Origin of the sequence: Algibacter sp., from assembly GCF_029245835.1 — a bacterium.
GTDB lineage: Bacteria > Bacteroidota > Bacteroidia > Flavobacteriales > Flavobacteriaceae > Algibacter_B.
Genome location: NZ_JAQWOO010000025.1, coordinates 1 through 106,191 on the forward strand (window position 1 = coordinate 1; position 106,191 = coordinate 106,191).

104 protein-coding genes and 2 pseudogenes are annotated in these 106,191 nt (G+C 32.6%); 70 read left to right on the plus strand and 36 right to left on the minus strand.

The window, feature by feature from the left end; all coding sequences use genetic code 11:
* The 7 genes and pseudogenes from P8K68_RS03115 to P8K68_RS03145 all read left to right on the plus strand — a co-directional run.
* Nucleotides 1-118: pseudogene (locus P8K68_RS03115) on the plus strand (IS1595 family transposase); the annotation flags it as partial.
* 81 nt (nucleotides 119-199) lie between these two features.
* Complete coding sequence (locus tag P8K68_RS03120) at nucleotides 200-1,234, plus strand: M20/M25/M40 family metallo-hydrolase (protein WP_300248131.1); 1,035 nt, start codon at nucleotides 200-202, stop codon at nucleotides 1,232-1,234.
* Nucleotides 1,227-1,910, plus strand: a complete 684-nt coding sequence (locus P8K68_RS03125) for an SDR family oxidoreductase (RefSeq protein ID WP_300248133.1) — start codon at nucleotides 1,227-1,229, stop codon at nucleotides 1,908-1,910. The genes P8K68_RS03120 and P8K68_RS03125 overlap by 8 nt, the downstream gene beginning before the upstream one ends.
* A 3-nt stretch (nucleotides 1,911-1,913) precedes the next feature.
* Nucleotides 1,914-2,549, plus strand: coding sequence for an HAD family hydrolase (locus tag P8K68_RS03130; protein WP_300248135.1), 636 nt, complete (start codon nucleotides 1,914-1,916; stop codon nucleotides 2,547-2,549).
* Between the two features lie 139 nt (nucleotides 2,550-2,688).
* Nucleotides 2,689-3,285 (plus strand): SprT-like domain-containing protein, encoded by a 597-nt coding sequence (locus P8K68_RS03135; protein ID WP_300248137.1) that lies wholly within the window; start codon nucleotides 2,689-2,691, stop codon nucleotides 3,283-3,285.
* Between the two features lie 83 nt (nucleotides 3,286-3,368).
* Nucleotides 3,369-4,448: a mannose-1-phosphate guanylyltransferase gene (locus P8K68_RS03140; RefSeq protein WP_300248139.1), complete on the plus strand. Its 1,080-nt coding sequence runs from the start codon at nucleotides 3,369-3,371 to the stop codon at nucleotides 4,446-4,448.
* 2 nt (nucleotides 4,449-4,450) lie between these two features.
* Complete coding sequence (locus P8K68_RS03145; protein ID WP_300248141.1) at nucleotides 4,451-5,932, plus strand: DUF389 domain-containing protein; 1,482 nt, start codon at nucleotides 4,451-4,453, stop codon at nucleotides 5,930-5,932.
* Here P8K68_RS03145 and P8K68_RS03150 read toward each other — a convergent pair whose 3' ends face one another.
* Both P8K68_RS03150 and P8K68_RS03155 read right to left on the minus strand, forming a co-directional pair.
* Entirely contained in the window at nucleotides 5,933-6,700 is a 768-nt protein-coding gene (locus P8K68_RS03150) for an ATP-binding cassette domain-containing protein (RefSeq protein WP_300248143.1), read from the minus strand.
* Nucleotides 6,700-7,437 carry an ABC transporter permease gene (locus tag P8K68_RS03155; RefSeq protein WP_300248145.1) on the minus strand — a complete coding sequence of 246 codons (738 nt, stop codon included), beginning with the start codon at nucleotides 7,435-7,437 and terminating at the stop codon, nucleotides 6,700-6,702. Before P8K68_RS03155 ends, P8K68_RS03150 begins: the two co-directional genes overlap by 1 nt.
* Before the next feature lie 111 nt (nucleotides 7,438-7,548).
* Between P8K68_RS03155 and pafA the strand changes: the two genes are divergently transcribed.
* Both pafA and P8K68_RS03165 read left to right on the plus strand, forming a co-directional pair.
* Nucleotides 7,549-9,174 (plus strand): alkaline phosphatase PafA, encoded by a 1,626-nt coding sequence (gene pafA, locus P8K68_RS03160; RefSeq protein ID WP_300248147.1) that lies wholly within the window; start codon nucleotides 7,549-7,551, stop codon nucleotides 9,172-9,174.
* Entirely contained in the window at nucleotides 9,167-9,976 is an 810-nt protein-coding gene (locus P8K68_RS03165; RefSeq protein ID WP_300248149.1) for a DNA/RNA non-specific endonuclease, read from the plus strand. Before pafA ends, P8K68_RS03165 begins: the two co-directional genes overlap by 8 nt.
* On the opposite strand, the gene P8K68_RS03170 is transcribed toward P8K68_RS03165, so the two are convergent.
* The 4 genes from P8K68_RS03170 to gcvP all read right to left on the minus strand — a co-directional run bounded on the left by P8K68_RS03170 (nucleotide 9,969) and on the right by gcvP (nucleotide 15,438).
* Nucleotides 9,969-10,817, minus strand: a complete 849-nt coding sequence (locus P8K68_RS03170) for a glycosyltransferase family 2 protein (RefSeq protein ID WP_300248151.1) — start codon at nucleotides 10,815-10,817, stop codon at nucleotides 9,969-9,971. The genes P8K68_RS03165 and P8K68_RS03170 overlap by 8 nt on opposite strands.
* A 24-nt stretch (nucleotides 10,818-10,841) precedes the next feature.
* Complete coding sequence (locus tag P8K68_RS03175) at nucleotides 10,842-11,363, minus strand: methyltransferase (protein ID WP_300248152.1); 522 nt, start codon at nucleotides 11,361-11,363, stop codon at nucleotides 10,842-10,844.
* Nucleotides 11,364-11,425: 62 nt separating this feature from the next.
* Nucleotides 11,426-12,484 carry a ketoacyl-ACP synthase III gene (locus tag P8K68_RS03180; protein ID WP_300248154.1) on the minus strand — a complete coding sequence of 353 codons (1,059 nt, stop codon included), beginning with the start codon at nucleotides 12,482-12,484 and terminating at the stop codon, nucleotides 11,426-11,428.
* A gap of 104 nt (nucleotides 12,485-12,588) precedes the next feature.
* Nucleotides 12,589-15,438 carry an aminomethyl-transferring glycine dehydrogenase gene (gcvP, locus tag P8K68_RS03185; RefSeq protein WP_300248156.1) on the minus strand — a complete coding sequence of 950 codons (2,850 nt, stop codon included), beginning with the start codon at nucleotides 15,436-15,438 and terminating at the stop codon, nucleotides 12,589-12,591.
* 169 nt (nucleotides 15,439-15,607) lie between these two features.
* Here gcvP and P8K68_RS03190 point away from each other — a divergent pair, with 169 nt between their 5' ends.
* Nucleotides 15,608-16,375 (plus strand): hypothetical protein, encoded by a 768-nt coding sequence (locus P8K68_RS03190; RefSeq protein WP_300248159.1) that lies wholly within the window; start codon nucleotides 15,608-15,610, stop codon nucleotides 16,373-16,375.
* Here the strand turns inward: P8K68_RS03190 and P8K68_RS03195 are convergent.
* A complete protein-coding gene (locus P8K68_RS03195; RefSeq protein ID WP_300248160.1) occupies nucleotides 16,368-16,622 on the minus strand; it encodes a hypothetical protein in 255 nt (84 codons plus the stop codon). The genes P8K68_RS03190 and P8K68_RS03195 overlap by 8 nt on opposite strands.
* A 1-nt stretch (nucleotide 16,623) precedes the next feature.
* The gene (locus tag P8K68_RS03200) at nucleotides 16,624-17,175 is read right to left on the minus strand and encodes a sigma-70 family RNA polymerase sigma factor (protein ID WP_300248162.1); all 552 of its coding nucleotides are present in this window, start codon (nucleotides 17,173-17,175) and stop codon (nucleotides 16,624-16,626) included.
* Between the two features lie 796 nt (nucleotides 17,176-17,971).
* Between P8K68_RS03200 and P8K68_RS03205 the strand changes: the two genes are divergently transcribed.
* From P8K68_RS03205 to P8K68_RS03225, 5 genes are all read left to right on the plus strand, one after another.
* The gene (locus P8K68_RS03205; RefSeq protein WP_300248164.1) at nucleotides 17,972-19,627 is read left to right on the plus strand and encodes an ATP-binding protein; all 1,656 of its coding nucleotides are present in this window, start codon (nucleotides 17,972-17,974) and stop codon (nucleotides 19,625-19,627) included.
* Nucleotides 19,624-20,256 (plus strand): response regulator transcription factor, encoded by a 633-nt coding sequence (locus P8K68_RS03210; RefSeq protein WP_300248167.1) that lies wholly within the window; start codon nucleotides 19,624-19,626, stop codon nucleotides 20,254-20,256. Before P8K68_RS03205 ends, P8K68_RS03210 begins: the two co-directional genes overlap by 4 nt.
* Nucleotides 20,257-20,370: 114 nt before the next feature.
* Nucleotides 20,371-20,694 (plus strand): hypothetical protein, encoded by a 324-nt coding sequence (locus tag P8K68_RS03215; protein ID WP_300248169.1) that lies wholly within the window; start codon nucleotides 20,371-20,373, stop codon nucleotides 20,692-20,694.
* A 189-nt stretch (nucleotides 20,695-20,883) separates the two neighbouring features.
* Nucleotides 20,884-21,129 carry a hypothetical protein gene (locus P8K68_RS03220; RefSeq protein WP_300248171.1) on the plus strand — a complete coding sequence of 82 codons (246 nt, stop codon included), beginning with the start codon at nucleotides 20,884-20,886 and terminating at the stop codon, nucleotides 21,127-21,129.
* Between the two features lie 22 nt (nucleotides 21,130-21,151).
* Nucleotides 21,152-21,475, plus strand: a complete 324-nt coding sequence (locus P8K68_RS03225) for a hypothetical protein (protein ID WP_300248173.1) — start codon at nucleotides 21,152-21,154, stop codon at nucleotides 21,473-21,475.
* A gap of 106 nt (nucleotides 21,476-21,581) precedes the next feature.
* Here P8K68_RS03225 and P8K68_RS03230 read toward each other — a convergent pair whose 3' ends face one another.
* The 3 genes from P8K68_RS03230 to P8K68_RS03240 all read right to left on the minus strand — a co-directional run bounded on the left by P8K68_RS03230 (nucleotide 21,582) and on the right by P8K68_RS03240 (nucleotide 25,500).
* Nucleotides 21,582-23,621, minus strand: a complete 2,040-nt coding sequence (locus P8K68_RS03230) for a M3 family metallopeptidase (RefSeq protein WP_300248176.1) — start codon at nucleotides 23,619-23,621, stop codon at nucleotides 21,582-21,584.
* A gap of 146 nt (nucleotides 23,622-23,767) precedes the next feature.
* On the minus strand, nucleotides 23,768-24,250 hold the full coding sequence (purE, locus tag P8K68_RS03235) for a 5-(carboxyamino)imidazole ribonucleotide mutase (RefSeq protein WP_300248178.1): 483 nt from the start codon (nucleotides 24,248-24,250) through the stop codon (nucleotides 23,768-23,770).
* Nucleotides 24,251-24,342: 92 nt separating this feature from the next.
* Nucleotides 24,343-25,500, minus strand: a complete 1,158-nt coding sequence (locus P8K68_RS03240; RefSeq protein ID WP_300248180.1) for a 5-(carboxyamino)imidazole ribonucleotide synthase — start codon at nucleotides 25,498-25,500, stop codon at nucleotides 24,343-24,345.
* A gap of 134 nt (nucleotides 25,501-25,634) precedes the next feature.
* Between P8K68_RS03240 and P8K68_RS03245 the strand changes: the two genes are divergently transcribed.
* From P8K68_RS03245 to P8K68_RS03255, 3 genes are all read left to right on the plus strand, one after another.
* Nucleotides 25,635-26,744: an adenylate kinase gene (locus P8K68_RS03245; protein ID WP_300248182.1), complete on the plus strand. Its 1,110-nt coding sequence runs from the start codon at nucleotides 25,635-25,637 to the stop codon at nucleotides 26,742-26,744.
* A gap of 86 nt (nucleotides 26,745-26,830) precedes the next feature.
* Nucleotides 26,831-27,829, plus strand: a complete 999-nt coding sequence (gene obgE / locus P8K68_RS03250; protein WP_300248184.1) for a GTPase ObgE — start codon at nucleotides 26,831-26,833, stop codon at nucleotides 27,827-27,829.
* A 214-nt stretch (nucleotides 27,830-28,043) separates the two neighbouring features.
* On the plus strand, nucleotides 28,044-28,565 hold the full coding sequence (locus P8K68_RS03255; protein WP_300248186.1) for a DUF4136 domain-containing protein: 522 nt from the start codon (nucleotides 28,044-28,046) through the stop codon (nucleotides 28,563-28,565).
* A 1-nt stretch (nucleotide 28,566) separates the two neighbouring features.
* Here the strand turns inward: P8K68_RS03255 and P8K68_RS03260 are convergent, their stop codons facing one another.
* From P8K68_RS03260 to P8K68_RS03270, 3 genes are all read right to left on the minus strand, one after another.
* On the minus strand, nucleotides 28,567-29,991 hold the full coding sequence (locus P8K68_RS03260) for a M64 family metallopeptidase (protein ID WP_300248188.1): 1,425 nt from the start codon (nucleotides 29,989-29,991) through the stop codon (nucleotides 28,567-28,569).
* A 1-nt stretch (nucleotide 29,992) separates the two neighbouring features.
* Entirely contained in the window at nucleotides 29,993-30,484 is a 492-nt protein-coding gene (locus tag P8K68_RS03265; RefSeq protein WP_300248189.1) for a hypothetical protein, read from the minus strand.
* Between the two features lie 89 nt (nucleotides 30,485-30,573).
* Nucleotides 30,574-36,696, minus strand: coding sequence for an MG2 domain-containing protein (locus P8K68_RS03270; RefSeq protein WP_300248191.1), 6,123 nt, complete (start codon nucleotides 36,694-36,696; stop codon nucleotides 30,574-30,576).
* A gap of 208 nt (nucleotides 36,697-36,904) precedes the next feature.
* Here P8K68_RS03270 and P8K68_RS03275 point away from each other — a divergent pair, with 208 nt between their 5' ends.
* Both P8K68_RS03275 and P8K68_RS03280 read left to right on the plus strand, forming a co-directional pair.
* Nucleotides 36,905-37,855, plus strand: a complete 951-nt coding sequence (locus P8K68_RS03275; RefSeq protein ID WP_300248194.1) for a tetratricopeptide repeat protein — start codon at nucleotides 36,905-36,907, stop codon at nucleotides 37,853-37,855.
* Between the two features lie 426 nt (nucleotides 37,856-38,281).
* Nucleotides 38,282-39,637, plus strand: a complete 1,356-nt coding sequence (locus P8K68_RS03280) for a Mur ligase family protein (RefSeq protein ID WP_300248196.1) — start codon at nucleotides 38,282-38,284, stop codon at nucleotides 39,635-39,637.
* 177 nt (nucleotides 39,638-39,814) lie between these two features.
* Here P8K68_RS03280 and P8K68_RS03285 read toward each other — a convergent pair whose 3' ends face one another.
* The 3 genes from P8K68_RS03285 to P8K68_RS03295 form a co-directional block, all read right to left on the minus strand.
* Complete coding sequence (locus P8K68_RS03285) at nucleotides 39,815-40,702, minus strand: dienelactone hydrolase family protein (protein WP_300248198.1); 888 nt, start codon at nucleotides 40,700-40,702, stop codon at nucleotides 39,815-39,817.
* A 129-nt stretch (nucleotides 40,703-40,831) separates the two neighbouring features.
* Complete coding sequence (locus P8K68_RS03290; protein ID WP_366143726.1) at nucleotides 40,832-41,089, minus strand: FMN-binding negative transcriptional regulator; 258 nt, start codon at nucleotides 41,087-41,089, stop codon at nucleotides 40,832-40,834.
* The gene (locus P8K68_RS03295) at nucleotides 41,038-41,289 is read right to left on the minus strand and encodes an FMN-binding negative transcriptional regulator (RefSeq protein WP_300248200.1); all 252 of its coding nucleotides are present in this window, start codon (nucleotides 41,287-41,289) and stop codon (nucleotides 41,038-41,040) included. The genes P8K68_RS03290 and P8K68_RS03295 overlap by 52 nt, the downstream gene beginning before the upstream one ends.
* Before the next feature lie 396 nt (nucleotides 41,290-41,685).
* Here P8K68_RS03295 and P8K68_RS03300 point away from each other — a divergent pair.
* From P8K68_RS03300 to P8K68_RS03330, 7 genes and pseudogenes are all read left to right on the plus strand, one after another.
* Nucleotides 41,686-42,159, plus strand: a pseudogene (locus P8K68_RS03300) (FIST N-terminal domain-containing protein); the annotation flags it as partial.
* 9 nt (nucleotides 42,160-42,168) lie between these two features.
* On the plus strand, nucleotides 42,169-42,657 hold the full coding sequence (locus P8K68_RS03305) for an FIST C-terminal domain-containing protein (protein ID WP_300248285.1): 489 nt from the start codon (nucleotides 42,169-42,171) through the stop codon (nucleotides 42,655-42,657).
* Complete coding sequence (locus P8K68_RS03310) at nucleotides 42,651-44,399, plus strand: ATP-binding protein (protein WP_300248202.1); 1,749 nt, start codon at nucleotides 42,651-42,653, stop codon at nucleotides 44,397-44,399. The genes P8K68_RS03305 and P8K68_RS03310 overlap by 7 nt, the downstream gene beginning before the upstream one ends.
* A gap of 74 nt (nucleotides 44,400-44,473) precedes the next feature.
* The gene (gene radC, locus P8K68_RS03315; RefSeq protein ID WP_300248204.1) at nucleotides 44,474-45,172 is read left to right on the plus strand and encodes a DNA repair protein RadC; all 699 of its coding nucleotides are present in this window, start codon (nucleotides 44,474-44,476) and stop codon (nucleotides 45,170-45,172) included.
* A 64-nt stretch (nucleotides 45,173-45,236) separates the two neighbouring features.
* Nucleotides 45,237-46,538: a polysaccharide deacetylase family protein gene (locus P8K68_RS03320; RefSeq protein ID WP_300248206.1), complete on the plus strand. Its 1,302-nt coding sequence runs from the start codon at nucleotides 45,237-45,239 to the stop codon at nucleotides 46,536-46,538.
* Nucleotides 46,528-47,217, plus strand: coding sequence for a YjjG family noncanonical pyrimidine nucleotidase (locus tag P8K68_RS03325; protein WP_300248208.1), 690 nt, complete (start codon nucleotides 46,528-46,530; stop codon nucleotides 47,215-47,217). Before P8K68_RS03320 ends, P8K68_RS03325 begins: the two co-directional genes overlap by 11 nt.
* Nucleotides 47,218-47,291: 74 nt before the next feature.
* Nucleotides 47,292-48,152, plus strand: coding sequence for a hypothetical protein (locus tag P8K68_RS03330; protein WP_300248210.1), 861 nt, complete (start codon nucleotides 47,292-47,294; stop codon nucleotides 48,150-48,152).
* 90 nt (nucleotides 48,153-48,242) lie between these two features.
* Here the strand turns inward: P8K68_RS03330 and P8K68_RS03335 are convergent, their stop codons facing one another.
* On the minus strand, nucleotides 48,243-49,520 hold the full coding sequence (locus P8K68_RS03335; protein WP_300248286.1) for a replication-associated recombination protein A: 1,278 nt from the start codon (nucleotides 49,518-49,520) through the stop codon (nucleotides 48,243-48,245).
* Nucleotides 49,521-49,760: 240 nt separating this feature from the next.
* Between P8K68_RS03335 and P8K68_RS03340 the strand changes: the two genes are divergently transcribed.
* Nucleotides 49,761-50,495 (plus strand): rhomboid family intramembrane serine protease, encoded by a 735-nt coding sequence (locus P8K68_RS03340; protein ID WP_300248212.1) that lies wholly within the window; start codon nucleotides 49,761-49,763, stop codon nucleotides 50,493-50,495.
* A gap of 55 nt (nucleotides 50,496-50,550) precedes the next feature.
* Here the strand turns inward: P8K68_RS03340 and rlmB are convergent, their stop codons facing one another.
* The 5 genes from rlmB to P8K68_RS03365 form a co-directional block, all read right to left on the minus strand.
* Nucleotides 50,551-51,288 (minus strand): 23S rRNA (guanosine(2251)-2'-O)-methyltransferase RlmB, encoded by a 738-nt coding sequence (gene rlmB, locus P8K68_RS03345; protein ID WP_300248214.1) that lies wholly within the window; start codon nucleotides 51,286-51,288, stop codon nucleotides 50,551-50,553.
* 72 nt (nucleotides 51,289-51,360) lie between these two features.
* A complete protein-coding gene (locus P8K68_RS03350; RefSeq protein ID WP_300248216.1) occupies nucleotides 51,361-52,095 on the minus strand; it encodes a hypothetical protein in 735 nt (244 codons plus the stop codon).
* An 11-nt stretch (nucleotides 52,096-52,106) separates the two neighbouring features.
* Nucleotides 52,107-53,576, minus strand: coding sequence for a RagB/SusD family nutrient uptake outer membrane protein (locus tag P8K68_RS03355; RefSeq protein WP_300248218.1), 1,470 nt, complete (start codon nucleotides 53,574-53,576; stop codon nucleotides 52,107-52,109).
* Between the two features lie 6 nt (nucleotides 53,577-53,582).
* The gene (locus tag P8K68_RS03360) at nucleotides 53,583-56,768 is read right to left on the minus strand and encodes a TonB-dependent receptor (protein WP_300248220.1); all 3,186 of its coding nucleotides are present in this window, start codon (nucleotides 56,766-56,768) and stop codon (nucleotides 53,583-53,585) included.
* Nucleotides 56,769-56,885: 117 nt separating this feature from the next.
* Entirely contained in the window at nucleotides 56,886-58,580 is a 1,695-nt protein-coding gene (locus tag P8K68_RS03365) for a POTRA domain-containing protein (RefSeq protein WP_300248222.1), read from the minus strand.
* 178 nt (nucleotides 58,581-58,758) lie between these two features.
* Here P8K68_RS03365 and rpsL point away from each other — a divergent pair, with 178 nt between their 5' ends.
* The 37 genes from rpsL to ctlX all read left to right on the plus strand — a co-directional run bounded on the left by rpsL (nucleotide 58,759) and on the right by ctlX (nucleotide 82,320).
* Nucleotides 58,759-59,133 carry a 30S ribosomal protein S12 gene (rpsL, locus tag P8K68_RS03370; RefSeq protein ID WP_019386263.1) on the plus strand — a complete coding sequence of 125 codons (375 nt, stop codon included), beginning with the start codon at nucleotides 58,759-58,761 and terminating at the stop codon, nucleotides 59,131-59,133.
* 85 nt (nucleotides 59,134-59,218) lie between these two features.
* Complete coding sequence (gene rpsG, locus P8K68_RS03375) at nucleotides 59,219-59,695, plus strand: 30S ribosomal protein S7 (protein ID WP_300248225.1); 477 nt, start codon at nucleotides 59,219-59,221, stop codon at nucleotides 59,693-59,695.
* 6 nt (nucleotides 59,696-59,701) lie between these two features.
* On the plus strand, nucleotides 59,702-61,828 hold the full coding sequence (gene fusA / locus P8K68_RS03380) for an elongation factor G (RefSeq protein WP_300248227.1): 2,127 nt from the start codon (nucleotides 59,702-59,704) through the stop codon (nucleotides 61,826-61,828).
* A 12-nt stretch (nucleotides 61,829-61,840) separates the two neighbouring features.
* Entirely contained in the window at nucleotides 61,841-62,146 is a 306-nt protein-coding gene (rpsJ, locus tag P8K68_RS03385; RefSeq protein WP_007650482.1) for a 30S ribosomal protein S10, read from the plus strand.
* Nucleotides 62,147-62,362: 216 nt separating this feature from the next.
* On the plus strand, nucleotides 62,363-62,980 hold the full coding sequence (gene rplC / locus P8K68_RS03390; protein WP_300248229.1) for a 50S ribosomal protein L3: 618 nt from the start codon (nucleotides 62,363-62,365) through the stop codon (nucleotides 62,978-62,980).
* Nucleotides 62,980-63,609 carry a 50S ribosomal protein L4 gene (gene rplD, locus P8K68_RS03395; protein WP_300248231.1) on the plus strand — a complete coding sequence of 210 codons (630 nt, stop codon included), beginning with the start codon at nucleotides 62,980-62,982 and terminating at the stop codon, nucleotides 63,607-63,609. The genes rplC and rplD overlap by 1 nt, the downstream gene beginning before the upstream one ends.
* Before the next feature lie 5 nt (nucleotides 63,610-63,614).
* Entirely contained in the window at nucleotides 63,615-63,905 is a 291-nt protein-coding gene (gene rplW, locus P8K68_RS03400) for a 50S ribosomal protein L23 (RefSeq protein WP_066252504.1), read from the plus strand.
* Between the two features lie 10 nt (nucleotides 63,906-63,915).
* Nucleotides 63,916-64,743, plus strand: a complete 828-nt coding sequence (gene rplB, locus P8K68_RS03405) for a 50S ribosomal protein L2 (protein WP_300248234.1) — start codon at nucleotides 63,916-63,918, stop codon at nucleotides 64,741-64,743.
* A gap of 3 nt (nucleotides 64,744-64,746) precedes the next feature.
* Nucleotides 64,747-65,025: a 30S ribosomal protein S19 gene (rpsS, locus tag P8K68_RS03410; protein WP_042499126.1), complete on the plus strand. Its 279-nt coding sequence runs from the start codon at nucleotides 64,747-64,749 to the stop codon at nucleotides 65,023-65,025.
* Between the two features lie 6 nt (nucleotides 65,026-65,031).
* On the plus strand, nucleotides 65,032-65,439 hold the full coding sequence (gene rplV, locus P8K68_RS03415) for a 50S ribosomal protein L22 (protein WP_300248240.1): 408 nt from the start codon (nucleotides 65,032-65,034) through the stop codon (nucleotides 65,437-65,439).
* Nucleotides 65,440-65,445: 6 nt separating this feature from the next.
* Nucleotides 65,446-66,165 carry a 30S ribosomal protein S3 gene (gene rpsC / locus P8K68_RS03420; RefSeq protein WP_092847748.1) on the plus strand — a complete coding sequence of 240 codons (720 nt, stop codon included), beginning with the start codon at nucleotides 65,446-65,448 and terminating at the stop codon, nucleotides 66,163-66,165.
* A gap of 21 nt (nucleotides 66,166-66,186) precedes the next feature.
* Nucleotides 66,187-66,606 carry a 50S ribosomal protein L16 gene (gene rplP, locus P8K68_RS03425; protein WP_300248242.1) on the plus strand — a complete coding sequence of 140 codons (420 nt, stop codon included), beginning with the start codon at nucleotides 66,187-66,189 and terminating at the stop codon, nucleotides 66,604-66,606.
* A 12-nt stretch (nucleotides 66,607-66,618) separates the two neighbouring features.
* Nucleotides 66,619-66,810: a 50S ribosomal protein L29 gene (gene rpmC, locus P8K68_RS03430; RefSeq protein ID WP_300248288.1), complete on the plus strand. Its 192-nt coding sequence runs from the start codon at nucleotides 66,619-66,621 to the stop codon at nucleotides 66,808-66,810.
* A gap of 12 nt (nucleotides 66,811-66,822) precedes the next feature.
* Nucleotides 66,823-67,080 carry a 30S ribosomal protein S17 gene (rpsQ, locus tag P8K68_RS03435; protein ID WP_019386276.1) on the plus strand — a complete coding sequence of 86 codons (258 nt, stop codon included), beginning with the start codon at nucleotides 66,823-66,825 and terminating at the stop codon, nucleotides 67,078-67,080.
* A gap of 2 nt (nucleotides 67,081-67,082) precedes the next feature.
* On the plus strand, nucleotides 67,083-67,451 hold the full coding sequence (gene rplN / locus P8K68_RS03440) for a 50S ribosomal protein L14 (protein ID WP_069831953.1): 369 nt from the start codon (nucleotides 67,083-67,085) through the stop codon (nucleotides 67,449-67,451).
* Nucleotides 67,452-67,465: 14 nt separating this feature from the next.
* On the plus strand, nucleotides 67,466-67,777 hold the full coding sequence (rplX, locus tag P8K68_RS03445; RefSeq protein ID WP_300248243.1) for a 50S ribosomal protein L24: 312 nt from the start codon (nucleotides 67,466-67,468) through the stop codon (nucleotides 67,775-67,777).
* Between the two features lie 2 nt (nucleotides 67,778-67,779).
* Nucleotides 67,780-68,331 (plus strand): 50S ribosomal protein L5, encoded by a 552-nt coding sequence (gene rplE, locus P8K68_RS03450; protein WP_300248244.1) that lies wholly within the window; start codon nucleotides 67,780-67,782, stop codon nucleotides 68,329-68,331.
* A 3-nt stretch (nucleotides 68,332-68,334) separates the two neighbouring features.
* Nucleotides 68,335-68,604, plus strand: coding sequence for a 30S ribosomal protein S14 (rpsN, locus tag P8K68_RS03455; protein WP_040278732.1), 270 nt, complete (start codon nucleotides 68,335-68,337; stop codon nucleotides 68,602-68,604).
* A 68-nt stretch (nucleotides 68,605-68,672) separates the two neighbouring features.
* On the plus strand, nucleotides 68,673-69,071 hold the full coding sequence (gene rpsH, locus P8K68_RS03460) for a 30S ribosomal protein S8 (protein ID WP_300248245.1): 399 nt from the start codon (nucleotides 68,673-68,675) through the stop codon (nucleotides 69,069-69,071).
* 17 nt (nucleotides 69,072-69,088) lie between these two features.
* Complete coding sequence (rplF, locus tag P8K68_RS03465) at nucleotides 69,089-69,631, plus strand: 50S ribosomal protein L6 (RefSeq protein ID WP_300248246.1); 543 nt, start codon at nucleotides 69,089-69,091, stop codon at nucleotides 69,629-69,631.
* 10 nt (nucleotides 69,632-69,641) lie between these two features.
* Complete coding sequence (gene rplR / locus P8K68_RS03470) at nucleotides 69,642-69,998, plus strand: 50S ribosomal protein L18 (protein WP_300248247.1); 357 nt, start codon at nucleotides 69,642-69,644, stop codon at nucleotides 69,996-69,998.
* A gap of 6 nt (nucleotides 69,999-70,004) precedes the next feature.
* Nucleotides 70,005-70,529: a 30S ribosomal protein S5 gene (gene rpsE / locus P8K68_RS03475; RefSeq protein WP_300248248.1), complete on the plus strand. Its 525-nt coding sequence runs from the start codon at nucleotides 70,005-70,007 to the stop codon at nucleotides 70,527-70,529.
* Between the two features lie 11 nt (nucleotides 70,530-70,540).
* Nucleotides 70,541-70,720, plus strand: coding sequence for a 50S ribosomal protein L30 (gene rpmD, locus P8K68_RS03480; RefSeq protein WP_019386285.1), 180 nt, complete (start codon nucleotides 70,541-70,543; stop codon nucleotides 70,718-70,720).
* Nucleotides 70,721-70,735: 15 nt separating this feature from the next.
* A complete protein-coding gene (gene rplO / locus P8K68_RS03485; RefSeq protein ID WP_300248249.1) occupies nucleotides 70,736-71,188 on the plus strand; it encodes a 50S ribosomal protein L15 in 453 nt (150 codons plus the stop codon).
* A 13-nt stretch (nucleotides 71,189-71,201) separates the two neighbouring features.
* Nucleotides 71,202-72,557: a preprotein translocase subunit SecY gene (gene secY, locus P8K68_RS03490; RefSeq protein ID WP_300248250.1), complete on the plus strand. Its 1,356-nt coding sequence runs from the start codon at nucleotides 71,202-71,204 to the stop codon at nucleotides 72,555-72,557.
* A 7-nt stretch (nucleotides 72,558-72,564) separates the two neighbouring features.
* Nucleotides 72,565-72,780, plus strand: coding sequence for a translation initiation factor IF-1 (gene infA / locus P8K68_RS03495; RefSeq protein ID WP_007094967.1), 216 nt, complete (start codon nucleotides 72,565-72,567; stop codon nucleotides 72,778-72,780).
* A 10-nt stretch (nucleotides 72,781-72,790) separates the two neighbouring features.
* Nucleotides 72,791-72,907, plus strand: a complete 117-nt coding sequence (gene ykgO, locus P8K68_RS03500; protein WP_013305171.1) for a type B 50S ribosomal protein L36 — start codon at nucleotides 72,791-72,793, stop codon at nucleotides 72,905-72,907.
* A gap of 3 nt (nucleotides 72,908-72,910) precedes the next feature.
* Complete coding sequence (gene rpsM / locus P8K68_RS03505; protein WP_300248251.1) at nucleotides 72,911-73,285, plus strand: 30S ribosomal protein S13; 375 nt, start codon at nucleotides 72,911-72,913, stop codon at nucleotides 73,283-73,285.
* 98 nt (nucleotides 73,286-73,383) lie between these two features.
* Nucleotides 73,384-73,767: a 30S ribosomal protein S11 gene (rpsK, locus tag P8K68_RS03510; RefSeq protein ID WP_300248252.1), complete on the plus strand. Its 384-nt coding sequence runs from the start codon at nucleotides 73,384-73,386 to the stop codon at nucleotides 73,765-73,767.
* A 194-nt stretch (nucleotides 73,768-73,961) separates the two neighbouring features.
* Nucleotides 73,962-74,567: a 30S ribosomal protein S4 gene (rpsD, locus tag P8K68_RS03515; RefSeq protein ID WP_300248253.1), complete on the plus strand. Its 606-nt coding sequence runs from the start codon at nucleotides 73,962-73,964 to the stop codon at nucleotides 74,565-74,567.
* 95 nt (nucleotides 74,568-74,662) lie between these two features.
* Nucleotides 74,663-75,655 carry a DNA-directed RNA polymerase subunit alpha gene (locus P8K68_RS03520; protein ID WP_300248254.1) on the plus strand — a complete coding sequence of 331 codons (993 nt, stop codon included), beginning with the start codon at nucleotides 74,663-74,665 and terminating at the stop codon, nucleotides 75,653-75,655.
* Nucleotides 75,656-75,714: 59 nt separating this feature from the next.
* On the plus strand, nucleotides 75,715-76,185 hold the full coding sequence (gene rplQ, locus P8K68_RS03525; RefSeq protein WP_300248255.1) for a 50S ribosomal protein L17: 471 nt from the start codon (nucleotides 75,715-75,717) through the stop codon (nucleotides 76,183-76,185).
* A gap of 117 nt (nucleotides 76,186-76,302) precedes the next feature.
* Nucleotides 76,303-77,406 (plus strand): glutamine-hydrolyzing carbamoyl-phosphate synthase small subunit, encoded by a 1,104-nt coding sequence (gene carA / locus P8K68_RS03530; RefSeq protein ID WP_300248256.1) that lies wholly within the window; start codon nucleotides 76,303-76,305, stop codon nucleotides 77,404-77,406.
* Between the two features lie 157 nt (nucleotides 77,407-77,563).
* Nucleotides 77,564-78,856 (plus strand): phosphopyruvate hydratase, encoded by a 1,293-nt coding sequence (eno, locus tag P8K68_RS03535; protein WP_300248258.1) that lies wholly within the window; start codon nucleotides 77,564-77,566, stop codon nucleotides 78,854-78,856.
* 165 nt (nucleotides 78,857-79,021) lie between these two features.
* On the plus strand, nucleotides 79,022-80,308 hold the full coding sequence (locus tag P8K68_RS03540; protein ID WP_300248259.1) for a citrate synthase: 1,287 nt from the start codon (nucleotides 79,022-79,024) through the stop codon (nucleotides 80,306-80,308).
* Nucleotides 80,309-80,462: 154 nt separating this feature from the next.
* Nucleotides 80,463-81,377 carry an arginine deiminase family protein gene (locus tag P8K68_RS03545; RefSeq protein WP_300248260.1) on the plus strand — a complete coding sequence of 305 codons (915 nt, stop codon included), beginning with the start codon at nucleotides 80,463-80,465 and terminating at the stop codon, nucleotides 81,375-81,377.
* Between the two features lie 7 nt (nucleotides 81,378-81,384).
* Nucleotides 81,385-82,320, plus strand: a complete 936-nt coding sequence (ctlX, locus tag P8K68_RS03550) for a citrulline utilization hydrolase CtlX (RefSeq protein WP_300248261.1) — start codon at nucleotides 81,385-81,387, stop codon at nucleotides 82,318-82,320.
* Between the two features lie 128 nt (nucleotides 82,321-82,448).
* Here the strand turns inward: ctlX and P8K68_RS03555 are convergent, their stop codons facing one another.
* Entirely contained in the window at nucleotides 82,449-84,521 is a 2,073-nt protein-coding gene (locus tag P8K68_RS03555) for a tetratricopeptide repeat-containing sensor histidine kinase (RefSeq protein WP_300248262.1), read from the minus strand.
* Nucleotides 84,522-85,246: 725 nt separating this feature from the next.
* On the opposite strand from P8K68_RS03555, the gene argS reads away from it, so the two are divergent.
* Complete coding sequence (gene argS, locus P8K68_RS03560; RefSeq protein ID WP_300248263.1) at nucleotides 85,247-87,031, plus strand: arginine--tRNA ligase; 1,785 nt, start codon at nucleotides 85,247-85,249, stop codon at nucleotides 87,029-87,031.
* Nucleotides 87,032-87,160: 129 nt separating this feature from the next.
* On the opposite strand, the gene P8K68_RS03565 is transcribed toward argS, so the two are convergent.
* From P8K68_RS03565 to P8K68_RS03585, 5 genes are all read right to left on the minus strand, one after another.
* Nucleotides 87,161-88,789, minus strand: a complete 1,629-nt coding sequence (locus P8K68_RS03565) for a DUF1501 domain-containing protein (RefSeq protein WP_300248264.1) — start codon at nucleotides 88,787-88,789, stop codon at nucleotides 87,161-87,163.
* Nucleotides 88,790-88,800: 11 nt separating this feature from the next.
* Nucleotides 88,801-90,441 (minus strand): DUF1800 family protein, encoded by a 1,641-nt coding sequence (locus P8K68_RS03570; protein ID WP_300248265.1) that lies wholly within the window; start codon nucleotides 90,439-90,441, stop codon nucleotides 88,801-88,803.
* Between the two features lie 118 nt (nucleotides 90,442-90,559).
* Nucleotides 90,560-92,911 carry a TonB-dependent receptor plug domain-containing protein gene (locus P8K68_RS03575; protein ID WP_300248266.1) on the minus strand — a complete coding sequence of 784 codons (2,352 nt, stop codon included), beginning with the start codon at nucleotides 92,909-92,911 and terminating at the stop codon, nucleotides 90,560-90,562.
* Nucleotides 92,904-93,800, minus strand: coding sequence for a FecR family protein (locus tag P8K68_RS03580; RefSeq protein ID WP_300248267.1), 897 nt, complete (start codon nucleotides 93,798-93,800; stop codon nucleotides 92,904-92,906). Before P8K68_RS03580 ends, P8K68_RS03575 begins: the two co-directional genes overlap by 8 nt.
* Before the next feature lie 116 nt (nucleotides 93,801-93,916).
* Nucleotides 93,917-94,432 carry a sigma-70 family RNA polymerase sigma factor gene (locus tag P8K68_RS03585; RefSeq protein ID WP_300248269.1) on the minus strand — a complete coding sequence of 172 codons (516 nt, stop codon included), beginning with the start codon at nucleotides 94,430-94,432 and terminating at the stop codon, nucleotides 93,917-93,919.
* Nucleotides 94,433-94,629: 197 nt separating this feature from the next.
* Between P8K68_RS03585 and P8K68_RS03590 the strand changes: the two genes are divergently transcribed.
* The 4 genes from P8K68_RS03590 (at nucleotide 94,630) to P8K68_RS03605 (ending at nucleotide 99,963) form a co-directional block, all read left to right on the plus strand.
* Entirely contained in the window at nucleotides 94,630-96,378 is a 1,749-nt protein-coding gene (locus tag P8K68_RS03590) for a hypothetical protein (protein WP_300248270.1), read from the plus strand.
* A gap of 411 nt (nucleotides 96,379-96,789) precedes the next feature.
* A complete protein-coding gene (gene ffh, locus P8K68_RS03595) occupies nucleotides 96,790-98,118 on the plus strand; it encodes a signal recognition particle protein (protein WP_300248271.1) in 1,329 nt (442 codons plus the stop codon).
* Nucleotides 98,119-98,334: 216 nt separating this feature from the next.
* Nucleotides 98,335-99,213: a bifunctional methylenetetrahydrofolate dehydrogenase/methenyltetrahydrofolate cyclohydrolase FolD gene (gene folD, locus P8K68_RS03600; RefSeq protein WP_300248272.1), complete on the plus strand. Its 879-nt coding sequence runs from the start codon at nucleotides 98,335-98,337 to the stop codon at nucleotides 99,211-99,213.
* A gap of 27 nt (nucleotides 99,214-99,240) precedes the next feature.
* Complete coding sequence (locus tag P8K68_RS03605; RefSeq protein WP_300248273.1) at nucleotides 99,241-99,963, plus strand: TIGR02206 family membrane protein; 723 nt, start codon at nucleotides 99,241-99,243, stop codon at nucleotides 99,961-99,963.
* A 115-nt stretch (nucleotides 99,964-100,078) separates the two neighbouring features.
* Here P8K68_RS03605 and P8K68_RS03610 read toward each other — a convergent pair whose 3' ends face one another.
* From P8K68_RS03610 to P8K68_RS03640, 7 genes are all read right to left on the minus strand, one after another.
* Nucleotides 100,079-100,843 (minus strand): pseudouridine synthase, encoded by a 765-nt coding sequence (locus tag P8K68_RS03610; protein WP_300248274.1) that lies wholly within the window; start codon nucleotides 100,841-100,843, stop codon nucleotides 100,079-100,081.
* 18 nt (nucleotides 100,844-100,861) lie between these two features.
* The gene (locus tag P8K68_RS03615; RefSeq protein ID WP_300248275.1) at nucleotides 100,862-101,689 is read right to left on the minus strand and encodes an alpha/beta hydrolase; all 828 of its coding nucleotides are present in this window, start codon (nucleotides 101,687-101,689) and stop codon (nucleotides 100,862-100,864) included.
* The gene (locus P8K68_RS03620; protein WP_300248277.1) at nucleotides 101,690-102,058 is read right to left on the minus strand and encodes a cupin domain-containing protein; all 369 of its coding nucleotides are present in this window, start codon (nucleotides 102,056-102,058) and stop codon (nucleotides 101,690-101,692) included.
* A 20-nt stretch (nucleotides 102,059-102,078) separates the two neighbouring features.
* A complete protein-coding gene (locus tag P8K68_RS03625; protein WP_300248278.1) occupies nucleotides 102,079-103,059 on the minus strand; it encodes a YitT family protein in 981 nt (326 codons plus the stop codon).
* 11 nt (nucleotides 103,060-103,070) lie between these two features.
* Nucleotides 103,071-103,628, minus strand: a complete 558-nt coding sequence (locus P8K68_RS03630) for a hypothetical protein (RefSeq protein WP_300248279.1) — start codon at nucleotides 103,626-103,628, stop codon at nucleotides 103,071-103,073.
* 30 nt (nucleotides 103,629-103,658) lie between these two features.
* Nucleotides 103,659-105,200, minus strand: coding sequence for a helicase HerA-like domain-containing protein (locus P8K68_RS03635; RefSeq protein WP_300248280.1), 1,542 nt, complete (start codon nucleotides 105,198-105,200; stop codon nucleotides 103,659-103,661).
* A gap of 98 nt (nucleotides 105,201-105,298) precedes the next feature.
* Nucleotides 105,299-105,925 carry a hypothetical protein gene (locus P8K68_RS03640; RefSeq protein WP_300248281.1) on the minus strand — a complete coding sequence of 209 codons (627 nt, stop codon included), beginning with the start codon at nucleotides 105,923-105,925 and terminating at the stop codon, nucleotides 105,299-105,301.
* Nucleotides 105,926-106,191: the final 266 nt, after the last annotated feature.

Sequence of the window (106,191 nt, forward strand, 5' to 3'; positions counted from 1 at the left end):
AATTAAAGGAAAATATCTCCAATTATACTTAAATGAATTCGTCTATAAACTAAATCGTAGATATTTTGGAGACCAACTCTTCGATAGGCTTGTTATTGCTAATATCACAGGATTATGACTTATAACGGATATTCAAAAAAACCTATTTCTGTAGATAACACTAGAGCTTTAAAAAGCTTTTTATCTGTAAAATACATTTATGAAAAAAACACTTAACTTACTAGTTGTATGCTTGATTTTTAGTTGTGGAGGTCAAAAACACATTATTGAAACAAATCCAGATTCAGTTAAAAAGGTAGTTCAAAATACCGAAGAAAAACAAACTAAAAATAGTATTAATAAAGAAGCTCTTCTTGTTGAAAATCACATCAAGCTTAAGGATGTGAAAAAGAGCTTAGTATATTTAGCTTCAGATGAATTAGAAGGTAGAAATACAGGAAGCAAGGGTATAGAAAAAGCAGCTATTTACATTGAAACGTTATTCAAAGAAAACAATATAAAACCCTATTTTGAAACCTATAGAGATAGTTTCAATATTGAAAAAATTATTGGGTATAACGTGGTTGGCTATATAGAAGGTAATGACTTAAAGTTGAAAAATGAATTTGTTATTCTTGGAGCACATTACGACCATATTGGAACTGCAAATGCGGTAAATGGAGATGTTATTGCAAACGGCGCAAATGACGATGCTTCTGGTACTGTGGCAGTTTTAGAATGGGCGAAATATTTTGCTAAAATGAAAAATAATAAAAGGAGTATATTGTTTACGCTTTATTCTGCAGAAGAAAAAGGTTTAAAAGGATCAGCTCATTTGGCAAAACGTTTAAAAGAAAAGAATATCAACTTGTATACCATGATTAATTTTGAAATGATTGGTGTGCCCAGAGCCGAAACTGAAATTATGACTTACTTGTCTGGTTTTGAAAAATCAAACATGTCAGAAATACTAAATAGTTATGCAGGCTCTGAAATTATAGGGTTTTTTCCAAAAGCAAAAGAGTTTCAGTTGTTTATGCGTTCAGATAATTTCCCGTTTTACAATGCGTTTAAAGTGCCTGCGCATGCCGTTTCTACTTTCGATTTTACTAACTTTGAATATTACCATCATGTAGATGACGAGGCAGATAAAATGGATTTTGAACACATGACAAATTTTATGAATAAAATGATTCCCGCTCTAGAAGGGATGATTAATGCGCCTGTTAAAGAAATAAAAATGAACAATGAGTAAAAATATAATTATAACTGGTACGAGCCGAGGCATTGGATTTGAATTAGTACAACTATTTGCAAATACAGGGCATAAAGTATTAGCGCTTTCGCGGAATGAGAAGCCAATTCAAAATTTAAAACTAGAAAATGTAACTTGTTTTTCTTTTGATTTGAATGATGATGAAGCTTACAAAAAAGTTGAAGATTTTATTAATTTAGAATGGCAACATGTGGATGTTTTAATAAATAACGCAGGTGCGCTTTTAAACAAGCCCTTTTCAGAAACTTTAATGAATGAATTTGAAGCAGTTTATAAAACAAACGTCTTTGGAGTTGCAGAGTTAACAAGAGTAGTGTTGCCATTCATGAAGCATAATAGTCATGTTGTAACAATAAGCTCTATGGGTGGAGTTCAAGGTAGTATGAAATTCCCAGGATTAGCAGCCTATAGTTCTAGTAAAGCGGCTGTAATTACTCTAACAGAATTATTAGCTGAAGAATATAAAGATTCAGGTATTTCATTTAATGTTTTAGCCTTAGGAGCCGTTCAAACTGAAATGCTAGAAGAAGCTTTTCCAGGATATCAAGCACCAACAACGGCTTTAGAAATGGCAAAATACATTCTGGATTTTTCATTAAATGGGAATGCATATTATAATGGTAAATTGTTACAAGTTTCTAATTCTACGCCATAATTCATGAGTAAATACAAATGTATAATTTTCGATTGCGATGGTGTTTTAATTGATAGTGAATCTATAGCCATTAGAGTTTTGGTTGATATGGCGAATTATTTAGGAGCAAATATGCATTTTAAAAAATCGTTGATTGATTTAAAAGGAAAGTCTCTTAATTCTTGTATGACATTAATTTCTAAAAGAATTGGTAAGCCGCTTCCTGTTAATTTTGAATCAGACTACCGAATTAATACATTTGAAGCTTTTCGAGAACAGATTCAGCCTATTAAGGGTATAAAAGACGTTATAGGAAGTTTGGAAATCCCTTTTTGTGTAGCATCTAGCGGACCAGAAAATAAAATTAGATTAAATCTTGAAATTACAGGTTTGTTGCCTTTTTTTGAAGACAATATTTTTAGTTGTTACGCGCTTCAAAAATGGAAACCAGAACCAGATATATTTTTATGGGCAGCAGAAACTATGGGTTTTAAACCAAATGAATGTTTGGTTGTAGAAGATAGTATTTATGGAGTAAGAGCAGCTAAAAGTGGAGGTTTTGATGTTTTTGGTTATACAGAACATGATTACAATAATGAATTAGAGCAAGAAGCTACTAAGACTTTTAATAGTATGGATAAGCTTTTGGGCATGTTGTGATTTTTAAATTCATTAAACTTTAGGTGATTTAGAACCGTTTTAATGTTTTAAATCCTAAGTTGGATGAAATTATATTTTTTTCTGACAAAGTCAAGTAAGTCAAGCGTATCTTTTTAATAAATCCGTTATTTTAGCAGTAATGCAAAACCAACTTCAAGATTATATTCCTGCAAACGCACTAGCATCAGTTTTAAAACTTTTAAATCAGGATAATTTATTAGTAAAAGTTAAAAGCGAACGTAAAACTCGTCATGGAGATTATAGAGCTTTACCAAATGGTAAGCATCAAATAACAATAAATTCAAACTTAAATAGATACCGTTTTTTAATTACTTTAATCCATGAAATTGCACATTTTGAAGCATACAATGTTTATGGGAAGTTTATAAAGCCACACGGTATAGAATGGAAACGCACATTTCAGCATTTAATGTTACCATTTTTAAATCCAGAAATATTTCCAGATGATATTTTGCCATTATTAGCAAAACATTTTAAGAATCCTAAGGCTAGTAGCGATACAGATGTGAATTTAGCATTTGCGCTAAAACAATTTGATAAAGCGAGCGATAAAACGTATATTTTTGAAGTGCCAATGGGAGCTACTTTTAAACTATATAACGGAAAAGTATTTAAAATGGTAAAAAAACGGGTAAAACGTTTTGAATGTGTTGAGGTTAATACTGGTCGGGTTTATCTGTTTAACCCTAATGCTGAAATAGAATTATTAAATTAATAATAATGTCACCTTGAACGTTGTTAAAATTTACTTAAAACATGTATTTTTTATTTCGTTCTTCATGATAAAAAACAAAAATAATGAACAAAAACTATTACGCCATTTTAATGGCAGGTGGTGTAGGCTCAAGATTTTGGCCGGTAAGTACACAAGATTTTCCAAAACAGTTTCATGATATGCTTGGAACTGGAGATACGCTAATACAAAAAACGTTTCATCGTTTGGCAGATTTAATTCCAAAAGAAAATATTTTTATTTTAACAAATGAACGTTATAATGATCTGGTTTTAGAGCAATTGCCAGAAGTAGAACAACGTCAAGTAGTTTTAGAACCTGCAATGCGTAATACAGCACCTTGTATCTTATACGCATCATTAAAAATTCAGAAGGAAAATCCAGATGCACTTATGATTGTGGCACCTAGCGATCACTGGATTGAGGATGAAAAAACATTTTCAAAAAATGTTCAGCAAGCTTTCGATTTTTGTTCAGAGAATAATGCTTTGATGACTTTAGGTATCCAGCCCACATTTCCAAATACAGGTTTTGGCTACATTGAGTTTGACAAGTCTTCCGCGAAAGCGATAAAATCTGTAAATCAGTTTAGAGAAAAACCAGATTATGAAACTGCTAAAGCGTTTATAGAACAAGGGAATTTTTTATGGAACGCAGGTATTTTTATGTGGAGTGTAAAAAGTGTAGTTGAAGCATTTCAAAATAATCAACCTAAGTTGTATGCATTATTTGAAAATGGAATAGGGGTTTACAATACTGAATTTGAAGATGATTTTATTCGAGATAATTATCCAAAGGCAGAAAATATTTCTGTGGATTATGCCATTATGGAAAAATCAACTAATGTTTTTGTTATTGCTGCTGAATTTGATTGGAACGATTTAGGGACTTGGGGCAGTTTATATGATAAATTAGATAAAGATGAATCTAATAATGCAGTAGTAAATGCTAGAACTTTAGCTGAAGATGCGTCTGGAAATATGATTAGAACCAAAAATGATAAAATTGTAGTTATTGATGGTCTACAAGATTATATAGTTGTTGATAAAGACGAAGTTTTGCTTATCTTTCCTAAGTCGAAAGAACAAGATATTAAGAAAACACTCCAACAGGTTAAAGACAAATTTGGAAAACAATATGGCTAATTATGAGTGAAGAAAGTAAGTTTAATTTCTCAGAAGAAGAGGCTAAGGCTCAAGCTTTAAAAAAGGAACAAAATGTAGAGCAATCTAAAGAAGATGTTAGAAAAGGTGCACAAGGACTTTTAGCGAGTATTAAAAAGTTTTTAAGAGAACTATTAGATTTTAGAGACGATACTGATAGGGACGCAACGATTCAAGCTATAAAAGGCGATATTCCTTTTAAAGGGGCTACTGCATGGATTTTGGTATGTTCAATTTTTGTGGCTTCCATTGGGTTAAATGCGAATTCTACGGCAGTTGTTATTGGTGCTATGTTAATATCGCCACTAATGGGCCCTATTTTAGGAGTGGGCTTATCTATTGCTATAAATGATATAGATACGCTTAAACGCTCATTAATAAACTTAGCAACTATGATTGTTTTAAGTTTGTTAACCGCTTTTCTGTTTTTTAAATTTTTTCCACTTAGTGAGGATACAAACGAACTTTTAGGACGTGTAAAACCAGATATTCGTGATGTTTTAATTGCCTTTTTTGGTGGTTTAGCTTTAATTATTGCCAGAACAAAAAAAGGGACTATTGCATCTGTTATTTTTGGTGTTGCCATTGCTACGGCTTTAATGCCACCGCTCTGTACGGCAGGTTACGGTTTGGCAAAAGGTAACTTTGTGTATTTTGGTGGTGCGATGTATTTGTTTACTATCAATACTATATTTATTGCTTTGGCAACTTTTTTAGTACTTAAACTTTTAAGATTTCCAATGCTTAAATATGCGAATTCTAAAAAGCGATTGTTCATTTCAAGAATGGCAACGTTATTGGCTATTGTTGTGATGATTCCTGCAGGTTTTACTTTTGTAGATGTGTATAGGGAAAGTAATTTTAAACGTGATGCAGGCTTGTTTGTTGATAACGAATTGAGTGCTTTACCTCATGCTGAATACATAAAAAATAATGCCATTTATAAATATGGAGGAAAAGAGGATAGCAAAATTGAACTCAATACTTTTGGTTTAGATGAAATTCCTGAATCTTCCATTTTGCTTTTGCAAAGTAGAATGAAAGATTATGGAGCTTTATCAAATAGTAAATTAGTGATTAATCAGAACCGTTCTAAAAATTTGGATAATTTTAAATATATGGAGGAGCTTAGAACCAGAGACTCTTTAGATTTATTAACGCAAACCCAAAAAATCGCTTATTTAGAGAGTAAGGTTCAGCAACTTTCGAAATTTGAAAAGAATTATATTGCTTTTGATGAATTGAGTAAAGAGGTGAAAATAAATTATGAAACAATAGAGCAGTTTTCTTATGCAAATGTGATTAATTCTAATTTCACTAAAATGGATACTTTACCTGTTTTTTCTGTGAAATGGGTGGATTCATTATCTAAAGAGGAACAAAGAAATAAAGATAAAGAAAAGCTAGAAAAGTGGTTGAAGCTAAAATTTAATTTAGATACATTAGTTGTTAAGCGAGTAAATTAGTTATTCATTCTCTTCAATATACATTTTACGTACTTTTTTGAATAAATTTGAAGAGTAAACAAAGTCAGTAACCACTTCGTTATCCGTTTTAAAAATAGTTTTATTGGAGCCTTCCCAAGCCTTTAAGCCATTTTTTAAAAACACAATTTTTTCGCCAATTTCCATAACAGAGTTCATGTCATGTGAATTTATAACAGTGGTAATTTGATATTCATCTGTTATTTCTTGAATCAAATTATCTATAACTATGGCTGTTTTTGGGTCTAAGCCCGAATTGGGTTCGTCACAAAATAAATATTTAGGTTTGTTTACAATAGCACGGGCAATAGCCACACGTTTTTGCATCCCTCCAGAAGCTTCACTTGGCATTTTATTATGCGCATCATCCAAGTTTACACGTTTTAAAACAAAATCTACACGATCTTCCATTTCGCTTTTGCTTTGTTTGGTAAACATTTGTAATGGAAACATCACATTTTGCGCAATGGTCATGGAATCAAATAAAGCGCTCCCTTGAAATACCATACCTATTTCTGATCTCAAATTACGTTTTTCATCTTCAGAAAGCTTAGAAAATATTTTACCGTCGTATGATATGGTGCCTTCTTCATATTCAAATAAACCTAATAAACATTTTAAAAACACCGTTTTACCTGAGCCACTTTGCCCTATTATGAGGTTGGTTTTTCCTTTGTCAAAGCGTGTACTAATGCCTTTTAGAATCTCAGTGTCACCGAATGATTTATGTAAATTATTAACTTCAATCATTAGCTTAATAACATTTGGGTTAGTAAATAATTTAATAGAATAATAGCAACACTAGTCCATACAAAAGATGTGGTACTAGCTTTACCAACCTCTAGTGCGCCACCTTTCATGTAATAACCATGAAAAGAGGGTATGGTTGCTAGAATAAAAGCGAAAACAAAAGTTTTTATAAATGCGTAAACGACATGAAAGGTTTCAAAATCGTTTTGAATACCAACTATATAGTCTTCAAGAGTACTAAAGCCACCGTAAACACAGGCTGCCATACCGCCTAAGATACCTAAAAACATGGCTATAGAAATAACAAAAGGATAAAGTAGCATAGAGATAAACTTAGGAAACACTAAGTAATTAAGAGAGTTAATACCCATAACTTCCAAAGCATCAATTTGTTCTGTAACTCGCATGGTTCCAATGCTTGACGTGATAAATGAACCTACTTTTCCCGCCATAATAATCGACATGAATGTTGGTGCAAACTCTAATATAATAGACTGTCTAGTAGCAAATCCAACAAGGTATTTAGGGATAAGAGGATTATCAATATTAAGCGCCGTTTGGATGGTAACAACGCCACCAACAAAAAAAGAAATAAATGCCACAATTCCAAGAGAGCCAATAATTAAATCATCAATATCTTTAAGTATCAACTGTTTCATAACTACCCATTTGGTGGGTTTTCGAAACATTTCAGCAATCATTAAAAAATAGGTGCCTATGTTATGGAGGTACGTCATAAATAAATTTGTAAGTGCTAAAGTAAAAAAAAGTTATGCCAATTTAACTTTAAATTTAAATTATGATACTTTAAAAAATGTATTTTTGAATACTATAAATTCTATATTAAAATGAAGTATTTTTTAGCATTATTGTTTGTTTTTTCAATGACTCTGTCCGTTTTAGCACAAAACGAAAATCCAAAGTTGGTAGTTGGTATTGTAGTAGACCAAATGCGGTATGATTACTTAACTCGTTTTTATAGCAAATACGGTGAGGGTGGCTTTAAGCGAATGATGAATGAAGGTTTTAATTGTAAAAACAATCATTTTAATTATATACCCACTAAAACTGGACCAGGTCATGCCTCTGTTTTTACAGGAACAACACCTAAATATCATGGGGTTATTGCGAATGATTGGTATGATAAAAAAGCTAAAAAAATGGTGTATTGTGCAGGTGATGATTCTGTTTTTGCAGTTGGAACAGATTCTGAATTGGAGCGTATGTCGCCTCATCGTATGAAAACCACCACATTTGCTGACGAGAATAGATTGTTTACTCAAATGCGAGGAAAAAGTATTGGGATTTCAATTAAAGATAGGGGGGCTATATTACCAGCTGGTCATTCGGCGAATGCAGCCTATTGGTTTAGAGGTAAAGACGAAGGTGATTTTATTTCAAGCACTTATTACATGGAAAGTTTACCAAAATGGGTTACTAAATTTAATAAATCAAGATCTATAGAGTCCTATTTAAAAACATGGAATACCTTATATGATATTTCAATTTATACAGAAAGTGGCGCAGATTTAAATAATTTTGAAGGCGGATTTAAAGGTAAAGATACAGCAACCTTTCCTTATGACTTAAAAGCATTGGCTAAAGAGAATTCTAGTTTTGATATTCTTAAAGCTACACCGTTTGGTAATAGTATAGTCACCGATTTTGCTATTGCAGCCATTAAAGGTGAGCAATTAGGAAAAGATAACAATACAGATGTTTTAACCGTAAGTTTTTCAAGTACAGATTATGTTGGGCATAATTTTGGCGTGAATTCTAAAGAAATTGAAGATACATACATTCGTTTAGATAAAGAAATAGAGCGTTTTTTAAAAGTGTTAGATGATGAAGTTGGAGCAGGTGAATACACCTTGTTTTTAACTGCAGATCATGGCGCTATTGATGTGCCTTCATATTTGCAAACTGTTAATATTCCATCAGGCTATTTGAACAAAACAGAGCGCAAAGAAAAGTTTCATGATTTCTTAAGAGAAACTTACGGAACTATCAGTATTGTTGAAAATATGAGCAATAATCAAATTTTTCTAAATAAAGAAAAAATAAAAGAACTTGATTTAGATTTAGATGATGTTCAAGAAGCCATAGTTAACGAACAAATAACGTATTCGCATGTTTCTAAAGCATACACAGCTATCACAATGAGTTCTGTTGATTTCACTGAAGGCATTGAAGCGTTATTGCAAAAAGGATTTAATCAAAAACGTTCTGGTGACGTAATTTTAGTAAACGATCCAGCTTATATTTCCTATAGAAAAACTGGGTCTACCCATGGTAGTGGTTTAAATTATGATACCCATGTTCCTTTGTTGTTCTTCGGGAAAGGCATAAAAAAAGGGCAAACACTCAAAAAAACTGAAATAACAGATATAGCTCCAACCATGTCTGCGCTTTTAGGAATAAGTTTTCCAAATGCGGCTATCGGTCAACCTTTAGAATTTGTTTTAAATGAGTAAAAAATCGATTTATTCGTTAGTAGTTATTCTTATAGTTTTGGGAGTTTACGGCTACGAACATTTTTTAGTTGAAGAAGAAAAAACTGAAATTATTGAAGAAGGTAAAACCACTAAAACAGGCACTAACGAATACTTTTTACCAACAAGTACCACAGGACAAATTGTGCACCATGAAGGTTATTCATTATCTTATAACGAAGCGCATGAACAAGCTGAATGGGTAGCATACGAATTGAAGAAATCACATCTTTCAAAAACAAATCACAAACGGCCCTATTTTGAAATAGATAAAGCTGTGAAAACAGGAGCAGCTAGTTGGAGAAACTATAAGAACTCTGGATTTGATCGTGGTCATTTATGTCCAGCAGCAGATAGAAGATATTCTAAAGATGCGCATGATGAAACATTTTTAACCAGTAATATTAGTCCGCAAGAGCATCAATTTAATTCTGGAATTTGGAGCACTTTAGAACATAAAGTACGTTATTGGGCAAGAAAGTATGATGGTGTTTTTGTGGTTACAGGTGGTGTTTTAAAAGGAGAAATGAATACTATTGGAACAGAATATGTTTCTGTTCCTAATCAGTTTTATAAAGTTTTGATTGATACTAATTCAGGCAGAACTAAAATGATTGCCTTTTTAATGCCTCATAGAGATTCTGATAAGCCATTGTATGAGTTTGTGGTTTCTGTTGATGAGGTAGAAGATTTAACTGGAATTGATTTTTTTCCTGAATTAGAGGATGTTCTTGAAGATAAATTAGAAGCTTCAAGCAGTTTTAAAGGTTGGAGTTTTAAATAAATTTTTTGAGCATCCCTTTCCAACGAAGATGTCTAATAAATTTACCTTCTTGATTAGAAACTAAAAAATCAATTTTTTCTTTTTTAGCTTTAAAATAACCAGCTATATAATTTTTAAATAAAGAGAAACTTCCTTTTTTATAAGCCAATTTCAGAGCTGAAATTAATGTGATTACAAAACCATAACGCATTTTATACATGGCTTCACCTTGCAAATATTTTGAGGCTTTGTTATAACTTATTCCTGTTGGTTTTAAGTGTTTAACTTGTAAAGACTCATCCGTTAAAATTTCCCATCCATGATATTTGGCTAATAATTCGTCAACTGTGTCCCAACCCATTGATGGTTTTAATTTTCCAATTTTAAGAAAACAATCTTTTCTATAAGCTTTTAATGCGCCTCGAATATGGTCTTTCCTAGTTAAGTTTTCTAAAATCCATTCTCCATTTTTTTCGATATAGCAAAACCCTGCAACCATACCAAGTTTATCATTTTTATTAAAATGATTTTCCAATTGTTCTAAATAGTTGTCAGGAAAAATTAAGTCGGCATCAAACTTACAAATCACATCGTAGTTATTATCTAAATTATCATAACCTTTATAAAACGCATTAATAATTTTCGAACCTGGTAAATGTTGGTTGGATGATTTATTATTAACCAGAGAAATAAAAGAGTACTTTTGGGTATATCCATCTACAACAGATTCAGTTTTATCTTTAGAATTATCATTAACAACAACAATTTGCTTTGGCTTTAATGTTTGGTTTACCAATGAATAAAGCGTAAGACCAATTGAATCGGCTTCGTTGTGGGCAGGAATGACAATATAAAAGTTCAAGGTATTTAAGTTTAAAACGTAAAGTTAAACTCTTTCGGCATATACAATATAATATCTAGGAGTAAACCATCTTAAAATTGGACGAATCCCAATTTTTTTTGTTGGGTTAGTCCATTTTTCGCGATCAATGATTTTCCATCCTGCTTTTTCTAATAACCAATCAAACTGCCAGTCTTCAAATTCATGATAGTGTCTGTCTAGCATATCGGTTTTGCTTCTATATGCTGAAGAAAACCATAGTTTAAGAGGTATACTAGCGACTAATTTATTTGATTTTATAGATTTTAAAACGGTGAACGGAGAGAGCAAGTGTTCAAATATTTCGAAAGCCGTTACAACCTTAGCTTCAGAATTTTCAATTTTAGAAGTATCAGTATCTAAATCTTCACCTGTAGTATTTTCTACTGAATATCCATGTTCTTTCATGATTTTCGTAAACGGATTTACAACACCTAAATCTAAAATAGATTCGGTATTTGAAACATGTTTTTCTAAAAATTCAATAGTATGTTTAAAACGCTTATTCGGAAAGGTTTTCTCGTACATTAAATAATTTTGTTTTTTTTTATTTCCGTGAAAACGGAAATCTCAAATAATCATTAGACAAATTACTGCTTATAAACAATGGCATTAATATTCATACCAGCACCAACACTAGCAAATATAATAATGTCACCATTATTTATTTCTTGATTACTAATCTCACCATTCAAAATCATGTCGTAGAGTGTTGGTATAGTTGCTACGCTAGAGTTTCCTAATTTTCCAATACTCATTGGCATAATGCCTTCTGGCATGTCCATATTATGCAGTTCATAAAAACGTTTTACAATAGCTTCATCCATTTTTTCATTAGCTTGATGAATCAATATTTTATTCACATCAGAAATATCAATACCGCTTTTGTCAAGACAAGATTTCATTGCTAGAGGCACATTGGTTAATGCGAATTCATAAATTTTTCGTCCATACATTTTTATATAACGACGATTATCTTCAGAATTTTCATTATTTGTTTCTCCAAAATAGATAAAATGCGCTTCATTTAAAGCGTAAGTAGCAGATTCGTGGGAGATAATACCACCATTATCAACTGTAGATTCTAAAACAACAGCTCCTGCACCATCACTATAAATCATAGAATCTCTATCATGAGGATCTATAACACGAGAAAGCGTTTCTGCACCTATAACGAGACATTTTTTAGCAATTCCAGATTTTATAAATGCATTAGCTTGTATAATCCCCTCAACCCAACCTGGGCATCCAAAAAGTAAATCGTAACCAACACACTTTGGGTTTTTAATACGTAATAAATGTTTTACTCTCGAAGCAATGCTAGGTACGGTATCACTTTGATGGCTATCATGTCTAACATCACCATAATTATGCGCAACTATTATATAATCTAATTCCTCACGATTAATCTTAGCGTTTTCTATAGCTTTTTCTGCTGCAAAAGAAGCTATGTCAGAGGTGTTTAAATGTTTTTTAGCATAGCGACGTTCGTCAATACCAGTAATGGCTTTAAACTTCCTTACGATAATTTCGTTAGGTGCATTTATAGCAGACCCATCGCTGTTTAAAAATTCATGATTATAAAAGTCTTCATTCTTTTCAACATTCGCTGGAATATAGCTTCCGGTACCAGTAATTTTAATATTCATAAATACGAAAATTGCTTTTAATTAGTTTCTTTTCACCAAAATAAAATCTTTTAAACAAAATAAAATCCGATTTAAAATAAATTTACGATGTTCAAAGTGTGTTTTTAGGCTTCCGCATAAGCTTCAATTGGTACGCAAGAACAAATTAAATTTCTGTCTCCATAAGCATCGTCAACACGTCTTACACTTGGCCAGAATTTATTATCTCTTACATACTCTAAGGGAAAGGCTGCGGCTTCACGAGAATAAGGGAAGTACCATTCGTTTGCAGTAATCATATCTAAAGTGTGCGGTGCATTTTTCAACATATTATTTTCGTCCTCCTTTGTTACGCTGTCTATTTCTTTTTTAATTGAAATCATGGCGTCACAAAAACGATCCATTTCTGCTTTGCTCTCACTTTCGGTAGGTTCAATCATCATAGTTCCTGCCACAGGGAATGAAACAGTAGGTGCATGAAATCCATAATCCATTAAGCGTTTTGCAATGTCTGTAACCTCTATACCATTGTTTTTAAAAGGCCTGCAATCTATAATCATTTCATGTGCTGCACGACCACGTTCACCAGAATACAAGGTGTCAAAACTTCCTTGAAGACGATGTTTTATATAGTTTGCATTTAAAATGGCGATTTTAGTAGACTCTGTTAAACCTTCAGATCCAAGCATTTTTATATAACCATATGAAATTAAACAGGCTAAAGCAGAACCAAATGGTGCTGCAGAAATTGCTGTGATAGCTTTGTCTCCACCAGTTTTAACTAAAGGGTTTCCAGGTAGAAAAGGTACCAGTTGTTTTGCAACACAAATGGGGCCAACTCCAGGACCGCCGCCACCATGCGGTATAGCGAAGGTTTTATGTAAGTTTAGGTGGCAAACATCTGCGCCAATATTTCCAGGGTTGGTTAAACCAACTTGGGCGTTCATGTTTGCACCGTCCATATAAACTTGTCCGCCATTATCATGAATGATTTGTGTGATTTGTTTTATCGCTGATTCGTAAACACCATGTGTAGAGGGATAAGTAACCATTAAAGCAGAAAGGTTGTCTTTATGTAACTCTGCTTTTTCGCGTAAATCGTTAATATCAATATTACCTTCTTCGGTAGATTTTGTAACGATTACTTTCATGCCTGCCATAACAGCACTTGCAGGATTTGTTCCGTGTGCGGAAGAAGGAATTAAACAAATGTTTCTATGATGGTCATTACGAGATTCATGATAAGCTTTTATAACCATTAACCCAGCAAACTCACCTTGAGCTCCAGAATTTGGTTGTAATGATGTAGCAGCAAAACCTGTAATTTCTGTTAATTGGTCTTCTAATTCTTTTAAAACAGTCAAATAACCTTTAGCTTGTTTTAAAGGTGCAAAAGGATGAATGTTACCCCATTTGAACCAGCTTAAAGGAAGCATTTCTGCTGCCGCATTCAGTTTCATAGTACATGAACCTAACGAAATCATAGAATGGTTTAGTGCTAAATCTTTACGTTCTAAAGCTTTTATATAGCGCATTAATTCTGTTTCAGAGTGGTAGGTGTTGAATACTGGTTCACTCAGAAAATCAGACTGTCTTTTTAAAGTGTCAGAAATAGTGTTGACTTTTTCAACAGCAGAAATTGTAATAGTTTCTTTTTTAGCAGCTTCAGCAAAAACAGTAATCAAATAATTAATATCTCGAATAGCTGTAGTTTCATTAATTGAAATGGTAACCGTTTCAGAATCTGGATAAAATAGATTTACCTTCTTTTTAGTGGCTATTTTTCTTATTTTTTTTGCATTAGTCTTTATTTGGATGGTGTCAAAATACGAGGTGTTAATTTGTTGATAGCCTAATTTCTCTAAAGCGTTAGATAAACAAACCGTTTTGTTATGCACTTTATTGGCTATAAATTTTAACCCTTGCGGACCATGATACACGGCATACATGCCTGCCATAACTGCCAATAATACTTGAGCAGTACAAATGTTAGAAGTCGCTTTGTCTCTTTTGATATGTTGCTCGCGAGTTTGTAAAGCCATACGTAAAGCGCGATTACCATTTGCATCTTTTGTAACCCCTATAATACGTCCAGGTAAATCACGCTTATAAGCTTTTTTAGTAGCAAAAAATGCTGCATGCGGACCACCATAACCCATTGGGATTCCAAAACGCTGTGTCGTTCCTACAACAACATCTGCTCCAAATTTACCAGGTGCTTCAAGTTTTACCAAACTTAATATATCGGCTGCAACGGCAACTTTGATTCTTGCCTCATTGGCTTGATTTATAAATGATTTTATGTCGGTAATTTGACCATTTTTTCCCGGATATTGTAAAATAGCTCCAAAAAATGCTTCTGAAAAATCAAATGCCTCTTCATCACCAACTACGAGTTCAATACCAATTGGAGTTGCTCTTGTTTGTAATAATGATAAGGTTTGAGGTAATATATTTTTAGAAACAAAAAACTTATTGATATTTGCTTTCTTCTGGTCACGCTCACGAACCGCAAAAAGTAAACTCATGGCCTCTGCAGCAGCAGTACTTTCATCAAGTAAAGATGCATTAGCGATTTCCATTCCTGTAAGATCGATAATCATGGTTTGGAAATTCAATAAAGCTTCCAATCGTCCTTGAGCAATTTCTGCTTGATACGGTGTATATGCTGTGTACCAACCTGGGTTTTCAAGAATGTTTCTTTGAATAACAGCTGGCAGAATAGTGGGGTGATACCCTAAGCCTATATAGGTTTTGTATGCTTTATTTTTTTTAGATAAATCATGAATATGTAATAAATACTCATGTTCCGTCATGGGTTCATCCAAATTTAAACCGTTTTTTAACCGAATATCATTAGGGATCGTTTCGTAAATCAACTGATCTAAAGAATCTAATCCTATAGTATCTAACATCAGGTTTTGATCGTCCTCTCTCGGACCAATATGACGTAAAGCAAAAGCGTTTGTATTCATTAAGCAGTTTTTTTATATAATTCGCAAAATTACGTAATATTTGATGTGTTTTAATGAGTCAAATAGAAAGTTTTTAACTATTCACGAACGTTATCAACACTTTAATTACATTTGCTAAATGACTTTTTTGAAACAGCTTTTCAATTTTTATATAAACACTAGTATTCACGTGGCTTTATCGGTGTATTCTTTAACTTGGATTACACTTATAAATCTAGATTTAAGCTATAATGAAACGGTATTGTATTTTGTGTTTTATGCGTCAATAACCGGATATAATTTTGTGAAGTATTTTGGTGTTGCTAAATTTCGTCACAGACAATTAGCCAATTGGCTTAAATGGATTCAAATACTGTCTTTTATTTGTTTTATTTTAATGTGTTATTATGTAGTTCAATTAAAATTAAATACTCTTTTTTTTATAGTGTGTTTTGCTTTATTAACTGCTTTATATGCTATTCCTTTTCATCCAAAACAGAATAATACTTTAAGGAGTGTTGGTGGATTAAAAGTTTACGTAATTGCTCTAGTATGGGCGGGAGTAACTGTGTTTATACCTTTTATTAATGCAGATTATAATATCAATACAGATGTTGTAATACTCGCTTTTCAGCGTTTTTTATATGTACTTGTGTTAATGATTCCTTTTGAGATAAGAGACTTAAAATTTGATAACGATAAATTATCTACTATTCCACAAAAACTAGGCGTAAAAAAATCAAAAGGACTTGGATTGTTGCTTTTATTAGTTTTTTTCTTACTGGAGTTTTTAAAAGATGAAACGACAATAAACTATATTATTGTGTTGTTTATAATTTCAGTAATAACAGGACTGTTTGTTTTTTTTAGCAGCATTGAACAAAATAAATATTACAGTGCTTTTTGGGTAGAGGGATTGCCAATAGTATGGCTAATTGTATTGCTATATTTTAATTAGAAGCTTTTTTTAAGGCTTTATTGAAGTTTTTTTTCATAGCCTCTTTACACTTTTTATCCAAACATTCTACATCTGATTTTTTTATAGTTTCAGTAAGAGTTGCGTTGTTTTTACTGTATTTTCTGCAAGCTCTACAGTATATCAAATGGATGTTTAATTTTATTTTTTCCCATAGGGTAGCTTCTTTGTATTGTGTTTTATCACAAACATGATTTGCTTTGTCGCAAGAAATCATCATCTTACTCATATTAAAACCAATTTTCTTTTAAGCAATCTGCCATAGCTGTTCTTGCTCTGTGTATGATTACCCAAAGGTTAGACGCCGTAATATTCAATTCATTACAAATTACCTCAGTTTCATAACCAAGAATGGTTTTCATTTTAAAAACTTCAGCTTGCTTGTTAGGTAATTTTTCTAGACAGTTATGTATGGCATCTCCTAATTCACTATTTTCTAAAGTATCTTCGGCAGTTTTATCAAAAGGGTCAGCTACACGTTCTTCTAACCAATCGCCTTCACTTTCACTGTCTTTATAATTAATTCGTACTTCGGCTTTACCTTTATTAGAGTTAATTTTTCTGTAATGGTCAATAATTTTTCGCTTTAAAATCGATATGAGCCATGTGCGCTCACTAGCTTCTCCTTTAAAGTTTTTCATAGATTTTAAACCCGCCAAAAACGTATCTTGAACCAAATCCTGAGCCTTCTCCCTGTCACTAACACGCGAGATGGTGAAGTTAAAGAGGTAATCAGAATAACGGTCAATCCATTTATTAGGATCAATTTGATGATTGGGCATTATCTTAGCAAATTTACTTTGAATTTCAAAAATAGGCTAAAAAAATGGATTTATATAAGTGTAAGTTTATCACATAGTAAAATTTATTTGGGCGCTACCCGAAAAGGGTCGGGCTATCCTTTGCAAGTCCTCGCACCTCCTACGTCGGGCTGTGGGCTTTCCACTACTATCCCTAGCGCAAATATCTGCTAGTAAACATATTTCATTTATCCTTTTTTTATTTAGCACATGTTATTATATAATACCCAAAACTTTTCATGTGCAATCCTGAAATTAACGCATAAAAAGTCCCTTTTAGTTGTATGAACTCTCTCGTTTTAAGGCTTTAGTTTTTAATGTTTTTTTTAGTGTAAACCCAATAATTGCAAAAGGCACATGTAATCCACAAGGCGCTACTTTAAACAAAGCATCTTCAATTTTAATTTTAGAAAAGCCTTGTTACTTCAATTTAGCACCTATGTATTCAATAGTTTCTGGTTTTTGTAATTTCCAATGATTACAAAGTTTCTGCAATCATAATGTTTTCCATAACCAAGATTAAAAGGTTCTTTTTTTTTAAAAAAGTATCAGCAACTACTTGTTTGCCTTTAGTAATTTCTAAACTTTCAATAATTATTGAAAGAATAATAAATTTTTTTTAATTTCTATTGATTTGGTATTCTTGGTTTTATTTAAATTGAAATTAGTTATCATTATTTTTGGAAACTTATATTGTAAAATAATAGAAGTTAGTCTAAGAGCAGTAATTTTGTGTGCAGATAAATAAGAAAATTAGTTTTAGTTTAAAGAGTTTTTTATGAATATAAAAACATTAATATTGATAATAATTAATAGTTTAATCGCATTAGTGGTTGCTGTATTATCTTTTTCTTTCTATAAGCAGTTTTCAAAAGTTTTAAACGATCGTATTTTACTGCAATTGAATTCCATAAAAACACTCAAACAAATTCAAGTTGAAAATTTAATAAAGTCTGAATGGAAGTTGTTTTTAGCTTCAGAATCACAATATCAAAATTTTGATGATACTACATTTATGCTTTCAGAAAGCATCAAAAATCTTGAAGGCGTTTACGATTTTACATCCAATCATGTTAAGAAAGAAACCTCAATAGGTTTTGTTTCTAATTCTGAAAAAGGAACTAAGGTTAAGGTGTTAGACTATAATAAAATAAAGAAAATACTTCTTGAACGCACAGGAATGGGTAATAGTGGGGAATCCTACTTAGTAGGACACGATTACCGAATGCGGTCTCAATCTCGTTTTTTTCCAGATAAAACACCATACACTATGTTGGTTAAAACTGAGGGCGTAACTAATGCGTTGAAAGGAATAAATGGTAGAGGTGCCTTTGCGGATTACAGAGGTATAGATGTATATAGTGTATATAGTCTTATTGAGGTTTCAAACCTTAAGTTGGTTATTCTTTCTGAAATAGATGTAAGTGAGGTTGTAATTCCATTAAAAAACCTAAAGTCTAGGCTCATAGGCTTAACTGTTGCCATATTTCTAGTTGCAGTTATACTATCCCTTTTCCTTACAAGAATTATAACCAACCCTATTAGAAATATGCAAAAAAGCCTTAGGATTATGGCAGAAGGGGATTATAATCAAAGTAATGAATTTATAAAAAATTCTAATGAAATAAAGGAAATGTTTGATGCTCTAGCTAATTTGAAAGCATCTTTACAGGGGGCTGTGAAATTCTCTGATGATATTGGTAAAATGAATTTAAATACCAATTATAAACCAAAAAGTTCTAATGATCTCTTAGGGAAAAGCCTAATAGCCATGAGAGATAAACTTATAGAGTTTAGAAACAACGAAGAAAATAGTAGAATAATCGCAAAACGAATGTTGGTTGACGGTTTGGAAAACGAAAGAAGGCGACTCTCTCGAGAGCTTCATGACGGCGTTGGTCCATATTTAACATCCTTGAAACACTATATTGAAAATAGGGTTGAAAATGAAAAGAAGAAAACAGAAATGAAAAGAATAGTAGATGATACTATCTCTGAAATCAGACTGATGTCAAATGCATTAATGCCTTCTTCAATAGACGATTTTGGTATCGGAGCTACGTTAACAAACTTTGTAGAAAGTTTAAAAAAATCAACAGCAGTAAATGTTGAATATGAAGATTTAACTAAACACGAACAAACTAATATAACAAATCATCAAGGTATTAACCTTTTTAGAATAAGCCAAGAGTTAATAAATAATTCATTAAAACATTCTAAGGCAAAAAATATTAGAATTACGCTATCAGAATTTGATGAATTTATATCACTTTTTTATTTTGATGATGGTATTGGTTTTGATAAAAATAATGTGAAATTAGGTTCGGGAATTATTAATATTAAAGAGCGTGTAGAAATTTGCAATGGTAAAATTGATATAAACTCTACAACTGGAAATACAACTTTTGAAATTGAACTACCTGTAGAATTATGAATAAAATTAAATTAGTAATAGCAGACGATCATGACCTTTTTCGAAAAGGATTATCGGAATTACTTAAAAAGCATGACGATATTAAAATAGTTAAAAGTGTTGCCGATGGTAGTGAATTTATGAAGTTTATAACTAGTGAGTTAGAAGCAGATATTGTCCTTTTAGACATTACTATGCCAAATATGGATGGCTTTCAAGTTTTAAAAGAAATGAAAACTTTAAACTCTAACATAAAGCCTATTGTGATTTCTATGCATAGCGATGGTAACTATATAGCTAAATGCGCTAAAGATGGTGCTTATGGCTACTTATTAAAAAATACAGATGAAGATGAATTAACTCTAGCTATTAGAACCGTACATAGAGGAAAAAAATACTTTAGTGCTGAAATTTCTGAGAAAATGATAAACTTTATGTCAACCCAAAGTGTTAGTGAAAATATTTTATCAAATAAGGAAACAGAAGTTTTAGGATTAATTTCGGAAGGATTAACAATAAAAGAGATTGCTGCTAAACTATTTGTAAGTTCTCGAACTATAGAAACCCACCGTGCAAATATTTTAAAAAAATTAGAAGTAAAAAACACTGCTGAACTCATAAAAAAAGCAGCTAAAATAAATTTGATATAATACATTAAAAATAACTCCATCCGTATAAATACGGATAAAAAATGGGTAGATTCACATAATCCTAAAAACCTATAAACGTGTGTAATTTTGTCATGAACCATAAACATAATAGTCATGAAAAAAGTAGCATTAATTTTAGGATTTTTAGTAGTGTCTTTTGGTGCATTTACGCAAAAGGAAAGTGATTTAAAGAGAAGTGATTTACAAGGACCAGCATATAAAAACTATAAGCCTTGGAAACATAAAACGACACCAACTCTAATATATTCAAATAATAAGAAAGCATCACTTACAGGACCAGCCTATAAAAATTATAAACCGTGGAAAGATACTTCAAAAGTAGAAGCGGTTGTAGTGAATACTAGTGGTCATGAAAGGCAAAAGTTAACAGGACCAGCATACAAAAATTACAAGCCTTGGATAAAAAAGGCAAAATAGGAATGGTTCGATAAGCAACATGTATCTGAAAAATGTAATACTCCAATACATTAGTTCGTGTTGCTTACACTTACTAAATTCAAAAGCATTTGAAATTATATTAATTTCAAATGCTTTTTTTGTAATAATTGAGTCTTCCAATTAAATTTAAAGTGTTCACAAATTTATTTTCACTTAAAACCTCATAACATGACATTTTATAACAAAATAAAGTGGGTTCTTGGAATTTCAATGATTTTTATTTTAATACTTAGCACCAACCTAATTGATAGAAACAGTTTTGTTCGCATGAAAGACTCTGTTGTTACCATATATGAAGATAGAATAATCGCAAACGACTTAATATTTGAAATGTCAAAATCAGTTCATGAAAAGGAAATTGCAGTGGCGCTCTTAGATTCTGTTTTTTTTTTATCAGTCAAATTTAAAAGTTAATGATGATATTCAAAACCTTGTTTTGAGGTTTGAGTCAACTAAATTAACATCTGAAGAAAGTAGAATTTTTGATGAATTAAAAGGGAACATACAATCTCTAATTAATGCAGAAGATATATTTATAGATTCAGATTTCGTCAATAAGAATAAAGTTGTTAAGTATATTTCTAAAATTAAATATAACCTTAGTGGCTTATCTAAAGTTCAACTTAACGAAGGTAGAAAACAAATGTCAATAAGTAAGCAAGCTATTGATACAGTTGAATTATTTACTCAAATAGAGATTTATTTTTTAGTATTTTTAGCCCTAATCATTCAAATTATTGTAATGTATAATCCTAAGTAAAATCTTAGTTTTTTTATAAGTGTTTGCTTTTTTGTAAAACCAAGTATTATTAATTACTTACTGCTACCATAATTAATTTATAATGAAAAAAAATCTTATTGTGTTCTTATTTAATTAGTCCCGCCCGTTTCAACAAAGCCTCAGGCTTAGGTTCTTGTCCTCTAAAACGTTTGTAAAGAACCATTGGGTTTTCAGTTCCGCCTTGGCTCAATACATGATTCTTAAATTTATTAGCTACTGTTTTATTGAAAATGCCTTTTTCTTTAAAATATTCAAAAGCATCAGCATCTAGAACTTCAGCCCATTTATAGCTGTAATAGCCAGAAGAATAACCGCCTTGAAAAATATGAGAAAATGATGTACTCATGCAAGTTTCTTTAGTTTCAGGATATAACGATGTGTTTTTGAACATGTCCGTTTCAAAAGCTTTAACATCTGTTATTGTCTCTGGCGATTCGCCAGCGTGCCAACTCATGTCTAGTAAGCCAAAACTCAATTGACGTAAGGTTTGCATCCCTTCGTGGAAAGTAGCAGATTCTTTTATTTTTTCAACCAAATCCATAGGAATCACTTCCCCAGTTTCATAATGAGTTGCAAACAACTCTAAAGCTTCTTTTTCGAAACACCAGTTTTCCATAACCTGACTTGGCAACTCTACAAAATCCCAAAATACGCTTGTTCCCGATAAACTAGGGTAGGTGGTGTTTGCCAACATACCGTGTAATGCATGTCCGAATTCATGAAACAAGGTCGTAACTTCATTAAAAGTTAGCAGTGAAGGTTTACTTTTTGTGGGTTTCGTGAAGTTGCAAACTATTGAGATGTGTGGTCTGCTATTTTCTCCGTTTTTAATGTATTGCGGTTTGTAAGAGGTCATCCACGCGCCATTACGTTTTCCTGATCTTGGGAAAAAATCCGCATAAAATATAGATACTAGATTGCCTTTGTTATCAGTAACTTTATAAGTTAAAACATCTTCATGGTATTTATCAATCGTATCAATTTCTTCAAAATTTAAATCGAATAACTTATTAGCAATGGTAAACGCACCATTAATAACATTTTCTAATTTGAAATATGGTTTTAACTTTTCATCATCTAAACTGAATAATTTTTGTTTTAATTTTTCAGAATAATACGCACCATCCCATTTTTGAAGCTGATCTATATTATCTAAATCCTTTGCAAATTTTTCAAGGTTTTTAAATTCACGTTCTGCTGCAGGTTTTGCTTTTTTTAGTAAATCATTAGAAAACTTAAGAACCGTTTCGGGTGTTTCTGCCATACGCTCTTCTAAAACAAAATGTGCATGGGTTTTATAACCTAATAAGTTAGCGCGGTCGTGTCTTAATTTTACAATGTCCAATACAATGTCTTGATTATCTAACTCATCACCTTTGAAAGATTTACTGCCTGCCGCAAGAGATATTTTTTTTCGTAACTCACGATTGTCAGCATAAGTCATGAATGGAATATAGCTTGGATAATCTAAAGTTATTAACCAACCTAATTTATCTTTTGATTCAGCAAGTTGTTTAGCGGCTTCAATAGCGCCATCTGGAAGTCCAGATAGGTCTGCTTCATCAGTAATTAGCATTTCGAATTTGTTTGTTTCGGCTAATACGTTTTCGCCAAATTTTAATTTTAGTTTGCTTAATTTTTTATCAATTGCTCTAAGCTGTGTTTTCTTATCTTCTGCTAAATTAGCACCGTTTCTTGAAAAACTTTTATACTTTTTATCTAATAATGTGATTTGTTCTGTAGTTAAATCTAATTCAGATTTAGACTCATAAACAGCTTTAACACGTTTAAATAAATTTTCATTTAAAGTAATATCATTACTAAATTCTGATAATAGTGGTGAAACTTCTTGAGCTATCTTTTGAATATCGGCATTAGTTTCAGCAGAATTTAAATTGAAAAAAATACTAGAAATTCTATCGAGTTGTTCTCCAGAAAAATCTAAAGCTTCGATGGTGTTTTCAAAAGATGGGTTTTCAGGGTTTTCAACAATAGCATCTATCTCCTTTTTGGCCATCTTTATGGCTTCCTTAATTGTTGGTAAATAATCTTTAGTTTGAATTATTCTGAAAGGAGGTGTATTATATTTGGTATTAAATGGGGTTTTTAATGTTTTTTTTATCATTTCTTCAAATAATATGTTAAAGATTAAATTTACTATGTATGCATAGTAAATTTTTATATTTTTGTGCTCGATAATACTAAGAGTGACTAACTCAAGAGAATTATTTGTTAATAGCTGAAAAGCCCTGAATAACTTCGGGGCTTTTTTTATTTTAAATCTTTAGCAGATTCGTTTACTTTAATTTTCAGTCCTTCTTTATAAGCTATAACTTTATCAAGCACACATGTGTCGCTTGTAGCTATAATTTGAGCGGCTAAAATCCCTGCGTTTTTTGCGCCATTTAGAGCAACAGTTGCTACAGGCACGCCTCCTGGCATTTGAAGAATTGATAAAACAGAATCCCAACCATCTATAGAGTTACTGCTTTTTACAGGAACGCCTATTACTGGAAGCGGTGATAAAGACGCAATCATCCCAGGTAAATGAGCCGCACCACCAGCACCAGCAATAATTACAGAAAAACCTCTGGTGTGGGCATTTTTGCCGTAATCAAATAATTTTTCGGGTGTGCGATGTGCTGAAACAATATCTACTTCAACTTCAATATCAAAACCTTTTAAGATGTCTATAGCATCTTGCATTACTGGAAGGTCGCTTTTACTTCCCATTATAACTCCTACTTTACTCATAAAATTTAATTTTCTGTTAGGTCGAGCGCAGTCGAGACCTAAATTCAAAAACATAAATATTTAAAGACCCCTCGATTGCGCTCGCGGAGACATTATTCGCTTATAACTTTAATACTTTTCTTTACTTCTTCAGCAATACGCCTTGCTTCATTTAAATCTTCATTTACGATGGTTACATGCCCCATTTTTCTAAACGGACGCGTTTGTTTTTTACCGTATATATGAGGTGTAACACCATCCATTTTCATAATGTTTTCAATGTTTTCATAAAGGACGTTTCCGGTGTAACCTTCAGCACCAACTAAATTTACCATAACGCCACCAACTTTATTATCCGTTCTGCCTAAAGGTAAATCTAAGATAGCTCTAATGTGTTGTTCAAATTGAGAGGTATAGCTCGCTTCAATAGTTTGATGACCAGAATTATGAGGTCTTGGAGCAACTTCGTTTACTAAAATTTCATCTTCTTTTGTTTGAAACATTTCAACTGCTAATAAACCAACATGATTAAATGCTTTAGATACCTTCAATGCAACTTCCTCAGCTTTTTTTGCGACATCATCAGAAATTCTAGCAGGACAAATTACATATTCTACTTGGTTCGCTTCAGGATGAAATTCCATTTCTACAACAGGATACGTTTTTGTTTCACCAGATACGCTTCTTGCCACAATAACAGCTAATTCATTTTTAAAAGGAATTAAATCTTCAGCAATACATTCACCTGCTGGTAAGCCTTCTAAGTCTGATAGTTTTCTAACCACTTTTACACCATTACCATCATAACCAAATTGTGCAGCTTTCCAAACAAATGGAAATTCTAAACCACCATTACCAATAGCGTCTTCAATCTCTGATAAATAAGCAAATCGAGTAAAATCAGAGGTGGGAATATTGTTATCACGATAAAACAATTTTTGTTTCGCTTTATTTTGAATTCTTCGTAGTGTTTTGGAAGCAGGATATACTTTGACACCTTCTTTTTCAAGAGCTTCTAAAGCATCAACATTAACGTTTTCAATTTCAATTGTTAACACATCAACGTGTTTCCCAAAATTGTAAACGGCATCAAAATCCATTAAGTCTCCTAAATGAAATTCATTGCTCGCTATTTTACAAGGTGCTTCATCACTAGCATCTAAAACCGAAGTATAGATGTCAAACTTTCTAGTATTATAAAGTAGCATTTTACCTAATTGACCACCACCAAGAATACCAAGTTTAAAATTTGAAGAAAAATAGTTTGTCATGTTTTTAATGCTGATAATTTATTTAAGTTAAGCAAAAATACACTTAAATCTTAAAATAGTTCCTAAATCGCAAATCAAAAAATGGGTATTACTTAATCTATTGATTATCTTTGCTCTTTTAATTTTTATTACCTGTGATAAAGCTACACGACAAATATTTTAAACCCTTTATTTCTGCTAAAGAAATCGATAGAGCCCTGCAGCGTTTAGTTGATGAAATAGCTGAAGATGTTGGTGATGAAATCCCTGTATTTGTAGGTATCCTAAATGGATCGTTTATGCTAACCAGCGACTTTGTAAAAAAGTACCCAAATACCTGTGAAGTCACTTTTATAAAATTAGCTTCTTATGAAGGTGTTAAGTCTTCTGAAGATATTCAAAGATTAATTGGATTGACCCAAGATTTAACTGATAGAACAGTAATTATTTTAGAAGATATTATTGATACAGGAAATACACTACATGAAGTTTACAGGATTTTTAAAAATGAAAAGGTTAAATCATTAAAAATTGCGACACTTTTTTACAAACCTGAAGCTTATAAAAAAGACTTTAAATTACATTATGTTGGTATTGAAATTCCTGATAAATTCATAGTGGGTTACGGCTTAGATTATGATGGATTAGGAAGGAATTTACCAGAAGTATATCAGATAAAAGAAACACAACACATGACAAACTTAGTGCTATTTGGCCCTCCGGGAGCAGGAAAAGGAACGCAAGCAGAATTCTTAAAAGAGAAATATAATTTAGTACATATTTCTACTGGCGATGTTTTTAGATACAATATGAAAAACGAAACAGCTTTAGGCATGTTGGCAAAGTCTTACATAGAAAAAGGCGGATTGGTTCCAGATCAAGTCACTATTGATATGCTTAATGCAGAAGTCGAAAAGAATGCCGACGCAAATGGATTCATTTTTGATGGTTTTCCGCGTACCAATGCTCAAGCAGACGCTTTAGACAAATTGATGGATAGTAAAGATTCTCAAATTAATGCAATGATTGCTTTGGAAGTTGATGATGAAGTTTTGGTAAATCGCTTACTTGAAAGAGGAAAAACTAGCGGAAGAAAAGATGATGCTGATGAAACTGTAATTAGAAACAGAATTAAAGTATACTACGACGAAACAGCCATATTAAAAGACTTTTACGCAGGCCAAGATAAATATTTTGGAGTGGATGGCGTTGGTAGTATTGAAAATATAACAGTGCGTTTGAGTAGTGTGATTGATAATCTTTAAGATCTCTAAGTTGATGTGTTTATTCGTTTGGTTGTTTAAAAAGCAATGCAACTAAACAACTCAACAAAAAACAAATAAACAAAAAAATGACTGAGGGAAATTTTGTAGACTACGTAAAAATGTATGTGTGCTCTGGAAACGGAGGCAAAGGTTCTGTGCATTTACATCGTGAAAAGTATATTACTAAAGGTGGTCCTGATGGTGGTGATGGTGGTCGAGGTGGTCATGTTATTGTTAGAGGAAAATCCAATCTTTGGACCTTACTTCATTTAAAGTTTAAAAAACATTCAAGAGCAGGTCATGGAGAACATGGAAGTAGCGGAAGAAGTTTTGGAGCAGATGGTGAAGATGTATATATTGATGTACCATTAGGAACTGTTATAAGAGACACCGAAACTAACGAAATCCTTTTTGAAATTACCGAAGATGGCGAAGAAAAAATCCTTGCCGAAGGCGGAAAAGGCGGTTTAGGAAACTGGCATTTTAAAAGCTCAACCAACCAAACGCCGCGTTACGCACAACCAGGGATTCCCATGGAAGAAAAGTACGTAACTATGGAGTTAAAAGTACTTGCTGATGTTGGTTTGGTAGGTTTTCCTAATGCAGGTAAATCAACGCTATTATCGGTTGTTACTTCAGCAAAACCAAAAATTGCCGATTACGAGTTTACTACCCTTAAACCAAATTTAGGCATTGTAAAATACCGCGATTTTCAAACTTTTGTTATGGCAGATATTCCTGGAATAATTGAAGGTGCTGCCGAAGGTAAAGGGCTAGGGCATTACTTTTTACGCCATATCGAACGAAATTCTATTCTATTATTTTTAATTCCGGCAGACGCTAAGGATATCAAAAAGCAATATGATATTTTGCTGGATGAACTCCGAAGATATAACCCAGAAATGCTAGATAAAGAACGTATCATAGCCATTTCTAAATGCGATATGCTTGATGATGAGCTTCAAGCAGAAATGAAAACTGAGCTAGATAACGAACTTCCTATTCCATACTTATTCATTTCATCTGTAGCTCAAAAAGGCATCACAGAACTCAAGGATGTGTTGTGGAAAATGCTCAATAATTAGGGCGTTACCCAAGGGTCGGGCTTTTATTCATGGTTTTCTTTTTAATATTACTTAGTAATATTAAAAAGAGTAGGGCGTCACTAGCATAGTATTTCATATTTTATTTTTTGATTAAGATAAATATCGGGATACTCCCTTTAAGTTCAAAGTATTTTAACCTTAAACATATATTACTTGGAATAATTTTTGATTAAATTTATATAAAATTAAAGCAATGCGATTTCTAAAAGCCACCATGCTAACCTTATTTATTATATCATGTGCACCCATTCGTGTAAATTATGATTATGATAAAACCACAAACTTTAAAACTTATAAAACATATCAATATTACGCAGATATGGAAACGGGTTTAAACGAATTAGATACCAAACGTTTATTAAATGCTATTGATGCTAAAATGGAAGCTAAAGGATTTGGCATTTCAGAAAATCCAGATTTTTTCATCGATATTAAAAGTGAAGAATATCAAGCTGCACAACGACAGGCCGTAGGTGTTGGAGTAGGCGGCAGTGGGCGCAATGTAGGTGGAGGAATTTCAATAGGATTACCAATAGGTCAAGCCAATATAAACCGACAAATAACAATCGATTTTGTAGACGAAAACAAAAAACAACTCTTTTGGCAAGCCATTAGCGAATCTAGTTTTAACCCAAAAGCGACTCCAGAAAAAAGAGAAGCGCGTTTAAATGCTATTGTTGAAAAGGTGATATCAGGCTTTCCGCCAGAACAGTAATTTAATTCTTAACCAATCTTTTACTAGCAATTAATACATTCCCAGAATAGAAGTTAGTAACATAAACACCCTGGCTTAAATTGCCAATATCTACTTGCGTATTTTCATAACTAGAAAGATTAGCAGATTTTACTTTTTTACCATCCAAACTAATAATGTCAACTTTCAAGTTAGAAGATGTACTGCTTTCAAATTTTAGATTTAAAATACTATATGTTGGATTTGGGTACAATGAAATATTGAAATTATTCATTTTACTTTCAATATCATCTACTCCAAGCGAAGAATAATTTATGGTCCAAGTTACGGTGTATACATGTAAGCTGTCATGATTATCTACTCTTAGAAATGGCGAGTTATCGTGCACAACTGCTGTTAATGTATTGGTGCTTTCAGCTAAATCGGTTTCAAGAATCGATACATCATCAACATTATCAGCATAACTTACAGCATTAAGTATCCATTCACTTTCTAAAGTATTTGGGTCTGGTTTTATCAAATTAAGTTGGAAATCTAAAGGAAATGTTAGATTATCAACTGTATTGTTATTTGGTGTATAAGCATCAATTGGAGACGCTAAACTGTGTATCTTTTCAATAATTCCTTCTTTGCAAACCGAGCAAAATGGGTTGTTTAACACTTCCATTTTACAACTGGTATTTGGTTTATACCAGTCTGAACAATTACCAGAACTACAGGTGTGCTGGTAAACACCAACATTATCTGTTCCTATCCAATTATTCCACCTAGGATTATTAATATTGTTTACATGTGTCATGTTAACGGCTTCGGCTGCCAATAAATCGCCTGGGTAATATTCATCTTTTAAGTCAAATAATGAATGTCCTAATTCATGTATTGCTAATTCGTCAGAACTTATACCAGTTGAAGCCATAGGGAATGTGCCACCGCTACCACCATAGTAAGGTGAATTAACTAAAATTAGAGCTTGATCGTAAGTGGGGAAATTATCTGCTAAAACGTTAATAATTTTTGCCTCTGTATTATTGGCATAATTACCATCAACTTCGTAAAAAAGCAGAAAATGATTTCCGAAAGAATCAAAAGTGGCATTAAAAAAAGTATCTACATTTGTTGTTGGTACAGGCCAATTGGTTTCGAAATAGGTGCTTCCTGTTCCTGGGTGGTCTGCACCACTTTCATTAGATGGTACTTTTATCGCGTATACATTAAAATAGTCAGCATATTCTTTTAGTGGACTCTTGCTAAACATGCTATTTGAAAAGTTAGTAGCATCCGTAATAAATTTATCCAATTCATTAACAGTATAACCATCTCCCATAATGACTAAGCTAATGCGTTTATCATTATCACCAGTCACTTTAATAGGTTCCACATCGAAAACCTGAGCATGGAGAAATAAGAGGTTACAAGTAAAAAGTAAGAAGCATAAAAAAGATTTCATACTAGTTAATTTGGGTTTTAATGAGGGGGTCATTTTCAGCAAAGTTACTAATTGTTATGTATTTAGTGTTGCTTTTTAGCTGTAACCTTATGGAAAACTGCGTTTTGTCGGTTTTTATGGTTTCTGTTTTAAAATTTTTAGAATCATCAACATATTCTATTGATTTAACTAATGGATTCTTAATAAGTATCTGATTTAGCATTTTAGATTTCTTATCTAATTCAGTAAAAATTAAATCTCCAATTACACCGTTTTCAATAGACTCAAATTTTATCTGTTTTAATTTACCGTCAACTATTTTTTTATTTATAAACTGAATAGTTCTCTTCCCATTTAAAGTTTTTTCAATATTATAATTTAGAAAAAGAACTTTAGGGGTGCCTACAATTTCTGATTGATTTTCAAATACTGATTTGCTGTTTTTACATCCAGAAAAAAAGGAAAGGCAAACTATTAAAAGTAGAACGGTTTTATATGTTGTTGAACACTTCAATACAATGAAATAAAAAATTTGGGATTTAAAGTTCTGTAAAGTTACGCATAAAAAAGAGGTTGTAAAAACCTCTTTTTTTATGCTAACTATTATTCAATAGTTATTCTTGAGCCCTCACTATGACTGCTAAATTCTGGTGCATACATACTTTGAATGGTGGTAACGCCATTGCTCATATTACCAGCATTGTTTACTCTTAAATCGTACTCAAATACATAAACGCCTTTTGGTAAATAATCAAAAAAGAAGTTGGTTGAAGCATCTTTTGTACTTTCATAATAGCCTAAACCATCTTGCCATTTATATTGACTCAATACGTTTACAGGTTCTAAACCTGAAGCACGCATATCTTTCATGTGCAAAAATTCCATGTTTCTGTCGCTTCGTAATTCAATTCTAACGCGAACCAAATCACCAATTTTTAATTTTGTATCAGAATTAATTTCTGATATTTCTTCACCCGTGTCTGTATTGGTTTTAAGGAATAGTTTTTTCTTAAGTTTAAGAGGTGTTTCAGCTGAAGTTATCTTATCTAAATCTTCAAAATATTGCCAGTTTAAACTTCCCCATGCAATACCTTTTCCTTTCTTAGTAATTTTTACTTCGCCCATTTCTGGTTTAATTTCAGACGTATTCCAAGCCGTTTTATAATAGCCTGTTCCAGCTTCAATTTTTACATTTTCTAATTTAGAAGGCGCTATCTGTTGTCCGCCTATAACCATATCAGCCATGTCAGTTACAGATAACCAATCACTTCCTTGAAGAAGTAATGCATAAACAGCATCGGTAGTTGCTTTAGTTGTTTTCCATCGGTTGGTCTGCTTGTTTTTAAGCAACCAGATTTTTAGATTATCTATAGTTTCAAGATTCTTCGCTTCGCTCTGAATGACAAGTCCTGTTTCTGAAAACACTTCAATTAACAAGGCTTGAGTTTCAATTGGTGCCTGATGCCAGTACCAAGAATTTGTGTTGGATTTCCAATACATGCCTAATTCTTCGGAAGTGATACTCGTTTCTTTTAAAGATTTTAAAATCTTAAATGCAGACTTAGCATCATCATTTCTATGCGAAATTAAAGCCATTAATCCTTTTGAATATAGGGAGCGTTTTGACCAATATTTTCGGATTTGAGATTGATAATATTCACTAATAGTTGCAACCTCTTTTGATTTTTTAACCTCTGTAAAAAAGCTTCGTATGTATAAATAATGCAACTGCGTATAGCTTAAATGATCTTTATCTAAATCAATTTTTGCATTATACTTTCTGATGTCTTTGTATTCTTTTACAAATTCATCATCCAAATAATTAATAGCGTTTTGAATCATTTGAGAGTTTGAATCCGTATCAACTTTAAGTTGTTTTAAATGTCCGAAACCAGAAATAATATGTTGTGTGATGTATCTGTTTTCATAACCCCCATTAAACCAAGCCCATGCTCCAGAAGGCATTTGATTTGCTTTTAATTTGTTGATAGCGGATTGTAATTCATTATTCATCTTGTTTAAATCGAATAATAATGCGACGCGTTTTTTCTGTTCGGTTTCGCTTTGCGCATCACGTAACCAAGGCGTTTCTTGAATTAAAATGGATTTAAGCGCTTCATTTTTCTCTAAGTTAGAAAGTAAGGCATCTGTATTTCTCCATTGATTGAAAACGTCCTGAATTCTAGGATTTGAATTGGCAATATGGCTAGCCAAAGCATTAGCATAATACCTTGAAAAAGTCTGCTCATTACAGTCGTAAGGATATTCCATTAAATAGGGTAGTACCTGAACTGCATACCACGCAGGATTGGAAGTCATCTCTAAAGTCAATTTATGATTTTTGAGTGTCGTTGAGGTATTCGTTGTCAACTTATCCAAAGTGAATGTTTTAGTTTGATTACTTCTAACCCACATAGGCAAGGTTTCGGTAACCAACATACGGTTGCTTAAAACAGGCAGTGCGTTTTGCTCACCATCGCTGAACTCGCCGGATTTTGCAATAACTTTATATTGAACGGCTTGTACATTGTCAGGAATGCTTAAAGACCAAGAAACTTGCGTATTGCCTTTGGCATCAACACTAAAAGAAGAACTTCCATCTAGCTTCCCCGAAGGGTAAGAACTGAGTAAGTTTGCGGTAATATCATTGCCTGAAATAGCATTTTTTAAAATTAAAACCGCTTGCCCATAAAGTGTTTTATCAGTAAGATTAGCAATTTTAGTACTAATTATAATGTTATCACCTTCGCGTAAAAAACGAGGCGTATTTGGAATCACCATCAGCTCTTTTTGAGTAACCGTAGTTAATGTTTCAGTAGCATTTTCTAAAGTTTTTGTATGCGCTAATAATTGTAATTTCCATTGTGTTAAAGCTTCAGGGGTTGTAAAACTAAAACTCACGTTACCCGTTTCATCTGTTTTTAATTTTGGAAAGAAAAATGCAGTTTCTTGGAAGTTTTTGCGAATTTTGATATTGTCAAAATTTAGTTTTCCTTCTGTATCATCCAAATTACCTTCCTCTAGGTTTTTTTCAGCAATTACTGAAGTTACTGCACCAGTTAAATAACTTTTCTTTTGAGTACCATATCCAACAACTACAACTTCGTCTAATTCCATTTCGTTTTCCACAATTTCAATACTTTCTGGTGCAGCTTGAAGACCAGCAACTCTTCCGCTAAGTACTTCTGAAAGACTAGAAACACCTCTAATTCTTAAATTATAATTATTCCCAAAACTAAATCCAAACCAATTCAATTGGTCATAAGTTTGATTTAAATAATTAGCACGAAATTTATCTTGATATACTCTAAAGTTTTGTGTTCCAAAGCTCTTGTTTGCTCGTTTATTACTTTGTGCAAAATAAACAGGATTTTGAATAGGATTAAAATTCCAAGTATGCGATTTAAATTGATCTAAAGACGCATCATACATACTTGCTAGTAATTCAGCACTTACTTTTTCGCCATAGGGCCCTTTAATTTTAAATTGCCAAGTTTCATCAGTTCCTGGTTGTAGTTTATCTCTAAACGTAAGTGTTTCAATTTCTAAATTCGTTTTAGGATAAGGTACAGAAATAGCTTGAGAACCGGATTTGTAGCTGTTAAAAGCTGCAAAACTATAATGCACAACAAAACCGCCTAAATCAGCTTCTGAAACAGGAACTGATATTGTTTTTTTATTTGCATTTAGCGTAACAATTTCTGTTTTGATTATTTTTTTATCCTTTTCAATTACAACTGTAACCGAAACATTATTTGCAGCAGAACCAAAAGTTACATGCGCCATATCACCAATATTATAAGACGATTTATCAGTAGAAATAGTAAACAATTGATTATCAGCAGGAGTTTTATCTTCATTACTGAATAATGTCGTTTTAATTTCATCTTTTACTAATTGACCAAATTTGTCTTTACTTTCTAAAGTAATAAGATATTGACCCGATTGCCATTTTTTGGTTTTACCAAGATTGAGTTTTGTTGAAATTCCGGTATTGAAAGAGGATATAAAAACAAGCTTTCCTTTTTTCCAATTATTAGGGTTTTGTTCATTGTCATAGGGGTCATGGGGAAACAGTTTCTTAAAATCTTGCTCAGAAAAATATTGATAATCTGGAGCAGCCCAAGGGCGCTGTCTAAATACGGAATTTGGTGCTTGTAATTTGTAAATTTTAATAGTCCCTTTTGCAGAAACAAACTCGCCATTTAAGTTTTTAGTGTCAATAGTAATAGCGTGGTCTTTTTTTGTTTTGTTTAAAATGGCATCAATACTCATATTAGCAATTAAAGCGTGATAGCCAACATTAATGATGGTTGTTGCGCTTCGAGTTTCACCATTTAAATCGGTAACATCTGCGGTAATTTCATAATTAAAAATAGGTAAACTACGTTTATCTACACTTTGATCTGGAATGGCTTTAAACGTGATGTTAAATTCGCCTTTAGCACTAGTTGTTGCTTCCCCATGAGTGATTTCTTGAGGCGCGCTATTTACCCAAGGGCGATACCAAAAATACCAACGCGGATATTGTACCTTTCTTTGGACGCGATAAACCACTTTAGCATCAGTTACATTACTACCAGTATAAGCTAAAGCATGCCCTTTTACGGTAACAGAATCATTAATTTTAAAGGTTTCGGTAACAGGTTTAAATTTTGTTTCAAACTTTGGGCGTTTGTATTCTTCAACAGAGAAATAATGTTCAGTATAAAAATCTTTTTCATCGCCATCAAAATCAATGAAATATTGCCCGTTTAATCCATTATTTGGCAAGATAAACGCACCTGAAATCGATCCAAATTCATTGGTTTTAAATTCAAGCCCTTTAACTTCTTCACCATTTGCGTTATATAAAATCGCATATACTTTTTCATTTTCTAAAACTTCAGACTTTCCGTCTTGGGTTTTCATTGCAATGCCTTTAAAGTAAACCGTTTGGCCTGGTCTGTAAATACTTCTATCAGTAAATAAAAATGATTTATAACTAACTTTTTCTTCTGGTTGATTGTAGGATTGACTAATATAAAAGTTGCCAAAATAAGCTAGGTTATTACTACTTTTTACTTTTAGATTAACATTTCTATGCCAATTTTTGTTTTTTTCAATTTTAATCTCGCCAAAACTATTGGTGGTGTAGTTTTTAGTTGAAGCCCTTTTGTCATTTCTTAGATAATAAGATAATTCTACACGAGCATTAGCAATGGGCGAACCATTATTTCTATCAATAATTTGAAATATTTTAGAGTTAGTCGATTCTGTTTCTATTAAAGCTAAATTAGTAACTTGAATATTAGCAAAAGCAAAGGTTTCTTTGTCTATATCTAGAAAAGCGACAACTAAATATCTGCCATTATTAAGTTTAGGAATTAAAATTTCAGTGGTATGGGTTTGGTAATCATTTTCATTTTTTAAGCTGTTATCCCAAGTTTTGTAGGTGTCAAGAGTTTTTATAAAATCTAGTTGTTCATCTTTTCTGTATGTCTTTATAAACTTCTCATATTGCTTTTCTGAGATTTTATAAGCATTAAATTTTAACGCATTTAGATTTTTATATCGTAATAATAATCGAGCATGTTGCTGAATAGGCAAAAAGTCTTCGGTGGTAATTTGTAGCGAAACTTGCTCAATTTGAGATTTTAAAATTGCACAATTCTCTGCGCCTTTACTTTTTGGAAATTTTGAAATAACTTGATTACACAATTCTAAAGCTTCTTTAGCTTTCCAACGCTGTTCTATGTTGTTCTTTGGTTGGTAAGATTGACTTTGGAGATAGTAAATAGAAGCGATTTCAAAATCGTATAATCCTGAAATTTCATTTGTCTTAAATTTGGCGCTTTCAGTTGTAAAAGCATTTAATAGAATAGCTTGTTTATCTGTAAATGTAGCATGCTGATTTACAAATTTTAAGCGCTCAATATTTACGTCTGCCAATGCGTAAGGTGATTCATCTTTCAAATGAAAGCGAATCAATTCTTTGTAAATGTTTAAAGCATTAAGTTGTAATGATGTAGTGTCTTTAGATACAATATTTAAGGTTGAAAACGTTTCAGCATCAGCTAAAAAATCAGGATTATTAATCTCAAACTTATAAGCCGGTTTAGTAATTTGCGTTTCTTTAGTTTTATAAAATTCTAAAGCATTATGGCTTAAAAAATCGAATAGAGTAGGTCTGTAAATTTTAGAACTTTTTTGTTCATTTAATAAAGCACTATATTTTTTTAAAGCCTCCTGTTGAAGCATCAATCCATTCTCTAAAGACTTTTTATAATGTGCATGAGTTTCATCAAAAAGCGTTTGTAAATCCCAGGTTCTAAAATCTTCAGCATCAACTTTTTTATCAGTTTTGGTGCGTTTATAAAATTGATATCTGTTTTGGTTAAAATATTGCCAATATAAATTAGCTAATATGTTTTCTAGAATATTTTTTGTTGGAAATGTACTAGTAGTAATCTGATTTTTAAAATCATTAAGAATATGCAACTGTGCATCTTCTTCCAAAATCAAAGCATATTTACTTTTAAAAATCATGGTTTTTATAAGTTGGGGTTGGTTCTCATCCTTATTCGCTTGTTTTTGAATATCCTTAACCACTTTCAAGGCAGATTTTGGCAATCCATCAACCTCAAATTTCTCAACTTTAGACCATAATTCTTGATAATTAGAATTTTGTGCTTGAGAAAAAGTTGAAAATAGTATAATCATAAATAAAAATAGTGAACGCTTCATGTGTTTAATTTTATATCTAAAATATATTCAAAAGCCGTTCCAAAAAACAATAAATTAGTAAATGGTGGCTTTTTTTGAGTGAATTTAATCATTTTAATGGTAAAATATCTGTCATCAATACTACTAAAATGATAAATTCTTAAGAATATCTTAATTCTATATAAACTATTTATAGAAAGCTTATTTTTGTAATTTAGCCTTAAATAATATGAAAAAAACGCTACTATTTTTAATACTTCCATATATGTGTTTCTCACAAGTTAATCTTGATAAAATAGAGGTCCTTTTTGAGAAAAAGCAGTTTGAAAAAGCTGAAGTTCAAATCATAAATTTTTTAAAAGAACATCCAAACCATATTAAAGCTACAGAGTTTTTAGGAGATGTCTATGGGCATCAAAAAAATTGGAACGATGCCATAAATGCCTATAAAAAATTAGTAGAAGCCAAACCAAACATAGCCAATTATCACTATAAATACGGAGGTGTTTTAGGCATGAAAGCCTTACAAAATAAATTGAAAGCCATTGGTTTAATTGGTGATATAAAAGAGGCGTTTACAAAGGCTGCCGAACTTGATAAAAACCATATTGAAACGCGTTGGGCACTAGTAGAATTATACATGCAACTCCCGGGTATTGTTGGAGGTAGTAAAAGCAAATCTCTAAAATACGCTGAAGAACTAGAAGACCTTTCTAAAGTCGATGGTTACCTCGCAAAAGGCTATATTAACGAATATGATAACGAGCCAGAATTAGCCGAAAAATTTTATAAAATGGCCATTGAAGAAGGTGGTTCATTAACCTGTTTTGATAAACTTACTACGCTTTACGAAAAAGAAAATAAGCCCGAAAAAGCCATTGAGAATATTGAAGTAGCACAAGAAAAACACCAGCGTAACGCGCTACATTATCAAATTGGGAAGGTAGCTGCAGAATATAATATCGAGCTCGAAAAAGGCGAACACTGTCTGGAAATTTATCTCAAAAACTATGCGCCCGAAGATGGCGTTCCTAAAGCTTGGGCACATTACCGTTTGGCACAAATTCACGCGCACAAAAACAACAAAACAACGGCCTTGAAGTATATCGATTTGGCCATAGCGCAACTCCCAAAAATCAAACCCTTTAAGGAAGAAAAGGAGAGAATTCTAAATCTTTAATATTTGGGCGTTACCACAAGGGTCGGGCTTTTCAATACAAGTCCTCGCTTGTACCTCGCTGTGGGCTTTCCTTTTCAATCCCTAACGCGAAAACTTCCGCCTTCGGTCTTCGTGTTTCAAACTTCAATTCATGTATTAACTATTCTATTTAGTGTCAATCACAGTTGAATAATAAATTATAACACATAGATTCACAGAGAACCGCAGAGGCACAAAGAGCGTTTTTAGTTAAATATTAAAGTTTAGAATTTTGATTGAAATAGATAAATGAAACTTTCATAACATCTCTCCGTTTATCTCTGTGAAACAATTTATAGTATCTTTTACTTTGCTTCTTAGCGCCTTTGCGAGACAAAAAAAACCGCCACTAAACAACTAATCCATAAATAATTTGGAATTTGATTTTTGTAGTTTGATATTTGTTAGATGAACGTACATTTTATAGCTATTGGCGGAGCTGCAATGCACAACTTAGCCTTAGCATTACACAATAAAGGATACCAAGTAACAGGAAGCGACGATACCATTTTCGAACCTTCAAAATCTAGATTAGATGGAAAAGGTTTACTTCCCGAAGTATTTGGTTGGTATCCAGAAAAAATCACTTCTAGTTTAGATGCTATCGTTTTGGGTATGCATGCCAAAGAAGACAATCCAGAGTTATTAAAAGCACAAGAACTCGGGCTAAAAATATACAGTTACCCAGAATTTTTGTACGAGCAATCTAAGCACAAAACACGCGTAGTAATTGGTGGAAGCCACGGAAAAACCACCATAACATCGATGATTTTACATGTGATGCATTATCATGACAGAGAAGTCGATTATATGGTTGGTGCACAATTAGAAGGTTTTGATGTGATGGTAAAACTTACCGAAACTAATGATTTTATAGTACTTGAAGGTGATGAATATTTAAGTTCACCAATAGATAGACGTCCAAAGTTTCACTTATACAAACCCAATATTGCATTGCTAAGCGGTATTGCTTGGGATCATATCAATGTATTTCCAACTTATGAGAATTATGTTGAGCAGTTTAGCATTTTCGTAGATTCTATTGTAAAAGGCGGAAGTATTAATTACAACGAGGAAGACCCAGAAGTTAAACGTGTTGTAGAAACTAGCGAAAATACCATTAGAAAAATACCATATCAAACTCCAGAATATACCCTTCAAAATGGACAAACACTTCTTGAAACTCCAGAAGGCGAATTACCTATTGAAGTTTTCGGAAAGCACAACTTAAACAACCTTGCAGGCGCCAAATGGATTTGTCAACACATGGGCATTGACGAGGATGATTTTTTCGAAGCGATCTCAACATTCAAAGGCGCCAGTAAACGTTTAGAAAAAATTGCAGAAAGTAAAAATAGTGTAGCTTATAAAGATTTTGCGCACTCACCAAGTAAGGTAGAAGCTACCACTCAAGCGGTTAAAGAACAATACGAAAACAGAACTTTAGTTGCCTGTTTGGAACTGCACACGTATAGCAGTTTAAATGCCGAATTTTTAAAAGAGTATAAAGGTGCATTGGATGCTGCTGATGTTGCAGTCGTATTTTATTCGCCTCATGCGGTAGAAATTAAAAAACTTGAAGAAGTTACGCATAAGCAAATAGCCAATGCTTTTCAGTCTGATGACTTAATAATTTATACCAATCCAGACGATTTCAAAGATTTTCTATTCTCGCAAAACTTTGATAATAAAGCCTTACTTTTAATGAGTTCTGGTAATTATGGTGGTTTGGATTTTGATGCTGTTAAGGGGCTGATTAATTAATTTTTTTTGTATTCGTTTAACCTAAAGATAAAGTTCCGTTTCAAAGAGCTTTATTTATTTTTAAACAGAGTTATGTGAAATTTTTTATAAAGTCAAATTGATAATGATTAAAAGCAAAAGTTAAAACCTTTTTTCTATATTAAATTCATGCTTAAAACTATTTACCTCAAATCATTATCATTTCAACTTCTCCTTAAAAAAGGCAATAGTTCTGCTCCAAGATAAATCAGCGGCTTCCTTATCAAAGCGAGGTGTCGTATTATTATGAAATCCATGATTTACGTTAGGATAAATATGAGCTGTATACGCAATATTATTGGCTTTAAGAACGGCCTCAAAAGCAGGTAAGCCTGCGTTAACTCTAGTGTCTAATTCTCCATATTGCAGCAATAAAGGCGCTTTAATTTTAGCAGCTTCTTCGTCTGTAGGTTGTCTTCCATAGTAAGGTACAGCAGCTCCTAATTCGGGGATTCTTACAGCCAACATATTAGCCATCCAGCCACCAAAGCAAAAACCTACTACGCCAATTTTACCATTACAATCTTCATGAGATTTAAGATAGTTATAAGCTTCAATAAAATCTTCAACCATTTCATCTCTATCACGATTTTTTTGCATGGCTCTTCCATCGTCGTCATTTCCTGGATATCCGCCAAGAGGTGATAAGGCATCTGGAGCTAAACTGATAAACCCCTCTTTGGCTGTCCGCCTTCCTACGTCTTCAATATACGGGTTAAGCCCGCGGTTTTCATGAATAACCACAACACCTGGGAGTTTCGTTGTATTGTTTTTAGGTTTTGAAAGTAACCCTTTTATTGTGCCTCCGCCATTTGGAGAATCGTAAGTTATATAATCTGAATCTAAACTGGGATCATTAGGTTTAACCAGTAAACTATTAATATAATTTGGCGACATAAAACTTAATAATGATGATACCGTAACACCACCAACGGCATAAAGCGAAAGTTTTTCAACAAATTGCCTTCTGTTAAGTTTATTATGAGCATAATCATCATAAAGGTCGAACACTTCTTGTTTTATGTCTTCTTTTTTTAAGTCTTTCATAATACTTAGTTTTATTGGTTATGTAAGTTAAGGATTTTTAAAAACTTTGTCTAAAAACACTTTTATATTTTCCTGATTAGCTCTAACCAATTCCGCTCTAGCGTTTTCAATATCCTTGGGTTTTTTATCTTAAGAGAGTTTAAACTTTCTTTCCCAAGAATCCATGAAAATTTCAAATATTTCAATATAATCTAGGTAGCTATTCATACTTCTGTTATCAGGTTCTAAAATGTATTTATAATCTGGAGCTTCCAAAAACTCCGTCATTTTAATTAATGATGCTTTCAAAACGGCTTTACTTTCAATAGCTTTCACTTTTCCTTTTAAGTGCACTTTTAAGTAATTCCAAGTTGGTAACTGCTTGGTGGCATAAATACTCGGTGAAATATAGCATTGCGGTCTAGAAAAAAAATAATCGTGATATAGGTATCATTTTTTAAGAGTTCAGCATGTGGATTATTAATATCAATATGCCCTATTAGGTTGCCAGATTCATTATAAATTATCGGCAAGTGTGTATTAAGCGGTGCATTCTCTTTAATAGAAATTAATGTAGCTAATGGATAAGTTTTAATCACTTCAATCATGTGATTAATGTCTGTTGTCTTGATGGTGTTTTGGTGGGTAGCTCAATAGTTTTTGTTAGTTCCAGTATGCAGGAAGCTATGATTTTAGTTAATAGTTCTATGACTTCTAAAATTTACGATAAATGTATTTCATTAGAAAATAAGCATTATACTCTATTTCTTACATTTAAATAAATATACACGATAAAATGTTGTATTTGTACGATAAAATGTTTAATATTGTGGTTTAAAGGCCCTAATAATGAAAGTTCAACAAATATCGTTAACCAAAAATAATTGGTTTGAGAAGATAGAATCAATACATATTGATGCTAATTTATTCTTGCTATTTATTTCTCCAGATTTTAGCTTAAAGCATGAATTTTTACTTTCGCTAAATAAAAATACCCTAAATCTACTATAATAGGATGTTCTACTGCTGGCGAGATATCAGATGTCACTGTAAAAGACAAAACCATATCGTTAACAGCTATTCAACTAGAAAAAACAACTTTAAAAAAGGTGTCTGTGCAGATAACGGACATGAATTGCAGTTATAAAGCGGGTGCGAAGATTGCTAATAAGCTTAATGATAAAGCTTTAAAACATGTAATAGTTTTAAGTGATGGCTTAAACGTTAATGGTGCAGATTTAGTGTCTGGTTTAAAATCAAAAATACCGGGTGTAAGTATTACAGGTGGATTGGCAGCAGATGGCTCAGATTTTAATAATACATTTTTGGTTAATGGTGATCAAATAGTAGATAAAGCTATAATAGGACTTGGCTTTTATGGTGAGGATTTAAAAGTAGGGTACAGCTCTAAAGGCGGATGGGATAGTTTTGGAATTGAAAGATTAGTAACAAAATCGAATAAAAATGTACTTTATGAGCTAGATGGGATGCCTGCTTTAGAAATTTATAAGTCGTTCTTAGGCGATTATGCAAAGGATTTACCTAGTTCTGGATTGCTTTTTCCTTTAAGTATGCGAAACAGTGAAAATACAGCGCCGCTTGTTAGAACAATTTTAGCAATATGTGAAGAAGATCAAAGCCTAACTTTTGCTGGGAATATTCCTCAAGATTCCTATGTTCGATTAATGAAAGCAAATATAGATAGATTAATTGGCGGTGCTGAAGATTCTGCAATTTCTGCAAATAAAAATTTAAAAGAAACATCTGAATTGGCAATTCTTATTAGTTGCGTTGGAAGAAGGTTGGTTTTAAAACAATTAGTAGAGGAAGAAGTAGAAGTGGTAAGAGATGTTATAGGAAATAAACCCTGTATTACCGGGTTTTATTCATATGGTGAAATTGCACCTTTTGGAGAATTTTCACCTTGTGAGTTGCATAATCAAACCATGACAATAACAACACTTTCGGAATGTTAAATAACGAATATCATAGGTTATTAAAACGTCAGCTTAGAAAATCTGGTTTAAATATTTCAGATAATCCTGAATTTAGCAGTTTTTTAAGTATGATTGATAATGCGTACAAAAGCTTTGATAAGGATTTTAATCATATTGAACACATACTCGAAGAAAGCTCTAAAGAATTGTTTGTTGCAAATCAATATTTAATTCATGAAAGAGATAAAACGAGAACAAAACTTGAAAATATTGTTGATAATGTAGGCGGTGTTATTTTTGAAACAGATCTTGATGGGAATTTCACGTTTTTAAATAATGCCTGGGAAAAATATTCTGGATATGCTATTGAAAAAACTATAGGTAAAAATTTTAAGGATTTTTTAATTACTAAAAATATTGAAGGAAATAAAGAATTCCACAAATTATTCTCAAAGAAAAAGAAGCGTATTGAATTTATTTTTAAGCATAAAATTAATGATAAATTAATGTGGTTTGAGTTGAAGTCAAAACTAATTAAAGATAATAACGATTTACCAGCCGGATTTATTGGTACAATAATAGACGTTACAAACTTAAAAGAAACAGAGGTTGAATTACAAAAAGCGAGTAAGTCTAAGGATGAGTTTTTATCTACTATGTCTCATGAAATTAGAACACCTTTAAATGCCGTTACGGGAATAACAAATATTTTACTAATGGAAGACTATTTGCCAGAGCAACTAGAAAACATTAAGGCATTAAAATATTCTGGAGAGCATTTACTTGGTTTAATTAATGATTTGTTAGACTTTGATAAAATTAAATCTGGAAAATTAAAAGTATTAGAAAAAGACTTTAGTCTACCTTATTTTTTAGAAAATATAAAATCTCACTTTCAATTAAGGGCTGAAAAAAAAGGTGTAGTTTTTAATGTTAGAAAAGAAAATGATCTTCCTGATAATATTATTGGCGATAAATTAAAACTTACGCAAATAATGAAAAACTTATTAAGTAATTCTTTAAAGTTTACAGAGAAAGGAAGCGTTATTCTTAGTATTAAAAATTTAGGTATTAATAAAAATAAAATTAGGCTAAGGTTTAAGGTCGTTGATACAGGTATCGGTATATCAAAAAGTAGACAAGAATCAATATTTGAAAGCTTTATGCAAGCGGATTCACAGACTTCCATAAAATATGGAGGTACTGGTTTAGGATTATCTATTAGTAAAAAATTATTAAACCTACAGAATAGTGATTTAATAGTTCAAAGCAAGTTAGGACAAGGTGCTACTTTTTCTTTTGAAATCAAATATAGAGTAAGTAATAGGCTTAACCTTTACGAACCAGATATGATTAAAATGCAACCAAACTATGAGCCTTTAAATTTAAATGTATTGGTTGCAGAAGACAATAAAATGAATATTCTCATTTTAAAAAGATTCTTTTCGAAATGGCATGTAAATTATAAAGTAGCAGAAAACGGCAAAGAAGTGTTGAAGTATTTTGAAAATTCTAATTTTGATTTTGATTTGGTTTTAATGGATTTACAGATGCCACTTTTAGATGGTTATGAAACTGCTAGTATTATTAGAAATTTATCAGATAAGTCTAAATCAAATATTCCAATAATAGCCCTAACTGCATTTGCTCAAACCGATATTAAAGAAAAAACTAAACAATATAAAATGAATGGATTTATGGGTAAACCATTTAATCCTGAAAAACTTTATAAATTACTAAAGTCTTATTCAAACGAAGCTCTAAATGAACAAGTTATTTAGATATTTTCATAAAGATAAATAGATATACAAATATTTTTATTGTTTGTAAAGCATTCTATATTTATCTTTAACCAATGCAAGAAAAACCATCGTCATTTTCAATAAAAAACTGGAGTCAAGACGATCAACCTCGAGAAAAATTACTTTACAAAGGCAAAGCCACATTAAGTGATGCCGAATTAGTTGCTATTTTGATAGGCTCTGGTAACCGTCAAGAAAGTGCTGTAGATTTATGTAAACGTATTTTAGCGAGTACTGATAATAATTTAAGTGCCTTAGGGAAACTATCCGTAAAACAACTTATGGAGTTTAACGGAATTGGTGAAGCCAAAGCCATAAGTATTATTGCAGCCTTAGAATTAGGAAGACGACGCAGAGGAGAAGAAGCCTTAGAAAAAAAGAAAATCACATCTAGCACATCGGTTTTTGAATTGATGCAACCTATTATTGGCGAATTAGAGCATGAGGAGTTTTGGATTATTTATGTTAATAACTCTAACAAAGTCATTCAAAAGAATCAACTAAGCAAAGGCGGCATAACAGGCACTTTGGTTGATGTGCGCTTGGTGTTAAAAAATGCTTTAGAAGTTGGTGCCACAGCTTTAATATTAGCACACAACCATCCATCTGGGACTTTAAAACCTAGTGAAGCTGATAAACAAATTACTCAAAAATTAAAATTAGCAGCACAAAGTCTAGATATAAAAGTTTTAGATCACCTTATTATCACAGAAAAAGCATACTTTAGTTTTGCTGATGAATCTATATTGTGATTAAAGACATGAGACCGATGACAGAAGACTGCTTTTCAAACACTGAAAACTGCAAACTGAAATTATGCTATTAGTATATACCCATAAAATATCACCTAGATTAAATTATGTTTTTAAACATATTTGCACGAGGATATTAGGTGTTAAAGTGAGCTTTACAACAAAAATTGAAGCCTTTATTGCTCATGATAGTTTAAAAATGTCTTATACTAAACAGCAATTAGGTAATGAGTTTTTTATTAAGAGTCACGATATTTTATTTGAACAAGGCTTAAGTGATATCGAAATTAATATACATGATTGGGGCAATACAAAATGCTTCTTTTACCTTGGAGAAAAGAGTGCGATGCCTTTTGATATTTTTTCAGCTTCTTTTTATTTATTGTCAAGATACGAAGAGTATTTACCACATGTAAAAGATGAATATGGACGTTTTACAGCTACCGAAAGTTTAGCTTATAAAAAAGGGTTTTTACATCAGCCCGTTGTAGATATTTGGGCTTATAAATTTAGAGACGCTTTACAAAATCAGTACCCAGAATTTAAATTCCCTAAAAGGACATATCAAATAAAACCCATCATAGATGTTCCTAGTCCTTACCAATATAAACTCAAGGGTATTATGCGAACATTGGGCGGGGCAATTAAAGATACTTCAAGATTAAGATTAAGAAGTTTATATTCCAGATTCACAGTGCTTCTTGGATTTAGGCACGATCCTTTTGATACCTTTAAATATTTAATTAATAGACAAAAAAACACACCTTTTAAATTTGTTTTCTTTTTCCTAATTGGCGATTATTCTACTTATGATAAGGGAGTTAATCCAAATAAAAAGAAATTTGTGTCGCTCATAAAACATGTGGCTGATTATTGCAGAGTAGGATTAAAAATATCTTATTTTGCACTTGAAGATGATGTATTATTAAAGAAAGAAAAAGTGAGAATGGAAGATATTTTAAACACTAATTTAAAAGCTTCTAGACAATCATTCTCAAAACTAAATTTACCAGAAACTTACAGAAACTTAATAGCTTTAGAGGTACAAGAAGATTATACTATGGGTTATACAAACCATATAGGTTTTAGGGCAGGCTCTTGTACACCCTTTTTGTTTTATGATTTAGATTACGAAGTACAAACACCTTTAAAAATTATACCATATCACCTTATGGATCATGCACTATTGAAGTATAAATCGCTACTCGATAAAAGGAAAATTTTAAAAGAAGTAATCCAGGAAGTAAAGCAAGTTGATGGTGAGTTTGTTCCTGTGTTTCACAACTATACATTTAGTGATGCTCCTAAATGGTTAGGGTTTAAAGAATTGTTTAACTTAATTTTAGATTCTGCAGATGAAGTTTAAAGGTATTACAGATGTGTTTTTTGATTTAGACCATACGCTTTGGGATTTCGATAAAAATTCGGAATTAACATTTAGAAAGATTTTTGAGTTGCATAAAGTGAATGTCAATATCTCTGAATTTTTAATCCACTATGTCCCCATTAATTTAAAGTATTGGAGGTTATATAGAGAGGATAAAATTGAAAAGAATATGCTACGTTTTACTAGGTTAAATGAAACTTTTAAAGCTATCAATTTTAACGCTGAAGCTGATTTAGTGCATAAGTTATCAGATGATTATATGGCACATTTAACTACATTTAATCACTTATTTGAAAACACGTTTGAAATTCTAGATTACTTAAGTATTAATTATAATTTACACATTATAACCAATGGGTTTGATGAAGTGCAGTATAAAAAGATGAGTCATTCTAAAATTGATCATTATTTTAAAACCATTACAAATTCTGAAAATGCAGGTGTAAAAAAACCAAACCCTATAATATTTAATTATGCTTTAAACCTTGCAAAGACGAAACCTAATAAAAGCGTTATGATAGGTGATAGTTATGAAGCAGATATTTTAGGAGCAAAAAACATGGGTATGGATGTGGTGTTTTTTGATGTTAATAGTATGACGGTGGATAGTGATATAAAACAAATTGATAATTTGATACAATTAAAAAAGTATCTTTAATTTTTATTAAACACACGTATCGTTTTTTAATTACTAAAATTAATATTTACAAAAAGAATAATATATTTAACAATATGAAGACTAATTTTTTTTCAATAATACTAACCTGTTTTATTGTAACCTCTGTATTTACACAAGCTAAGATCAATAATTATAAGTATGTCATTGTACCTAAGAAGTTTGATTTTTTGAAAGAGAAAGACCAATATCAATTGAACTCGCTAACAAATTTTTTGTTTAATAAGTACGGTTTTGAAGCGGTAATGGAAGGTTCAGATTATCCTAAAGATTTACAAATCAATAGATGTTTAGCATTAAATTCTGATGTGTTTAAAGATTCAGGAATGTTTAGAACTAAAATTAAAATAGAACTTAAAGACTGTAATGATAAATTAGTTTTTACTTCTGAAATAGGTGAAAGCAGAGAAAAAGAATATAAGACGGCATATAATCTTGCGTTACGCGATGCTTTTAAATCAATTGAAGCTCTAAATTATAAATATGCATCAAATAAAAATATAGCCTCAATTATTACAACGCCACAGACTCAGACAAATACTGAAGTTTCTGAAGAAATTCAGCAGCTAAGGCAAGAAATACAAAATTTAAAAAACGAAAAGCAAACTGAGGTTGCAGTTGTTGAACCTCCTAAAGTTGGAGCGCCCCAACCACAACCAGTTAGTAAGATAGTTTCTAAAGAAATTACAGTAATTGAAGGTGTGTCAAATGTATTATATGCCCAAGAAATTGATAACGGATTTCAGTTGGTGGACAGTAGCCCCAAAGTGGTTTACAGAATAAAAAACACCAATTTGAAAGATGTGTTTTTAGTAGAGGGAACAAGCGCTATTATTTATAAAAAGGGAGACGATTGGGTTTTAGAATATTATTCTGATAATACTCTTGAGCAAAACACCTTAAATATTAAGTTTTAATTATAATGTAATTTTGCGTTAGAGATTCAAGGGCATGTTTGAGCTCGCCGATCCCTATAGCTATCGGGAGTGGTTACGCCAAGAAAGAAATTAATAATTGTATTTATCTTTCCAACGATGTTTTAAAAACTCGCGATGTGCGTTTTCGCGAGCGTTGTTTCCGGGTTCGTAAAGTGTCGTATTTTTTATTTCGTCTGGCAGAAACTCTTGTGGCGCAAAATTATTCTCGTAATTATGTGCGTACTTATAATTATCGCCGTAACCTAGCTCTTTCATGAGTTTGGTAGGGGCATTTCTTATTTCCAGCGGCACACTTAAATCACCTGTTTGTTTAACCAATTGTTGCGCTTTACCAATAGCCATATAAGCGGCATTGCTTTTAGGAGAGCAAGCCAAATAAGTAGCGCACTGACTTAAAATAATGCGAGATTCTGGGAAGCCAATAGTTGTTACCGCTTGAAATGCGTTGTTGGCAATTACGAGTGCCGTAGGGTTAGCATTCCCGATATCTTCACTTGCCGAAATTAGTAAACGACGCGCAATAAATTTCACATCTTCGCCACCTTCAATCATGCGAGCCAGCCAATATACTGCACCATTAGGGTCGCTACCACGTATGGATTTTATAAATGCTGAAATAATATCAAAATGCTGTTCGCCCGTTTTATCATAGCGAACCGTATTGTTTTGAATTTTATCTAAAACAATTTCATCTGTAATTTCAATACTATCGGTGTTAAAAGAATTCACTAAAAGCTCAAAAATATTCAACAGTTTTCTAGCATCGCCACCAGATAGCCTTAAAAGTGCATTGGTTTCTTTTAAAGTAATATTCTTTTTAGAAATATGGTCGTCGGTTTCAATAGCACGTTTTAAAAGGGTCTCTAAATCGGTTTTATCAAAAGCATTTAAAATATAAACTTGGCAGCGCGATAAAAGTGCCGAAATAACCTCAAAACTTGGGTTTTCTGTAGTTGCTCCAATAAGTGTTATCCAACCCTTTTCAACCGCTTGTAATAAAGAATCTTGCTGAGATTTACTAAATCTATGAATCTCATCAATAAATAAAATAGGGTTTTTTGTAGTAAACAATCCACCACTTTGTTTGGCTTTATCAATAACCTCTCTAATGTCTTTAACCCCAGAATTAATAGCGCTTAAGGTGTAAAACGGTCTGCCAGATTCTGAGGCAATAATGTTTGCTAAGGTTGTTTTTCCAGTTCCTGGTGGTCCCCAAAAAATCATCGACGGTATCAAACCCTGCTTTATATGTTGGGTTAATGCACCACCTTTACCTACTAAATGATCTTGGCTCACGTAGTCTTTTAACGTCTTTGGTCTTAATCGCTCAGCTAATGGCTCATTCAAATTCATAAATGTAAAATTAAAGTAAAATTTTCACTTTTATCTTTTCCTTGAAGATGGAAATCTTATTCTTTTTACTTGGGCGTGCCCCCGAAAAGGGGTCGGGCTTTTACTACTCAATCTTTTTGTTTTTTTAAGAAAACAAAAAGGATTTCAAACATGCCGCTCAATCCCTCACGCTGGTATATCTGCCAATTTAGCACAAAACCCAAAAATGGATAACTATTTGCTAACTTTAAAGCAATGAAAAACAAAGAACATTTTCAATTCTCAACAGGGGTAATCGCTTACCCTGTGTTTTTTGTGCTAATTATTTGGTTAGTATTCTGGTTCGAGGTGCGCTTTGGTTACAACTTTAGTAAATATGGAGTTTTTCCTCAAACTTTAAGAGGTTTAAGAGGCGTTGTATTAAGTCCGTTTATTCATGGCGACATCAAACATATATATCATAATACAGTGCCATTATTTGTATTATCTACAGCATTGTTTTATTTCTATAGACACATCGCATGGAAAGTTGTTTTTTTCGGGATTCTATTATCCGGATTTCTTACTTGGTGTATTGGCAGACCATCATATCATATCGGGGCAAGTGGCTTAATTTATGTGTTAGTAAGTTTTAATTTCTTTAAAGGTGTTTTTGCAAAACATTACAGACTCATTGCCTTATCACTAGTAGTAATTTTTCTTTACGGAAGTATGGTTTGGTATACCTTACCTATAGAAAAAGGAATTTCTTGGGAAGGCCATATGGCAGGATTAATAACAGGCTTAATATTCGCCTTATTTTTTAAAAGAGAAATAGCAAAACCAAAAAAGTATGTATGGGAACAAGAAAATTATAATGAAGATAACGATCCTTTTCTTAAACATTTTGACGAAAACGGAAATTTTATAGAAACCTTAGAACCTGAAATAGACGAGGAACAACTCCATATAAATTACCACTTCAAAAAAGAGAATCCAGAAAAAGATTAATAGAAATGGATTTAATATGTTTTGTTCAAATTTAGATGAGAACAAATGAGACTGTCTACTTCATCCGTTGTCTCACAACTTCGTATAAAAAAGCACCACAAGCCACAGAAACATTCAAAGATTCAATATCGCCTAGTAATGGCAGTTTAGCTTTAGCATCCACAACCTTTAAAGTAGAAGGGTTTATACCTCTCCCTTCCGAGCCCATAATTATGGCACAAGGTTCAACAAAAGAAACATCATATAACGTATTATTAGTCTTTTCAGTAGCAGCAATAACTTTAATACCAGAAGCCTGCATATAAAACACAGCATCTTTTATATGATCTACTTTACAAATTGGGATTTTAAAAACAGCACCAGCACTTGTTTTTATGGTGTCACCATTTACAGGTGCACCGCCTTTTTTTTGAATAATTATGCCATCAACACCAGTACATTCGGCAGTTCTAATAATGGCTCCAAAATTTCTAACATCACTTAATTGGTCTAACAATAAAAAAAGAGGTATTTTACTAGATTCCATCACATTCATAACCAGAGTTTCCATGTCATGAAATTCAATAGGGGATATTTGAGCAACAGCACCTTGATGATTTTTATTGGTTAGCCTATTAAGTTTTTCAATAGGCACGTAAGATTTGTTAATCGACTTTTTATTCAATAGCGACTCTAACTCGCTAAATAACTCGCCTCTTTCTCCCTTTTGTAGAAATACTTTATCAATAGTTTCACCAGCGTTTACAGCTTCTATAATAGCTCTAATACCGAATATTTGTGTTTGGTTTTCCATTGGGTTAAAGGTAAAAAAAAGAGACTATAATATTATAGCCTCTCTTTTTAAATTTAAAATTTTATGTTTTTTTTATTTAGTATCAAACTCCGTTGATTGGCTTGGGCCAAAGTTGCCACCACCGGAAACCTTAACTACACCCTTAACGGTTAAAGTGTAAGATCCATCCGCTGGGTCACTTAGACCATCTCCAAAATCATCTAAAATTGTGAATGTATAATCTCTACCATCACACAACGTTATAGGTTCAGAAGCTGATACTTGACCATTACTCCAGGTCCCTATTGGTTTTGAAGCAACAACGCCACCTAAAGCATCTTTAACCTCATATCCAGTTTCACCTCCCCAGTTATCAAATATGATATCAAGAGTTACTTCTATCTCTGTACAGTTTTGGGTATATGCTACATTTGTAGAACCTCCAAGAAAGACTCCCTCTTTTTCTTCAAAATTAAGTACAAGATTGTTAACTCCAATCCCTAAATCTACATCTGATAATGTAATTGTAAAAGTACCTTCTTGCTTTCCACCGGGCAAAGTTACAGAACTGGGAACATCATACGATCCAGCTGCAGCGTTAGAACTTGGGTCTATAGTGACATTAAATACTCTATCTGATCCAGAAACTTTTGATGCTAAAACAACAACATCAACTGTTGTATTTCCTCCTACATCAACACCTGCTGAATAATTAGTATCAGCAAAGGTGACATAATTAAAAATATTGTCTGATAAGCTTTCTTCTTCACAGCTATTAAAAATCAATAGCGGGAGCATAATTAGTATTATAAAGAATATTTTTTTCATAATTTTATTTTTTATGGATTTTGATCCGTAGGACCTAGATTAGGATTGGAATTTAACTCTCCTTGAGGAATTTGCATTTTGAAAAAATCACCTCCTGGCTCAATATCAACAAGACCAAAGCTTCTATGGTTAGAACCTGCTCCAGATCTGTCTAATGGTTTTTTTAGTCTTTTTAAATCAAACCAAGAAACACCTTCACCCCATAATTCTATCCTCCTTTGTAAGTAAACCTCTTCTACTAAATCCATTCCAGTATTTGTTGATTTAACATAGCCTGGATCTCTATTACTTACCAATTCAAATAATACATCTGCTGCTGTTGCGTCACCTAATCTTGCTTTTGCTTCAGCTTCAATTAAATACATTTCGGCAGACCTCATGTATGAATAGTCTCCTTCAAAAAATGTTTCGTCAATAAACTTAACGTTAGCATACCCTATATATCCATCACTAGCTGGAAAATCTGGATTGCCTGCAACAGGATCAATCCAAGCATCTCTTCTTAGATCTGTAAGAGGAATTTGTTCATATAATCTAGCCTCTATCATTTTAAATCCAAATCCAAAACCTACACCACCATAACCGCCAGCGGTGCTATCAAAATGTGAAAAGAACGAAATAAAAGTTGTAGATGTTAAATTATCAATATCTGCACCCCACATCCATTCTACATTGTTGATGTCATCCCAACCATCCGTAGCATATGTATCTCCTGGCATTAATGAATAACCAGATTTGGCATCTTCTGCATTGTCTGCGGCTAATTGCCATTTACCAGTTTCTAAGTATACATTGGCTAAAAAGCCTTGTACAACACTTTGATCAATTTCTTGTTTATTAGCTCTAGAATAACCTTCTAATAATGCTTTCGCTGATTCTAAATCAGGAATAATTTGATCATATACATCTTGTACAGTTCCCCTTCCTTTTCCATCAAAATCTATTCGATCTGTAAGTGGTACTCCAGGTGAGCTTTGATTCCCGATATAAGTATCTGAGTATACTCTAACTAAATTGAATAATGCAAAAGATCGAATGGCTAAAGCTTGCCCCAAAAGCGCATCTTCAGTTGCATTTCTATCTCCTAAATTTTGTAAGCCATTTATTACGCTATTAGCGTCTGCTATGGCTGTATAATAAGTATTCCAAACTATATTGGTTCTACTACTGGTTTGTTGTCTACCATTATAGTTATATAAAAATATATACCAATTAAAGTTATTTAAAACTATATCTTGCCCCATCATGTCTGTTATAGCCATAATTCCTTTTTGGCCATAATCTACATCAACTCTAGCAGGGTTTCCAATACCATTAGTTCTTAAATTAGCATAAATACCCCGTAAAATAGCTTGATTAGCAGCGGGTGTTGAAGCAACTTGTTCAGTCGATATAGAATTTGCAGGTTCTGTATCTAGAAAGTCATCTTCACAGCTGTAAAGACCAACTATTATAATAAATAAAAATATAAACTTTTTCATAATTTTTTAAAAATTAACTGTTAAACCAAGAGATGTTGTTCTTGCTAGACCAAATTCGTTTACTGCATTACCAGTAATACTTAATCTTGGGTCATAACCTTGTCTAGCTTTAGACCATAAATGTAAGTTATTACCAGTAGCATAAATCTTTAGACCGGTAATACGTAATTTGTCTAATAATTTACCATCAAAATTGTAACTAAGTGTTACATTCTGTAAATTTAAATATGAGGCATCTACTAAAAAGAATGAAGAAGTACCTGCCTGATTGATATCATTAATGTCTAGCCTAGGAATTAGAGCTGTTCTGTTTTCAGGTGTCCATGAATTAAATACGTCATTGTGGAAATTATCTCCAGCAGAAGTAGTGCCTAATAAGTTTTGGTAAACCCCATCATAACCATATCCTCCTATTTGATAAGCAAAAGCTACACCAAGAGAGAAATTCTTATATGAAAGATTTGTAGAGAGGCCCCCATAAACATCAGGAATCGCAGATTTGCCAACAAAATTTTCTGTAGCATTTACACGATCATTAGTTATTTCTCTTTCTCCTGTAGGTTCACCGTTTGTATCCAACACATCTGTAAACCATAAACCATCACCATTACTTGGATCTACTCCAGCCCATTCACGCATAAAGTAATCATATCTAGATTTACCTTGTTGCAATCTAAAAAGACCATCATCAATAAATTCTTCAGGTAGTCTAGTTAACTCATTTTTATAATGAGTACCATTAATAGCTAGTGACCATTGAAAGTCATCATTTACAATGATATCACCACTAATTTCAACTTCAATACCTTTGTTTTCCATATCACCAACATTAGCAGGTTTGGTTCCAACCCCATCACTTTGTGCTAATGGTTCAAAAAACAATAAGTCATCTACATCTCTGATAAAATATTCAGCATTTAGTCTTAGTCTGTTATCGAATAAACCAAGTTCAAATCCTGCATTCAGATTTGTTGATGTTTCCCAAACCAAATCTTCATTTCCTAGCTGAAAAAAGGTGATACCAGGAATATTTCCACCAGCATTGATTATATCAAATTGATCAGTGTAAGCGTAATAGTTTCTATTATCTGTATCACCAACTATGGTTCTATTATCTTCGTACAAAATAGCATCATTACCTTGTTGTCCAAAACTTGCTTTTAGCCTAAAGTTATTAATCCAAGACACATCAAGAAAGTTTTCTTTGTGAACAGACCAAGCTGCACCTAGACCATAAAAATTACCCCATCTATTATCAGGGCTAAAAACTGAAGACCCATCTCTTCTGAAACTGGCATTAATAAAATATTTATCATCAAAGTCATAAGTTAACCTTGATAAATAGCCTTCAACTACATAATCTTTTTGGTAACCTGTCAAAAATTGTATGTTAGCTCCGTTGTTAACTACTGGTAAACCTGTTATCACTGTTTCAGTAACCTGGCCTGCTAATAGTTTGAAGTTGTAATCATTACTTTCATGACCTAATAATACAGAAATACTATGCTTTCCAATATCTTTATTCCAATTTAAAAGTTGTTGATGCGCTATTGTTATACCTCTATTAGAACGTGAAGTAATTCTTCCGTTAGCGTTAAAAGCATCTCCACCTTCAGCAGTGGCAAATCTGCTTATATTTGCAGATGTTAAATCAGCAGATAAATTATATATAAACTCAAAGTCTTTTAAGAACTTAACAGAAGCACTAAATCTTCCTGAAAAGTTATCAGAATTGTTATCGTTTACATCCAACTGACTGGTTCCTACAGGGTTAGATAGTGATTTAAAACTGGGCCTTGTACCAACAGATCCTCCAGTACCCAATCCAAAGTCAAAAACTCTATTGCCGTTGGAGTCTAATACTAAATTTCCACTGGCATCACGACCATAAACGGGATATATAGGAGCGGTTCCTCTAGCCCAACCTGCTATATTACTAACATTTCCAGAAGTAAAACCGCCTAATGGGTTGTCTGCTACTGTATTAGAGTAATTAATGCCAGCATTAAATTTTAACCAGTCTTTAGGTTTGTATTCGGTGTTCAATCGAGCGGTAACACGTTCAAAACCTGAATTAACAATAATACCCTCATCCTCTAGATGACCCAAAGAGAAAAAAGAACTTATTTTATCATTACGAAATCGAAGGCTTAAGTAATTTTCATGTCTTACACCTGTTAAATAGGATTCATCTATCCAACTGTCTTGATACAATAAGTTTGCATTTGGGTTAATATTCCCTGTTATTGGGTCTATGATTTGGTCTTCAGACACATCATAACTGTTATATCCAAGTGGGAAGTTTGGATTTGAAACTATGTTAGAAGCTGCCGCATTAGCTGCTGCTGCTGCTGATAGACCGTTGTTTATTAAGTCAAGCCTAGTTCTGTCAAAAACGGCTTCATAATAACGCCCCGACTCTGTTATGATGTCATATTCAGGAACAGCCCTGTTGTTAAAACCAACTTTTGTATCAAAAGTTACCTCTAAACTTTCTGATAAACCTTTTTTTGTAGTTATGATAACAACACCATTAGCACCTCTACTTCCATAAAGGGCATTTGCTGAAGCATCTTTTAAGAAAGACATTGCTTCAATATCTTGTGGGTTAATTGAGTTTAAATTTCCATTAAAAACAACACCGTCTACAACATATAATGGAGCACTTGATGAATTAATAGATCCGATACCTCTAAACCTTACTGTTGGATCAGCTCCAGGAGCACCAGACTGATTGATAATTTGTACACCTGCTACTTGACCTACCAAACCTTGTACAACCGATGCCGTAGGTATATCTGATAGCTGTTCAGTTTTTATTGTTGTAACAGATCCAGTTATTTCTTCTTTTTTTTGTGTACCATATGCTACAACCACAACCTCTTCTAAGGCTGAGGCGCTTTCTTGCATTGTAACATTAATTGTATTCGAAGAACCAACCGTTACCTCTTGAGTTTTGTACCCAACAAAACTATATACAAGAGTTGCCCCCGTATTAGTTGAAATTGAATATTTACCATCAAAATCTGTAGACGTCCCTGATGAGGTACCTTTTAATAAGACTGTCGCTCCAGGAAGCGGTAATCCAGAATCATCTGAAACCGTACCTGAAATTGTCTTTCCTTGTGCAAACGTTAGTTGCACGACCAACACTAGTAATAGCGTTAGAATTCCACTAAACTTTCTTTTCATTTTATAATTATTTGAATTAGTCAAGTCCAAAAATCATAAAATAAAGTTAATAAAACAATAAATAATGGTTAAAATTTGATAAAAAGGGCGAATTTTTAAGAAAATGATAATTTGAAACTAGAAATTAGCAGTCAAACTGATGTGTATTTTAGAATTTGCCAGTTTAAATTGTGTATTCTCATTTTTACCATTGGCGTAGTTGAATCTTAATAATCCTGCATTTGTAAGAATTCCAAACCCAAACCCATATCCAAATAATTTTTCTTTAGCGTTTGATATTTGATTTTCAAAATAACCAGCATCTATAATACTATGAATATAGATTGCGTTATTTAGTTTAAATCTATACTCTGTGTTAATAATGCCATAAAGTGAGGCAAAAATACTGTTCTCTTCAAAACCTCTTATAGAATTAATACCTCCAAATCTTAATAATTCATTCTCAAAATAGGAATCAGATATCAAGTTCGATCCATTAACTCGTATGAAAATACTATTTTTCGGGTTTAAACTGAATATTTTTAGTGCATCTAAGGAGTATTGAGATTGATTTTCTGAATTTGAAATGGTTTTTCTTTTTCCGAATCCAGCTTCTAAATATAGTTTTGACTGAATTGGGAAAAGGATATCATTGATTTTTGGTTTTAAAAATTGGTATGCCAAAGTGTAATATTGCGTTTTGTAATCTGAAATAATTGAAGTTGTATTTTCGGTAAGAAGATTATTTGATTCTGTGGAAACAATCCCCCCATAGATTTTGTTTTTAGAATTTATTTGATAATGTAATCGAGCAGATTGATTAACTGTTGTGAATGAAGAGTCTCTTTTGAAAATCCTTAAAAGTAAATCTGCTCCAATTGGTGTTCTAAATAAATAAGGTAATGAAATGTCTGCTTCGAATGTTTTTTGGTCGTTTTCATCACTCTTATATAATAGTCTAAATGACTCTCCAAAATTTAAATTATTTATAAGGTTTAAGTTTAAGTAGCCATCAAATTCTAATTTATTTGTGTCTTCATTGGTGCCAAAACCTAAAAAACCATCAAAAGTATTGCTTTTAGCTTTTTCAAGATATAGATATAAGGTTGTCGAATCTTTTAAAAACAAAACCTCAGGAGGCTTAATCTCATTGGCGAAATTTAAATTATTTAATTGTTCTGTTTTTTCTTTAATAGTTTTTAAATCGAAAACTTGTTCGGGCTTTATTTTTAAAAAATGAGTTAAATAAGATTTCGGGAAGTTTTCGTAACCTTTAATAATAATGGTATTGATTATTCTTTTTTCTTCAGAGGCATCAATAGTTAAATACGCTTTTAAATTTGATGAGTCCTTTATAGTGATATCTGATAATTGTAATTTAGAAAATGGGAAGCCTTTTTTTGAAATTTCAGAATTTATTATACTTAGCGCATTTTCAACCTCTGGAAAATTCAAGATAAAATAATCATCAAACACCTCTTTTGAAACTAAGTTTAAAGTGGGGAAGTCAATATCCGTTTTATTGAAGTGTATATATAAGGACTTGAATTTGTTTTTTAAATGAACTTGAGATTGGAAAGTTGTGTCGTTTATTTTTTTTATTTTTTTTATTTCATTTTCAATATAGCCCATATTGAAAAGCGTGTTTTGAAGATTATCAATTTCTGATTTAATAGAAATGTAGTCTCTGTGACTTTTTAAATAGCCTAATGAATCGATAATACTAGTTTCAATAACATTCTTGCCATCAATTTTAAATGTTAAATTCTGACAAAACCCTGTTGAAGAAGAAAACATGAATATGATAAGAATGTAAAAAGAAGTTTTTTGCACGATTTTGACTGCTATTTTTTCTGTAAATCTAACGGAAAATCTAAGCTTATAATATACCTAATGTTATTATTTTTGAAAACTCTTAAAAATTAATCAATTAGGATTTGAATTCTAAATTTTAATTTCTACATTTGCACCCCTCTTAAAAAGAGGATAATAAAAATTATATATAATATATATGCCAACAATTTCGCAATTAGTAAGAAAAGGAAGAGCCAAAATAACCAAGAAGAGTAAATCGGCTGCTTTAGATTCTTGTCCGCAAAGACGTGGTGTGTGTACTCGTGTTTACACAACAACTCCAAAAAAGCCTAACTCAGCAATGCGTAAGGTAGCAAGGGTTCGTTTAACAAACGGCAACGAGGTTAATGCATACATCGGTGGTGAAGGACACAATCTGCAAGAGCACTCGATAGTATTGGTTAGAGGTGGAAGGGTAAAAGATTTACCAGGAGTTAGATATCACATTGTACGTGGTGCTTTAGACACAGCAGGTGTTTCAGGCAGAACGCAACGTAGATCTAAGTATGGTGCAAAACGCCCTAAGAAGTAAAACAAAGTTAAAAGTGAAAAGTTAAAAGTTAATAGTTTGAAAAAGCTAATAACCAATAACCAATAACAAACAACTTAAAGAAGACATGAGAAAAAGAGCAGCAAAAAAGAGACCGCTTTTACCAGATCCAAAATTTAACGACCAGTTAGTAACGCGTTTCGTTAATATGATGATGTGGGATGGAAAAAAGTCTGTCGCTTTTAAAGTATTCTACGATGCTATTGATATTGTAGATTCAAAAAAAACTGATGAAGAAAAAACAGGTTTAGAAATCTGGAAAGATGGATTATCAAATGTGATGCCTCACGTAGAAGTTCGTAGTCGTCGTGTTGGTGGAGCAACATTTCAAATACCAATGCAAATTCGTCCAGACCGTAAAGTTTCTACAGCAATGAAATGGTTAATTAGCTATGCCCGCAAAAGAAACGAAAAATCTATGGCATTGCGTTTAGCTTCAGAAATTTTAGCAGCAGCTAAAGAAGAAGGAGCAGCGGTAAAGAAAAGAGTTGATACTCATAAAATGGCAGAAGCAAACAAAGCATTCTCTCACTTTAGATTTTAATAGGAAATGGCAAGAGATTTAAAATTTACTAGAAATATAGGTATTGCTGCACATATTGATGCAGGAAAAACTACTACTACAGAGCGTATTCTTTATTATACAGGGGTTTCGCATAAAATTGGAGAAGTACATGATGGTGCTGCTACAATGGACTGGATGGAGCAAGAGCAAGAAAGAGGTATAACAATTACTTCTGCTGCTACTACTTGTGAATGGAAGTTTCCTATTGAAAATGGGGAGCCAACACCAGAAACTAAAGGCTATCACTTTAATATCATTGACACACCGGGCCACGTTGATTTTACGGTTGAAGTAAACCGTTCTTTACGTGTACTTGATGGTTTAGTATTCTTGTTTAGTGCAGTTGATGGTGTTGAGCCACAATCTGAGACTAACTGGAGACTAGCTGATAACTATAAAGTTCCAAGAATTGGTTTCGTTAACAAAATGGACCGTCAAGGATCTGATTTTTTAGGTGTTTGTCAACAAGTAAAAGATATGTTAAAATCTAATGCGGTGCCAATCGTTTTAAACATTGGTGACGAAGATGATTTTAAAGGTATTATAGATTTGGTTAAAAACAGAGCTATTGTTTGGCATGACGAAACTCAAGGGGCAACTTTTGATGTTATTGAAATTCCAGAGGAGTTAAAAGAAGAAGCTCGTAAATACCGTGCGTTACTTATAGAAGAAGTAGCAGGGTATGATGAAGATCTTTTAGAGAAATTCATGGAAGATGAAGATTCTATTACAGAAGAAGAAGTGCATGCTGCGCTTAGAGCTGCTGTGATGGATATGGCTATCATTCCAATGATTTGTGGTTCTGCATTTAAAAATAAAGGGGTACAGTTTTTATTAGATGCTGTATGTCGTTATTTGCCTTCTCCAATGGATAAAGATGGTATTGTAGGTGTTAACCCAGATACAGATAAAGAAGAATTACGTAAGCCAGATGTAAAGGAGCCATTTGCTGCTTTAGCATTTAAAATTGCTACGGACCCTTTCGTAGGTCGTTTAGCATTCTTTCGCGCCTATTCTGGTCGTTTAGATGCAGGCTCTTATGTATTGAATAACCGTTCAGGTAAAAAAGAACGTATTTCACGTATCTATCAAATGCATGCTAACAAGCAAAATGCAATTGATTTTATAGAAGCTGGAGATATTGGAGCTGCTGTTGGATTTAAATCAATCAAAACAGGAGATACACTTTCAGCTGAAAAACACCCTATAGTCTTAGAATCTATGGACTTCCCTGATCCAGTAATTGGTATTGCGGTTGAGCCAAAAACTAAAGCGGATGTTGATAAATTAGGGATGGGCTTAGCTAAATTAGCTGAAGAAGATCCTACATTTACAGTGCGTTCAGACGAAGCTTCAGGACAGACGATTATTTCTGGAATGGGTGAGCTTCACTTAGATGTTATTGTTGACCGTTTAAGACGAGAATTTAAAGTTGAGGTTAACCAAGGTCAGCCACAAGTTGAATATAAAGAAGCTATAACACAATCTGCAGACCATAGAGAAGTTTATAAAAAACAATCTGGTGGTCGTGGTAAATTTGCTGATATCGTATTTACGATTGAGCCAGCAGATGAAGGTGTTGTAGGTCTACAGTTTGAATCTGTAATTAAAGGTGGTAATGTTCCTAAGGAATTTATTCCTTCAATTGAAAAAGGATTTAAAATGGCAATGATTAATGGACCATTAGCTGGTTTTGAAGTAGATGCCATGAAAGTGACATTGAAAGATGGATCTTATCATGATGTGGATTCTGATCAATTATCGTTCGAACTTGCAGCAAAATTAGGATTTAAAAATTCTGCAAAAGCAGCAAAAGCTGTAATTATGGAGCCAATTATGAAATTGGAAGTAATTACACCTGAAGAAAATATGGGTGATATCGTAGGGGATTTAAATCGTCGTCGTGGACAAATGAGCGATATGGGTGATAGAGCTGGAGCAAAAACGGTGAAAGCTACTGTGCCATTATCAGAAATGTTTGGATATGTAACAACATTAAGAACATTATCTTCAGGTAGAGCAACATCAACAATGGAATTTTCTCACTATGCTGAAACGCCTTCTAATGTATCAGAAGAAGTAATAAAAGCAGCTAAAGGGGTTGAATCGTAAATCTTAAGAAAAATGAGTCAAAAAATCAGAATAAAATTAAAGTCTTACGATCATAACTTAGTAGATAAGTCTGCAGATAAGATTGTAAAAACAGTAAAAAGCACCGGAGCTGTTGTAACGGGACCAATTCCATTACCAACGCACAAGAAAATTTTCACTGTATTACGTTCTCCACACGTAAACAAGAAATCAAGAGAACAATTTCAATTAAGCTCTTACAAGAGATTATTAGATATTTACTCTTCGTCATCAAAAACTATTGATGCGTTAATGAAGCTTGAATTACCAAGTGGTGTTGAAGTAGAGATTAAAGTGTAATGAAACTTTATTTTCAAAAGCAAAAGCGAATTGGAAATAATTAGTTGAATACATCCCGAACTTGTTTCGAGATCTCATGAAAGATACTGAACCAAGTTCAGCATAAAACATGTCCTAAGCTGCGAGCGAAGGAAAAACGGTAAAAATACAATTCAAGGCTGAAACGTATTTTCAGCCTTGAATTTTAATAATTAGTAATAAATTAAATAAATAATTATGTCTGGGTTAATTGGAAAAAAAATCGGTATGACCAGCATCTTTGATGAAAACGGGAAGAACATTCCTTGTACAGTAATCGAAGCTGGACCATGTATCGTTACCCAAGTCAGAACTGAAGAAGTTGACGGCTATAAAGCTGTTCAATTAGGTTTCGATGACGCGACAGAAAAAAGCGCTACGAAAGCAGACTTAGGTCATGCTAAAAAAGCGGGTACTTCTGTAAAACGCAAAATCGTCGAATTTAAAGGTTTTGATGAGGAGTACAAATTGGGAGATGCAATCACTGTTGAACATTTCACTGAAGGTGAATTTGTTGATGTAGCAGGAACATCTAAAGGTAAAGGATTTCAAGGTGTTGTAAAACGTCATGGTTTCGGTGGTGTAGGACAAGCTACTCACGGACAACATAACCGTTTAAGAGCGCCAGGATCTATTGGAGCTGCATCTTACCCTGCTCGTGTTTTTAAAGGCATGAAAATGGCAGGTAGAATGGGTGGAGACACAGTTAAAGTTCAAAATTTAAGAGTTTTAAAAGTAGTTGCTGAAAAGAATCTACTTGTGATTAAAGGATGTGTTCCTGGTCATAAAAACGCTTATGTAATTATTAGAAAATAATGAAAGTAGCAGTTTTAGATATAAACGGAAAAGACACAGGTAGAAAGGCAGACCTTTCTAAAGATGTGTTTGCTATTGAGCCTAATAATCACGCCGTGTATTTGGATGTTAAACAATATTTAGCAAACCAACGTCAAGGAACTCACAAATCGAAAGAAAGAGCTGAGATTTCAGGATCTACACGTAAGATTAAAAAGCAAAAAGGAACTGGTACAGCAAGAGCTGGATCTATTAAGTCTGGTGTGTTTAAAGGTGGTGGTCGTATGTTCGGTCCAAGACCAAGAAATTACAACTTCAAACTTAATAAAAACTTAAAGCGATTAGCACGTAAATCAGCATTAAGTATCAAAGCGGGTGAAAAGTCAATTACGGTTTTAGAAGACTTTAATTTTGACACTGTAAAGACTAAGAATTTTACAGCAGTTTTAAAGGCATTAGAGCTTGAAAACAAAAAAACACTCTTTGTGTTGGGTGGGTCAAATAATAACGTATATTTGTCATCGCGCAATTTAAAAAGCTCTGAAGTTATAACGTCTTCAGAATTAAGTACTTATAAGATTTTAAATGCAAGTCAAATAGTTTTATTAGAAGGTGCTTTAGCAGGAATTGAAACAAATTTAAGTAAATAGAAACAATGAATATCTTAATTAAACCTATAATCACAGAAAAAGCAACAGCTAATAGCGAGTTAAGAAACTGCTATACTTTTGCCGTGAATACAAAGGCGAACAAGGTAGAAATCAAAAAAGCGGTGGAAGCTGCTTATGGTGTTTCTGTTGAAAAAGTTCGTACTATAAATGTCCGTCCAGATCGCAGTACCAAGTTTACAAAAACGGGTATTCAACATGGTAAAACAAATGCTGTTAAAAAAGCAATTGTACAACTGGCGGAAGGTGAAATGATTGATTTATACAGTAACATGTAATTAAAGACTAATGTCAGTAAGAAAATTAAAACCAATCACACCAGGACAGCGATTTAGAGTAGTAAATGGCTATGATGCTATTACTACTGATAAGCCGGAAAAGAGTTTACTCGTTCCGAATAAAAGGTCTGGTGGTAGAAACAGTGAAGGAAAAATGACTATGCGCTACATCGGTGGTGGTCATAAGAAAAAGTATCGTATTATTGATTTTAAAAGAGACAAAGCTGGGATTCCTGGTGAAGTTGCTTCGATACAATACGATCCTAACAGAACAGCTTTTATTGCATTATTGAACTATCAAGATGGTGAGAAAAGATACATTATTGCACAAAATGGACTTCAAGTTGGGCAAAATGTAGTGTCTGGTAAAGAAGGTGTTGCTCCAGAAATTGGGAATGCGATGCCATTAAGTGAAATTCCTCTAGGAACAATTATTTCTTGTATAGAGTTGCGTCCAGGGCAAGGTGCTATTATGGCGCGTAGTGCAGGAGCTTTTGCTCAGTTAATGGCAAGAGATGGTAAGTTTGCTACGGTTAAATTACCATCAGGTGAAACAAGATTAATTCTTGCTAATTGTATGGCTACTATAGGTGTGGTTTCTAACTCAGATCATCAATTATTAGTTGGTGGTAAAGCAGGTAGAACAAGATGGTTAGGAAGAAGACCACGTACTAGACCAGTAGTTATGAACCCAGTTGATCACCCAATGGGTGGTGGTGAAGGTAAGTCTTCAGGTGGACATCCTCGTTCTAGAAACGGAATTCCAGCTAAAGGTTACAGAACCCGTTCTAAAACTAAGTCAAGTAATAAATATATTGTAGAACGTAGAAAGAAATAAGACATGGCAAGATCATTAAAAAAAGGACCTTACGTTCATTATAAATTAGAAAAGAAAGTAGCTGTTAATGTTGAATCAAACAAAAAAACAGTGATCAAAACCTGGTCTAGAGCCAGTATGATTACTCCAGATTTTGTTGGACAAACTATAGCAGTGCACAATGGCCGTCAATTTGTTCCAGTATATGTTACTGAAAACATGGTAGGTCATAAATTAGGAGAATTTTCACCAACACGTTCATTTCGTGGACATGCAGGTGCTAAAAATAAAGGTAAAAAGTAGTAAGCTATGGGAAGTCGTAAAAAACAAATGGCAGACGCTATTAAGGAAGCAAAAAAGCATATTGCTTTTGCGAAACTTAATAACTGTCCTACATCACCAAGAAAAATGCGTTTAGTAGCTGATTTAGTAAGAGGCGAAAAAGTAGAACATGCACTTAATATCTTAAAGTTCAACCAAAAGGAAGCTTCTGGTCGTTTAGAAACATTGTTACTGTCTGCAATTGCAAACTGGCAAGCAAAAAACGAAGATGCAAGTATAGAAGAGGCTGAACTTTTTGTAAAAGAGATTACAGTTGATAGCGGATCTATGTTAAAGAGATTGCGTCCAGCGCCTCAAGGTCGTGCACACAGAATTAGAAAACGTTCAAACCACGTAACAATCGTAGTTGGAGCTAAAAATAACACACAAGCTTAATAGAGTATGGGACAAAAAACAAATCCAATCGGAAATCGCTTAGGAATTATCAGAGGATGGGAATCTAACTGGTACGGAGGAAACGATTATGGTGATAAACTTGCCGAAGACGATAAGATTAGAAAATACGTTCACGCGCGTTTATCTAAAGCTAGTGTTAGTAGAGTAATTATTGAGAGAACTTTAAAACTTGTAACCGTTACTATCACTACTGCTAGACCTGGTATTATTATCGGAAAAGGCGGACAAGAGGTAGACAAGTTAAAAGAAGAACTTAAGAAAATTACTGGAAAAGAAGTTCAGATTAACATCTTTGAAATTAAGAGACCTGAACTTGATGCATTTTTAGTAGGATCAAGCATCGCTCGTCAAATTGAAAATAGAATTTCATACAGACGTGCAATTAAGATGGCTATAGCTGCTACAATGCGTATGAACGCTGAAGGAATTAAAATCCAGATTAGTGGTCGTTTAAATGGTGCTGAAATGGCACGTTCTGAACACTACAAAGAAGGACGTATTCCTTTATCAACTTTCAGAGCCGATATTGACTATGCTTTAGTTGAGGCACACACTACTTATGGTAGGTTAGGTGTTAAAGTATGGATCATGAAAGGTGAAGTATATGGTAAAAGAGAACTTTCTCCGCTTGTTGGATTATCTAAGAAGCAAGGAAAAGGTGGAGCCGGAAGAGGAGGCAATAAAGGACCTCGTCGTAGAAAGTAATTTTTTATAAAGTAAAGAAAAATGTTACAGCCTAAAAGAACAAAATTTCGTAAACAACAAAAAGGACGTATGAAAGGTCTCTCTGGACGAGGACATCAACTTTCAAGCGGTACTTTTGGAATAAAAGCATTGGACGCTACGTTTATTACAGCACGTCAAATTGAAGCAGCACGTATTGCCGCAACACGTTACATGAAAAGAGAAGGTCAACTTTGGATTAAAATATTTCCAGACAAGCCTATTACAAAAAAGCCTCTTGAAGTACGTATGGGTAAAGGTAAAGGTGCCGTTGAATTATGGGTAGCTGTATGTAGACCAGGTCGTGTTTTATTTGAAGTCGGTGGGGTGCCATTAGACGTTGCAAAAGAAGCATTACGTTTAGCAGCACAAAAACTACCAGTAAAAACTAAGTTTTTAATCGCTCGCGATTACGAAGCATAATAATTTGATATGATGAAACAATCAGAAATTAAAGAATTATCTGTAGCTGAGTTAAAAGACAAACTTGGTGAAACAAAAAAGAGTTATTCAGACCTAAAATTGGCTCATGCAATATCTCCTTTAGAAAATCCAATTCAATTACGTTCTATAAGAAGAACTATAGCTAGAATTGCGACCGAATTAACTAAAAGAGAATTACAATAATTCTGCTGAAAGATGGAAACAAGAAATTTAAGAAAAGAACGTATAGGAGTTGTTACAAGTAACAAAATGCAAAAATCAATAGTTGTTGCAGAGGTTAAAAAAGTAAAACACCCTATGTATGGTAAGTTCGTGTTGAAAACGAAAAAATACGTTGCGCACGACGAGACAAACGACTGTAATATTGGAGATACAGTAAAGATCATGGAAACAAGACCTTTAAGTAAATCTAAATGTTGGAGATTAGTAGAAATCCTAGAAAGAGCTAAATAATTATGTTACAACAAGAATCAAGAATAAAAGTAGCAGACAACACTGGAGCAAAAGAAGTTTTAGTTATCCGTGTTTTAGGAGGAACTAAAAGAAGATATGCTTCTGTAGGAGACAAAATTGTTGTGTCTGTTAAAGATGCAACTCCTAATGGAAACATTAAGAAAAAAGCAGTTTCTACAGCAGTTGTTGTGCGTACTAAGAAAGAAGTAAGAAGACCAGATGGATCTTATATAAGATTTGACGATAATGCATGTGTTTTATTAAACCCAACAGGTGAGATGAGAGGTACACGTGTATTTGGTCCTGTTGCTAGAGAGCTTCGTGATAAACAATTCATGAAGATTGTATCATTAGCGCCAGAGGTGCTTTAATACATTAATGTAAGATGACAAAGCTTAAAATAAAAACTGGAGATACTGTAAAAGTAATTGCTGGAGATCATAAAGGATCTGAAGGTAAAGTACAAAAAGTAATTCTTGAAAAGAACAAGGCGATCGTTGAGGGTGTAAACATGGTTAAGAAACATACTAAACCAAGTGCACAAAATCCTCAAGGAGGAATCGTAGAGAAAGAAGCTGCTATTCATATTTCTAACTTATCATTGTTAACTTCAAAAGGAGAAACAACAAGAGTTGGTTATAAAATAGAAGGCGATAAAAAAGTAAGATATTCATTAAAATCTAATGAAGTAATATAGTTATGGCATATTCACCTAGACTTAAAGAAGAGTATAAAAGCAAAGTAGTTGCAGCTCTTACAGACGAATTTGGATATAAAAATGTAATGCAGGTTCCTAAACTTACCAAGATAGTTATATCTAAAGGTGTTGGAGCAGCCGTTGCAGACAAAAAGTTAATCGACTATGCGTTAGAAGAGATAACTACTATATCTGGACAAAAAGCGATAGCTACATTATCGAAAAAAGATGTTGCATCTTTTAAATTACGTAAAGGGATGCCAATTGGTGTTAAAGTAACTTTACGTGGTGAAAAAATGTACGAGTTTTTAGATCGTTTAGTAACTTCAGCACTTCCGCGTGTTAGAGATTTTAACGGTATTAGAGCTACAGGATTTGATGGTAGAGGTAACTACAATTTAGGAGTTACTGAACAAATTATATTCCCGGAAATAAACATTGATAAAGTCAATAAAATTTCTGGTATGGATATTACATTTGTAACAACCGCAGATACTGATAAAGAAGCAAAATCATTATTAACTGAATTAGGATTACCTTTTCAAAAGAACTAAGATATGGCTAAAGAATCAATGAAAGCCCGTGAGGTGAAAAGAGCTAAAACAGTAGCTAAGTATGCTGAAAAACGTAAAGCTTTAAAAGAAGCTGGAGATTATGAAGCATTACAAAAGTTACCTAAAAATGCATCTCCTATTCGTCAGCATAATAGATGTAAATTAACAGGAAGACCAAAAGGTTATATGAGAACTTTTGGTATTTCTCGTGTAACATTCAGAGAAATGGCCAATCAAGGTCTTATCCCTGGTGTAAGAAAAGCTAGTTGGTAATATTATTTAAATAATCGGGTTTAAGGTTCGAAATAATTCGAAAACCAAGACCACAAAATCAATTCATTATGTACTCAGATCCAATTGCGGATTATTTGACAAGAATTAGAAACGCAGTGCGTGCCAATCACAGAGTGGTTGAGATTCCTGCTTCTAATCTTAAAAAAGACATCACTAAAATATTATTCGAACAAGGATATATTTTAAGTTACAAATTTGATGATTCTTCAGTACAAGGCACTATTAAAATAGCGCTTAAGTACAATAAAGAAACTAAAGAATCAGTAATTAAAAAACTTCAAAGAATTAGTACACCAGGTTTACGTAAGTATGCAGGCGCTAATGATTTACCACGTATCTTAAATGGTTTAGGTATTGCTATTGTTTCAACTTCTCACGGAGTTATGACAGGTAAACAGGCTACAAGGGATAATGTTGGAGGAGAAGTTTTATGTTACGTATACTAATTTAAAGCCAGAAAGAAATGTCAAGAATAGGAAATAATCCAGTAGCCATTCCAGAAGGTGTTACAGTAGACGTTAAAGATAGCGTTGTATCTGTAAAAGGAAAATTAGGAGAGTTAACACAAAATTACGATTCTATAGAAATTAAAGTTGATGAAGGAAATGTTATGGTAACACGTTCTTCTGATACTAAAGATCAAAAAGCAAAACATGGTTTATACAGATCATTAATGCATAATATGATTGAAGGTGTATCTAAGGGATGGACTAAAGAACTAGAATTGGTAGGTGTCGGTTATAGAGCATCAAACCAAGGACAAAAATTAGATTTAGCCTTAGGATTTTCTCATAATATTGTTTTAAACGTTGCTCCAGAAGTAAAAGTTGAAACAATATCTGAAAAAGGAAAAAATCCAATTATAAAGTTAACATCATTCGATAAACAACTTGTTGGTCAAGTAGCTGCGAAGATTCGCGGATTTAGACCACCTGAGCCTTATAAAGGAAAAGGTATTAAATTCGTTGGTGAAGAATTAAGAAGAAAAGCAGGTAAATCAGCTTAATAATTAAGTTATGGCATTGACAAAGAACGAAAGAAGACTAAGAATAAAAAGCAGAATCCGTAAGGTTGTTTCTGGTACAGAAGCAAGACCTAGATTAGCTGTTTATAGAAGTAATAAAGAAATTTATGCTCAAATAATTGATGATGTAACTGGTAAAACTATTAGTGCTGCATCTTCAAGAGATAAAGATATTAGTTCTGCGAAAGCAACTAAATCAGAAGTAGCTAAATTAGTAGGTAAAGCACTTGCTGAAAAAGCTTTAAAAGCAGGTTTAGAAACTATTGCTTTTGATAGAGGTGGATATTTATACCACGGAAGAGTAAAATCATTAGCAGAAGGTGCTAGAGAAGCAGGACTTAAATTCTAAGAAATTATGTTTAAAAAATATAAAAGTGCAGAATTAGTAAAACCAGGTGGATTAGATCTTAAAGATCGTTTAGTTGGTGTACAAAGGGTTACAAAAGTAACTAAAGGTGGTAGAGCATTTGGTTTTTCAGCAATTGTAGTAGTTGGTGATGAAGCAGGTGTTGTAGGACAAGGTTTAGGGAAATCTAAAGACGTTGCTAGTGCAATTGCAAAGGCTGTTGAAGATGCTAAGAAAAACTTAGTTAGAATTCCGATTATCAAAGGAACATTACCACATGAGCAAAAAGGTAAATACGGTGGCGCTAGAGTAAATATTATTCCTGCAGCTCCTGGTACAGGTGTAATCGCTGGTGGTGCTGTAAGAATAGTGCTTGAAGCAGTTGGTGTACATGACGTATTATCTAAATCTCAAGGATCTTCAAATCCTCACAACGTTGTAAAAGCAACTTTTGATGCTTTATTACAATTAAGAGATGCAAATGCAATTGCTAGAGATAGAGGTATAACACTTGAACAAGTTTTTAACGCTTAATATAGACAGAAATGGCAAAGATTAAAGTAAAGAAAGTTAAAAGCGCAATCAATCGTACGCAAAGACAAAAAAGAACTTTAGAAGCTCTAGGTCTTAAAAAGATTGGTCAAGTAAAAGAGCATGAGGCTACACCAAATATTCTTGGTATGGTTGCTAAAGTTTCACATTTAGTTTCTGTTGAAGAAGCTTAAAAATATAAACTGAAAATGGATTTAAGTAATTTAAAACCTGCAGAAGGTTCAGTAAAAAACCAAGGTAAGAGAATAGGTAGAGGACAAGGTTCTGGTAAAGGTGGTACGGCAACTCGTGGTCACAAAGGAGCTAAATCGCGTTCTGGTTATTCTAAGAAACTAGGATTTGAAGGTGGTCAAATGCCGCTTCAAAGACGTGTTCCTAAATTTGGTTTTACTAACATTAACCGTGTCGAGTATCAAGGTATCAACTTAGATACTTTACAAGAAATGGTTAATGATAAGAAAATTAAGGATACAGTTGATTTTGAGACATTATTCACAAACCGTTTAGTTGATAAAAATGATTTAGTTAAAATCATGGGACGTGGAGAATTAAAAGCTAAATTAAAAGTATCTGCACATAAGTTTACTGCTTCAGCAAAAGCTGCTATTGAAGCTGCTGGTGGAGAAGCTGTAACTATATAAGATTTTTTTTAGTATGAAATTTATAGAATCAATAAAGAATGTTTGGAAAATTGAAGAACTAAGAAACAGAATCGTAGTTACACTAGGTTTGTTATTAGTTTATCGTTTTGGTGCTCAAGTGGTATTACCAGGTATTGATGCAGCTCAACTAGGTGGTTTAGCAGAAAAGACAGACGGCGGTTTGTTAGGTTTGCTTAACGCTTTTACAGGTGGTGCATTTGCTAATGCCTCGGTTTTCGCTTTAGGCATTATGCCTTACATTTCTGCTTCTATTGTTGTACAATTAATGGGTATCGCTATCCCTTATTTGCAGAAATTGCAGAAAGAGGGAGCTAGTGGTCAGAAAAAAATAAATCAGATAACACGTTGGTTAACCATCGCAATTTGTTTACTACAAGCGCCCGGTTATTTAGCGAGTTTACCTGCACTAGGTATTCCTCAAAGTGCGTTTTTATTAGGAACAGGACCATTATTCTATTTTTCTTCAGTTACCATATTAGTAACAGGGTGTATTTTCGCCATGTGGTTAGGAGAAAAAATCACAGATAAAGGTATTGGTAACGGAATCTCATTATTAATTATGGTTGGTATTATAGCAACCTTACCACAATCATTTTTACAGAATGCCGCAACTAGATTAGAAGGCGGTGGAAACGGTGGTTTAATGATGGTGTTAATTGAATTTGTAATTTGGTTTGTTATCATCTTAGCATCTATTATGTTAGTAATGGGAGTTAGAAAAATAGCAGTACAATATGCAAGAAGAACGGCGTCTGGTGGTTACGAGAAAAGCGCTATGGCAGGTTCAAGGCAGTACATTCCATTAAAACTAAATGCTTCTGGTGTTATGCCTATTATATTTGCTCAAGCTATTATGTTTGTACCAAGTTTAATTGGGGGATCTTCTTTTTTAAAAGAGACAACAGTTGGTGCTTGGATGCAAACTAATTATTCTGATATGTTTGGTTTTTGGTATAATTTAACATTTGCTTTATTGATAATAGTATTCACATACTTCTATACAGCAATTACGGTACCAACAAACAAAATGGCGGATGATTTAAAGCGTAGTGGTGGTTTTATTCCTGGTATTCGTCCGGGTTCTGAAACTTCTGAATATCTTGACAAAATAATGTCTCAAATAACCTTGCCAGGTTCTATATTTTTAGCGCTTATAGCTGTTTTTCCAGCCTTTATTGTTAAACTTATGGGGGTACAACAAGGATGGGCTTTATTTTTCGGAGGAACCTCATTACTAATTATGGTAGGAGTTGCAATTGACACTATGCAACAAATAAATTCTTATTTGTTAAATAGACACTATGATGGTTTGATGAAAACAGGTAAAAATAGAAAAGCAGTAGCTTAATTTTATTATGGCAAAACAAGCAGCAATAGAACAAGACGGAACAATTATAGAAGCATTATCAAATGCTATGTTCCGAGTTGAATTAGAAAATGGTCATATTGTGACCGCACATATCTCTGGTAAAATGCGTATGCATTACATTAAATTATTACCAGGAGATAAAGTAAAATTAGAAATGAGTCCTTATGATTTAACAAAGGCTCGAATAACTTATAGATACTAATACTAATACGATGAAAGTAAGAGCATCAGTTAAAAAAAGAAGCGCGGATTGTAAGATTGTGCGTAGAAAAGGTAGACTTTACGTAATTAACAAAAAGAATCCTAGATTCAAACAAAGACAAGGATAAGCTATGGCAAGAATTGCAGGTGTAGACATACCAAAAAACAAAAGAGGAGTAATCTCTTTAACTTATATCTATGGAGTAGGTAGAAGTAGAGCAAAAGAAATTTTAGCAGTTGCTAAAGTTGATGAAAGTACAAAAGTTCAAGATTGGACCGATGATCAGATTGCTGGTATTCGTGAAGCTGTTGGTACTTTTACTATTGAAGGTGAATTACGTTCTGAAACACAATTGAACATTAAGCGATTAATGGATATCGGGTGTTACAGAGGTATTCGTCATAGATCTGGTCTTCCGTTAAGAGGGCAACGTACTAAGAACAACTCTAGAACTAGAAAAGGTAGAAGAAAAACAGTTGCTAACAAGAAAAAAGCAACTAAATAATTAAAAGTCATTAGTATTTAGTAGTTGGATGGAATCTGTCTGAAATGTAAAAGTCTAGGATTCTACACTAACAACTAACAACTAGAAACTAAAATAATATGGCAAAGACAAGTACAAAAAAACGTAAAGTTATTGTAGACGCTATTGGAGAAGCTCACATTACAGCCTCTTTCAATAACATCATAATTTCACTTACCAACAAAAAAGGAGACGTAATTTCATGGTCTTCAGCTGGGAAAATGGGATTTAGAGGTTCTAAGAAAAACACACCTTATGCTGCTCAATTAGCTGCTGAAGATGCTGCAGGCGTTGCAACAGAAGCTGGTTTGAAAAAAGTAAAGGTTTATGTAAAAGGACCTGGAAATGGTAGAGAATCTGCTATTCGTTCAATCCACAATGCTGGAATTGAAGTAACAGAAATTATTGATGTTACTCCATTACCACACAATGGTTGTCGTCCTCCAAAAAGAAGAAGAGTATAATCACGTTTTAGCTAACGCGGATTAAATAGAGCAAAGACATGAATTAATATCATCTGAAACTCAGATGGTATTAATTTTTTGTATAAATTTGCAAACTGAAAAAAAATAATTAACAAGTATTAACGAGAGATCAACGATTATCGAAGGATAAGATTAAGACCTTAATTCATAGTCACTCTCATAACAAAATTAAAATGGCAAGATATACTGGTCCTAAAACTAAAATAGCACGTAAATTTGGCGAAGCTATCTTTGGAGATGATAAATCTTTCGAAAAAAGAAATTACCCTCCAGGGCAACACGGAAACGCTAGACGTCGTGGAAAAAAATCTGAATATGCAATTCAACTTCAAGAAAAGCAAAAAGCTAAGTATACTTACGGTATCTTAGAACGTCAATTCAGAGGTTTGTTTAAAAAAGCAAGAGCTGCACAAGGTATTACCGGTGAGGTTCTTTTACAACTATGCGAATCTAGATTAGATAATGTTGTGTTCAGAATGGGCGTTGCACCTACTAGAAGTGCTGCAAGACAATTAGTATCTCACAGACACATTACTGTAAACGGGGAATTAGTAAATATTCCTTCTTATTCTTTAAAAGCAGGAGATGTTGTTGCTGTAAGAGAAAAATCAAAATCACTTGAAGCTATTGAAAGATCACTTTCAAATTCAAGTAACGTTTATGAGTGGATTACTTGGAATGACGACACGAAACAAGGAACTTATGTTTCTATTCCTGCTAGAATCCAAATTCCTGAAAACATAAACGAACAATTCATTGTAGAATTATATTCTAAATAATAAATTAATCATATTGGTATTTGGCCAAAGGATTTATTAGTCTTCTTCAAACTTTTAAATCGCGCAACTAAATAACAATTAAAACGAAGAAAAATATGGCAGTATTTAATTTTCAAAAACCAGACAAAGTAATCATGATTGATTCTACTGATTTCGAAGGTAAATTCGAATTCAGACCTCTAGAACCTGGTTATGGTTTAACAGTAGGAAATGCATTAAGAAGAGTTTTATTGTCTTCTTTAGAAGGGTTTGCTATTACATCGGTTAGAATTGAAGGAGTAGATCATGAGTTTTCTGCGATTGCAGGTGTCGTAGAAGATGTAACAGAAATCATTTTAAATTTAAAACAAGTTCGTTTTAAAAGACAAATTGAAGATATTGATAACGAATCAATATCTATTTCGATTTCTGGTCAAGATAGAATCACAGCTGGAGATTTTCAAAAATTCATTTCTGGATTCCAAGTATTAAACACAGAATTAGTAATCTGTAATTTAGATCCTAAAGTGAATTTCAATATGGAAATTACAATTGAAAAAGGAAGAGGTTATGTTCCTGCTGAAGAGAATAAGAAAGCTTCTGCACCAATTGGAACTATTTTTACGGATTCAATTTACACGCCGATAAAAAACGTTAAATATAGTATTGAAAACTATCGTGTTGAACAAAAAACGGATTACGAAAAATTAGTTTTCGAAATTATTACTGATGGTTCTATTACGCCACAAGATGCTTTAACTGAAGGTGCTAAAACATTAATTCACCACTTCATGCTATTCTCTGATGAGCGTATCACTTTAGAAGCAGATGAAATTGCACAAACTGAAACTTATGATGAAGAATCTCTTCATATGCGTCAGTTGCTTAAAACTAAGTTAATCGATATGGATTTATCTGTTCGTGCACTTAATTGTTTAAAAGCCGCAGAAGTTGATACTTTAGGAGACTTAGTATCTTTTAATAAAAATGATTTAATGAAATTCAGAAACTTTGGAAAGAAGTCTTTAACAGAGCTTGAAGAGCTTGTTAATTTTAAAGGTTTAAACTTCGGAATGGATTTAAGTAAATATAAATTAGATAAAGATTAATTAATCATATTTTGCTCCTCGATTTACGAGTTTAGTAGCAAGATGATAAAACAAATGTCATGAGACACGGAAAAAAAGTAAATCACTTAGGAAGACAAACTGCTCACAGAAAAGCAATGTTAGCTAATATGGCTTGTTCATTAATAGAACATAAGCGTATTAATACTACTGTTGCAAAAGCGAAAGCTTTAAAACAATTTGTTGAACCAATGATAACTAAGTCAAAAGTAGATACAACTCATAACAGACGTATTGTTATGGCTAATCTTAGGCAAAAAGATGCTGTTGCTGAATTGTTTAGAGATGTTGCTACTAAAATAGGTGATAGACCAGGAGGTTATACTAGAATTATAAAACTAGGAAATCGTTTAGGTGATAATGCTGATATGGCAATGATAGAACTTGTTGATTATAACGAAATCTACAATGCAGGAAAAGAGAAGAAGAAAACAACTAGAAGAAGTAGAAGAGGTGGTTCTAAACCAGTAGCTGCTCCAGTTGAAGTTCAAGCATCAAACGAAGAAGAATAAATGTTAATAAGCATTTAATATATAAAGGATAAACTATTTTAGTTTATCCTTTTTTTTATGCAATTTTGTAAAGTTTTAATTCCTGCATAGACAGGGTTTTTATACTCAAAAAGTAAAATGAAATATCAAAAAAGACAAAAAGCCATCATACTTCTAGCAGATGGTACTATTTTTTACGGTAAAGCAGTTGGTAACAAACAGGGCTCTTCATTTGGTGAAGTATGTTTTAATACTGGTATGACTGGCTATCAAGAGATTTTTACAGATCCTTCTTATTATGGTCAGCTTATGGTTGCCACCAATGCGCATATAGGTAATTATGGTGTTAATGATGATGAAGTAGAATCTGATTCAATAAAAATTGCTGGACTTATAGTTAAAAACTTCAGTTATGAATTTTCAAGAGATGCCGCAGATGGATCTTTAGAAGATTTTCTAGATAAGAATAATTTATTAGCTATTTCGGATGTCGACACCAGAGCTTTAGTAAGCTATATTAGAGATCATGGCGCAATGAACGCTGTTATTTCAACTGAAGTTGATAATATTGAAGGATTAAAAAAACAATTGGCTGAAGTCCCAAATATGGAAGGTTTAGAATTAGCTTCAAAAGTTTCAACTAAAGAACCTTATTATTTTGGAGACGAAAATGCAACTTTTAAAGTAGCTGCTTTAGATATCGGAATTAAAAAGAATATTTTGCGAAATATAGCTAAACGAGATGCCTACATAAAAGTATTTCCATATAATGCGAAGTTCGAAGATTTACAAGCATTTAATCCAGATGGTTATTTTTTATCAAACGGACCTGGAGATCCAGAACCTTTAGTAGAAGCTCAAGAAGTTGCAAAAGAGATTATAAAAAGAGATTTACCCTTATTCGGTATTTGTTTAGGCCACCAGGTTATTGCTCGTGCTAATGGTATTTCTACCTATAAAATGCATAACGGTCATAGGGGTATAAATCACCCTGTGAAAAATTTAATTACAGGAAAAGGGGAAATTACATCTCAAAATCATGGTTTTGCAGTAAATAGGGAAGATGCAGAAGCAAATTCTGACTTAGAGATTACACATGTACATTTAAATGACGGTACAGTTGCAGGTTTAGCCATAAAAAATAAAAAAGTGTTTTCTGTACAATACCATCCTGAAGCTAGTCCGGGACCGCATGATTCAACCTACCTTTTCGATCAATTCATTGATAATTTGAAGACATAAAAATTAATAATAACCTCAATCATAAATTTCTATTTTTTAGGCTATTTTTCACTAAAACGTTATAGATGCGTTTTTGTAAGATTCTATTAAAACAATTAAAAATAAACAAGATTTAACCGTAAATTTGAAATATTAAACGTTTAAAAACAAACCAATTATGAGTATAATAATCAATATCCACGCAAGACAAATTTTAGATTCAAGAGGTAATCCAACCGTTGAAGTAGATGTAGTAACAGAAAATAACATATTAGGTAGAGCTGCTGTACCATCAGGAGCTTCAACTGGAGAGCATGAAGCTGTTGAGTTGCGTGATGGTGGAAATGCTTATATGGGTAAAGGTGTTTTGAAAGCGGTAGATAATGTTAACTCTATTATAGCTGAAGAGCTATTAGGCGTTTCAGTTTTTGAACAAAACCTTATTGATAAAATGATGATTGATTTAGATGGTACGCCAAATAAATCTAAATTAGGGGCTAATGCCATTTTGGGAGTATCGTTGGCAGTTGCAAAAGCAGCAGCAAACGAATTAAATATGCCGTTATACAGATATGTTGGTGGTGTTTCTGCTAATACGTTGCCAGTACCAATGATGAATATCATTAATGGAGGTTCTCATAGTGATGCACCTATCGCCTTTCAAGAGTTTATGATTATGCCTGTAAAAGCCAAAAGCTTTACACACGCTATGCAAATGGGAACTGAGATTTTCCATAATCTTAAAAAAGTATTACATGATAGAGATTTAAGTACAGCTGTAGGTGATGAAGGTGGATTTGCTCCGAACTTACCTGGAGGGACAGAAGATGCTTTAGATACTATTGCTAAAGCTGTTGGTAATGCTGGATATAAATTTGGTGATGAAATTAAAATCGCTTTAGACTGTGCTTCTGCTGAGTTTTTTGTAGATGGAAAATATGATTATACTAAATTTGAAGGTGATAAAGGAGTTATTAGAACTTCAAAAGAACAGGCTGAATATTTAGCTGAATTATCTAAAAAATATCCAATTATCTCTATTGAAGATGGTATGGATGAAAATGACTGGGATGGAACTAAATATCTTACTGAATTAATTGGAGATACTGTACAGTTAGTTGGAGATGATTTATTTGTTACTAACGTAGAGCGTTTATCTAGAGGTATAGAAGAAGGGATTGCCAATTCAATTCTAATTAAAGTAAACCAAATTGGTTCGTTAACTGAAACTATTGCAGCTGTTAATATGGCTAAAAATGCAGGTTACACGACTGTAATGTCTCATCGTTCTGGAGAAACTGAAGATAATACTATCGCTGATTTAGCAGTAGCATTAAATTGTGGTCAAATCAAAACAGGTTCCGCTTCTCGTAGTGATCGTATGGCAAAATACAATCAATTACTCCGTATTGAAGAAGAGTTAGGAGAAGTTGCTTATTTCCCACAAGAAAAAGCGTTTAAGATAAAATAAATAAACATTTTAAATATTAAATAAAAGCGATTATTTTTTAATAGTCGCTTTTTTTGTTTAATATCAATTTTAATGATATTTAAATTAACAAAACCTTTTGTTTTGAACTTCTTAAATAATGAGATATTTCGTAATTTAGCATTTCCTAAAATAAAAATCATAAATATGTCAGATACTACTACCTTAGAGATTAATGGTAAAAAACATGAGTTTCCTTTGATTACAGGAACTGAAAATGAAGTTGCAATAGATATTAAGTCGCTTAGAGCTGATACTAATGGTGTTATAACTCTAGATTCAGGTTATAAAAATACAGGATCTTGTAAAAGTGCCATTACATTTTTAGATGGTGAAAAAGGTATTTTAAGATATAGAGGTTATTCTATTGAAGAATTAGCAGAAAAGGCTGATTTCTTGGAAGTTGCTTATTTATTGATATTTGGAGAACTTCCAACCAAAGAGCAAAATGAAAAGTTTCATAATGATATTAAAGCACAATCTTTAGTTGACGATGATATACGAAAAATTGTTGATGCATTTCCAAAATCAGCACACCCAATGGGTATTATTTCTTCTTTAACAAGTGCGCTAACAGCTTTTAATCCTTCTTCTGTTAATGTAAATTCTGAAGCGGATATGTATAATTCAGTGGTAAGAATTTTGGGTAAATTTCCTGTTTTAGTATCATGGACATTACGAAAAAAACAAGGGTTGCCACTAGATTATGGAGATAAACAATTAGGGTATGTTGAGAATATTTTAAAAATGATGTTTCAAGAACCAAATGCTTGTTACGTACAAAATAATATTTTAGTTGATACATTAGATAAACTTTTAATTTTACATGCAGACCATGAGCAAAACTGTTCTACATCAACAGTTAGAATTGTAGGATCTTCTCATGCCGGATTATTTGCGTCACTTTCGGCAGGTATATCAGCACTATGGGGGCCACTTCATGGTGGTGCAAATCAAGCCGTATTAGAAATGCTTGAAGCCATAAAGGAAGACGGTGGGGATACAAAAAAATATATGGCTAAGGCGAAAGATAAAAATGATCCATTTCGATTAATGGGATTTGGACATCGCGTTTATAAAAATTTCGATCCTCGAGCTAAAATCCTTAAAAAGGCTGCAGACGAGGTGTTAGGAAATTTAGGTATTGAAGACCCGATTTTAGAAATAGCAAAAGGGCTCGAAAAAGAAGCTTTAGAAGATAAGTATTTTGTAGACCGTAAGCTATATCCAAACGTAGATTTCTATTCAGGTATTATTTATAGAGCCATGGGAATTCCAACGGACATGTTTACCGTTATGTTCGCTTTAGGGCGTTTACCTGGTTGGATAGCACAATGGCGTGAAATGCGTTTAAATAAAGAACCTATTGGTCGCCCAAGACAATTATATATTGGTGCAACGGAAAGATCTTTTACACCAGTTGAAGAAAGATAATAAAACTTTTTCTTTATAGTATTCTTAAGCTTCATGATTATTTTATGAAGCTTTTATTTTTATTATGCTTTATTTGTAAGAATAATATAAAATTGTATTTAATTATTCTTAGTTTTGGCTTTTAAACTTGGAAGCCTTTTTTTAATAAGGAAGTATGATAAAATTAAATATTAAAAATGAAACTTCAAGATTACGCGCTGTTGTTCTTGGTACTGCCGAAAGTAACGGGCCTGTTCCTAAAGTTGAGGATTGTTATGACCCAAAGAGCATAGAGCATATTTTAGCAGGGACATATCCTACCGAAAAGGATATGTCTAAAGAAATGGAAACTGTTATTAAGGTTTTTGAAAAGTATGATGTTACTGTTTATAGACCTGAAGTTATAAAAAACTGTAATCAATTATTCGCAAGAGATATTGCATTTGTAATTGATGATATTTTAATAGAAGCTAATATTCTTCCTCATAGAGAAGAAGAGGTCGAGGGCATTGATTATATTTGGAGTCAAGTAGCCGAAGATAAAAGAATTATTTTGCCTGAAGCATGCCATGTAGAAGGTGGCGATGTGATGCCTTGGAATGATTATATCTTTATAGGTACCTACTCTGGTGCTGATTATGCAGAATTAATTACAGCCCGTACTAACATTGATGCCGTTATTTCTATCCAAGAGCTATTTCCAAATAAGATTGTGAAATCTTTTGAGCTTAGAAAATCTAATACAAACCCAAAGGAGAATGCATTACATTTAGACTGTTGTTTTAATCCTTTAGGAAAAGGAAAAGCTATTATCCATAAGAATGGATTTTTAATTGAAAAGGAATATGAATGGCTAGTTAATTTCTTTGGAAGGGAAAATGTTTTTGAAATCACAAAAGAAGAAATGTATCAAATGTGTAGTAATGTATTTTCTATTTCTGATGATGTTATTATTTCAGAACAAAGCTTTACAAGGCTTAATAAATGGTTAAGAGAACAAGGTTTTATAGTTGAAGAAGTTCCCTATGCTGAGATTGGGAAGCAAGAAGGGTTGTTAAGGTGTACAACAATGCCACTAATTCGAGATTAATTTTAAGATGCAACAAATTACAAACAATATATTAATGGTTCGTCCTGTAAATTTCAGGATGAATGAGCAAACTGCTGTTAATAATTATTATCAGGAAGGTATTGATGGTGTGTTGCCAGAAACTATTAATGCCAAAGCTCAAAAAGAGTTTGACACGTTTGTAAATAAGCTGAGAGGTATTGGTGTTAATGTGGTAGTGGTAGATGATAGTGTAGAAACGGACACTCCAGATTCTATTTTTCCTAACAATTGGGTGTCGTTTCATGAAAATGGAGATGTCGGGGTGTATCCCATGTTTGCAGAAAATAGACGATTAGAGCGTCGTGAAGATATTTTTAATAAGTTAGAACAAAAAGGCTTTCTAATTAATAATATAGTTGATTACACAAGTGCTGAGGAAGAACATGTGTTTTTAGAAGGTACAGGTAGTATTATTTTAGACCGTGAAAATAGAAAGGCATATTGTGCTTTGTCTCCGCGTGCAGATGAGGATTTATTTATTGAATTTTGTGAGGATTTTGAATATACCCCAGTGATATTTTTATCAAATCAAACGGTAAATGGTGAGCGAAAACCCATTTACCATACAAATGTTATGATGTGTGTTGGTGAAACTTTTGCTGTGATTTGTTTGAGCAGTATTGATGATAAGAAAGAGCGCAAACATGTTATTAAACATCTTAAAGAAGATAGGAAAGCCATTATTGATATTACTGAAGAACAAGTGAATAAATTTGTTGGTAATATGCTTCAGGTTAAAGGGGCAAATGATGTGCGCTACTTAATTATGAGTCAAGCGGCTTATGATAGTCTTACTAATTCTCAAATTAAAACACTTGAAAAGCATACCAAAATATTATCGAGCTCTTTAGAGACTATTGAAGCTTGTGGTGGGGGTAGCGCACGTTGTATGATGGCTGAGGTGTTTTTGCCTAAGGCTTAATTTGGCTGGTTAGTACGTTAGAGATTGAGGTATTTGTTGAGGCTCTTAGGCTTTTAATCGCGAAGTGACTGCCAAAAGACACCCCCTTTTGGTAATGCTCAAAAAAAAATAAGATATTTTGTTTGATTTTAAGACGACGGTCTTGATTTTGGTAGTTGTACATAAAATGTACTGCCTACACCTTGAGTACTTTCTACCCATATTTTACCTTGGTTTAACTCTACAAGTTCTTTACAAATGGAAAGCCCTAAACCAGTTCCTTTTTCGTTATCGGTTCCCATAGTGGTAAAAGTACTATCATTAAATAATTTACTAATATTTTCTTTAGAAATACCTATACCAGTGTCTGCAACACTAACAATACAAGTGCCATTACTAATGTGATTTGAAACCGTAATAGTATCACCGCTTTTACAAAATTTAAGCGCGTTTGCAAGTAGATTTTGTATAACAATTTCAAACATACTTCTATCGGCATAAGCAAAATCTCTTAAAGAATGGTCGATTAAATCGATACCTTTACTTTCCATACGCTGCTCAATAAGCCTTAATTTGGTTTCAAAAACCTCTTGAATATCAAACAAACTTGGTTTAGGTTCTAAAGATTGCATTTGGGATTTAGACCAATTAAGTAAATTGAAAAGTAATAATGAGGCATTATTTGCATTTTCACTTAATTCTGGAATTAAATTATCAAACTCTTCTCTTGATAAAGAGCCGTCTTTTAATAAATCTATAAAACCATTAATTGATGAGAGTGAATCTTTTAAATCATGAGAAACTATAGAGAATAGTTTGTCTTTTACATTATTTACATTCTCAAGGTGTTTAGTCTGTTCTAAAAATGCTTCATTTTGTATTTGAATTTTAACATTTTTTTCTTCAAGATCTTGCGTGTATTTGATGTTGCTATTTCGTTTTAAATAAACTAATACCAATAGCGTTAAAACAACAATTAGAAGAGCAAGTAAGGCGTATAAGAAAAATTTATACTTATCTATCGTTTTATTTATTTCAGTATTATTGGGTAAAACAGACTTATTTATTGAATTATTGTCTTGTTTTGGCTTTTTATCTAAATTTGAGTTTACTTCTATATCAAATAATTTTTCTTTATTTATAACTGGCTTAAATTCCGATTTTTTAAGGCTATTGTTTAATTCGTAATACTCACGCTGCCATACAAAAGCTCTATCAAAACGTCTTCTTGTAGAATCTAAAGACTTCATTAATTTATAATGCCTTAATAATTCTGTTTTATTTTTTAAGCTTTTAGCTAATTCTCCAGCATCAAGAAGTTGTTTTTCTGCTATATTTAATCTCCCTTGTTTAAGATTTAAATCGCCTAAATTGTTTAAAGCCAGCAATAAGCCAGCTTTGTTTTGTATTCTAGTGTTAATATTGTAACCCTGTATTAGATATTTTGTAGCCTTATCATAGTCGTTAAACTTTAAATATTCGCCTCCTAACTTTGGGAATACATACCCTTTTATAGAATCATTATCTGATGCACTACTTTCTAAGACCTTTTCATAATACTCTATAGCCTTTCTGTGTTCTTTTTTATTGGAGTAGAGTTCAGCTAATTTACTATGCGATTCATTTATAGCATAAACATCATTTGTTTTTAATTGAACATCTAGGGCTTTCAAATAAAATTCAAGTGCTTTTTCATGTAAATTAATGTTGTAATAGGCTTTTGCTAAACTGCTATAAGCTAAATTAAGGTCTTTTACTAGGTTCCTTTTTTCAAGTTCTTTTATAGCTGCTAAAGAGAACTGTAAACCTTTATTGTAATTACCTCTTTTAATTTCTATTAAACCAATACTGTTATTAACCTTGGCAACACTTAGTGTATCGTTAAGGGAATTAAATAAGGCTTTAGACTTGTTATATCCACTAACAGCATTTATGTAATCGTTTTTTTGAGCGTAAATAAGAGATTTGTAATAGGTTATTTCGGCAATGCCTTTATTGTAATTAATATTATTTGAAAGTTTTTCACTTTTTAAAATATACTCTAAAGCTCTTTCGTAATCGTTAATATTATAAAGTAATTTTATAAGTTTTAAGGAAGTTTCTACTTTTAATGAGTCTTGTTCTTGAAAAGCTAATTCTAAAGTAAGATTATCTATGTCATCAGTTTGTGAAAAACCAATAAATATAGACAACATAATTAGTAAAGTAGTTATTCTCCTCATTTTAACATTTAAGTTACACCTATTTAATAAAGCAACAGAAAACAAAGTCTTATAATTTGAGGGAAAATAAGTTTGCTTTATTTATTTGTAATTATTTGTTAGTTCTTAATTTACCATTCAAAAAAAATGGAATAATAGCATTACCAGACAAAAGTTGAAAAAAGGATAATTAAAATCTAATTTCTGCGCTTTAATACCAATAAATTAGTTGAAAGGGCATCAAAAAAATAACACTAAAATCGACGAATAGATGAATGGTAAAAATCATAGAAAAAAAACACTTTTATCGATGAAATGCAACTTGGTTTTGATTATACTAAATCCTTTATTGCAAACGTAAGAATTATCAATAGTATGATTGATTAAGCTATTATTAGTACCTTTCCTGAAACATAAAATTTTAAAATGAATTAATCTGTAAAACGGATTCTGTTATTTAGATAGGAATAATCTTTTTAGAATATGGCATTCATGCGCTTATTGCCCTAGTGGATATTCTGTTAGTTGAAGAGGTTTAAGTGTCATAGTACAAGCCAATACCAATGTTTTTATTGATATTGCTATTTTAATAGTTACGCTTGTACTTAGTTTTGTGATTTTAAAAAAGAGTTGAACTTGATATTATACTATAAGTTCAAGGTTTACAATTTATGATACCAAGCTTTTTTTAATGTTAGATATACATAAAAAACTTTCTATATTTGCAGCCTTATAACATCATTTTAATGAACCTTCAAGAGATTTTATCAAATTACGTAAAACAAGCTGTAAAATCAGATTTCAGTATTGACATTAAAACAGTTGAATTTCAATCTACTAGAAAAGAATTTGCTGGAGACATTACTGTGGTTATTTTTCCAATGTTGCGGTTTGTTAAAGGAAACCCAGTGCAAATAGGAGAAACTATTGGTACCTATTTAGTCGAAAATGTTGCGGAGGTTAAAGCATTTAATGTTGTAAAAGGATTTTTGAATGTTGAAATAAGTGATGGGTATTACATTAATTTTTTCAATGGTATTAAGGATGATAAAGCATTTGGTTTTATTTCTCCAAAGGCAGAAGAAAAAGCGATAATGGTTGAGTATTCTTCACCAAATACCAATAAACCTTTGCATTTAGGACATGTTAGAAATAACCTTTTGGGTTATAGTGTTGCCGAAATTTTAAAGGCTTCAGGTAAAAAAGTATATAAAACTCAAATCATAAATGATAGAGGCATTCATATTTGTAAAAGTATGTTGGCTTGGGAACGTTTTGGTAATGGTGAAACACCAGAATCTACAGGTTTAAAAGGTGATAAGTTGGTTGGTAACTATTATGTGAAGTTTGACCAAGAGTATAAAAGGGAAATTCAAGATTTAATTTCAAAAGGAAGTACTGAAGATGAAGCAAAAAAGCATGCTCCAATTTTAATTGAAGCTCAAAATATGCTTTTAAAATGGGAATCAGGTGATGAAGAAACTGTTGCGCTTTGGAAAAAAATGAACGGTTGGGTTTATGAAGGTTTTTCGGAGTCTTATAAAAATTTAGGAGTAGATTTTGATACCTTATATTATGAAAGCAACACCTATTTGTTAGGAAAAGAATTCGTTGCTGAAGGTTTAAAATCTGGAGTATTTCAAAAAGAAGAAGATGGTTCGGTTTGGTGTGATTTAACTGAAGACGGATTAGATAAAAAAATTGTTCAACGTGCTGATGGAACAGCGGTTTATATGACTCAAGATATAGGTACGGCGATTCAGCGTATTAAAGATTTTCCCGATGTTGGTGGTATGGTTTATACGGTTGGAAATGAGCAAGATTATCACTTTCAAGTCTTGTTTTTAATTTTAAAGAAGTTAGGTTTTGAATGGGCTAAAAATTTATATCATTTAAGTTATGGTATGGTAGATTTACCTAGCGGAAAAATGAAGAGTAGAGAAGGTACTGTAGTTGATGCTGATGATTTAATAGATGATATGGCATCTACAGCAGAAGAGATTTCGGAAGAACTCGGTAAACTTGATGGCTATTCCCAAGAAGAAAAAAAGGAACTTTATAAAATGATTGGTTTAGGTGCTTTAAAGTATTATGTTTTAAAGGTAGATCCTAAAAAACGTATTTTATTTGATCCTAAAGAATCTATAGACTTTCAAGGTAACACAGGTCCGTTTATACAATATACTTATGCGAGAATTCAATCTATTTTACGTAAAGCAGATTTAAACTCTAATGTTATGTTGAGCGCATTGGAAACCTCACTGCATCCAAAAGAAAAAGAACTTATTAAGCAAATTCAGTTATTTCCAGAAGTGATTCAAAACGCTGCGGATAATCATAGTCCTGCTTTAATAGCCAATTATACTTATGATTTGGTGAAAGAGTTTAATTCCTTTTACCAAAATGTATCTATTTTAGGCGCAGATAATGATTCGGAGAAAACATTAAGAGTACAGTTGTCTCAAGTAGTTGCGAATACTATAAAAAATAGTTTTGGATTATTAGGGATTCAAGTTCCTGAGAGGATGTAGTTTTTAAGCTTCGTTTTACTGCAGATAAAAGGTTGCGTTTCAATGAATTCTATTGATCGTTATACGAAAGAAATTATTTTTTCGTAAATCAATTTTGAATAAAAATTTCAAAATTTAGAGATTTTATTGCTACAACTTAATTACTTTATGTATCTCTTTTCTGCCTCCAGCTACAATTTCAAAAATATAAATTCCACTGTTTAAGTGAATTAAATTTAGACTCAATTTGCGATTAACTATATCACCAGTATTGTTAAGTATTAAAACACCAGAACTATTATAGAGCCTGTAGGCAATAGTGCTAATGTCCTCTATCCCTGAAATATTTAAAGTATCTCTAAACGGATTTGGATATACTAACCAGTTTTTGACATCTTTTGAAGGGTCTTTTGTACTAGCTACACAACCTTTAGAAATATCAAACTCAGATTTTAAAAGGTCTTCTATTTTTATGTTAACAAAACTGTCATTTAAGGTGTGGTTGAAAAATGTAGCATCAATAATAGTATCATCGGCACCAAGATAATTTTGCAATAAAGTTCCAAATGTTTGTCTATAGTCATATTGAACGGTCTGTATTTGGAAGTTGTTTGAGCTTGTGGCTTCCGTTAAATCTGGGTTTGTTCCCGAAACCCCTCCTTCAACAGGTTTACCAAAAACAAACATAGGTGCTATTTCACCATGATCTGTTCCTAAATTACCGTTCTCTGCTGCTTTTCTACCAAATTCTGAAAAAGTAAGCCCAACTACGTCATCAGCCAAGTTTTGACTATTCATATCATCCATAAATGCTTCCATGCTTTCAGCTAAGTCGGTAAGTAAATTGTGATGTTTTCCTATAGCCTCTCCTGGGCCTTGAACTTGCGCGTTATGCGTGTCAAAACCTGAAATACGCACCATATATATTTTTGAACCTAAATCCCCACTTATTAGTCGTGCAACAGTTTTTAGCTGATTTGCTAAATCTGAATCTGGGTAGCTGATGTCATTTTTTCCTGAATTAAAAGCATTAGAAATAGATTCTGCATAGGTATTTGATAAGGCGTCTGTATTGGTTATAAACTCTAATTGTTTACCGTAATCTGAATCTGGAATATTCATTGGAGGTACACCTCCTAATCCGTTAATAACAGAATAAAAACCAGCAGGATCCTGCCCGGTAATGTTCAAAGATAAGCCGTGAGCTTCTTCAGCATGAAACCCTAATGATGTTTTATTAGAGCCAATTTCTACCGCGAGTGGATAATTTTCTATAATTAAATCTGAGTAATACAATTCCATAAAACGCCCCATCCAACCCGTGTTTGAACCATTTAAAAGACTGTTTCCGTCGTTACCTGTGAGATATAAATCAGTAGATTTAAAATGACTTTTATTTTGTGATGGGTAACCAACCGATTGCATGATTCTAAGCCAACTTTTGTCATATAGTGATTTGAGCCCTGTTAGTGCCGGATTTAAACCTATTTGTTGATTGTCAGGTAGTGTACTGTCTAAACTAATATATTTGTTAGCTCCTGTTATTGGAACTTTTATAGTAGGTCTTAAATTACTATAAACATCATATTGATTTAATGGTATAATGGTATTTAAACCGTCATTAGCACCTGCTAAATTGATAAGTACTAACTTTCTGTTTGAAATATCAGGGCAATCTGCATACGGCATAAATGATTTTATTGCTGCTTGTAATTCAAAAGGCGTTAAGGCAATTGCTGAAGCCGCAGATGATAGTTTTATAAAATGTCTTCTTTTCATAATTTCTGAGCTTACATTAATTGAAATTCTGCTGCATTAACCATAGCAATAATTAAAGCATTTAAGCGCGTTCTTATTGTTGTGTCATCATTGGTGTTAATATAATTTGACCAAACACCCGTCCAATAATAGTCTGGAAAGCCTTCATCAACTAAAAAACTTTTAAAGTAATTTGTTCTATCCGTGTCAATACTTTCTGGGTATAATAAGTCTGCCATTTGAGTGACAAGTAAATTTGGGTCAGAGGGATCCGCAATTTTATTCTTTACAAATGTTGCAGTATCTAGTTGAGCATAAATATTCCCACCACTTATAGTGTTTTTACCTTCAATCAAACTTTCAATTAACTTATAACGTCCTATAATAGTATTTGATGAAAACCAGTTCCTGTCAAATCCTGGTTGTTGATAATAAGCAGGATAGCCTGCAACATCATCAGGGTTAAAAAAAACCATTCCTGAACCTGGGAAATATCTATTATGAATAAATGAATGGAAGAAATTCCTGTAATAGTATAAAGCATTTGTACTTGGGTCTGGATATTCTAGTTCAAACATGGAACAGACTTCCGATAATAGTTGTAATGGGCTTTTTATAATACTCCCAATAATGTTATCTGTGGCATCACTATCATCTGCATCATAAAAATGTTCACTAGAAAGCAAGGTTGTTACCACCGGTAAGATCTCAAAGTTATTAGCAATCAGTAAATCTGCAAGCGGTGTAATTATATCTGTTTCAACTTCTTCATTCCATTCACTTTTCACAAAATACCTGTAAAGTTTTCTGCAATAGGCTTTAGCTGTTTCTGATTGAGCAAAAACCATTTCAACAAAAGTATCCAACTCCTCATATATTTCTAGTTCTGTATCTTTTCCTGAAATTACTTGATTGCCAAAAGCACTACTAAATGTTTTATCATTAGTATCATGTTGATTAATATTAATGTACCCCATGGGTATATTGGTATCTGGGTCAATATCACTTCGGTCAGCACGTTTTTTAAACCCAGAGAATACTTTTGCTGCTTGCTGAATATCAATTTCGGTATAGTTAGTATAATTACCTGAACCAATTTGTTCGCCTTTTAAAATGGTAAAAAGCTCCAAATATTCACGGGCATAATTTTCATTTGGATTGTTTTTGTTGTTTTGTGTATTATCTAAATAATCTAACATCCCATTATCTAGGGTAATTTTTTTAGCTAAAGTTTTTAAGTTTCCAAAGGCATAAAAATCTAATAAATTGATATGATCAAAAAAATAGGTGGCTGCCCCAACTCCAGAGTCCTTTCCAACAGTAAAACTGGTATGTAGAAAGAAAGAAAGCTTGTGCTTTAAAGTAGTTTCTTGCATGGCATTATGCCACCACCAAGCCGTGACTTGAGATCGCTTTCTGCCTTGGCCATCAAATGAATTTGGAAGTTCAGATGAAGAGGTCCAAAATCCATCAGGAGAATCCGTTGGTAATGGATCGTATGGTTCTGACAATGTATTTACTGAAGCTGTTGTTAAACTATTAACCGCAGCGGAAGCAGACATGCCTACAAAAGTGTCTAGTTGCTCTTTGGTGTAGCTAAAAGTAGCGCGTCGCAATAAATGCTTCGCTTTTCTTAAATCTAACGGAGAACTTAGTGGGTTTAGTGAAGCCATTAGCTAAATTTTTTTTGAAAAGTAGTTAAAATATTGATTGATTGATAAAAAAAGAGGTCGATTTTAGCTAAAATGGGTTGAGTTAGACGGTTAATTATCGATAAAGTTTAATTTCTGTTTAAAATTGAACTCTTAAACTTACATTTGGAGTGATGCCTAAAGATTTGTTTTCAATGGTATTAATAGCATTATTTTCATCTAACGTGTAATAGGTGTTGATAATATTGTTTTTATTAAGAAGGTTCCAAATGGATGCTCCAATAGTGGCTTTTGCCGAATTAAAGATATTAAAAGCATAAGTTGCAGAACAATCTACCCTTAAATAATCGTCTAATCTGCTACTGTTAGGCGAAACATAAGTGATAGCATTGTCTTCTGTATTATCATTATTAGCTGGCTCTGTATTTGGTGTGCCAGAATGCCAGTTTAATCCAGCAGCAAACTTAATATTATTGTTTGTATAAGTTCCAGCAAAGGTTAATGCATGAGTTATATCTAAATTATTAGGGAATTTTTCACCATTATTTAAATCATCAAAAGTGTAATTATTACTGCTGTAAGAATACGAAATCCAACTGCTTACTATATCGCTAAACTGTTTATTTATAAGGAAGTCAACACCTGTTATTTCATAACTACCTATGCTATTTACAAATTGAAATTGATTTTGAAAGCCTTGACTTCTGCTAGTAATACCATCAACCTTTTTTAAATAGGTCTCCGCACTTATTAGTAATTTGTTTTTATTGTAATGAAAACCAGCAGATAGCTGTTTGCTTTTTAAAACAGGAATAGGGTAGATGGTTTGATTGTTTTCAATCAAAACGTCTTCATTATTGTTTGAAAGTACCCATCGGCGTTTTTCAATACCTAAAAAATCGTTTTGTAAATCGATAATTTGTGTTGTAGTCTGACTTTTAAATTCGCCTAAAATTTCAAAACGAAAGTTATTTAAAAAACGTTGAGAAATACTTAATCTAGGTTCTGCAAAAAGCATATCAAATTTTTCAATGTAATTTAATCGACCACCTAACGTTAATTTAGTTTTAGCATCATTAGACAGAAAACCAGTTTCAGCATAAGCAGAATGACTCCTTATAACGTTCCTTACAAAGCTTCTGAAATTAGGGTTATTAACATCTTCTAAATTACTGATGCCTACCTCTGTAAATTGATATCCACTATTAAGTTTTAATTGACTGTTTGCCTTGTAATTGATGTCAATTTTAGCAGAACCATCATAGACTTCATTTTCTTGAATTAAACGTTGATTATTAATCACATCGAAATTAGTTGCATCCAAATCATAATTAGAAACATAAACTTGTGCCGTTGTTGAAAGTTTTTCATTCCAATCTCTAGAATAAGTAACTCCAAAAGCTAAATTTTGTTGAGAGAGGCTGCTGTTTAAGACTTCATTTCTGTCGTTTATGGTTGATTGTTCGTCATAATTCAACCTATTATTCACGTTTAAAAAATGAAAGCGAACCTTATCTTTTTTAGAAATATCGTAAAGAAATTTAGCAGCAATATCATAGAAATAAAAAGACTCATTTTGTGAAATAGAACTCCTGTTACCATTTCCTTTTGAAAAATCTGAATCTTGAAAAATACGCTTAAAATATTGGTCGTAAGTTACCGTGTTTATCAAATCTGTTATGGAACGTCGTGTAGATAATTGTAACTCAGTATTTCTAGATAAAGGCACTTTAATATAACCATCCGTATTAATTAAATTGAAGCCTAAGCCTGCATCAAATTCGTTATCAATGTCGTCTGGTAATTTCATATCTATAATACTTGAAATGCCATCTCCATATTTAGCACTTGTGCCATTTTTATAAACATTAATACGTTTAGTAGTGTGTGGATTAAATGCAGAGATCAACCCGAAAAAGTGACCAGATTGATACATTTTTATGCCGTCCCAAAGCAGAAGATTTTGATCGTGAGTACCACCGCGAACGTTAATATTAGATACCGTTTCGTCAGTACTAATGATACCCGGAATTGCTTGTATGGTTTGTAAAACATCTGGTTCGATAAGACCAGGTAAGATGCCAAATGTTTTTGGTTTAATGGTTAAAGATCCATCATTGAGTTTCGTAATGCCAGAAGTTAAATAGTTGGTTATAACTATTTCTTCAAGGCTTTGTATTCTAAATTCATTCTGTTTTTTTTTTATCGCTTTAATAACAACAAAACGGTTGTCTAATAATTCAAAATCTAATTGTGTTTCAGATTGAAGAAACGCTAAAACCTCTTTTAAGGATAACTCTTTATGTGGAGTAGCTACTTCTTTATCATTGATAGTTTCATTAACATACGAAAAACTAATATTATAGGTTTCTGAAAGTGCTTTTAAAACAATGCTAAGCGGTTGCTTTTCTTTTTGAATGGTTTGTGCTTTTACAGCCGCAACATTCAAAAAAAATACAGAAAAAATAATAGAAAAAATGGTTCTATTCACCTTTTAAAGTAATCGTATTATTCGATTTGCTATACGTTGCATGTAAAGGTAAGCTAATTGACTTTAAAGCTACATCGATATTATCGTGAGCAAAACTACCTGTAAATAACTGTTCAGAGTCAATACCAATTAAAGTAACATCAACATCATACTGTCTTTCAAATTCAGCAATAACAGTTTTGTAAGGCAAGCTTATAAACGTACTAGCGTTATTTAACCACGAAGGCATGGTGCGGTTTTCTTTTTCTTTTGCAATTACTTCCCCATCAATTATTAAAAAGCTGTTTCCAGGTTTTAATTTTGTTTCTTGAGCGTTGTAAGTCACGCCAACTAGTCCTTCGTAGCAAATAACCTCAAAATAATTGTCCCGTTGTTTTACATTAAATTGAGTACCATAAACCCTTACGGTTCCTGATGTTGTTTTTACCTTAAATGATGATCCTTTAGCAACTTTAAAAAAGGCTTCTCCATGAAGTTCTACTTCGCGTTCATGTTTCCAATCTTTTTTATTAAAAACTAAATGAGACTTTGCGTTGAGGGAAACACGAGACGCATCTGGTAATTCTATAGTTGTTTTTTGTGCATATTCAGTAGAGATTTTAGTATCTAAAGTGGTTGTATAATAGTATAAACTAAAACACACAGCAAGTATAGCAGCAACACGCATAAGTGGATTAAACCAATGTGTAGATTTTTGTTTTTTGCTTTTAATAGCAGATAATACCTTTTCTAATTGCTTAGGAGTATCATATTCATCAGCTTTAAAAGCTTGTAAGTTGTTATTTAATTTTGCTAAATCATCATAGTCCTCAAGGTTTTTAAAAGCCTTAAGTTCTTGATTATTTAGGTTATTATCTAACCATTTCGATATGAGTTCTTCTCTATTCATGATTTCTATACAACTATATAACAGTTAACTTTTATTTTTTCCTACCCCTCTATTTAAAAAATTCTAAAATCCTCAAAACATAAATACCAAAAAGCATAGTTTTTAACAGCTAACAACTACAACTCCTTAATATCCTTCCTCAATTTTGTTAAGGCTCCATAAATACGTTTTTCAACCGCTTTAGTCGAAATACTCAAAATTTCAGCAATTTCCTTAAAACGTTTTCCTTCAACGCGGTTCATCATAAAAGCTTCACGTTGCGCCTCCGTTAAATTTGAAAGTGCTTTTTGTAATTTATCATTATACTCAGATTCCTGCATTAAAAATTCAGGATTCTCGTTAGTTGATGCTTTAGGTTTGGTTTGCTGATGTTTTAAAACTACTTTTCTATGCGCTACTTCATTCAACATTAAATTATTGGCAGCAGTAAACAGAAAACTCTTTGCTTTCTCTGGCGAAATTTTAGCGCAGTTCTCCCATAACTTAATAAAAGCTTCTTGCACTTTGTCCTTCGGGTTCAGTAAATCTCCAAACTTATAATACAAAAAGTTATGTAAATCTTTAGCGTGTTTATTAAAAATGGAAGAAAATAAGTGTTCTTCACAAATATTTTCGTGTAGTTGTTTTGCCATTATAATTGGTAGTTGGTGCCACTAAAATAAGGTTTTTTACAGTTTGTAATTTTTAATTTTTTAATTTTTTTTAAATAGAGGGTAGGAATTTTTAAGGTTATCCTGTTTTATATTCAAAACACCCTAATTCATAGTGTCTTTTAGGAAATAAAAAAAGTCAAGATGAGTTTATTAAGTTTAACCCAAAATCATTTACCATGAAAACTACAATGAAGACATTATTACTAATTCCTTTTTTTGCCCTTTTATTATTCACGTCTTGTCAAGATGAAGTCACTGAGATTTCTCAACCACAAGAAAGTGAAGCCCTAACTGCCGAATCTGAACTCACAGGCTTAATGTTCTCCACATCTATCATGGACGGATCTGCTGATAATATTATTGACAATGCCAGCTGTACATCTGTCAAATTACCAATAACTGTAAAAGTTAATGGTCTTGAAATTATTATAGACTCTAGAGAAGACTTTAAAGTCATTGAAGCTATTTTCAATGAGTTTGAAGATGATGATGATAGGTTAGATATTATTTTCCCAATTACTATAATTCTATCAGATCATGAAGAAATCGTTATTGAGAGTCATGATGCTTTAGAGGAGCTTATAGAAGATTGTAGAGGCGAAAATGAAGAAGATGACGATATTGAATGTATCGATTTTCAATACCCAATTTCATTTTCAGTATTCAATACAGACTTCCAAATTATTGATGTTATAACTATAGAAAACGATAGACAGTTACACCGTTTTTTAAAGCGCGTAAGAAATGCTGAAGTTATTGCGAGTCTTAATTTCCCAATGACACTTGAGTATGCAGATGAAACAACTGTTCAAGTTAGTAACAACCAAGAATTAGCAAGAACAATAAAAGAAGCAAGAAACGCTTGTGATGAAGATGATGATAACGATTACGGTGATGACGATTTTACAAAAGAACGTTTAGATAAATATTTAGTAACCTGTCCTTGGTTAGTTCATGAATTCCGAAGAAATGATATTAGTTTATCAAATCAATATATCGACTATGCCTTAAACTTTAAGGAAGATGGTGTTGTTGTTATGCGTGCTAGAGGTGGTGATATCGTAACAGGTACCTGGAGTACTCGAGTAACCGATAGAGGTGCGCTATTAAAAATGGAGTTTGAAAATTTAGCAGATTTTACTTTAGAATGGATTGTGTATGATATCGAAGATGGTAAGATTAAAGTTTTTGAAGTAGGTGGGAATAAAATCATCTTAAAGCGAAACTGTGATGTAATTATCGATATTACTAAAGAACGTATTGAAGACTATTTAGAAGAATGTTTATGGAGGATAGCGCGACTAAGTGTAAACGGCGCAGATAATGAAAAAGAATACATAGGTACACCATTAAAATTCTACGAAAATAATATTGTAAAACTTAGAGTAAATGGTGAGTTAGTTCAAGGTACTTACCAGATAGGAGTTAGAAACGCTGGTTTTATTTTACAAATAACCTTAGAGGGCAGACCAAATTTGAAATTAGAATGGCTAATTACCTTCTTAAAAGAAGATTTAATTAGGCTTGAAAATGCTAATAATAAAATGATTCTAGAAAGACATTGCCCAGGTATAGATAATGATTTAACATATGTTGAAGGTGTGTTAATTAACGGGGAGTGGGAAGTTGCAGCTTATCAAGTTGATGGCGAAAATAGACCAGAAGAATTCTTTATGTACACTTTAGAATTTATAGAAACAGGACGAGTAAAAGTAACAGATCCTAACAACGGCGTGTTTAGTGGCGCTTGGCTTTCTTACAGAAAAGAAGGTTTAAATCTTGGGTTGTATTTCGGAAATAACGCACCTTTTGATGACTTAAACCACCGTTGGAAAATTAAAGAAATTACGCCTAATAGAATAGAATTAAAAGATTTTAATGCCAATGGCGAAATAGAACGCATTCTAGTTCTAGAAAAGAAATAAACTAACATGTTTGCTTAAAAGAGAAACTTAATTTTCGGTTGGTTAGGTTAAATAACAAAGTTTCCTTTTACAAAGGCTGTCATCCCCAAATGGCAGCCTTTTTTTATAAATTATTTGGGCGTTACCTCAAGGGTCGGGCTATCCACTATATCTTTTTTAAACGTCATAGCGAGTACAAAGGACGTGGCTATCTTCTAAATGGTAGTTTATAAACAATCTTTATTCTTATTAGTTTTAAAAAAGGATGCCGTTACTATCCCTAACGCGGGTTAGTAACTAAAATTAAACTTATAAGTAAAAGCCAAATACAATCCCATAAAAACAAAATATTTAGTTATTTTTGTAACTTAAAAATACAATTATATTTGGCAAACTATTTACTGAAAGCTGCCTACTGAACACTAAAATATTATGTTTAATAATTTAAGCGAAAAATTAGATAAAGCCTTACACGTTCTTAAAGGACACGGAAGCATCACAGAAGTTAATGTAGCAGAAACTTTAAAAGAAGTAAGACGCGCATTACTTGATGCCGACGTTAACTTTAAAATCGCAAAAGATTTTACCACTAGAATAAAAGAAAAAGCACTAGGTCAAAACGTATTAACAACGTTACAGCCAGGGCAACTTATGGTTAAAATCGTAAAAGATGAGTTAACCCAACTTATGGGTGGCGATGCAGAAGGTCTTAACCTCTCAGGTACACCAACTGTTATTTTAATGTCTGGTTTACAAGGTTCTGGTAAAACCACATTTTCTGGTAAGCTTGCAAATTATCTAAAAAATAAAAAAACTAAAAAACCATTATTGGTAGCCTGTGATGTGTATCGTCCAGCAGCCATAGACCAATTGCATATCGTTGGAGAGCAAATAGGTGTTGAGGTTTTTAGTGATAAAGGCAATAACGATCCCGTTGCCATTTCTAAAGCAGCTCTTGCTCATGCCAAAGCAAACGGTTTTAACGTTGTAATTATAGATACCGCAGGTCGTTTAGCTGTCGATGAAGCAATGATGACCGAAATATCAAACATCCACAAAGCCATTCAGCCACAAGAAACGTTATTTGTTGTAGATTCTATGACTGGGCAAGATGCCGTAAATACCGCAAAAGCCTTTAACGATGTATTAAATTTTGATGGTGTTATCCTTACCAAATTAGATGGTGATACTCGAGGTGGTGCAGCTATTTCTATAAAATCAGTAGTTAATAAACCAATCAAGTTTATTGGTACAGGCGAGAAAATGGAAGCTATAGATGTATTCTATCCATCGCGTATGGCAGACCGTATCTTAGGGATGGGAGATGTTGTGTCTTTAGTCGAAAGAGCACAAGAGCAATTTGACGAAGAGGAGGCTAGAAAACTTCAAAAGAAAATAGCAAAAAATCAGTTCGGATTTGATGATTTCTTAAAACAGATTCAGCAAATTAAGAAAATGGGAAACATGAAAGACCTTATGGGTATGATTCCTGGAGCTGGAAAAATGATGAAGGATGTTGATATTGATGATGATGCGTTTAAAGGTATCGAAGCTATTATTCACTCCATGACACCTAAAGAACGTACAAATCCATCTGTACTAAATGCAAGCCGAAAAAAACGAGTTGCAAAAGGCTCAGGGACATCAGTTCAAGAAGTCAATCAACTTTTAAAACAGTTTAACCAAATGAGTAAAATGATGAAAATGATGCAAGGTGGTGGCGGCAAAAAGATGATGCAGATGATGCAGAATATGCGTTAATCTTGTTAAAAGTTAAAAGTTAAAAGTTAAAAGTTAAAAGCATTATGACGTGCTGAGCGCAGTCGAAGCATGCTAAATAAAGAATAAAATTAATATAATCTTTGCGCCTTAGCGCCTTTGCGAGAAAGTAATAGTCGTGATTCGTGGCGGGAAAATAACGTAACAGTGAGCCAGCAGAATAAGAACTGCGAATGCGATTGAAAACTATTTTTTATAATGACAATTTTAGACGGTAAAAAAGTAAGTAACGATATTAAAGATGAAATCGCTGAACATGTAAAGTCAATGATTTCTAAAGGCGAGAAAGTCCCGCACCTTGCTGCAATTCTTGTAGGCTCAGATGGTGCAAGTATGACTTATGTAAATGCTAAAGTAAAAGCTTGTGAGCGTATCGGTTTTAACTCGACACTTATCGAGTTACCAGAGTATATTTCAGAAGAAGAATTGCTAGAAAAAATTCATGACTTAAACACCAATGATGCTATTGATGGTTTTATTGTACAATTGCCATTGCCAGAACAAATCGATGAGCAAAAAGTGCTCATGGCTATTAATCCTGATAAAGATGTAGACGGATTCCATCCAGTAAATGTTGGAAGAATGGCTTTGGATTTGCCAACTTTTCTGCCAGCAACGCCTTATGGTATCATGGAATTATTAGAGCGATATCAAATTGAAACCTCAGGAAAAAACGTGGTTATTTTAGGTAGAAGCCATATTGTTGGTCGCCCTATAAGTATTTTGATGAGTCAAAAACGAAAAGCAGGTGATGCTACAGTAACAGTGGTTCATAGTCGTTCAAAAAATTTAGAAGATATTACCAGAGAAGCAGATATTGTAGTTGCAGCTATTGGAATTTCAGAATTTTTAACTGGTGATATGGTTAAGGAAGATGTTGTTATTATAGATGTAGGTATTACGCGCGTTCCTGATGCAACTAAAAAGAATGGGTACCGACTAGCTGGTGATGTACACTATGAAAGTGTTAGCCAGAAGGCAAGTTATATTACACCAGTTCCAGGAGGTGTTGGACCAATGACTATAGCCATGTTACTTAAAAACACGTTATTGGCTAGAGAAAGACATAATAAATAGTATAATAATATGTATTTAAATTGCATTATGAGTTTTATAATTTATAATGCAATTTTTTTGTTTAATAGAGTTGCCATTGGTAGCTTTCAACATATCTTTCCAATACTATTTGGACTTTCATTTTGCATTCTTTTTGTAAAGTATACAAAGCATAAATTGAATATAATTCAGCAAAAAAATGCGCTACATATTTTTGCTTGTTTTATCAGTTTAATAGTTATTGTTTTTCATGCTCATAAAATTAATTTAGGACACTATGATGTTTCTATAGATTTGCCTTTATATCTATGTAGTTTATTGGGCTTAATAATTCCTGTTTTTACCTACTTTAGAAAATTCTGGATGTACGAAGTATTATTATTCTGGATTGTTGGAGGTACGTTACAAGCAGTTTTAACACCAGATATTGAATTGGGGTTTCCTAGTTTTGATTATTTTAGATATTGGGTGGTGCATTTAGGACTTCTAATAATCATTTTTTACGCCACTTTTATTTTTAATATGCGACCAAAATTGAAGAGTGTTTTTAAATCGTTTTTGGCGTTACAAATTTATGTTGTAATAATGGTTGTTATAAATAAGATTTTAGGAGCCAATTATTTTTATTTAAACGAGAAGCCAACATCAGCGTCGTTGTTAGATTATTTTGGAGATTGGCCTTGGTATATTGTAGTTGTTCAATTAATAGTTATCCCACTTTTTTTATTGATTTATTTGCCTTTTTATTTTATGAAAAAGAGGGGGAAGTAAACGTAGGGGTTTTATTTAGCAACTAACTGTTTTAGAATTTTGAAAACTTTAAACTCTCCTCTAAAATATAAACAAGAATGGCTAAATGAAGAGGTGAAATATTTTGCATGTAGATTTACTTTATTCCTTTTTTCTTGTTGCTTTTCTGATATGTTTTTGTGCTCTCTTCTAAAAGTGTATTAAGATTTAGAAACTCCTCTTTAGTTAATTCTCGATATTCGCCAATTGGCATATCTAACTTAATATTCATAATTCTAACACGCTTCAAGGTCTGTACCTCGTAATTTAGATAATCACACATACGACGGATTTGTCTGTTTAATCCTTGCGTTAAAATGATTTTGAATTTATAAGTGCCTAGTTTTTCAACTTTACATGTTTTGGTGGTTTTTTTTAATTCCTCAAGCGGAATACCACCAGACATGCGTTCAATAAAAGTTTGTGAAATTGGCTTATCAACGGTTACAATATATTCTTTTTCGTGGTTATTACTTGCACGAAGAATTTTGTTTACAATATCGCCATCATCAGTTAAAAGAATTAAGCCTTCACTAGGCTTATCAAGCCTTCCGATAGGGAAAATCCGTTTTGGATAATTGATAAAATCAATAATATTATCTTTTTCTACAGTGGTATCTGTCGTACAAACGATACCAACCGGCTTGTTAAAAGCTAGGTAAACAAAAGCTGTTTTTGTGTTTTTTATTTCTTCACCATCAACAGCAACAACATCTTCGGGCGCAATTTTAGTTCCCATTTCTGGAACAATACCGTTTATGGTAACACGTCCAGCATCTATAAGTTTGTCGGCTTCTCTTCTAGAGCAATAACCAACTTCACTTAAAAATTTATTAATACGTTTTAAAACAACATCTGCCATGGTTCAAAAATACAATATTTAAACTTTCAAAAACGCTAAAATAGCCTGATAAACTTTATCAGATTTAAGACCATGACCTAAACCAATTGTTTTTATCAATTTCGAGTCTTTTAAGTGTTTCTTAATATCTAAAGCGTCTCTGTAAGAGATGATTCTATCTTTTTTATCATGGATGATTAATGTTTCTGCTTTGATATTTTGTGAAAAATTTGATATAGTTAAATATTCTGGTAGGTATCCAAAATGCTTCATGAAATTTTTATTCATAGCTTTTACAACTTTATGGTTGTAGCCCATCATATTGATATAACTGTTTATGGTATTATTAAAATTTGAAGGTGCTCCTAAAGAAATCAATTTTTTAGCAGATGGAATATTGTAGTTATGAAGCGCTATTGCACTTGCCGTAGCTCCAACAGAGTGTCCGACAATAATACCAACTCTAAAGTGTTTTATTATGGTATTAATACATTCAGAATACAGAGGTGCGTTAAATATTTTACTTCCTGAGCCACCATGAGCAGGAGCATCTACAGAAATAATATTGTAATCCTCCTGTCTTAAAAGTTCTATCAAGTCTTTCCATCTAAACGAATTACTTTCCCAACCATGAACTAATAAAATAGTGTCTTTTTTTCCTTTCCAATGGTAGGTCATTAAAGCGATATCATCATGAGTCACAATATTTTTAATGGCCGAATCAAGATATTGAGATTCTTCTTGGGAGATTTTGCCTTTTTGTGGAGAAGAAAATAATTTAATAGCTAGATGTGCTGCATATCTAGATGAAAAATAACTTATAAAATTTGTTGTTTTGCCAATAAGTTTAGGAAGTGGTTTACTCATTTAATCTTCTCTATTTACTATATCCATAGAAAAAGCTGGAGTACAAATAGCGATATATTCGCATACTTCTGTAAATGGATTTGAATATTGAACTCTCGTATTTCTTTCAATCTTTATAGATTGTCCTGCTTCTAAAACAATTTGCTCACCATCAATAATAAATTGCTTTTTACCGCGAATTATAAATGTAAATTCATCAAATTCTGGTGTTTGAAAAGGTTCACTCCAACCTGCAGGAGCTTTCATGTGGGCAATGCTAATTTCTGAATTGCCATCAGTTGTATTTCCAAAGTGTTCTTTTATTATTTTGCCATCTGTTGTTGGAACAACGAATGGGTTGTTTTGGATGGTGTATTTTTTTTGAGACATATTTTTTTAAATTCAGGTTTTTAATGCTGATCTTTAAGTGGTTTTTTCTTAATCATGCCACCTTTTAAATCTTTTACAACACCCATAATAATAAAAGCATTTTTATCGATTTTATCAATTTCTGTTTGAAATTTAGCAAGTTCTAAACGTGTTATAACCGTATAAATAATATCCTTTTCATGACTCTCACCGCTTTTACCATAACCGCCTTTACCTGCATAAATTGTACAGGCACGTCGTAATTTTTGAGTAAGCATCATTCTTAATTCCTTGTGCTTGTTAGATATAATGGTAACACCTACATACTCTTCAACACCATCAACAACAAAATCGACTGTTTTTCCTGCTGCGAGATAGGTTAAAATAGCATAAAGTGCTGTTTCAATAGAAAGCATATAGGCGCCTACAGAGAATATTATAATGTTAATTAAGAATAATACATCGCCAATGGTAAGCGATAGTTTCCTGCCTAAATAAATGGCTAAGACCTCTGTGCCATCAATAACACTGCCGCCGCGCATAGACATACCAATACCCAAGCCTAAAAAGAAGCCTCCAAAAACGGCGATAAGTAGCTTGTCTTCAGTAATGGTTGGATAGTTGACAAAATGAACAACTAGGGCTAGAAAAGCAATAGCTATAATACTTCTTATAGCGAATTTAATACCAATAGTTTTAGATGCTAAATAGATAAAAGGTGAATTAATAATAATTAAAAGGATACTAAGATTTAATGACGTAATGTTTTCAAGAAGTAAAGAAATACCTGTGGCACCACCATCAATAAAATGGTTAGGAAGTAAAAAACCTTTCAAACCAAAACCTGCAGAAAATACGCCAATAATTATATAAATGTATTCTTTTATAGCGTGAGATACTTCTACTTCATACGTTCTTACTAAAGGTTCTATTTCCTTTTTTGTTACTGGCTTATCAGCTTGTTTTTTTTCAAGTTTTTTACGAGCAACATCAACAAGTATTTTTGCTAAGAAAGGGTTCATTTTACTTTTTGTTAGTTATTCCAGTTAATAAAAAAGTATTTTACTTGTGCGTTATCAGGAATATGAGTGGATTCAAATTTTAAATCCATATCAAATCTAAGATTGGCAGGAAGTTCTTTTTTGTCAATCGTAAAACTGGCATTAATGTCGTCTACACCAATAACTATAGAGTTAATTAAATTACTAATTCTTGAAATTTTATAATTATTATGTATGTCTTTAAAAGTGCTAATAATACTGATGTTTTTATCCGTTTTATAGCGTTCGTCAAGTATACGGATGCTGCCAACTGTAGAGGTTGAGTCTAGAGCTTGTTTAGGTGTTAGCGTTAATAATGCTTTGCCGCCTTTTTCAAAAATTTCTATATTATTTATATTACCAGTAAACTCATCACCACCTATAAATTTAACAATAGAATCATTTACGTAGATATTTTTTAAATCTTTAACCTGTGTTGAATCGGTTAGTAAACCAATATGTTGTTTACTAATTTCAAAAGGGTTTTGTTCTTTTTTACAACTAGAAAAAAGTAAGGATATGGCTAGTAAGCCTAAAATTAAATGGCGCATAAATTGATGTGTTGTTAAATAATACCTGACTTATCTTTTCATCACTTTGGTTAAAATACCAAATACACTACGTATAAAAGTAGCACTGGTTAATACTTTAACAATCGGATTCATTCTAGTGCTTTTGGCTCTAGTTCGTGTCGTTCTTTTTTTAGACTCCGCTTTTTTAAGAGCTTCTTTTTCTTGTCTCGCTTTTTCTTTAGCCTCTTCAGCTTCAGCTTGCTTTATTTTTTCATTCAGCATTTCATAAGCACTTTCTCTATCAATGGTTTCATTGTATTTTTTGACCATTTTAGATTTTGAAAGTAAACTACTTAATTCAATATCTGTTAAAACATCCATTCGACTCATTGGTGCACGCATCATAGTTGCAGCTAGTGGAGTAGGGCGCCCTTTTTCATCTAAAGCAGATACTAAAGCTTCACCAATTCCTAATGATGTTAAAACCTCGGTGGTATCATAATATTCAGAATCTGGATAGTTTTGTGCCGTAAGTTTTATAGCTTTTCTGTCTTTTGCTGTAAATGCACGTAAAGCATGTTGAATTTTTAAACCCAGTTGTCCTAAAACAGCTTCGGGAACATCAGTAGGGTTTTGGGTTACAAAATATAAACCAACACCTTTGCTACGTATTAATTTTACAATACTTTCAATTTGATTTAAAAGTGCTTTTGAAGCTTCATTGAAAATTAAATGTGCTTCATCTATAAACATGATAAGTTCTGGTCTATCACTATCCCCTTGTTCTGGAAACGTAGAATAAATTTCGGCTAGTAAACTTAACATGAATGTTGAAAACAACTTTGGTCTATCTTGAATATCAGTTAACCTAAGAATATTGATATACCCACGACCATCATCATCCACACGTAATAAATCATCAACATCAAAAGAGGTTTCTCCAAAAAATAATTCAGCACCTTGTTGCTCTAATTCAATCACTTTTCGCAAAATAGCACCTGTTGATGCTGTTGAAATTCTACCATAGGCTTCCGTAAACTCATCTTTTCCTTCTTGTGTGGCGTATTGTAATATTTTTTTAAAATCTTTTAAATCTAGTACAGGCATTTTATTATCGTCGCAATACTGGAAAATAACGGCAACAACACCCGATTGCGTTTCGCTTAAATCTAAAATCCTAGATAGTAAAACAGGTCCAAATTCGCTTACTGTAGCTCTTAATCTTACACCATCTTGTTCAGAAAGGGTTAAAATTTCAACAGGAAACGGTTTAGCTTCAAAAGGAATTCCTATTTTTTCATGACGTTCATCAATTTTAGCATGCCCCGGGCTTGGTTGTGCTAAACCACTTAAGTCACCTTTAATATCCATAAGTAATACCGGGATACCTTTATCGCTTAAATTTTCAGCTAAAACTTGTAATGATTTTGTTTTTCCGGTACCGGTAGCGCCAGCAATTAAACCATGACGATTCATGGTTTTTAAAGGGATTTTTACATGTGCTCCAGTTACAGTTTCACCATCTAACATAGCTGCACCAACAGGAATAAAATCGCCTTTAGTTGTATTGCCTTTGGAAATGTAATTGAAAAATGTTTCCTTTTTAGTCATACAATATAATTTTGCATAAAAATACAGGAAAAATGAAGAAGAAAAAAATAAGGGTTATGGTAAATAAACCTGTGAAATATTAAGATTGATGGGTTAATTTATTGTCGCCATTTAACCCAAATCGTTACAATAAGATCTTGTACCGTAGCATTGTTAGGTGTGTTCTCTATTCTTGAAATAATATAGTCTCCTGCACTAAAATCATTATTTACAGTAGTATCTATAAATTCCCTTGAAACTAAACTGTATGTGTTGGCTGTTCCTATTATAGCATTTGCATTTCTAATTTCAACAGAAAAATCTTTATTTGCAAGACCAGCACGGGCTCTGGCGGAAATATATACTATCGTGCCATCAAAAGGCATTAAAGCACTTGAATTTTGATTTCCAAAACTTCCAACATACCTCATAACTTCATTGCTTCTGGCGCCTCCCCTTCCAAAGTGAAGTTTCGTTGTTTCAATACTTAACCATTTGTTTCTAGTGCCATCATACATGTAAAGTTTATCGCCAATTACAGATATCTGTCCCGTAGTTGTACCTATAGGAACATGACTAACTTGTGGGTTAATCTCTAAAGCGGGAATATCCAAAAGTGGATTTCCAACGTCAGATGTTTCAATTTCTAATTCTGCTGTAGGGTTAGTAGTACCAATTCCTACTTGAGCGAAACTGTAATTAATACTGAATAACCACAGCATTAACAAATATGCAATGTTTTTCATAATTGAGAGCGATAAGAGAGCAATTTACATTTAAAAAATATTTAGCCAAGTTATATGAATTGAATAGAAAATACAAAATTTGTTTGCTGTTTTTTAAAAAAACCAAACAAAATATAAACCTATTTTCAATCCTGTCCTAAATAAATTTTAGGCACACTAACATTCACCATTTTACTGATTTTATCCTTTGTTTTATTGTTTTTTCAAAAAAGAACCCCCTGTATGTATTTATCTGGCGGAGGTTGCTCTTTCGCAAAAGGATTATC

Coding starts and splice junctions, on each gene's coding strand:
- P8K68_RS03630 (WP_300248279.1), bottom strand. CDS start 103,628: ATGCGCCATTTAATTTTAGGCTTACTAGCCATATCCTTACTTTTTTCT.
- ykgO (WP_013305171.1), top strand. CDS start 72,791: ATGAAAGTAAGAGCATCAGTTAAAAAAAGAAGCGCGGATTGTAAGATT.
- rplP (WP_300248242.1), top strand. CDS start 66,187: ATGTTACAGCCTAAAAGAACAAAATTTCGTAAACAACAAAAAGGACGT.
- rpsE (WP_300248248.1), top strand. CDS start 70,005: ATGTTTAAAAAATATAAAAGTGCAGAATTAGTAAAACCAGGTGGATTA.
- P8K68_RS03295 (WP_300248200.1), bottom strand. CDS start 41,289: ATGATTGAAGTGATTAAAACTTATCCATTAGCTACATTAATTTCTATT.
- P8K68_RS03585 (WP_300248269.1), bottom strand. CDS start 94,432: ATGGCAAAACAACTACACGAAAATATTTGTGAAGAACACTTATTTTCT.
- rplD (WP_300248231.1), top strand. CDS start 62,980: ATGAAAGTAGCAGTTTTAGATATAAACGGAAAAGACACAGGTAGAAAG.
- P8K68_RS03570 (WP_300248265.1), bottom strand. CDS start 90,441: ATGGCTTCACTAAACCCACTAAGTTCTCCGTTAGATTTAAGAAAAGCG.
- rpsK (WP_300248252.1), top strand. CDS start 73,384: ATGGCAAAGACAAGTACAAAAAAACGTAAAGTTATTGTAGACGCTATT.
- radC (WP_300248204.1), top strand. CDS start 44,474: ATGCAAGAAAAACCATCGTCATTTTCAATAAAAAACTGGAGTCAAGAC.
- argS (WP_300248263.1), top strand. CDS start 85,247: ATGAACCTTCAAGAGATTTTATCAAATTACGTAAAACAAGCTGTAAAA.
- P8K68_RS03275 (WP_300248194.1), top strand. CDS start 36,905: ATGAAAAAAACGCTACTATTTTTAATACTTCCATATATGTGTTTCTCA.
- rplE (WP_300248244.1), top strand. CDS start 67,780: ATGGCATATTCACCTAGACTTAAAGAAGAGTATAAAAGCAAAGTAGTT.
- P8K68_RS03635 (WP_300248280.1), bottom strand. CDS start 105,200: ATGACTAAAAAGGAAACATTTTTCAATTACATTTCCAAAGGCAATACA.
- rpsD (WP_300248253.1), top strand. CDS start 73,962: ATGGCAAGATATACTGGTCCTAAAACTAAAATAGCACGTAAATTTGGC.
- rpsN (WP_040278732.1), top strand. CDS start 68,335: ATGGCTAAAGAATCAATGAAAGCCCGTGAGGTGAAAAGAGCTAAAACA.
- P8K68_RS03260 (WP_300248188.1), bottom strand. CDS start 29,991: ATGAAATCTTTTTTATGCTTCTTACTTTTTACTTGTAACCTCTTATTT.
- rplO (WP_300248249.1), top strand. CDS start 70,736: ATGGATTTAAGTAATTTAAAACCTGCAGAAGGTTCAGTAAAAAACCAA.
- rlmB (WP_300248214.1), bottom strand. CDS start 51,288: ATGGAAAACCAAACACAAATATTCGGTATTAGAGCTATTATAGAAGCT.
- P8K68_RS03625 (WP_300248278.1), bottom strand. CDS start 103,059: ATGAACCCTTTCTTAGCAAAAATACTTGTTGATGTTGCTCGTAAAAAA.
- infA (WP_007094967.1), top strand. CDS start 72,565: ATGGCAAAACAAGCAGCAATAGAACAAGACGGAACAATTATAGAAGCA.
- rpmC (WP_300248288.1), top strand. CDS start 66,619: ATGAAACAATCAGAAATTAAAGAATTATCTGTAGCTGAGTTAAAAGAC.
- P8K68_RS03200 (WP_300248162.1), bottom strand. CDS start 17,175: ATGCCCAATCATCAAATTGATCCTAATAAATGGATTGACCGTTATTCT.
- obgE (WP_300248184.1), top strand. CDS start 26,831: ATGACTGAGGGAAATTTTGTAGACTACGTAAAAATGTATGTGTGCTCT.
- P8K68_RS03120 (WP_300248131.1), top strand. CDS start 200: ATGAAAAAAACACTTAACTTACTAGTTGTATGCTTGATTTTTAGTTGT.
- P8K68_RS03220 (WP_300248171.1), top strand. CDS start 20,884: ATGACATTTTATAACAAAATAAAGTGGGTTCTTGGAATTTCAATGATT.
- P8K68_RS03210 (WP_300248167.1), top strand. CDS start 19,624: ATGAATAAAATTAAATTAGTAATAGCAGACGATCATGACCTTTTTCGA.
- rpsH (WP_300248245.1), top strand. CDS start 68,673: ATGTACTCAGATCCAATTGCGGATTATTTGACAAGAATTAGAAACGCA.
- rpmD (WP_019386285.1), top strand. CDS start 70,541: ATGGCAAAGATTAAAGTAAAGAAAGTTAAAAGCGCAATCAATCGTACG.
- P8K68_RS03145 (WP_300248141.1), top strand. CDS start 4,451: ATGAGTGAAGAAAGTAAGTTTAATTTCTCAGAAGAAGAGGCTAAGGCT.
- P8K68_RS03350 (WP_300248216.1), bottom strand. CDS start 52,095: ATGAAAAAAATATTCTTTATAATACTAATTATGCTCCCGCTATTGATT.
- rplX (WP_300248243.1), top strand. CDS start 67,466: ATGACAAAGCTTAAAATAAAAACTGGAGATACTGTAAAAGTAATTGCT.
- folD (WP_300248272.1), top strand. CDS start 98,335: ATGACAATTTTAGACGGTAAAAAAGTAAGTAACGATATTAAAGATGAA.
- P8K68_RS03620 (WP_300248277.1), bottom strand. CDS start 102,058: ATGTCTCAAAAAAAATACACCATCCAAAACAACCCATTCGTTGTTCCA.
- P8K68_RS03320 (WP_300248206.1), top strand. CDS start 45,237: ATGCTATTAGTATATACCCATAAAATATCACCTAGATTAAATTATGTT.
- P8K68_RS03615 (WP_300248275.1), bottom strand. CDS start 101,689: ATGAGTAAACCACTTCCTAAACTTATTGGCAAAACAACAAATTTTATA.
- P8K68_RS03325 (WP_300248208.1), top strand. CDS start 46,528: ATGAAGTTTAAAGGTATTACAGATGTGTTTTTTGATTTAGACCATACG.
- eno (WP_300248258.1), top strand. CDS start 77,564: ATGAGTATAATAATCAATATCCACGCAAGACAAATTTTAGATTCAAGA.
- P8K68_RS03555 (WP_300248262.1), bottom strand. CDS start 84,521: ATGAGGAGAATAACTACTTTACTAATTATGTTGTCTATATTTATTGGT.
- P8K68_RS03520 (WP_300248254.1), top strand. CDS start 74,663: ATGGCAGTATTTAATTTTCAAAAACCAGACAAAGTAATCATGATTGAT.
- P8K68_RS03215 (WP_300248169.1), top strand. CDS start 20,371: ATGAAAAAAGTAGCATTAATTTTAGGATTTTTAGTAGTGTCTTTTGGT.
- P8K68_RS03195 (WP_300248160.1), bottom strand. CDS start 16,622: ATGAGTAAGATGATGATTTCTTGCGACAAAGCAAATCATGTTTGTGAT.
- P8K68_RS03285 (WP_300248198.1), bottom strand. CDS start 40,702: ATGAAAGACTTAAAAAAAGAAGACATAAAACAAGAAGTGTTCGACCTT.
- ctlX (WP_300248261.1), top strand. CDS start 81,385: ATGCAACAAATTACAAACAATATATTAATGGTTCGTCCTGTAAATTTC.
- purE (WP_300248178.1), bottom strand. CDS start 24,250: ATGAGTAAAGTAGGAGTTATAATGGGAAGTAAAAGCGACCTTCCAGTA.
- P8K68_RS03230 (WP_300248176.1), bottom strand. CDS start 23,621: ATGATAAAAAAAACATTAAAAACCCCATTTAATACCAAATATAATACA.
- P8K68_RS03330 (WP_300248210.1), top strand. CDS start 47,292: ATGAAGACTAATTTTTTTTCAATAATACTAACCTGTTTTATTGTAACC.
- P8K68_RS03355 (WP_300248218.1), bottom strand. CDS start 53,576: ATGAAAAAGTTTATATTTTTATTTATTATAATAGTTGGTCTTTACAGC.
- P8K68_RS03125 (WP_300248133.1), top strand. CDS start 1,227: ATGAGTAAAAATATAATTATAACTGGTACGAGCCGAGGCATTGGATTT.
- rplC (WP_300248229.1), top strand. CDS start 62,363: ATGTCTGGGTTAATTGGAAAAAAAATCGGTATGACCAGCATCTTTGAT.
- P8K68_RS03590 (WP_300248270.1), top strand. CDS start 94,630: ATGAAAACTACAATGAAGACATTATTACTAATTCCTTTTTTTGCCCTT.
- P8K68_RS03545 (WP_300248260.1), top strand. CDS start 80,463: ATGATAAAATTAAATATTAAAAATGAAACTTCAAGATTACGCGCTGTT.
- rplB (WP_300248234.1), top strand. CDS start 63,916: ATGTCAGTAAGAAAATTAAAACCAATCACACCAGGACAGCGATTTAGA.
- rplV (WP_300248240.1), top strand. CDS start 65,032: ATGGGAAGTCGTAAAAAACAAATGGCAGACGCTATTAAGGAAGCAAAA.
- P8K68_RS03270 (WP_300248191.1), bottom strand. CDS start 36,696: ATGAAGCGTTCACTATTTTTATTTATGATTATACTATTTTCAACTTTT.
- rplN (WP_069831953.1), top strand. CDS start 67,083: ATGTTACAACAAGAATCAAGAATAAAAGTAGCAGACAACACTGGAGCA.
- rplW (WP_066252504.1), top strand. CDS start 63,615: ATGAATATCTTAATTAAACCTATAATCACAGAAAAAGCAACAGCTAAT.
- rpsS (WP_042499126.1), top strand. CDS start 64,747: ATGGCAAGATCATTAAAAAAAGGACCTTACGTTCATTATAAATTAGAA.
- P8K68_RS03130 (WP_300248135.1), top strand. CDS start 1,914: ATGAGTAAATACAAATGTATAATTTTCGATTGCGATGGTGTTTTAATT.
- P8K68_RS03605 (WP_300248273.1), top strand. CDS start 99,241: ATGAGTTTTATAATTTATAATGCAATTTTTTTGTTTAATAGAGTTGCC.
- P8K68_RS03135 (WP_300248137.1), top strand. CDS start 2,689: ATGCAAAACCAACTTCAAGATTATATTCCTGCAAACGCACTAGCATCA.
- rpsQ (WP_019386276.1), top strand. CDS start 66,823: ATGGAAACAAGAAATTTAAGAAAAGAACGTATAGGAGTTGTTACAAGT.
- P8K68_RS03540 (WP_300248259.1), top strand. CDS start 79,022: ATGTCAGATACTACTACCTTAGAGATTAATGGTAAAAAACATGAGTTT.
- P8K68_RS03165 (WP_300248149.1), top strand. CDS start 9,167: ATGAGTAAAAAATCGATTTATTCGTTAGTAGTTATTCTTATAGTTTTG.
- P8K68_RS03305 (WP_300248285.1), top strand. CDS start 42,169: ATGCCTGCTTTAGAAATTTATAAGTCGTTCTTAGGCGATTATGCAAAG.
- rpsJ (WP_007650482.1), top strand. CDS start 61,841: ATGAGTCAAAAAATCAGAATAAAATTAAAGTCTTACGATCATAACTTA.
- P8K68_RS03155 (WP_300248145.1), bottom strand. CDS start 7,437: ATGACGTACCTCCATAACATAGGCACCTATTTTTTAATGATTGCTGAA.
- fusA (WP_300248227.1), top strand. CDS start 59,702: ATGGCAAGAGATTTAAAATTTACTAGAAATATAGGTATTGCTGCACAT.
- P8K68_RS03340 (WP_300248212.1), top strand. CDS start 49,761: ATGAAAAACAAAGAACATTTTCAATTCTCAACAGGGGTAATCGCTTAC.
- gcvP (WP_300248156.1), bottom strand. CDS start 15,438: ATGAATACAAACGCTTTTGCTTTACGTCATATTGGTCCGAGAGAGGAC.
- P8K68_RS03150 (WP_300248143.1), bottom strand. CDS start 6,700: ATGATTGAAGTTAATAATTTACATAAATCATTCGGTGACACTGAGATT.
- P8K68_RS03180 (WP_300248154.1), bottom strand. CDS start 12,484: ATGAATATTAAAATTACTGGTACCGGAAGCTATATTCCAGCGAATGTT.
- rplR (WP_300248247.1), top strand. CDS start 69,642: ATGGCATTGACAAAGAACGAAAGAAGACTAAGAATAAAAAGCAGAATC.
- P8K68_RS03360 (WP_300248220.1), bottom strand. CDS start 56,768: ATGAAAAGAAAGTTTAGTGGAATTCTAACGCTATTACTAGTGTTGGTC.
- rpsC (WP_092847748.1), top strand. CDS start 65,446: ATGGGACAAAAAACAAATCCAATCGGAAATCGCTTAGGAATTATCAGA.
- carA (WP_300248256.1), top strand. CDS start 76,303: ATGAAATATCAAAAAAGACAAAAAGCCATCATACTTCTAGCAGATGGT.
- P8K68_RS03255 (WP_300248186.1), top strand. CDS start 28,044: ATGCGATTTCTAAAAGCCACCATGCTAACCTTATTTATTATATCATGT.
- rpsG (WP_300248225.1), top strand. CDS start 59,219: ATGAGAAAAAGAGCAGCAAAAAAGAGACCGCTTTTACCAGATCCAAAA.
- rplF (WP_300248246.1), top strand. CDS start 69,089: ATGTCAAGAATAGGAAATAATCCAGTAGCCATTCCAGAAGGTGTTACA.
- rpsL (WP_019386263.1), top strand. CDS start 58,759: ATGCCAACAATTTCGCAATTAGTAAGAAAAGGAAGAGCCAAAATAACC.
- P8K68_RS03205 (WP_300248164.1), top strand. CDS start 17,972: ATGAATATAAAAACATTAATATTGATAATAATTAATAGTTTAATCGCA.
- pafA (WP_300248147.1), top strand. CDS start 7,549: ATGAAGTATTTTTTAGCATTATTGTTTGTTTTTTCAATGACTCTGTCC.
- P8K68_RS03175 (WP_300248152.1), bottom strand. CDS start 11,363: ATGTACGAGAAAACCTTTCCGAATAAGCGTTTTAAACATACTATTGAA.
- rpsM (WP_300248251.1), top strand. CDS start 72,911: ATGGCAAGAATTGCAGGTGTAGACATACCAAAAAACAAAAGAGGAGTA.
- P8K68_RS03580 (WP_300248267.1), bottom strand. CDS start 93,800: ATGAATAGAGAAGAACTCATATCGAAATGGTTAGATAATAACCTAAAT.
- P8K68_RS03310 (WP_300248202.1), top strand. CDS start 42,651: ATGTTAAATAACGAATATCATAGGTTATTAAAACGTCAGCTTAGAAAA.
- P8K68_RS03240 (WP_300248180.1), bottom strand. CDS start 25,500: ATGACAAACTATTTTTCTTCAAATTTTAAACTTGGTATTCTTGGTGGT.
- secY (WP_300248250.1), top strand. CDS start 71,202: ATGAAATTTATAGAATCAATAAAGAATGTTTGGAAAATTGAAGAACTA.
- rplQ (WP_300248255.1), top strand. CDS start 75,715: ATGAGACACGGAAAAAAAGTAAATCACTTAGGAAGACAAACTGCTCAC.
- P8K68_RS03565 (WP_300248264.1), bottom strand. CDS start 88,789: ATGAAAAGAAGACATTTTATAAAACTATCATCTGCGGCTTCAGCAATT.
- ffh (WP_300248271.1), top strand. CDS start 96,790: ATGTTTAATAATTTAAGCGAAAAATTAGATAAAGCCTTACACGTTCTT.
- P8K68_RS03610 (WP_300248274.1), bottom strand. CDS start 100,843: ATGGCAGATGTTGTTTTAAAACGTATTAATAAATTTTTAAGTGAAGTT.
- P8K68_RS03280 (WP_300248196.1), top strand. CDS start 38,282: ATGAACGTACATTTTATAGCTATTGGCGGAGCTGCAATGCACAACTTA.
- P8K68_RS03140 (WP_300248139.1), top strand. CDS start 3,369: ATGAACAAAAACTATTACGCCATTTTAATGGCAGGTGGTGTAGGCTCA.
- P8K68_RS03640 (WP_300248281.1), bottom strand. CDS start 105,925: ATGAAAAACATTGCATATTTGTTAATGCTGTGGTTATTCAGTATTAAT.